Raw genomic sequence first — 110586 nt, forward strand, 5'->3', positions numbered from 1 at the left:
GTTTCCGCGTGGGTCAGCAGCGCTTTGCCCACCCCTTTGCCGCGCTGACCGGCGTCGATAAACAGCATCTCCACCTTGTTGCCGTTCAGGCCGATAAAGCCGCAGGGGTGCCCTGGCCGCTCTTCGGCTACCCAGACGTTAACCGCCGGCAGGTAGTCGTTCAGCACCAGCGGGAACAGCTGTGCGATGTTGTCTTCGGTTAAAAAATGGTGAGTGGTGCGCACCGAACGCAGCCAGATATCTGCCAATTGCGCGTTGTCTTCCGCCGCGCGTGCTCTGATGGTAATCATCGAACTCTCTGCTATCTAAGTTGGAGGAAAAAAACTAGATAGAGGTTTTGTGGGGTTAGTGCCGAATTAACGTGGGTTAACGCCCTGCAAAGCGCCTCTGCAGTGGATCGAATAGGCCCGCCTTTCTGCCAGCGGTATAACAACTGTAATTCAGTAAGTTAATGCTTTCAACCGCCGCAGGGCGCAATGGGGCGCCCGCCGCGTGATACACTGGCCGCTGAATGAGCGAGAGGGCAGCAGGATGGAAGCGGTACGCGCAGCGATAGAAAAACAGGTGCTCAGCCTGACCGGGCTGGCGCTCGGCGGCGTCGATTTTGAGAACCCACCGGGCGATCCGGGCTTGTTCGGCCCGCAGTCGGTTATCTGGCAGGTACACCGCGATTTCACCTCGATGCTGTGCGGCGGCGTCAGCGCCTTGCTGCTGCAGATGCTGCACCCGCTGGCGCTGGCCGGGGTGTGGGATCACTCCAACTTCCGCGAAGATATGATTGGCCGCCTGCGCCGTACCAGCCAGTTCGTGTCGGTCACCACCTTCGGCCCGACCGCCGAGGCGGAGCGGCTGATCGCCAAAGTCAAAGCCATCCATCTGCGGGTGACCGGCGTCGGCAGCGACGGCACGCCTTATGCCGCCAGCGATCCGGCGCTGCTGACCTGGGTACACGTCGCGGAGAGCAGCCGTTTTCTGGCCAGCCACCTGCGCTACCGCAACCCCCATCTTTCCCGCGATTTGCAGGATCAATACTACCGCGAAGCGGCGCGCGTGGCCGCCGCGCTGGGGGCGACCGCAATTCCTCAGTCCTGCGCGGAGGTCGAAGAGTACCTGCAGGCGATGCGGCCGCAGCTGGTCTGCGATGAACGCACGCAAGAGGTGGCGCGCATTCTGCTGAAGGCGCCGGCGCCGAGCGCATTGGCGCGCCCGCTCGGTGGGGTGGTGATGCAGGCGGGCATCGATCTGTTACCCGATTGGGCGCAGCGGCAGTTCGGTTTTCATCCGGGCGCGCTGCGGCGGCGGCTGGTGCGAACGGGCGCCGCAGGCCTCGGCAAGGTGCTGGGGGCGTCGATGCGCAACGGCTCCTATCAGCGCGCGGTGCGGCGCATCACTCAGCCGTCATGAGCCACAGCCGCTATAATTAGTCTTTGTTTATCTTCGTTTACGGCCGCTTTTGAGACTTTTACGGGTGATCCGGCCAGTAATGCGTTTTACACTTGGGGGCAAAGCCACATTCCATTTTTGGCGCGCAGCCGATTCTGCCGCGCCCTGACCCTATTGAGGTGATATGAACGAGTCATACGTACTTGCTGAAGTCAGCAATGAGAACCAGACGCTGGTTGCGGTGGTTCAGCAAGATCACCGGGCAGCCTATTTTTACATTTATCCCGCCGAAGCCTACAGCGATCGCTATCAGGTTCGCGCCTGCTGGCTGCGCAACCTGGCCGCCGCGCCGCTGCAGGAAGATCGCGCCGCGCTGGAACAAGGGCAGCCGCCGATGCTGGCGGCGGAGTATTGCCGCAACCTGGAAGGCGAAGCGCCGCTCAACCCGGAAGGGCTGATGGTGGTGTGGAGCGAAAGCGACGACGGCGCGGCCCTGTGGTATTACGGCCAACTGCTGGCGGTGATCCCCGGCTGGAGCCTGTATATCGACCATTCGGTGTGCTATTCCGCCAGCTGTATCAAGGAGAGCCCGTTGGCTTATCCGCTCGGCTCGGCCTCGACCAACACCCAGTATGCGCAGGCGGAGAGCACCCGCCAGTTCTGGCGCAGCTGGCAGCGTGAAGAGGGCAATCCGTGGCCGAAGATGCAGCGCGATTTTCAGGCGCGCTATGAGCTGCATTTTGGCCCTTCGGTGAAGTACTACGCCATCGATCAGGGCAAGTGGCCACCGATGGCCATCACCCAGCACGAGCGCGACGGCATCTATTACTTCCTCACCATGGGGGTGAGCATCCGGCCGATGCCGTGGGTGGAGATCCTGTTCAACGACGAGGCTTCGCGCTATCGCCGCATGGAGATGGCGATCGCCATCGACAGTCAATACATGACCGAAGACAACGCGGTGCAGATGGCCAGCGCGCTGGCCGGTTTCGCGCACGCGCCGTGGGCGCGGCTGACCTGGATCGGCGAAGGGCATACGCTGGAGTCGGACGTGGCGCCGCTGGGCTACGAGGGTTATATTTTATCGTCGTCCTTCTACCCGCATAGCGCGCACCTGGCTCTGCCGCAGCAGTACGGCGATCCGGTGAACCTGTTCTGGGCCAGCCCGGTGTTTACCGCCGAGCGGCAGCTGGCGCACGCCACGCCGAACGGCGGGCACGATCTGGTGAACCGGCTGCGTGAGCAGGGCGTCGACCATATTTTCCGCCCGCGCCAGCCGGTGTGCTGACGCCACTTATCTTCTCTTCGGGAGCCGCCATGCCCACCACGCTGTTGATTATCGATGTGCAGGAAGGATTGTTTACGCCGCCGCCGGCGGACATCGTGTTCTGAGAACGGAAAAACGGGGGCCGAGGCCCCCGTTCGTTATTTGAGGCCCGCCCGCCGCGCCGCCACCTTGGCCAGCGCGGCCCAGTCCAGATCCGCATCCCCCTGCGCCATCGCGTCGAGGAAGTTGTCTTTCAGCACCCCGGCGAACGGCATCGGCGTATGGCTGTCGGCCCCGGCGGCCAGCGCCAGCCCGACGTCCTTCAGCCCCAGCGCCAGCCGGAATCCGGCGGGGGAATACTTCTCGGCGGCGATCAGCGCGCCATAGCCCTGATAGGCCGGGGCGGCGAAGACGGTGCTACTCAGCATCTGCAGGTAGTCGGCCCCGGACACGCCGTAGTTGCGCACCAGCGCGCTGCCTTCCGCCATCGCTTCAATGGCGCTGGCCAGCGTAAAGTTGGTGGCGATTTTGACGACGTTGGCCTGCGCCGGATCGGCGCCGAAGTGCCAGGTTTTCTGGCCGAGGGCATCGAACAGCGGCTGCGCTTGCTTCAGTAGCTCGCTATCGCCGGCCGCCAGAATATTCAGCTTGCCGGCGGCGGCCACGTCGACCCGCCCCAGCACCGGCGCGGCGAGATAGCCGATGCCGTGTTCTGCATGCAGCGCCGTCAAACGCTTGGCGAGTTCGACTGAGATGGTCGCCATGTTAATATGCAGCGCACCCGGTTTCATCCGTTGCAGCAACCCGCTGTCGACCACCACCTGTTGCGTGGCGGCATCGTCGGCCAGCATGGTGATCAGCACGTCGGCATCGGCCAGCTGTTCCGGCCGTTCGGCCTGCTGCGCGCCGGCGCTCACCAGCGGCTGCGCCGCCTGCGGCGAGCGGTTCCATACCGTTAAGGCGAAGCCCGCCTGCAACAGGTTGGCCGCCATGGCGCTGCCCATCCCACCCAGTCCGGCAAATCCGATCTTCATCATGCGCTCCTTTTTCAGGTTGAAGATTTTACCCTAACGCGTCAGGCCAGGAACGCAAATGCCGGAGTGTAACGCCGTCTTACGCGCCGGCGGCGGGCTATTGACGCGCTGTCGCTGCGGGTATACCTTGATGGCATGAATATATCGATGCACTCCACCCACAATCAGTCATGGTGGCGCCCCTTCTGAGGCGGCACGAGTATTCACATCTCTTTTTAATGCCGCCGGTTTGGCGGCATTATTTTTTGTGGCGTTGATCCGGCGGTCTACAGACCTTCAGGAGCACTGTCATGAGCTACACCATTCTTACCGGCGATCGCGCCACCGGCCCACTGCATTTAGGCCACTTCGTCGGCTCGCTGCGCCAGCGCGTCGAACTGCAGCACCAGCATAACCAAACGGTGATGGTGGCGGATCTGCAGGGCCTGACCGACAACGGCAACAACCCGCAAAAAATCAGCGCCAACGTGCTAAATGTAGTGGCCGACTATCTGGCGGTGGGCATCGATCCGCACAAGACCACGATCTGCCTGCAGTCGGCGCTGCCGGCGTTGGCCGAGCTGACGATGTACTACCTCAATCTGGTCAGCGTGGCGCGGCTGGAACGCAACCCGACGGTGAAAAACGAAATCGCCGAGAAGGATTTCGCCCGCCGCCTGCCGGCCGGTTTTTTGATTTATCCGGTCAGCCAGGCGGCGGACATCACCGCCTTTGGCGCCACCCACGTGCCGGTCGGCGAGGATCAGCTGCCGATGCTGGAGCAAACCAATGAGATCGTGCGGCGTTTCAACCACATCGTCGGCCAACCGATATTAACGGAGTGCCAGCCGTTGTTGAGCAACGTCGGGCGTCTGCCGGGGCTGGATGGGCAGGGCAAGATGTCGAAATCGCGCGGCAACGCTATCCAGCTTGGCGCCGGCGCCGACGAGGTGCACAAGGCGGTGATGAGCATGTTCACCGACCCCGGCCATCTCAACGTCAGCGATCCCGGCCGGGTGGAGGGCAACATGGTGTTCACCTACCTGGACGCCTTCTGCGAAGACGCCGCGCTGGTGGCGGATCTGAAGGCGCACTATCGGCGCGGCGGGTTGGGGGACGTGAAAATCAAACGGCTGCTGGAGGATTGTCTGCAAAGCCTGCTTGAGCCGATCCGCACCCGCCGCGCCGAATTCATCGCCGATAAAGGCGAGCTGACGCGCATCCTGCAGCACGGCACCCGCCGCGCGCATCAGGTCAGCCAACAGACGCTGCAGCAGGTCAAGACGGCGCTGGGGCTGGACTTCTTCACCCTGGCGTGAGGCGAACGCCGGGGCGGCACGCGTCACGCCCCGGCCATAAAACGATCATCCCACTGTCATAAACTTATCCGTTAATAGGTGCCCATAATGATTAGCCACTGAAACCAGAGAAATCATATGGCTCAGGCACTGTTAAAATTGGCACAGCACGACTTTCCAGGGCAGCACGCCGCCGCATCCCGCAAAGTATTATCGGTAAAGGGACTCGGCAAGGCCTACAAAGCGCAGCAGCGCGTGCTGGATGACATCAATTTCGATCTGCACGCCGGCGAATTCGTGGCGGTGATCGGCCGTTCCGGCGCGGGCAAGTCCACGCTGCTGCACACCCTGAACGGCACCATTCCTTCCAGCTGCGGCGAGATGCTGCACTTCGAAGACGATGGCGCGGCGCAGGATATCGCTCAGCTGGCCGGCCGCCAGATGCGCCAGTGGCGCGCGCGCTGCGGCATGATCTTCCAGGACTTCTGCCTGGTGCCGCGGCTGGACGTGATGACCAACGTGCTGCTGGGCCGTCTGAGCCACACTTCCACGCTGAAATCCTTCTTCAAACTGTTCGATGACGCCGACCGCGCTCGCGCCATCGAGCTGTTGCAGTGGCTCAACATGCTGCCGCACGCGCTGCAGCGCGCCGAGAACCTCTCCGGCGGCCAAATGCAGCGCGTCGCCATCTGCCGCGCGCTGATGCAAAACCCGCAAATCCTGCTGGCCGATGAGCCGGTCGCGTCGCTCGATCCGAAAAACACCCGCCGCATCATGGACGCGCTGCAAAAAATCAGCGAAGACGGCATCGCGGTGATGGTGAACCTGCACTCGGTCGAACTGGTGAAAGAGTATTGCTCGCGGGTGATCGGCATCGCCCACGGGAAGATCGTGTTTGACGGGCATCCTTCGCAACTGAACGAACGGATCCTGCACCAGCTGTATGGCGAAGAAGCCAATCAGATCCATTGAAGCACTTTTGACCTTTACCCTTTACACACAAGGCACACCTAATGAAAAAAGTATTGAGTCTGACCACCCTGATGGCCGGCGCGATGATGGTATTTAATGCTGCCGCAGCGGATGCGCCGAAAGAGCTGAACCTGGGCATTCTCGGTGGCCAGAACGCCACCCAGCAGATCGGCGATAACCAGTGCGTGAAGCAGTTCCTGGATAAAGAGCTGAACGTCGATACCAAGCTGCGCAACTCGTCCGACTATTCCGGCGTGATCCAGGGCCTGCTGGGCGGCAAGATTGACCTGGTGCTGAGCATGTCGCCGTCGTCGTTCGCTTCGGTCTACATCAAGGATCCGAAAGCGGTGGACATCGTCGGCATCGCGGTCGACGACGTCGACCAGTCGCGCGGCTACCACTCGGTGGTGGTGGTGAAGGCCGGTAGTCCGTACCAGAAACTGGAAGACCTGAAAGGTAAGGCCATCGGCTTCGCCGATCCGGATTCCACCTCCGGCTTCCTGATCCCGAACCAGGCGTTTAAAAAGCTGTTCGGCGGCACGGTCGACAACAAATACAACAACACCTTCTCCAGCGTCACCTTCTCCGGCGGCCACGAGCAGGACATCCTCGGCGTGCTGAACGGTCAGTTCGAAGGCGCGGTGACCTGGGCGTCGATGATCGGCGACTACAACACCGGCTACACCAGCGGCGCGTTCACCCGCATGATCCGCATGGATCACCCGGACCTGATGAAACAGATCCGCATCATCTGGCAGTCGCCGCTGATCCCGAACGGCCCGATCCTGGTGAGCAACTCGCTGCCGGCCGACTTCAAGGCCAAAGTGGTCACCGCCATCAAGAAGCTGGATAAAGACGATCACCAGTGCTTTATCAAAGCGATGGGCGGCAAACAGCACATCGGTGACACCACCCTGGCGGAATACCAGAACATCATCGATATGAAGCGCGAGCTGACCAAAGGCGACCGTTAATTCCCGGCTGCCTCGGCCGTCCGAATGAAGGGGTTCAGCGTGCTGAACCCCTTGTTCCATAAAGATGGAAGACCTCTTTTGAATACCGATTTCGCACACTATTACCAACGGATCCGCAGCAAGCAAAAGCGCGAAGCGCTGCTGTGGTCGCTCGGGCTGGTGGTGCTGTACCTGGGCGCCGGCAACCTCGCCGAGTTCAACCTGCACACCGTCTGGGTGTCTATTCCGCACTTCTTCGACTACCTGGCCGAAACCATTCCGACGCTGCATTGGCCTCTGCTGTTCGCCGACGGGCGCACCGAGGGCTCGCTGGCCTACTGGGGTTACCGTCTGAATATCCAGCTGCCGCTGATCTGGGAGACCCTGCAGCTGGCGCTGGCGGCGACCATTTTCTCGGTGCTGGTGGCGACCGTGCTGGCGTTTCTGGCGGCCGGCAATACCTATACCCCGGCCTCGGTGCGGCTGGCGATCCGCACGCTGGTGGCGTTTTTGCGCACCATGCCGGAGCTGGCGTGGGCGGTGATGTTCGTGATGGCGTTCGGCATCGGCGCCATTCCCGGCTTCCTGGCGCTGGCGCTGCACACCATCGGCAGCCTGACCAAGCTGTTCTACGAATCGATCGAAACCGCCTCCAACAAACCGGTGCGCGGGCTGGCGGCCTGCGGCGCCACGCCGCTGCAGCGCATGCGTTTCGGCCTGTGGCCGCAGGTGAAGCCGGTGTTTCTCTCCTACAGCTTCATGCGGCTGGAGATCAACTTCCGTCAGTCGACCATTTTGGGGCTGGTGGGCGCGGGCGGCATCGGCCAGGAGCTGATGACCAACATTAAACTCGACCGCTACGATCAGGTCAGCATGACGCTGCTGTTGATCATCGTGGTGGTTTCCGTGCTCGACTACGTGTCGGGCGAGCTGCGCAAGCGCGTGGTGGAGGGGGCAAAATGACAGCGGGCACTCCGGCGTCGGCGGAAACGCTGCGCCAGTTGAAACAACAGCATCCGGCGATCTTCGCGCAGCAGGGGCGCTACCTGCGCACCGTCGGCCTGATCGCGCTGGCGATCGTACTGTATTACGTGTTCTTCTTCCTGGTCTTCGGCATTAGCTGGCCGCAGTTTATCAACGGCTGCCAGCAGCTGGGGCGCTATTTCCTGCGCATGTTCGTCTGGCATGACTTCGTCAACTGGCCGTTCATGTACTACTTCCAGCAGATCGGCATCACCATCGCCATCGTGTTTGCCGGCACCATCACCGCGTCGCTGATCGCGCTGCCGCTGTCGTTCTTTGCCGCGCGCAACGTGATGTCGACGCCGCTGCTGCGGCCGATCTCCGTGCTGGTGCGCCGCTTGCTGGACGTGCTGCGCGGTATCGACATGGCAATCTGGGGGCTGATCTTCGTGCGCGCCGTCGGCATGGGGCCGCTGGCCGGGGTGTTGGCGATCGTGATGCAGGACGTCGGGCTGCTGGGCAAACTTTACGCCGAAGGGCACGAGGCGGTGGACAAATCCCCCAGCCGCGGCCTGACGGCGGTAGGCGCCAACGGGTTGCAGAAGCACCGCTACGGCATCTTCACCCAATCGTTCCCCACCTTCCTGGCGCTCAGCCTGTACCAGATCGAGTCCAACACCCGCTCTGCGGCGGTGCTGGGCTTCGTCGGCGCCGGCGGCATCGGCCTGGTGTACGCGGAAAACATGCGGCTGTGGAACTGGGACGTGGTGATGTTCATCACCCTGATCCTGGTGGTGGTGGTGATGATCATGGATAAGGTCTCGTCGATGCTGCGCAACAAGTACATCATCGGCGAAGACATCCCGCTGTATCAGCAAAAAAGTCAAATCGATTGAGAAACCCCTTGCCGATCCCTATACTGCCGCACATTCAAGGTGTGCGGCCATACCCGTCATACTTGGAGCTGCCTCTTTGTTGGCTGCATTTGCGCGCCCCGGTCACATAGTTAACTATGCTCCGGGGGCTTACAAATTTGCCGCCGCGATGCAACTCCAATTATTTTGGGTATGGGGCATTTTTTTACAATGCGCACGTCCCCGTTAGACAAGTAAAGGCAATGCAATCCCATGATGAACAACGACGTGCTGCGCAGCGTGCGCTATATGCTGAGCATTAACAACGCCAAAATGGTCGAGATTATCAAACTGGACGATTTCGAGGTGGCGGTGTCGGCGATGGACGCTTACGTGATCAAAGAAGGCGAGCCGGGCTACGAGAAGTGCCCGGACGAAGTGATGGCGCACTTTCTCAACGGCCTGGTGTTCTTCAAGCGCGGCAAGGACGACAAGTTCCCGGCGCCGGCGGTTGAGCTGCCGATCACCAATAACCTGGTGCTGAAAAAGCTGCGCGTGGCGTTCGAGCTGAAAGACACCGACATGCACCAGATCTTCACCGCGGTGGACTTCCGCATCTCCAAGCCGGAGCTGAGCGCGCTGTTCCGCAAAGAAGGCACCAAGAACTACCGCCCGTGCGGCGATCAGATGCTGCGCTACTTCCTCAAAGGGCTGGCGCAGCGCGTTCGCGGCGAGTAACGCACAGCGTTCACCGAACATCGGGCGCAATCGCAAGGTTGCGCCTTTTTTATTGCCGCTCTCCCGCCCATCGTTGTTGTACAGGCCCTCAGCCATCCGCCATTGATGGAGGGCGGGCCGCCCCTCCGGTTACTTTTTCATGGTCAATTCAATCACCCAAACCATGAGGAAAGCAGGATGCCAACCATCACGAAAACCCAATCACTTTACACGTTGACCCGGCCGGTCTGGCTGGATGCGGCGGGCATGAGCAAAGGTATCGATCACGATCGCCAGCACCTGGGCATCATTCTCGCCGCCGGGCAAGTGCTGCGAGTACGTCAGACCAACGCGGCGTTTACCGGCAAGTTAACGCTGCGCTTGCTAAATGACGACAGCAAAACGGAGGCGGAATTCAGCGTCGGCGCGAGCTGGGTCGAGGCCCAGGTCAACGCCGTCTCGGTGCCGTTCATTGATACGCCGTATGGGCAGGGCGAGCCGGCGCTGGAGTTCGAGTACCCGGACACGGCGAAAGCGCTGCCGGTTTATCGCCGTGGCGAAAACGAAGCCGCATTCTTTGCCCGTTGGGACGACCGGGACGCCGAGTTTGCCCTGGTCGATGCGGAGTACGCGGTGTTGCTGGTGCCGAAAATCAGTAAACCGGCGCTGAAGGCGCTGGGCGAAGCGAAAAACATCGACGGGCTGATCGCCTACTACGATCGCATTTTCACTTTCTACAATGCGCTGACCGGCGTCTCGTTCGAGGCTGAACACGAATCCGATCGCAATATTCGCAACCGCTACTTTATGAAGGCCGATAAGCACGGCGCCGGCGCCGCGTATTACGGCGGCCGCTGGACGGCGGAAACCAGCAACTCGGTCAGCAGCTTCTGGCTGACGCCGAAAGACAGCAACTGGGGCAGCCTGCATGAGATCGCGCACGGCTATCAGGGGCATTTTATGGGCGACAAATATTTCTCCACCGGTGAGATGTGGAACAATATTTATGCCGCTTGCTATCAGGACGTGATGCTGGGGGAACGCAAATACCAGGAGGGGTGGCTGTATGACTACGGCAACGCGGCCGGCGTCGAGAAGAAAATCATCGATTTGATCGCTCAGGGCACGCCGCTCAACCAGTGGGATCTGCGCTCCAAGCTGTTCTTCGCGATGCTGATGGTCGACAAGGCAGGCAAGAACGCCTTCACGCACTTTAATCAGCAATATCGCAAAAGCTGCAACACGCCGGGCTTCGTGCCGTCCGAACATGCCTTGCTGGATCTGCTGTCGGCAAGCTTCGCCGCGGCCGGCGAGCAGATCGACGTGACGCCGTTCGTCGAGCTGACCGGCGGCATGATCACCCAAGCGCAGCGCGATCGCAATGTGTTCAGCCACGCCAAGGTGGTGTATCCGCTCTATCAACTGGTGGACGCGCAGAGTCTGTCGGCGGTGCAGGCGCAGCTGAAACTGGATTCCTCGCTGCGGCTGGTCGACTCCTGCCAGCTCAAGGCCAGCGGGCTGAAAGGCGACGTCACCCTGAGTCTGGATATCGATGACTTTGCGCAGATCTACGGTGAAGACCTGATCCTGATGGAAGGGGCGCGCTATGCCCACAAAGTTCGTATCGACGCGCCGACCCTGGCCCTGACTGCGCTGCCGATCGGCGTGTATACCTTGCGGTTGCCGACCGGCAAAGATCGCAAATATCGGCCGACGGCGGGATACCTGACGGTGAAACAGGGGAAAAATGCGGTGACGCTTCGTTTTGAGCGCAAAGCCGCTTCGCCGATCGTGTCGCAGGAGATCAATCTGTTGGGCCTGAGCGATGCGCTCTTCGCCACCGTGGTCGTCGATCGCGCCAAAGGCGCGGTGGTGGTTGACGTGACCAGCACCATGCCGCACGCCTACTTCCCCGGTGAAACCTATGCCCGGGTGATGCTGCGCGATCGGCAGGGCGCGGTGCGCTTCAGCAAGGAGATTCAGGGCACTCAGGCTACGTTAAGTCATGACGAGCTGCCGTTTGCCGAGGGCGATGACATCGAGATTTACCATGTGGAGCCGAGCCGGGTGCGTTTGAATCCGCCGGCGGCCGGCATCATCGATAACAAAAACGAAACCAACGTGCTGCGTATCGAAACCAGCGGCCTGAAAAACCCGGCGTTGCCCGGCGATCCCGAGCAGGCGCTGCTGGCGCGCCTGGAACAGGCGGCGCAGCGTTTACGTCGCCTGTTGCCGGCTTACTATGCGTCATCGTCGTCGTTCAAGGATGATATTTATCTGGCGATCGGTGCCTTTGCCGAGCCGCAGCGCGAGTCACTGTTGGCGACCTATCGGGATTGCCTGCCGGCCGACAATACGCCGCCGGGCGCTAACGTCGGCAATGCGTTTACCGTGGCGTGCAAAGGGATTGGCGATCGCCAGTTCCTGACCGGCGCCATCGATCTGGTGAAGAAAACCGTCACTGTCACGCTGGCGGCGGGGATTGCTCACCACTACTTTGCCGACAGCTACGCCTTTCTCAGCGTGACGGATGCGGACGGCAACACCTTGCTCAGTTACGACGTCATCGGCAGCCAGAATCAACCGGCCAAAACCTGGGTGTTGCCGCTGTCGGGTTACGGCGGTGAGGTAATCCATCTGCGGCATGAAGAACCGGACAACCGCCTGGCGATCGTCAACGAAATGCAGCACCTACGGCTGGCGGAGAAGGGCAAGCAACAGACCTATTGCATTACGCCGGTCGGTTTGAAACGCATTAACGACTGATCCCCATCGGCCTCCGGGGCGGCGAGTGTCGTCGCCCCGGTTTTCCCTCTGTGTCATCCCGCCATTGCACTCTTTTTGTTCTCCCGCTGCGCGCCGCTGGTGCAGGCCGCTCGCCGTCGCTGTCATAAGTTTTAATTATAATTTATTGAAATCATGAGATTAAAAATTGGCACGCCGGTTGCTCTGTTGAATCCCATCTTGTGTACCAGATGGAATTCAGCCGATGAGCGACCCTGTTGAAGCGTGCGGTTTTACCCTCAGTGAATGGCAGCACCATTATCAAACCCGTCCGGCGGGCGAGCGCCTCGCCTGCGTCAGCGCGACGATCGAAACGCTGATCGCCGGGCTGAACCCGGACGATAACGCCTGGCTGTATCTCGCCACGCCGGCGCAGCGCGAGCAGCAGTATCGGCAGCTCGCGCAGTTGCTGGCGGCGGTCGACGGCGATCTCAGTCGCCTGCCGCTGTTCGGCGTGCCCTTCGCCATCAAAGACAATATTGACGTCGGCGGCTGGCCAACCAGCGCCGCCTGCCCGGCGTTCACCTATCAGGCTGCGGCGGACGCCACCGTGGTCGCCAACCTGCGCGCCGCCGGAGCGATCGCCCTCGGTAAAACCAACCTCGACCAGTTTGCTACCGGGTTGGTGGGCACCCGCTCACCTTATGGCGCGGTGGTCAACAGCTTCGACAGCCGCTACGTCAGCGGCGGTTCCAGCTCCGGCTCCGCCTCGGTGGTGGCGCGCGGCCTGGTGCCGTTCGCGCTGGGCACCGACACCGCCGGATCGGGGCGCGTGCCCGCCGGGTTCAACAACATCGTCGGGCTGAAGCCGACCAAGGGCCGGTTGTCCAACCGCGGCGTGGTGCCGGCCTGCAGGTTGAACGATACGGTGTCGGTCTTCGCGCTGACGGTGGCCGATGCGGCGCAGGTGGCGGAACTGGCGAGCGGCTTTGACGAAGCAGATCCGTATTCCCGCCTCGATCCGCATACCGCGCCGGCGGATATTCCCGCCGCGCCGCGTTTCGCCATCCCCGCCCAGCTGGAGTTTTTCGGTGACGTTCAGGCCGAGCGGGCGTTTCACCGTGCGCTGGCGCAGCTGCAGGCGGGCGGCGCCACGCTGGAACCCCTCGATTTCGCGCCGTTTCGCACCCTGGCGGAGCAGCTGTATTACGGCCCTTGGGTGGCGGAGCGCACGGTGGCGATTGAGCAGGTGCTGGAAGCGAGTCCGCAGGCTATCGACCCGGTGGTGCGCGGCATCGTCGGCAACGGCCTGGGCTACAGCGCCTGCGACGCCTACAAGGCGGAATACCTGCGCGCCGAGCTGGCGCGGCAAATCGCCCAGCGGCTGGCACCGTTCGACGCACTGGTGGTGCCGACCGCGCCCACTATCCGCACCCTGGCGGAGATGGCGCAGGAGCCGGTGCTGTTCAATTCGCAGTTCGGCACTTACACCAATTTCACCAACCTGGCCGATCTGAGCGCGCTGGCGTTGCCGGGGCCGCTGCGCGAAGACGGTCTGCCGGCGGGCATCACCCTGATTGCGCCCGCCTGGCATGACCGGGCGCTGGCGGCGTTTGGCCTGCGCTGGCAACGGCAAAGCGCCTTACCGCTCGGGGCTACCGGCCGGGCACTGCCGCCGCAGCCCGCGCCGGCGCCGTCTTCGGGACACGTGCGTCTGGCGGTAGTGGGCGCTCACCTCAGCGGTATGCCGCTCAACGTCCAGCTGACGCAGCGCGACGCGGTGCGGGTGGAGCAAACCGTCACCGCCCCCTGTTACCGCCTCTACGCGCTGGCTGATACCGAGCCGCCGAAGCCGGGGCTGGCGCGCGTGGCGCAGGGAGCGGCGATCCGTCTTGAGCTGTGGGACATCCCGCTGGCCCGTTTCGGCGAGTTTGTGGCGGAAATCCCGGCGCCCTTGGGCATCGGCACGCTGCTGTTGGCGGACGGCCGGCGGGTGAAGGGGTTTATCTGCGAAGCCTGGGCGCTGGAAGGCGCCACGGATATCACTGAGTTTGGCGGCTGGCAGCCTTATGTCGCCAGCCTTAAGGGGCACGAACATGTTTAATACCGTACTGATTGCTAACCGCGGCGAAATTGCCTGCCGCGCCATTCGTACCCTGAAACGCCTGGGCGTCACCAGCGTGGCGGTTTATTCCGACGCCGACCGCAATGCGCCGCACGTCACCGAAGCCGATAAGGCGGTGGCGCTCGGCGGCGACAAGGCCGCCGACAGCTACCTGCGCATCGACAAGATCCTTGCGGCCGCCGCCGCCACCGGCGCGCAGGCGATCTACCCCGGCTACGGTTTTTTGTCCGAGAGCGCCGAGTTTGCCGAAGCCTGCGAGGCGGCGGGCATCGCCTTTATCGGCCCGACGGCGGCGCAGATCCGCGAGTTCGGCCTCAAGCACCGGGCGCGCGAGCTGGCGGCGTTGGCCGGGGTGCCGATGACGCCGGGCACCGGCTTGCTGGAGAGCGTTGAGCAGGCGGTTACCGCCGCCGGGCGCATCGGCTACCCGGTGATGCTGAAAAGCACCGCCGGCGGTGGCGGCATCGGCCTGACGCGCTGTGACGACGAGGCGGCGCTGCGCGACGCCTACGACAGCGTCAAACGGCTGGGAGAACAGTTCTTCCGCGACGCCGGCGCCTTTATCGAACGTTTCGTCGATTGGGCGCGCCACGTCGAGGTACAGATTTTCGGCGACGGCCAGGGGCGGGTGGTAGCGCTCGGCGAGCGCGATTGCTCGCTGCAGCGCCGCAACCAAAAGGTGGTGGAAGAAACCCCGGCGCCACACCTGCCGGCGGCGACCCGCCAGGCGCTGCATCGGGCGGCGGTGGCGCTGGGCGAGTCGGTGAATTACCGCAGCGCCGGCACCGTGGAATTCATTTACGATGCCGCGCGCGACGAGTTTTACTTCCTGGAAGTGAACACCCGCTTACAGGTCGAGCATCCGATCACTGAGATGGTCACCGGCCTGGATCTGATCGAAGGCATGCTGCAGGTGGCGGCGGGCGACGCGCTGGATTGGGCGGCGTTGCAACGCGCGCCGCAGGGTGTGGCGATTGAAGTGCGCCTCTACGCCGAAGACCCGCTGAAGAACTTCCAGCCCAGCCCCGGCGTGCTGACCGAGGTGCATTTCCCCGCCGACGTGCGCCTCGACGGTTGGGTGGCGACCGGCAGCGAAGTCTCGGCGTTTTACGACCCGATGATCGCCAAGCTGATCGTGCACGGCGCGGATCGGGAGCAGGCGCTGGAAAAACTGCGCGTGGCGCTGGCGGCGACCCGTTTGCACGGCATCGCCACCAACCTCGACTATCTGCGGCAGGTGATCGCCACGCCGCAATTTCAGCGCGGCGAGGTCTGGACGCGCCTGCTGGACGATGTGGGTTTCCAGCCGCACTGCCTCGAAGTGCTGCAACCCGGCACCTACAGCAGCGTGCAGGATTATCCCGGCCGTCTCGGCTATTGGGACATCGGCGTGCCGCCATCCGGGCCGATGGACGACTTCGCGTTCCGGCTGGCCAACCGCATCGTCGGCAACCACCCGGCGGCCGCCGGGCTCGAGTTTACCCTGCAGGGGCCGACGCTGCGCTTTCACTGCGACGCCACCATCGCGCTGACGGGTGCCAGCTGCCCGGCCGATTTGGACGGCGAAGCGGTCGCTTACTGGCGGCCGATCGCGGTGCGGGCCGGGCAGGTGCTGACGCTGGGGCGCGCCACGCACGGCTGCCGCACCTATCTGGCGGTACGCAACGGCTTTGACGTGCCGGTGTATCTCGGCAGCCGCTCCACCTTTGCGCTCGGGCAGTTTGGCGGCCATGCCGGGCGCACCTTGCGCGTGGCGGACATGCTGGCGCTCGCCCAACCGGCGCTGGCCGCCAGCACCACGCCGGCGCCGATCGCCGCGCCGCAGGCGATGGACGACAGCCTGATCCCGCACTACGGCGACCAGTGGCACATCGGCGTGCTGTACGGGCCGCACGGCGCGCCGGACTTTTTCACCGCCGAATCGATAGAGGCCTTCTTCGCTACCGACTGGCAGGTGCATTACAACTCCAACCGTCTCGGCGTGCGCCTGGCGGGGCCGAAGCCCGAATGGGCGAGAGAGGACGGCGGCGAAGCCGGTTTGCATCCTTCCAACGTGCACGACTGCGAGTACGCCATCGGCGCGATCAATTTCACCGGCGACTTCCCGGTGATCCTGACCCGCGACGGGCCCAGCCTCGGCGGCTTCGTCTGCCCGGTGACCATCGCCAAGGCCGAGCTGTGGAAAGTGGGGCAGGTGAAGCCGGGCGACCGCATCCGGTTCCATCCGATCGGCTTTCGCCAGGCGCAGTCGCTGGAGCAGGCACAGCTTGGCAGCATCGAAGCGCTGGCGGCAGTGAAGGCCATCACCCTGCCGCCGCCGGATCTGGCCCCGGCGGAGACCGTTTCCGCCGCGGTGCTGGCGGCGCTGCCGGCGGCGGAAGGGCGCCCGGCGGTGGTGTATCGCCAGGCGGGGGACGGTTACATCCTGATGGAGTACGGCGACAACGTGCTCGATCTGGCGCTGCGGCTGCGCATCCATCTGCTGATGCAGTCGCTGCGGCAGGAGGCGATACCGGGCGTGGCGGAGCTGGCGCCGGGCGTGCGTTCGCTGCAGATCCGCTACGACAGCCGGCTGATAAGCCAGGCCGACCTGTTGCAGCGCCTGCTGGCGCGCGAACGGGCGCTGGGGGACGTCAGCCGCCTGAAGGTGCCGACGCGCACCGTCTGGCTGCCGATGGCGTTCGAGGATTCGGCCACGCTGGGCGCGGTGGATCGCTATCAGCAGACGGTGCGCGCTTCGGCGCCCTGGCTGCCGAACAATGTCGATTTCATCCAGCGCATCAACGGCCTGAGCCGACGCGAACAGGTACGCGACATTCTGTTCGACGCCAGCTATCTGATCCTCGGGCTGGGGGACGTCTACCTCGGCGCGCCCTGCGCGGTGCCGCTCGATCCGCGCCATCGCCTGCTGAGCTCCAAATATAACCCGGCGCGCACCCACACCGCCGAAGGGACGGTCGGCATCGGCGGCATGTACATGTGCATCTACGGCATGGATTCGCCGGGCGGTTACCAGCTGGTGGGGCGCACGCTGCCGATCTGGAACAAATTCCTCAAAAACCCGCAGTTCACCGCCGGTGAGCCCTGGCTGCTGCGCTTCTTCGATCAGGTGCGCTTCTACCCGGTCAGTGAGCAAGAGTTGGACGAACAGCGCGAAGCGTTCCGTGAAGGGCGCATGCAGGTGCGCATCGAAGAGAGCGAATTCGACTTCGCTGCCTACACCGATTTCCTGGCCGACAACGCGGAGGCGATCGCCGACTTCCAGCATCGCCAGCAGCAGGCGTTCAGCGCCGAAGTGGCGCGCTGGCGCAGCGATGACGACGAGGCCGAGGCGCAGCTGTTGCCGCCGGAGGAAGAAGACGCCATCGACGGCGATCTGGTCAGCGCCGATCTGAACGGCAGCGTGTGGAAGATCCTGGTGGAGCCGGGGCAGGCGGTGGCGGCCGGGCAGCCGCTGATCGTGGTCGAGGCGATGAAGATGGAATTGGCGGTCACCGCGCCGCGCGCCGGGATCGTCAAACGCATCAGCTGCCGGCAGGGGCGGCCGGTCGGGCCGGGCGACGCCCTGCTGTGGCTGGAAAAAGCGGTCTGAACGGAGGGGCGATGATGCAAATCACCAACGGGGAGCACAAGGCGCGGCCTGAGGGGCTGGCGGAGCGCATTTATCTGCAGCTCAAGGCCGACATCTTCGAGTTTCGCCTGCTGCCGGGCGATCGCTTCAGCGAAAGCGACGTGGCGCAGCGTATGGCGGCCAGCCGCACGCCGGTGCGTCAGGCGCTGTTTCGGCTGGAGCGCGAAGGCTATGTCGAGGTGCTGTTTCGCAGCGGCTGGCAGGTGCGGCCGTTCGACTTCGCCTACTTCGAAGAGCTGTACGACCTGCGCATCGTGCTGGAACAAGAGGCGGTGAAACGGCTGTGCGAATGGCCGGCCGGGGAAACGCCGGCCGCGCTGGCGGCGCTGAACCGTTTTTGGACAGAAGCGCCGCGTCTGGCGGACGGCCAGGCGGTGTCGCAGCACGATGAGCAGTTTCATCAGGCGTTGGTGGCCGCGGCGGGCAACGGCGAGATGGCGCGCATTCACCGCGAGCTGACCGAAAAGATCCGCATCATTCGCCGGCTTGATTTCACCCAGCAGGCGCGGGTGGACGCCACCTACCGCGAACACGCCGCCATTTTGCAGGCGATCCTGCAGCGACAAAGCGGGGCGGCGCAAGCGCTGCTCGGCGAGCATATCGCCGTCAGCAAGGCAGAGGTACGAAAAATAACGCTGCACATGTTGCATCAGGCGCGGGCCCAGCAGCCCGCGCGCTCGGCGCAACGATTTTGATTTCACACACATCAGGAGTTTGAACTATGCAACGTCGTCGTTTTATCAAAGCTTTTGCGCTGTCCGCCGCCGCTATCGGCCTGGGCCTGGCCTGGAGCGCGCAGGCCGCCGACACCATCAAGGTCGGCATTCTGAGTTCGCTCTCCGGCACCATGGCGATTTCCGAGACGCCGCTGAAGGATGTGGCGCTGATGACCATCGACGAGATCAACGCCAAAGGCGGGGTGCTCGGCAAAAAGCTGGAGCCGGTGGTGGTGGATCCGGCCTCCAACTGGCCGCTGTTCGCCGAGAAGGCGCGCCAGCTGCTGAGTCAGGATAAGGTGGCGGCGGTGTTCGGCTGCTGGACCTCGGTGTCGCGCAAGTCGGTGCTGCCGGTGTTTGAGGAGCTGAACGGGCTGCTGTTCTACCCGGTGCAATACGAAGGCGAAGAGATGTCGCCGAACGTGTTCTATACCGGTGCGGCACCGAACCAGCAGGCGATCCCGGCGGTGGAATACCTGCTGAGCGAGGACGGCGGCGGCGCCAAGCGCTTCTTCCTGCTGGGCACCGATTACGTCTATCCGCGCACCACCAACAAGATCCTGCGCGCCTTCCTGCACAGCAAAGGCGTGCAGGACAAGGATATCGAAGAGGTCTACACGCCGTTCGGCTACAGCGATTACCAGACCATCGTCGCCAACATCAAGAAGTTTGCCGCCGGCGGCAACACGGCGGTGATCTCCACCATCAACGGCGACTCCAACGTACCGTTCTACAAAGAGTTGGCCAACCAAGGCGTCAAGGCCACCGACGTGCCGGTGATCGCCTTCTCGGTCGGCGAGGAAGAGCTGCGCGGCATCGACACCCAACCGCTGGTGGGCAACCTGGCGGCCTGGAACTACTTCGAATCGCTGGATAACCCGACCAACAAGCAGTTTGTCAGCCAGTGGAAAGCCTACGCCAAGGCGCACAACCTGCCGAATTACGCCACCGCGGTGACCAACGATCCGATGGAGGCGACCTACGTCGGCCTCCACATGTGGGCGCAGGCGGTGGAAAAGGCCGGCACCACCGACGTCGATAAGGTGCGCGCCGCGATGGCCGGGCAAACCTTCGCCGCGCCGTCGGGCTTCACGCTGACCATGGACCAGACCAACCACCATCTGCACAAGCCGGTGATGATTGGCGAGATCGAAGGCAACGGCCAGTTCAACGTGGTGTGGCAGACCGAAGCGCCGGTGCGCGCGCAGCCGTGGAGCCCGTATATCGCCGGCAACGACAAGAAGCCGGATTACCCGGTGAAGGGCGGCAAGTAACGTCACTCAGCGCCGGCGCGGCCCAACGCCCGCCGGCCCAACAGAAGAGGCAGCTGATGCAATCTCCGTTTTTATCTTCTCTGCGCGTCGGGCTGTGGCTGCTGTGCGCCTGGCCCCTGCTGGTGCAGGCCGGGCCGGCCGATGAGTTTGCGGCGGCCAACCGTGCGCAGCAGGCCAAACTGCTGCAGGCCTGGGCGGCCGAGCCGGACGCCGCGCGCCTGCCGCTGCTGCAGGGGCTGCAGCAGGAAACCGTGGCGATCGACGGGGCGAAGCGCGCCTTTATCCGCCAGGGCGATCGCTATCTGCCGCTCGAGGGCGAGGCGGCACCGGTTGGCGAACTGAAGAAGGTGTGGCTGAACAACCGGCTGCGCATTCTGATTGCCAACGCATTGTCGGCGCAGCGGCTGGTCAGCGCGGACGCGGCGGTGCGGCTGCAGGCGGCGAGCGCGCTGCAGCGCGAAGCGAACGGCGAGCAGCTGCCGCTGTTGGCTCGGCAGCTGGCGCGGGAAACAGACCCGCAGGTGCATCAGGCGCTGAGCCTGGCGCTGGCTAACCTGCAGCTGACCGACGGCAATCCGCAGGTGCGTTTCAATGCGGTGCGGCTGTTGGGCGAATCGGGCGAGCCGGAAACCCGCGCCCGACTGCAAGCGTTGACCGACGCCGCCCACGAGCCGGACGCCGCGGTGCGCGCCGAGGCGCAACGCAGCCTGCAGCAGGTGCAGCACCGCCTGATGATCGGCGATCTGCTCGGCCAGGCGTTCAGCGGCCTGTCGCTCGGTTCGATCCTGCTGCTGGCGGCGCTCGGGCTGGCGATCACCTACGGCCTGCTCGGCGTCATCAATATGGCGCACGGCGAAATGCTGATGCTCGGCGCCTATTCCGCCTACCTGGTGCAGGGGCTGTTTCAGCAGTTTGCGCCGCAGTGGCTGGCGCTCTACCCGCTGGCGGCGCTGCCGGTGGCGTTCGCCATCACCGCCGGGATCGGCATGCTGCTTGAGCGCACGGTGATCCGCCACCTGTACGGCCGGCCGCTGGAAACCCTGCTGGCCACCTGGGGCATCAGCCTGGTGCTGATCCAGCTGGTGCGGGTGCTGTTCGGGGCGCAGAACGTCGAGGTCGCCAACCCGGCGTGGCTGTCGGGCGGCGTGCAGCTGTTGCCGAACCTGGTGCTGCCGTGGAACCGCATCGCGGTGATCGCGTTCGTGCTCTTGGTGCTGGCGATGACCTGGCTGCTGCTGAACAAGACCCGGCTCGGCATGAACGTGCGCGCGGTGACGCAAAACCGCGCGATGGCGGCCTGCTGCGGCGTGCCCACCGGGCGGGTGGACATGCTGGCCTTCGGGCTGGGATCCGGCATCGCCGGGCTCGGTGGGGTGGCGCTGTCGCAGTTGGGGAACGTCGGGCCGGAGCTGGGGCAAGGTTACATCATCGATTCGTTCCTGGTGGTGGTGCTCGGCGGCGTCGGTCAGCTGGCGGGGACGGTGGCGGCGGCTTTCGGCCTCGGCATCGTCAACAAGATCCTCGAGCCGCAGATCGGCGCCGTGTTGGGCAAGATCCTGATCCTGGTGCTGATCGTTCTGTTTATTCAAAAGCGCCCGCAGGGGCTGTTCGCCCTCAAGGGCAGGGTGATTGACTGATGAGCCAACCATTGACCGTAACCGGCGTGCAGAAAGCGCCCCGGCTGGCGTTGAGCATCGGCGGGCTGGCGTTGCTGGCACTGCTGGTGATGCCGTTCATGACGCTGTTGCCGGCGGATCATCCGCTGGCGGTGTCCACCTATACCCTGACGCTGGCGGGCAAGATCCTGTGCTACGCGGTGGTGGCGGTGGCGCTCGATCTGGTGTGGGGCTATGCCGGGCTGCTGTCGCTCGGCCACGGGCTGTTCTTCGCGCTCGGCGGCTACGCCATGGGCATGTACCTGATGCGGCAGGCGGCGGGCGACGGGCTGCCGGCGTTTATGGCGTTCCTCTCCTGGAATGAGCTGCCGTGGTTCTGGAGCGGCACCCAGCATTTCGCCTGGGCGCTGTGCCTGATCGTGCTGGTGCCGGGCCTGCTGGCCTTCCTGTTCGGCTACTTCGCCTTTCGCTCGAAAATCAAAGGGGTGTATTTCTCGATCATGACCCAGGCGCTGACCTATGCCGGCATGCTGCTGTTCTTTCGCAACGAAACCGGCTTCGGCGGCAATAACGGCTTTACCGGTTTCACCACGCTGCTCGGCTTTCCCATCACCGCCGCCGGCACGCGGGTAGCGCTGTTCCTGGCGACGGTGCTGCTGCTGGCCGCCAGCCTGGCCATCGGCTTTGCGCTGGCGCGCAGCAAATTCGGCCGGGTGCTGACCGCGGTGCGCGATGCGGAAAACCGGCTGACCTTCTGCGGCTACGATCCGAAGGGTTTCAAGCTGTTCGTCTGGACGCTGTCGGCGGTGCTGTGCGGGCTGGCCGGCGCGCTCTATGTGCCGCAGGTCGGCATCATTAACCCCGGCGAAATGTCGCCGACCAACTCGATCGAGGCCGCCATCTGGGTGGCGCTCGGCGGGCGCGGCACGCTGGTGGGGCCGCTGCTCGGCGCCGGCATCGTCAACGGCGCCAAGAGCTGGTTCACCATGGCCATTCCCGAATACTGGCAGTTCTTCCTCGGCCTGATGTTTATCGTCGTCACGCTGTTTCTGCCCAAAGGGGTGATCGGCCTACTGCGCCGGAGGAAAACCTCATGAAAGCGATGCAAGTGACCGACGAGCTGTTTACCCACCCGTTGCCGGCGGATAAATACCGGCAGCAAACCGATCCGGTGCTGCAGCTCGACAACGTCAACGTCAGCTTCGACGGTTTTCGCGCGCTGACCGATCTGTCGCTGCGCATTGGCGTCGGCGAACTGCGCTGCGTGATCGGCCCCAACGGTGCCGGCAAGACCACGTTGATGGATGTGATCACCGGCAAGACCCGGCCGGACAGCGGCAGGGTGTTTTACGATCAGACCGTCGATCTGACCCGGCTGGCGCCGATGCAGATCGCCCACGCCGGCATCGGCCGCAAGTTTCAAAAACCGACGGTGTTCGAGGCGCTGACGGTGTTCGAAAATCTGGAGATCGCGCAGAAAACCCGCAAATCGGTGTGGGCCTGCCTGCGCGCTCGCCTGAGCAGCGAACAGCGCGACCGCATCGACGAGATGCTGAAGATCCTGCGGCTGGGGCATGAACGCCACCGGCCCGCCGGGCTGTTGTCCCACGGGCAGAAACAGTTTCTCGAGATCGGCATGCTGCTGGTGCAGGAACCGCACCTGCTGCTGCTCGACGAACCTGCGGCCGGCATGACCGACGCCGAAACCGACTACACCGCCGAACTGTTCCGCGAGCTGGCGGGCAAGCATTCGCTGATGGTGGTGGAACACGATATGGGGTTTGTGGAAACCATTGCCGATCGCGTGACGGTGCTGCACCAGGGGCAGGTGCTGGCGGAAGGATCGCTGGCGCAGGTGCAGGCCGATGAACGGGTGATTGAGGTATATCTGGGGCGCTGAGGAGGCGTAACGATGCTGCAGGTAGAGGAATTGAATCAATATTACGGCGGCAGCCACATTCTGCGCGGCCTGTCGTTCGAGGCGCGCATCGGCGAGGTGACCTGCCTGCTGGGGCGCAACGGCGTGGGCAAGACCACGCTGCTGAAATGCCTGATGGGGCTGGTCCCGGCGCGCAGCGGCAGCGTCCGCTGGCAGGGCGAAACCATCACCGGTAAAAAACCGCATCAGCGGGTGCAGGCGGGCATCGCCTATGTGCCGCAGGGGCGGGAGATTTTCCCGCGCCTGACGGTGGAGGAAAATCTGCTGATGGGGCTGGCGCGCTTTTCCGGCGCCGCTGCGCGCACGGCGCCGGATCCGATCTATGACTTGTTTCCGGTGCTGCGGCAAATGAAGGATCGGCGCGGCGGCGATCTCTCCGGCGGGCAGCAGCAGCAGCTGGCGATCGGCCGGGCGCTGGCATGCCGGCCGCAGCTGCTGATCCTCGACGAGCCGACGGAAGGGATCCAGCCTTCGGTGATCAAGGAGATCGGCGCGGTGATCAAGCAGCTGGCGGCGAAGGGCGATATGGCGATCCTGCTGGTGGAACAGTTCTATGACTTTGCCGCCGATCTGGCGGACAGCTATCTGGTGATGTCGCGCGGCAGCATCGTGCAGCGCGGCGCCGGCAGCAATATGGAACAGGACGGTGTACGCGGGCTGGTGGCGATTTGAACGAGGCAAAGGGAGCCGCATGTCTGAAAGTCGTGCAGCTGTTTCTCCTTACGGATGTTATGGACTAATCTAAAAGGCGTTTTTTATTAATCCCTTGCCATGGATAGCTAGCATCATCATGAACGAAATCACTGTGTCACGCCTCGGTTGCATCGTCCTGTCCCTGTTTCCGGCCCTGTGGGGGCTGTTCAGCCTGTTGAACAATACGGCGGATTTCACCGGCACCGCGCGCAATGCGGTGGGCCCGCTGCTCGCCATGCAAGATACCTATCAGACGCCGGGGTTGATGTGGCGCGCGATCAGCGCCGACTGGGCCTGCATGTTGGGGTTGGCTGTCATCACCACGCTGGAAACGCTGGCGGGCCTATTCGCGGCCGCAGGCGTGGTGCTGATGATCGGGCGATTGAGAGGCCCTTACGCCGCTTTCGCCAAGGGCAAAGCCTGGGCCATGCTGGGGGCGATTTGCGCAATTGCGGTGTGGGGCGTCGGCTTTATGGTGCTCGCCGGCGACTGGTTCATGGCCTGGCAGGCCAAGAAGGATCCGCTGGCGGTGCAGCTGGGGGCGCTGATCTACCTGGCGCCCAATGCGTTTGCCTTACTGTTCCTGATGCTGCAGCGGGAGCCGCGCTAAACGACGGCGGAGCGGGGCGCGGTTACAGCGCCTTGCTCATATACCAGATGCCTATCGAGCCCTGGGCGCTGGTGTAGCAGGTCTCGCCACAAATGCTCAATCCCTGGCGCTGATAAAAGCGTTGGGCGCCGGTGTTACGTTGCAGCACTTCCAGCCACAGCGTCTTCTGCCGGCGCTCGATGGCCCGCTGTTGCACCTGTTCGAACAGGCGCTGGCCATAGCCGTTGCCGGCATGGCCCGGCAGGAAATAGATTTTCTGCAGCTCTGCGCCGCGGGTTTGCGTTGGCGCCAGCAGGCTGTCGACGTTGAGCCGCGCATAGCCGACCAGGGCGTCATCCTCATAGGCCAACAGCCAGCACACGTCGGGATCGCGCAGCGTCCGTTCCAGCGCGGAGACGGAAAAATCCTCGGCGAGAAAGGCCTCGAGCTCGTGCGGGTAGCGCCACAGCTCACCGAAGTGCGCGCGATAGGTGCGGATGCCGATATCGCGCACCTGCGTTAAATCTTCCAGCAATGCCTGACGGACGGTGAACATGAATGAACCTCATCGAAGCGGGAACCGATGAGTATAGCGAGTTAATTTTCAAGATGTCGCGGCGTTTCACGACGAAAACCCAGGCCGATGATGCGGCCGAACAGGCGCGGCAGCCAGCGGCTGTTGCCGACGCGGGCGATCAGGCGCGAACCGCCCGCCGCGCGGCGTTCGCCCGGCTTGCGCTGGCTCATTTTGATCTGCAAAAACTGGATGGCCCGGGTGGGGAATTCGCGCCGGCGCTGCACGCTCAGCAGATGCTTCAGCTGCAGCCGATGCTGGCGCAGCGGCGGGATCAGGGCGTTGGCGGCGGCCACCGCGTCCTGAATCGCCAGGTTGACGCCCACGCCGCCGATCGGTGACATGGCGTGCGCGGCGTCGCCGATGCACAGCACCCCCGGTTTGGCCCAGCGATCCAGACGATCGATGCGGATGCTCAGCAGCTTCACCTGATCCCACTCGACGATCTCCTGCAGGCGATCGTCCTGGAATGGCGCCACCTCGGCGAGGTGCAGCAAAAATTTCTCCAGGCCGCTGCGGCGGATCGCGTCGAAGCTGCCTTTATCGATCGAGTAGCCGCACTGCCAGTAGTCGCCGCGGTCGATCATGATGAAGTTCTGCTTCGGCCCGGTATGGCCCATCGACCAGGCCGGATCGCCCGGCTGCTTGCTGAGCTTCATCCACAATACGTCGCGCGGGGCACCGAAGGAGCGGCTGCTGAGCGCCGCCTGCTCGCGCACCACCGAGTTGCGGCCGTCGGTGCCGATCACCAGCTGGCTGCGCACGCGGATCGGGCCTTCCGGCGTGTCGGCCAGCACGCCGCATACCTGGCCGCGGTCGTTGAGTAGCTGATGAACCTGCGTTGAGGTAAGCAGCCTGAAATGGGGGAACGCGGCGGCCTGCTGCGCCAAAAAGTTGAGGAACTCCCACTGCGGCATAAAGGCGATAAATTTGCAGCGCGTCGGCAGGCGGGTGAAATCCGCCAGCTTAATGTCGCGCCCGGCGACTTCGGCGTGCAGGGATTCGGCGCGCTGGTGTGGCAGCGTCAGCAGTTCGTCGAGCAGGCCCAGCTGGTGCATGACTTCCAGCGTCGACGGATGAATGGTGTCACCGCGAAAATCGCGCAGGAAGTCGGCGTGCTTCTCCAGCACCGTCACGTCGATCCCCGCCCGCGCCAGCAGATAGCCGAGCATTAGCCCGGCGGGGCCGCCTCCCACGATGCAGCAGGTGGTGGCGTAAGGTGTGATCGGTGATGACGGCATGGCGCTTGACCCCAGAGAGCGGCCCGCATCCCGCGAACCGCAAATGAATGTTTAGTGTTGATAATGATTATCAATATCATGTTTGGCTGTCAACCCGCGGCGCAGTGTGGTCAAAGGGGGCGGACAGATGGCCGACGCGGAACAGCTGGCCGTTTTGCACGGGGGACTGCGGCGGTTCACGCCATAAATCCAGCCGCACTAATCGCCAGTCGGCGGGATCGAACGCCACGATGGAGGCCAGCGCGCTGGGGGCCGCCTGCTGTTGCCGACGCAGCGCAGGCAGATCGCTGTAGGGGGCGATAATCTGCTCCTGACAGGTCGCCCAGGCGGCCCCGGCCAGATGAGGGCGATCGAAATGCGCCAGCCACGGCAGCCAATGATTGACACGCGGCCAGCCGAACGCCTGGCTGAGCCCCCTGAAACCCTCGTCGGTCAGGAAGTCGCTCATGCCGGCGCTGCTGTTCCACAGGTAGAAGGGAGCGTAGAGGTTCTCGGCGCTGCCTTCGCTGCGCTGCGCGTACAGATAGGCTTTGACGATCAGCTGCGGGCAGGCGTCGAGCCGGTGGCCGAAATTGGCGATGCGGCGGCGGACGATGGCCATGTCGTAATCGGCGGGCAGGGTGAAACGGTATTGCATCGCGAGCATAAGGATTCTCCGCAAAGACATTGACCGGGAGAGCGTGATACGCCATCTTTATCAGTAAAATCGGTATTATTTTGATTGATGGTTCAGAAAATCAGGATGGTCAGCATGGGGCGAATAACGTTCGATCTCGAGGATTTGCGCAGCTTTGTTACCGGCGTCGAACTGGGCAGCTTTGCCAAGGCCGCTGAACGGTTAGGGCGCTCGACTTCAGCGGTCAGCGCCCACCTGAAAAAGCTGGAACAGCAGGTTGGCGCGCCGATCCTGCGCAAGGCCGGACGCGGCATGGTGATGACCGAGGCGGGGGAAACCTTGCTCGGCTACGCGCGCCGTCTGCTGGAGCTCAATGACGAAGCCGCCGCCGCGGTGCGCGGGTTGGATCTGCAGGGCACGGTGCGGCTGGGGCTGCAGGAGGATTTCGGCGAGACGTTTTTGCCGCAGGTATTGGGCAGCTTCGCGCGCGCCAATCCGAAGGTGCGCATCGAGGCGCGCATCGCCCGCAATGCCGAGCTGATCGACTGGGTGCTGAAAGGCCAGCTGGATCTGTCGCTGGCGTGGGATGGCGGTTTGAGCACGCCGTTTCATCAGGCGCTGGGGCAGCGGCAGCTGCACTGGATCGCCTCGCCCGGCTTCGCGCTGGCACCCTGGCGAGAAGGGGATGAGCCGCTTTCGCTGGTGATGTTCGACGCGCCTTGCCTGATGCGCAGCGCGGCGACGCAGGCGCTGGATCGCGCCGGTATTCCCTGGCGCATTGCCTTTACCAGCCGCAGCCTGAACGGCGTTTGGGCGGCGGTGAACGCCGGGTTGGGCGTTACGGTGCGCACGGCGGCGGGTTTGCCGCCCGGTCTGGCGCCGCTGGCGCCCGAACTGCTGCCTGCTCTCGGCCAGCTCGGCGTGGTGCTGCACCGCGCCGAGGATCAGCCTTCCGCCGCCGTGCAGCGGCTGGCGCAGATCGTGGTCGAGCGGATCGGCACTAATCTTTAGCGATAGGCTGCTTGCCGCTCAGCTGGCCCCATTCGCTCCAGGCGCCGTCATACAGCTTGACCTGCGGCGCGCCGAGCGACAGCAGGCCGAACGCCAGCACCGCCGCCGTCACGCCGGAGCCGCAGCTGGTGATGATCGGCCCGTTGATGTCCACGCCCTTGTCGCTGAAGGTTTGGCGCAGCGCTTCCAGCGATTTGAAGCGGCCGTTCTCCAGCAGCTCGCCGTACGGAATGTTGATGCTGCCGGGAATATGACCGCGGTGCAGGCCGGGGCGCGGCTCCGGCGCTTCGGCATAAAAGCGCGGCGCGGCGCGCGCGTCGAGAATTTGCACCGGCGTGCCCAACGCCTGTTCCACTTGCCGCATATTCACCACCGCGTCGGCGTTGAACCGGGCGTTGAACGTCTGCGGCTCAGGCTGCGCCGGGCCGGTCTCCAGCGCCTGGCCCAGCGCTGCCCAGCCGTTCAGCCCTTCGTCCAACACGTAAACATGCCGGGCGCCGAAATTGCGGAAGGTCCACCAGCCGCGCGGCGCGGAGAACTGGTTGCCCTCATCGTAAATCACCAGGGTGTCGCGCTCGCTGATACCCAACTTGCCCACCGCCACGCCAAACTCCGCCGCCGTCGGCAGCATGTGCGGCAGCGCGGTGTTTTTGTCCGCCACCTCGTCGATATCGAAATAGACCGCGCCAGGGATATGGCCGCGTTCGAACTCGGCAAGCATGTCTTTCTTCGGCGTCAGCCCGACCGGCGACATCCGGACGTCGATCACCACCAGATTTTCATCGTTGATATGCTGCGCAAGCCATTGGGGAGTCACCAGAAACGGAGAGTTCATCGTCATTGTTCGCCTGTTGTGAAAACGGATTTTCACTATACACCAGGCCGTGCGGGGATGAAGTATGATGTTCAGTCAAAGAGGATGGGCGGGGAGCGGAGAAAACATGACGGATCAGGCGTTTGGCGGGGCCAAAATCGCGCTGCTGTGCGACGATCGCTTGCTGGTTTACCAACGGGACGACAAACCGGGCATTCCGTGGCCCGGCCTGTGGGATCTGCCCGGCGGCGGGCGGGAAAACGGCGAAACGCCGCTGCAGTGCGTGCAGCGGGAGACGCAGGAAGAATTCGGCGTGGCGATCGCCGAATGCCAGGTGACCTGGCGGCGGCGCTACGACGGCATCCTGCCGGGCTCCCCGCCGACCTGGTTTATGGCCGGCGAGATCGCCCCGGCGCAGATCGCCGCCATTCGCTTCGGCGATGAAGGCCAGCGCTGGCAGATGATGCCGGTGGCGCAGTTTATTCACCATCCGCAGGGCATCGAACATCTGCGCCGCCGGGTGGCGGAGTTTTTGCTTCAGTCCGTCTGAGGTTGCAGCACGCTGCTCGGCATCAGCCGCTGGATGGTGGCGCCGACCCGCTGCACCGCCTGTTCGATCTCCGCCGTCAGCTTAGGCGCATAGTTGATGCGCAGGCAGTTGCGGTATTTGCCGGCGGCGGAAAAGATGCTGCCGACGGCGATCTGCACGCCCTGCGGCTCAAGATGGCGGTTCAGCCGCAGGGTGTCGAACGCCTCGTCCAGTTCGATCCACAGCATAAAGCCGCCGCGCGGCCGGCTGACGCGGGTGCCGGCCGGGAAGTACTTCAGGATAAGGTCGGTCATGCGGTCGCGGTTCTGCTGGTAGCGGGCGCGCATGCGCCGCAGGTGCTGCAGATAGTGCCCGCTGCGGATAAATTCGGCGATCGCCAGCTGCGGCTGGGTGGCGGTGGCGCCGGAGCCGATAAACTTCATGTGCAGCACCCGCTCCAGGTAGCGGCCGGGCGCGATCCAGCCCACCCGCAGCCCCGGCGCCAGCGTTTTGGAAAACGAGCTGCACAGCAGCACGCGGCCGTCTTCGTCGAACGACTTGATGGTGCGCGGCCGCGGGTAGTGATAGGCGATGTCGCCGTAGACGTCGTCCTCGATGATCGCCGCGTCGTGGCGCTGCGCCAGCGTCAGCAACCGCTGTTTGTGGGCGTCGGGCATGATGTAGCCCAGCGGATTGTTGCAGTTGGGCGTCAGCAGGATGGCCTTGACCGGCCACTGTTCCAGCGCCATCTCCAGCGCCGCCAGGCTGACGCCGGTGAGCGGGTCGGTGGGGATTTCCAGCGCCTTGATACCCAGGCCCTTCAGCGTCTGCATGGTGCCGTGGAAGCAGGGCGAGTCGACCGCCACGATGTCGCCGGGTTGGCAAACGGCGCGCAGCCCGGCGGAAATCGCTTCCTGGCAGCCGGTGGTGATCAGCAACTGGTCGGGGCCGATTTGGCAGCCGGAATCCAGCAGCAGGCGGGCAACCTGTTCGCGCAGCGCGGCCACGCCCTGAATGCTGTCGTAATACAGGCTGCGCAGGTCGCCGTGGCGGGCGGCGTTGCGCAGGGCGACGATCAGCGGTTTCATCGTCGGCTCGGCGATATCCGGCATGCCGCGCCCCAGCTGGATCAGGCCCTCGTGCGGCCGGCTGCGCACCAGCTCCAGCACCTGCTCCCATTGCGAAATGTCTACCGGCCGCTGCACCGGCGCCGTCATGGCAGGCAGCTCGGCCTGCGCGCGCTGCGTATGCACGAAGTAGCCCGACTTCGGCCGCGCTTCCACCAGGCGCTGTTCCTCCAGCAGCCGGTAGGCTTGCTGTACCGTACTGATGCTGACGCCGTGCTCCTGGCTCAGCGTGCGCACCGAAGGCAGGCGGTGGCCGGCCGGATACAGCCCTTGCTGAATACGTTGGCTGAGAATGGCGGCCAGGGTGGCGTAGCGTGTCATACAGAGGCCTCTTATCGGGATGAATGATTAAAAAACCGGTACAGATTCTTTCAAAGTAAACCATTCAGCGATTTTATTGGCGCATCTGTATGAAAAAAATAGCGCCAGCGTGAATCTGTATTGTTTTTCTCCCGGCGAGCATGATGACTGCAACGCGAAAACATCAGGGAGAATAACAACATGGCTCTTTTTGCTGGTATGCCGCTGCGGCGCTCGGTAGGTTGGTCACGCTGGCGTCTCTATCTGCTGCGGCACAGAACGAGAAAGGAGCTGTTATTGTTGAACGACAGGCAGCTGGCGGACATCGGCCTGACGCAGGTGGAAGCCCGGCGTGAAGGCTATAAACCGTTCTGGAGAGAATAAGGAAAGCGAATGCTGAAACTATTGGGCAAGGCTTCATCGATCAACGTGCGCAAGGTGCTGTGGACCTGCCAGGAGCTGGGGCTGCCGCTGGTGCGGGAGGACTGGGGCAGCGGCTTTCGCTCCACGCAGGAGCCGGCGTTTCTGGCGCTGAACCCGAACGGCCTGGTGCCGGTGCTGATCGACGGCGAGCGGGCGCTGTGGGAGTCGAACACCATCTGCCGCTATCTGGCGGGGCGGGAAGGGTGCCGCGATCTGCTGCCGCAGGAACCCGGTGCGCGTGCGGCGGTGGAGATGTGGATGGACTGGCAGGCCACCGATCTGAACGGCGCCTGGCGCTATGTGTTCATGTCGCGGGTGCGTGGGCATGCGGATTATCAGGATGCCGCCAGCCTGGCCGCCGCCGAGCGTGAGTGGAACCGGCTGATGGGGTTGCTGGACAAGCATTTGGCGCAGCACGGCCCTTATGCCGCCGGCGACGCCTTCACGTTGGCGGACGTGGTGCTGGGGCTGTCGTTGAATCGCTGGTTGATGACGCCGTTCGAGCGGCCGAATTATGCGGCGCTGGCGGCCTATCAGCAGCGCCTGCTGCAACGCCCCGGCTACGTGCAGCACGGCGCTAACGGTTTACCGTGATATGAAATAAACGGTTCATTTTATCTCACCGGATACGGCAAGCCGTGTCTGGGCTTTCTGCGTTGCATCCTCCCGTCAACGTTTCATGAACGGCATCACGAATATGAATTTTATTTTCCCGTGCGCTTGTTATTGAAATTTACATTCCATATAAACCCGTTATCAGACGGCGCGTTTCATTGAGCGGCGCCTGGTTCTACGCAGGATTTCGATCACGGGAGAAAATGATGAAACAGGTACGCGTTGGGTTAATCGGCACCGGTTATATCGGGCGTTGTCACGCTATTGCCTATGCGCAGGCCCCCACGGTCTTTCCTCTGAAAGGGGAGCTGGTGCTGGAGATGTTGGCGGAAGTGACGCCCGAGCTGGCGGCGCAGCGCGCCACCGAGTTCGGTTTCGCGCGTTCGACCGGCGATTGGCGGCAGCTGGTGGCCGATCCGGCGATCGACGTGGTGGACATCTGCGCGCCCAACTTCTTGCACAAAGAGATGGCGTTGGAGGCGATTCGCCACGGCAAGCACGTGTATTCGGAAAAGCCGCTGGCGCTGGGCGCCGCCGACGCGGCGGAGATGGTGCAGGCCGCCCGCGCCAAGGGCGTGAAAACGCTGGTCGGTTTCAACTACATGAAGAACCCGACCAGCCAGCTGGCGCGCGAGATCATCGCCAATGGCGAAATCGGTGAGGTGGTGCATTTTTACGGCACCCACAATGAGGATTATCTGGCCGACCCGCGCACGCCGATTGACTGGCACTGCCGCCGCGCCAGCGCCGGGCTGGGTGCGCTGGGAGATCTGGCGGCGCATATCGTCAATATGGCCCACTACCTGGTGGGCGATATCGTGGCGGTCTCCGGCGATATGCAGACCGTGATCAAACAGCGCCCGGATCCGCAAGACCCGGCGCGCCTGCTGCCGGTGGAAAACGAAGATCAGGCCAGCGCGCTGCTGCGTTTCGCCGGCGGGGCGATGGGCACTCTCGAAACCTCGCGCATCGCCTGCGGGCGTAAGATGGGGCTGACCTATGTGGTCACCGGCACTAAAGGCACGCTGAGCTATACCCAGGAACGGATGGCGGAGCTGAAGCTGTATCGGCACGATGAGCCGGCGGAGCGGCAGGGGTTCAAAACGCTGTTGGTAGGGCCGAAACACCCGGACTACGCGGCGTTCTGCATCAGCGCCGGGCACGGCATCGGCTTTAACGATCAGAAGACGGTGGAGATCCGCGATCTGGTCAACGGCATCGCCGCGGGCGATCGCATGTGGCCGGACTTTGAAGAAGGCTGGAAGGTGTCGTGCGTGCTGGATGCGATAGCCGCCTCCGCCGAGCAGCGGCGCTGGCTGGAGATCAACCGCGATTGAAAATGAAATGGCGCTCTCTCGTGGACAGCGCCATTAGGTTGCTATGTTACTAACTTAATATCTTATTAAGCTAGTTGCATAATAAGTTGCTGACCTGGCAACTTAGAACGAGAAGCACGAACAGCCGAACGCGCCCCAGAAGGCATTCTCGTCCGACACCGGGATGCTGGAGCGGCGCGCAATGTCATGCTGATGCGCGTGTACGCCACACGGGCCACAGCATTGGTGCGCCTGGCTCAGCACGCCGACTTTGGCCGCCGCCGACGGCGGCGCGGAGCGGTAGTGGCCCGGCACCTGGGTGACCGGCGACCACTCCGGCAGCACCGGCAGCGGCGGCGGCGCCAGCGGCGAGAAGCTGCCGGCGGCGTAGACCACCTTGCCGTCCACCACCGTCATTACCGACTCGATGCCTTTGATCTGCTCTTCCGGCACGCTGAAATAGTCCTGCGACAGCACCGCCACATCCGCCAGCTGGCCGACCTTGATCTGGCCTTTCTTGCCTTGTTCGGTGGAGAACCAGGCGCTGCCTTGCGTCCATAGCATCAGCGCCGTTTCGCGATCCAGCCGGGCGCTGTCGTCGTACATCGCCATGCCGCCGACGGTGCGGCCGGAAACCAGCCAGTACAGCGCCGTCCACGGGTTGTAGCTGGCGACGCGGGTGGCGTCGGTGCCCAGTCCGACCGGCAGCTCAGCCGCCAGCATTTTCGCTACCGGCGGCGTATGTTTGGTGGCTTCGATGCCGTAGCGGTCGGCGAAATATTCGCCCTGGAACGCCATGCGGTGCTGCACCGCAATGCCGCCGCCCAATGCCTTGACCCGCTCGATATTGCGCTCGGTAATGGTTTCGGCGTGGTCGAACAGCCAGTGCAGCCCGTTGAACGGAATGTCGCGGTTCACCTTCTCGAACACGTCCAGCATGCGGCTGATGGATTCGTCATAGGTAGCGTGCAGGCGGAACGGCCAGCGGTGCTCGACCAAATGGCGCACCACCCGCTCCAGCTCGTCTTCGGTACCCGGCGGCAGATCCGGGCGCGGCTGCAGGAAGTCTTCGAAGTCGGCGGCGGAAAACACCAGCATCTCGCCGGCGCCGTTGTGGCGATAGAAGTCGGTGCCCTGACCCGGCTTGAGCATGTCGGTCCACAGCTCGAAGTCTTCCAGCTCCTGCTTCGGCCGCTGGGTGAACAGGTTATAGGCGATGCGGATGGTCAGCTGCTTTTTCTCGTGCAGCTCGGCGATCACCTGATAATCCTCCGGATAGTTCTGGAAGCCGCCGCCGGCGTCGATGGCGCTGGTGAGGCCCAGACGGTTCAGCTCGCGCATAAACTGGCGGGTGGAATTAACCTGCTGTTCCAGCGGCAGCTTCGGCCCTTTCGCCAGCGTGGCGTACAGGATCATGGCGTTGGGCTTGGCGATCAGCATGCCGGTCGGGTTGCCGTTGGCGTCGCGCTGGATCTCGCCACCCGGCGGGTTCGGCGTGTCTTTGGTGTAGCCGACCACCTTCAGCGCCGCGCGGTTGAGCAGCGCGCGATCGTAGAGGTGCAGAATGAACACCGGCGTGTCCGGCGCCGCCTGGTTGATTTCGTCCAGCGTCGGCATGCGGCGCTCGGCGAACTGGAATTCGGTCCAGCCGCCGACCACCCGCACCCACTGCGGATTCGGCGTGCGCAGCGCCTGTTCTTTCAACATGCGCAGGGCGTCGGCCAGCGAAGGCACGCCTTCCCAGCGCAGCTCCAGGTTATAGTTCAGGCCGCCGCGGATCAGGTGCAGGTGCGAGTCGTTCAGGCCCGGAATGGCGGTGTGACCGTGCAGATCGATCACCTGGGTTTCCGGCCCGGCGTGCTGCATGACTTCGCTTTCGCTGCCGACCGCCAGAAACTTGCCGTCGCGGATGGCGACCGCCTGTGCGGTGGGATTTTGGCGATCGACGGTGTGAAACTTGCCGTTGGTGATGATCAATGAAGCGTGGTGGTTCATAACATTCTCCCGGCGAACCGCCTAGCGGCGGGTCAGCCATTGATGAAAAACGCGAGTCACGATAGGCATCCACAGGTACACCACCAGGGCGACCACGGTGGCGTCATTGAGAAAATGGCCGAGCAGCGTGCCGTCCAGCTGCGGCAGCACCACCCCCCAAAACCAGGGCACCAGATTGGTGGAAGGGAAGATCACCAGCAGGGTGATGATGAACTGCTTCCACTGGGGCGGCTGGCGCACGCCGGGGTTGGGCGGGGTAAACCAGAACTCCGCGCCGGGGCGGATCTCGATATGGTCGCTCTCCAGCAGCAGCGGGGTGACTTCTTCGATGTATTGCTTGCGCAGCGGCGAGTGGATCCAGCGGTACAGGTTGTCGAGGTTGTCGAAGCGGACCAACACCGTATAGGCCTGTTCGTCGCCAGCAGGGCGGATGACGTTGACGCCCAAATGGCCGGTGAAGCCCGCGGCGTCGGGCATGATGCGGTTCAGCCAGGCCTCATAGGCCTGCTCGTTCCCCGGCGCCAAACGGTGGGTGATCACCAGCGTGACATGCTGCGGATGGGCCATAAAACCGACTCCTGAAAATACCCCGGCGCAGGGCCGGGGCAAGGGGATTATTTCACCGTGCGAGCCGGTGCGTGGTGCACCATGGTGTAAGCGTAGTCGACGCCCATGCCGTACGCGCCGCTGTGTTCGCGCACCAGCGCCATCACCGCGTCGTAGGTATCTTTGCGCGCCCAGTCGCGCTGGTACTCCAGCAGCACCTGCTGCCAGGTCACCGGCACGGCGCCGGCCTGCACCATGCGGTCGATTGAACGCTCGTGCGCATCGACGGAGGTGCCGCCGGAGGTGTCGGTCACCACATACACTTCATAGCCGGCTTCCAGCGCCATCAGCGCCGGGAAGGTTAGACACACTTCGGTCCACAGCGCGGAGATCACCAGCTTTTTGCGGCCGGTGGCTTCCACGGCTTTAACGAAGGCCGCGTCTTCCCAGGAGTTCATCGAGGTGCGTTCAATCGGGGTGATTTCAGGGTGTACCGCCAGCAGTTCCGGCCAGATATAGCCGCTGAAGCTTTCGGTTTCTACCGAGGTGAAAAGGGTTGGCACGTTGAAAATCTTGCCCGCCTTCGCCAAACCAACAACGTTGTTTTTCAGTTGCTGACGATCAATATTAGCCACGCCGAAGGCCATTTGCGGTTGATGGTCGATAAAAATCAGTGCGGAGTTGTCTTTATCAAGTAGTTGAAACTTGGACATAATTTACCTTCCCAGTGATATTTCGGTTGAACATCTGATGAGTGTAACGCCGATAAAACGCATGGTAGGCAGAGGGCGATTTCAAAGATACCGCAGAATTTTTGCCGACTTGTTGAGTTTTTTTATACACGGGAGAAAGCATGAGATTAAACCTGGAAGCGCTGCTGATTTTGGACGCGCTGGACCGGCACGGATCTTTCGCCGCCGCAGCCGCCGCACTGTTTAAAACCCCTTCGGCACTCAGCTATATGGTGCAAAAGCTGGAGAACGATCTCGACATCACCCTGCTGGACCGCTCCGGCCACCGGGCGAAGTTCACCGATACCGGCAAGCTGATGCTGGAAAAAGGCCGGGTGCTGCTGCGGGCGGCGCAGGATCTGGAGCAGCAGGCGCGCTACGTGGAGAACGGCTGGGAAAGCGAGATCACGCTCGGGATCGACGCCTCCTTCCCGTTCGCCCGCCTGTTGCCACTGATCGACGAGTTCTATCGGCAACATCATCATACCCGGCTGCGCTTCAGCCACGAGGTGCTGGCCGGCTCCTGGGAATCGCTGGTTTATGGCTGCGCCGACATTATTATCGGCGCCATCTGCGAGCCGCCGTCGCGGGTGGGCTATGCGTTCAGCCGGCTGGGGCAGCTGGATTACGTGTTCGCCGTCGCGCCGCAGCATCCGTTGGCGGCGCTGCCGGAACCGTTGCCGAAGGACGAAATCCGTCAGCACCGGGCGGTGGTGGTGCGCGATACCTCGCGGGTCAACGCGCCGCAGAGCCTGAACCTGCTCGAAGAGCAGGATACGCTGACGGTCTTCGGCTTCGACGCCAAGCTGCAGGCGCAGTTGGCCGGGTTGGGCTGCGGCTATCTGCCGCGTTCTCTGGCGGAACCTTACCTTAACAGCGGCGAACTGGTGGCGAAACGCGTTGAATCTGAGCGCTGCAGCGACGTTGCCTATTTCGGCTGGCGGGAAAGCGCCAGCGGTCTGGCGGCCAAGTGGTGGCGCGAGCGGCTGCAGCGTTACGCGGATGACGGCGAGGCTTACCCGGCGGCGCAGTGAGGGCCGCGCGATAAGGATAAATCCCCCCAATAAGGACATAGGGAATGAAAAAGACACTAAGCCTGTTGGCGCTGTTGCTGCTGAGCGGCTGCGGCGCCGGGCGTCAGGCCGGCATCCCGTTGCCGGAGCCGCAGGCCGAGGCGCAGGCCACGGCGCCGCTCAGCTATCCGGTGCGGGTGCATAACGCGGTGAGCCGCGAGCTGCGTTTGCCCGAGCATGCGCGCGGCCAACGTTGCACCATCAGCATTCGGCTGCGGCCGGACGGCAAGCTGGCGAGCAGCAAGATCGTAAGAGGCGACGCGCCCCTGTGCGCAGCGGCGAGCGCGGCAGTGCAGCACGCGCAGTTTCCGCCGATGGCCACCGCCACCGAGTACGCGCTGTTCAACGCCGTGGTGCTCGATTTCGTTCCCTGAAGGGCGGTAACGGACGGGCCGCCTGCGCGGCCGTTTTTTCTCGTTTCGCCGTTTGCGTATTCACGCTTTTCCGCCAATAGTGTTCTCCGGGCATGTATCAAGGTGATTTTTCATTGGCCAGCCAACGGGAGAAAAAGGCATGAAAGGCGAGCATCATTATCAGGTGGCGGTCACCTGGCAGGGGAATTTGGGCGCAGGCACCGAGGATTACCGCGCCTACGGGCGCGATCACCTGATCGGCGCTGCGGGCAAGGCTGACATCGCCGGTTCAGCCGATCCGGCCTTCCGCGGCGACGCGACGCGCTGGAACCCGGAAGATTTGCTGGTGGCTTCGCTCAGCGCCTGTCATAAATTATGGTATCTGCATCTGTGCGCCACCTCGGGCATTTCCGTGCTGGCCTATCAGGACAACGCCGTCGGAGTGATGCGTGAAGACGCGGCGCGCGGCGGTTTTTTCACCTCGGTGACGTTGCGGCCGCAGGTCACCGTGCGCGACGGCGACGATCTGCAGCTGGCGCAACAGCTGCATGAGAAGGCGCATCACCTGTGCTTTATCGCCAACTCGGTGAATTTCCCGGTAGCGTGCGAACCGCAGGCCGAGTACGCAACCCGCTGAATTTTCACTTAGCTTTGCCATTTTCGTTATTTTGAACGTCGCTACGGCTCGCGGATACTGGGAGAACATCTCTCACCGCGAGCCGCAGCATGTCCCATGCCCACTATTTGCACCCCGAACAGCGCGAACGAATCAGGCAGCTTTATCGGCGCCGCTATTGGCGAATGGAATTGCCCACCTGGGGGATCATGGCGGCGGTGTACGGCGGCTGGTTCGGTGTGGTGCTGGGGTGGCAAACGCTGGGCCCGTGGCTTGGCGCGCCGCTGTTGATTCTCCTGACCGCCTGGTACATGTCGTTGCAACACGAGCTGATCCACGGCCATCCGACGCGCTGGCCGCGCGTCAATCAGCTGTTCGGCCTGTTGCCGCTGGCGGTGTGGTATCCCTATGGGCTGTATCGCGATTCGCATCTGCGCCACCACCGCAACGACCACCTGACCGATCCGCACGAAGATCCCGAAAGCTATTACTTCAGCGCCGCGCAGTGGCGGCGCTATCCCCGCCTGTTGCCGCTGCTGGCCGCCGTGCGCAATACGCTGATCGGCCGGGTGCTCCTCGGCCCGGCGCTGGATATCGCCGCGACCCTGGCCGGGGCGGTGAAAGCGCTTGCCTCTGGGGAGTGGCGCACCTGGGGGATGTGGGGAGTGCACCTGTCGCTGTTGGCGATGTTGCTGAACTGGCTGCAGGCGCAGGGTATCGGCGCGGCGTTTTACCTGCTGGCCATCAGCTACCCGGCGCTGGCGCTGACCAAGGTAAGATCGTTTTTTGAGCATCGCGCCGTGGACGCACCGCAGGCACGTTCTATTATTAATGAGGCGGGCTGGCCGTGGCGGCTGCTGTTTCTCAATCTGAACTACCATTTAGTGCATCACGATTTGCCCGGCCTGCCTTGGTATGGTTTGCGTGACGTCTATCTGGCGGAGCGTGAGGCGTATCAGCGGCGCAGCCAGGGATTTGTCGCGCAAGGCTACGGCGAGTGGCTGCGCGATTACGCCCTGACGCCGATCGACGTTGGCGTGCATCCGTTGCGCGCCGATGAACCGCAGGGAGAAGGCGATGCCCTGCCGACGAAAAAATTTATTGCGCGCTGGAAGCGCGTTTCTCAGGATTTTCCAACCTAACCGGCCCATGAGCCGGAAAACGTATAACCAGAGGAAAAGTATGGCAATCACCTTATCACGCGGACGTTCCTTTGCCGTCGCGCTGGCCCTGCTGGCCACCGGCGGTCTGGCGCAGGCGGCCGACTCGGTGCGCGTCGGCTCCAAGATCGATACCGAAGGTTCGCTGCTCGGCAACCTCATCGTGCAGGTGCTGGAAGCCAACGGCATCAAGACCACCAACAAGCTGCAGCTCGGCACCACCAAGGTGCTGCGCGGCGCCATTACGTCCGGCGAGATCGACATCTATCCGGAATACACCGGCAACGGCGCGTTTTTCTTTTCCGATGAGAAAGATCCGGCATGGAAGAACGCCCAGGCCGGCTTCGAGAAGGTGAAGCAGCTCGACTACGACAAAAACAAAATCGTCTGGCTGGATGCGGCGCCGGCCAACAACACCTGGACCATCGCCATTCGTCAGGACGTGGCGGAGGCCAACCATCTGAAGACGCTGTCGGATCTCGGCAAGTGGATCAACGGCGGCGGCAAGTTCAAGCTGGCGGCCTCGGCGGAATTCATCGAGCGGCCGGATGCGCTGCCGGCGTTCCAGAACGCCTACGGTTTCAAACTGAATCAGGATCAGCTGCTGTCCCTGGCCGGCGGTGACACGGCGGTGACCATCAAGGCGGCGGCGGAGCAGACCTCCGGCGTCAACGCGGCGATGGCCTACGGCACCGATGGCCCGGTGGCGGCGCTGGGGCTGCAAACCCTGGCGGACCCGAAAGGCGTACAGCCGATCTACGCACCGGCGCCGATCGTGCGCGAAGCGGCGCTGAAGGCGCACGCCAATCTGCCAGAGCTGCTCAAGCCGGTGTTCGCCTCGCTGGACGGGCCGACGCTGCAAAAACTCAACGCGCAGATCGCTGTGGAAGGCCAGGACGCCAAACAGGTGGCGGCCGCTTACCTGAAAGAGAAAGGGTTTGTTAAGGGATAATGCCGAGGTGCCCCCTCTGCCGTCGGGAGAGGGGGTAAACCGAGGGAGCCGGAGCGTTTCTTTGACTATCGCCGTAAAACATCGCGTCTTGTTGACGCTGTTCATGCTGTTGCTGCTGGCCGCTTTCGGCCTGCCGTTCCTCAGTTATGCCCCCAATCGCCTGTTGTCGGGCAAAAGCCTCTCCTTGTTCTCCCTGCTGCACGGCCCGGCGCTGTGGCTGCTGTTGCCGCTGGCGGCATTGGCGATCCTCAGCCTGTTGCCGCCGACGCGGGGGCGGGCGCTGCTGGCGGCGCTGGCCGCCTGCGGGGTGCTGACGCTGGCCTTATGGATTAGCGGGCAGGCCGCCGAACGCCTGGCGCAGGAGGGATCGCGCCTGGCGCGCACCTCCTGGGGCAGCGGATGCTGGCTGACGATGGCGCTGAGCCTGCTGATCGCCGCCGACGCCATGGCGCGCATCACCGCGTCGCACCTGTGGCGCATGCTGGGCAACGCGCTGGTGCTGGTGCCGCCGGTGCTGCTGCTGTTCGGGCATCAGCTCGATCAGCTGTCGCTGCTGAAGGAGTACCACAATCGCCAGGAGGTGTTTGACGCCGCGCTGCTGCAGCACCTGACCATTCTGCTGGCGACGATGGCACCGGCGCTGGCGATCGGCGTGCCGCTTGGGGTGCTGTGTTTTCGCTCCGAACGCTGGCAGCGGCCGATTTTCTCCGCGCTGAACATTATCCAGACCGTGCCGTCCATCGCGCTGTTCGGCCTGCTGATCGCGCCATTGGCGGGGCTGGCGACGGCGGTGCCTTGGCTTGCGGAACACGGCGTCAGCGGCATCGGCATGGCGCCGGCGATCGTGGCGCTGGTGCTGTACGCGCTGTTGCCGCTGGTGCGCAGCGTGGTGGCGGGGCTGCAAAGCGTGCCGGCCGGGGTGATCGAATCCGCCACCGGCATGGGGCTGACGCGCGGGCAGATCTTCCTGCGCGTGCAGCTGCCGTTGGCGCTGCCGCTGTTCCTGACCGGCGTGCGCATCCTGGCGGTGCAAACCGTCGGCATGGCGGTGGTGGCGGCGCTGATCGGCGCCGGCGGCTTTGGCGCCATCGTGTTCCAGGGGCTGCTCAGCAGCGCGCTGGATCTGGTTTTGCTGGGGGTGATCCCGGTGGTCATGATGGCGGTCATCGTCGATTCGCTGTTTAAATTTTGGGTTTCAATCCTGGACGTATCGCGCCGATGATTCACTTTGAGCAAGTCAGCAAAATTTTTCAGGGCAAGCCGGCGGTCGACGATCTCACGCTGCACATCGCCGAGGGCGAATTCACCGTGTTGATCGGCACCTCGGGTTCCGGCAAGTCCACGACGTTAAAAATGATCAATCGCCTGATCGAACACGATCGGGGCAAGATTCTCTTTGCCGGCGAAGAGATCCAGTCGTTCAAACCGCAGGATCTGCGGCGGCGCATGGGCTATGCGATCCAGTCGATCGGCCTGTTCCCGCACTGGACGGTGGAGGAGAACATCGCCACCGTGCCGCAGCTGCTGAAATGGCCGCGCGCGCGCATTCGCGATCGGGTGACCGAACTGCTGGAGCTGTTGCATCTGGAGCCGGATCTGTTTCGCCGCCGCTACCCGCATCAGCTGTCCGGCGGGCAGCAGCAGCGGGTGGGGGTGGCGCGCGCGCTGGCCGCCGATCCCGAGGTGTTGCTGATGGACGAACCGTTCGGCGCGCTGGATCCGGTCACCCGTGCGGCGCTGCAGGCGGAGATCGCGCGCATCCATCAGCTCTCCGGCCGCACCATCGTGCTGGTGACGCACGACATCGATGAAGCGCTGGGCTTGGCGGATCGCCTGGTGCTGCTCGATCAGGGGCGGGTGGTGCAACAGGGCACGCCGCTGGCGCTGCTGACCGCGCCGGCCAACGACTTCGTGCGGGATTTCTTCGGGCGCAGCGATCGCGGCATCAAGCTGCTGTCGCTGGGAACGGTGGCGGAGCGGGTGCGGCCCGGCGCCGCCGAGGGCGAACCGATCGCCGCCGCCATGAGCCTGCGCGAGGCGCTGTCGGTGTTTGTGGCGCGCGGCAGCGACTGCCTGCCGGTGGTGGATGAACGGGGCGAAGCGTTGGGGGTGTTGCACTTCAACGATCTGATCGCCGGGCAGGCGCTGTCATGAGCGGGCGCATCTGGCGCCTGCTGCGCGATCCGCTGCCCTGGACGCTGGCGCTGCTGTTGGCGCTGGTGTTCGGCATGGATCATCTGCGCGGCCTGTTCGCCGCCTGGTTCCCCGATCTGGAGCGGCCCATTTATCAGCAGGACAGCTTTATCGCGCTGGTGGGGGCGCACCTGTCGCTGGTGGCGATCTCCAGCCTGATCGCGGTGGCTCTCGGCGTGGCGGCCGGCGTGGCCGTGACCCGGCGCAGCGGCCGGGAGTTTCGTTCGCTGGTGGAAACGGTGGTGGCGGTGGGGCAGACCTTCCCGCCGGTGGCGGTGCTGGCGGTAGCGGTGCCGGTGATGGGCTTCAGCGAACAGCCGGCGATCATTGCGCTGGTATTGTACGGCCTGCTGCCGATCCTGCAGGGCACGCTGGCGGGCATCGAATCGGTGCCGCCCGCCACGCGCGAGATTGCCCGCGGCGTGGGGATGAGCGCCTGGCAAATTCTGTGGCGGGTCGAATTGCCGCTGGCGGCGCCGGTGATCGTCGCCGGGATCCGCACGTCGGTGATCATTAACATCGGCACGGCGGCCATCGCTTCCACCGTCGGCACCAAAACCCTCGGCTCGCCGATCATTATCGGTCTGAGCGGGTTTAACACCGCCTATGTGATCCAGGGCGCGGCGGTGGTGGCGTTGTTGGCTATTATCACCGATATGCTGTTCGAACGTTGGGTGCGTTATCTCACCGCCTGGCGTCAGCAGACGCTGGCGACCACTCCGGCGGGGTAAGGGGGAAATGATGCAGGTGTCTCTACCGATGTACGGCGTTGGCCGGGAGCAGGCCGAATCCTTCTGGCAGGTATTGCGCGACAAGCTGCTGCGGCTGGGGCTGCCGGCAGCGCCGGAGCGGCTCAGCTGGCCGGACGATCTGGCGCAGCACTGGCGGCGCGACGATCTGCTGCTCAGCCAAACCTGCGGTTATCCGTTGGTCAGCACCCTGTCGCAGGTGCAGCTGATCGGCACTTACCATTACCGGGTTGAAGGGTGCGACGGGCCGAATTACCGCAGTTGGTTGGTGGTGCGCGCGGGTGACCCCGGCGAACGGCTGGCGGACTTTCGCGGCCGGACGGTGGCCTATAACAGCACCGATTCCCAGTCCGGCTACAACGGCCTGCGCGCGCTGATCGCACCGCTGGCGCAGGACGGGAAATTCTTTGGTGCGGCGATTGCCTCCGGCGCACATTACCAGTCGCTGAAGCTGATCCGCAGCGGGCAGGCGGATATCGCCGCCATCGATTCGATCAGCATGGAACTGCTGCGTCGCGCGCAGCCGCAGGCGCTGGAGGGGCTGAAAATCATCGGCCGCACGGCGGCGGTGCCCGGCCTGCCGCTGATCACCGCGGCGGGTACGCCGCCGGAACAGGTGGAAATCCTGCGCGCCGGCGCCCGGGCGATGCTGGATGAGGCGGTCAGCGACCGCCTGCTGATCGGCGATTTCAGCCTGGTGCCGCGTTCGGCCTACCAGATTATCACCGTGCTGGAACAGCAGGCCGCCGCGCAGGGCGTGACGGCGCTCTAGCCGCCGTTACAACAGGCCGCCGCCGTCGATGTCGATCACGCTGCCGGTCACGAAGCCGTTCTCCATCGCCAGCAGGTAACCTGCCGCGACGTCGGCCGCCTGGCCGACTCTGCCGACCGGCAGGCTGTCGCCAACCCGTTCGAACAGCGCCTGACGCTGCGCGGCGCCCATGCCGTCGTAGGCTTCGGTGGCGGTGATGCCGGGGCTGACCACGTTCACCCGCCGCGGCGCCAGCTCCTTCGCCAGCTGTTTGCCGGCCGCTTCCAGCGCGGCGTTGATGGCGGTTTTGACCAGCTGACCGCCGAGGTATTTACGCGACAGCTGGCCTGAAGTCAGGGTGATGGAGCCCTGCGGTGCCAGCGTCGGCAGCGCCGCCTGCACCGCGCGCAAACTGCCCCAGAATTTGACGTTAAAGTCGGCCTGCGCCTGTTGGATGGCCGTTTCAGCCAGCGGCTTGGCCTCCACCAGCGGCCCGGCGGTGATCACCAAATGGTCGAAGGCACCGACGGCGGTAAACAGCGCGCGCAGCGACGCTTCATCGGTCAGGTCGGCCTGCATCAGGCGCAGCGCGTCGTTCTGCTCCCCGGCGTGGGGCAGGCGGCGCGAAGCCAGCACCACTTCAGCGCCGCGCGCCGCCGCCGCGTAGGCCACCGCGGCGCCAATGCCGCTGGTACCGCCCAGGATCACCAGTTTTTGTCGTTTCAGGGGGGAGTCGGGAATCGTCATGCTAAGGCCTCTTTCAGGGTAAGTTTCAACGGGATCTATCTTTCCTGATTGAAAATGACCTAACAATCGGCCTTGCTGACAAACACTTATTAATATCTTTTAAATATCACGCAGCGCTAAAGCGGGCATTTAACTTCTGATCCACGATAATTTCGAAATCGGTAAACAGCGCTCGGGGCTTTACCGAGCGCCCCTGTTTTTCCAGTGCCACCAGGCCGTGCCCGCTCAGCGTTTTCAGCGTGGTTGACAGGTTGCTGACCTGCCGGCCGGACAGTTCGGCCAGTTGGCTGATGGTCTCGGGGCGGGCGGTGTCGATAAGACGCAGCAGGGCGATATTCTCGTTGCTGAGCACCTGGGCCAGCGCAATCATCGACGTGAACCAGACTTTGGGTTCACGTTCCTGCGGCTGGTATTCCCCTTTCGCGATCGCCGGTATGCGCTTGCGAATCAGTTCTTCAGGCATCACACCAATCAGTGCTTTCATCATCAACCTCGGTTTTCTCTCTTGCGTATGACTTCGTCTATCCGGGTAAAAAAATCTTCCACCCACTGACAGGCGGAATGAAACTCCTAGGGTGAGCCTTTGTCCGTCGGGGTGTCATGTTGGCGATCGTAAACGACGCGGCCTGAAAATTTACCTTTGCGAGGGGTTTTAATGGCATGCGCGTTATCTATGCTAAAAAACCGGGTATTGTGGTTATCATGCAAGGTCAAATTGTAACGGATGCCGTGAGGGATAAAGGCCGTTTGGGTCACCGTCCAAGCCTCGATTTTCCACCAATAGCCATCCTCACGATTGACCCGCGTGCCGTGCAGGCTAAGGATGTAGTCCGGTCCATTGTGTTCATCCATTGTTCAAAGCTTCATTTATTATGATCTAGTCATAACTATTGAGCGTTTTATCGTCAACCCGTTACGCCGTGAAACCGGCTCTCCTAGAAGGGAAACGCATGACCTCATTTGTCGATCTCGAGGTGTTTGTCCGCACGGTGGACGGCGGCAGTTTTTCCGCCGCGGCGCGCGCGCTGGATATGACGCCGGCGGCGGCCAGCATCGCGGTGAAAAGGCTGGAACAGCAGCTGGGCGCGCGGCTGCTGGTACGTTCCACCCGCAGCCTGCGATTGACGGAGGAGGGTGCCCGCTATCTCGACAGCGCGCGCCTGGCGCTGGGCGCGTTGGCTGAAGGGGAGCAGGCGATCCGCGAAAAGCACCAGGGGCTGTCTGGGGTGCTGCAGATTTCCGCGCCGTCGGATTTCGGCCGTAATCTGCTCTTGGGCTGGCTGGACGAGTTCCGGCAACAGCATCCGCATATTCAGCTGCAGCTCCTGATCAACGATCGGCAGGCCGATCTGTTCCGCGAACCGGTAGACGTGGCGTTGCGTTTCGGGCCGCTGGCCGACTCTTCGCTGGTGGCGCTGCCTATCTTGCCGCAGCACCGGCGGTTGATCTGCGCCAGCCCGGATTACCTGCGGCGGCATGGCTCGCCGCAAACGCCGGCCGATCTGGCCCTGCACAGCATTCTGGTGTATCAGCCCAGCGGCAAACGGCAGGTGGAATGGCGGCTATGGCGCGGTGAGGAGCTGGTCGAAGTGCCGCTGAACGGCAGCTATTTTACCGATGACGGCGAGATCGCGCGGCGCTGGGCGCTGGCCGGCCACGGGGTGGTGCGCAAGTCGGCGATCGACGTGGTGGCGGATATTCGCGCCGGGCGGCTGGTGCAACTGCTGCCGGAATGGCGCAGCGACGCGGTGCCGATCAATCTGGTCTGCCCGCATCGCTCGCAGGTGTCGGAACGCGTCAGGCAGCTGCAGCGCTTTTTACAGCAGCGCTGCCAGCGTTGGATGGACGATCACTTGGCCTGAAGGGTTTCGGTTTGCGCCGGCGTGGCGGCGGCATCCCCGGCAGGCGCGCTTTCTTCGTGCGGGGTAGTAGAACGGGTGTAGATGTTCAGCCCGGCGAGAAATACGCCGCCCAAAGAACCGAAGGCGCACAGGGCGATGACGATGACGAACGCTTTTTTCAGCATAGGAATAATTTCGCAGGTTGCTTGGAACAGCGGGAATTATAGCCCCTTCACCGGGTGAAACAAGAATCGTTTTTAACGGCGGCCCACAGACCGCCTTTTGCGATCGCTACCGTTCGCTGTCGATGGCCTGCACGCGGGCCGGGCGGGCGAACAGATATTTCCCCAGCGTCACCAGCACCACCGCCGCCACGATGATCGCCAGCGCCAGCCACTCGCGCGGCGCCAGCGATTCGCCGGCAAAGCCGATGCCGAGCAGCACCGCCACCACCGGGTTGACGTAGGCGTAGCTGGTGGCGACCGCCGGGCGCACGTTCTTCAACAAAAACATATAGGCGCTGATCGCCAGCATCGAACCGAAGACGATCAGGTACCCCAGCGCCAGAAAGCCGCTGGTGCTCGGCAACTGAGTCAGGTGTTCGCCGCTCAGCCGGCTGGCGACCAATAACACCACGCCGGCGACCAGCATCTCCGCCGCGCCGGCCATCGGCCCGACCGGCAGCGAGATGCGCGATCCCAATACCGAGCCGAAGGCCCAGCTGGCCGACGCCAGCAAAATGAGCAGCGCGCCGGTCGGGTTGCCCACCAGGTTGTTGCCGGTGTTGAGCAGCACGATGCCCACCAGCCCGAGCGCGATGCCCGCCCATTCCAGTTTGGTGTTGCGCATGCCCCACAGCAGGCTGAAGCAGAGGGTGAACAGCGGCACCGTCGCCACCATCACTGCGGCGATGCCGGACGGCACGTGTTGGTGCTCCGCCACCGTCACCAGGCCGTTGCCCACCGCCAGCAGCAGAATGCCGATGACGCCGGCGGCCAGCCACTGCTTCGGCGTCGGCAGTGCGTGGCCGCGCCAGGCCAGGAAGCTGAACAGCACGATGCCGGCGGTCAGAAAGCGAATGCCGGCCATCATCAGCGGCGGCCACTGCGCGACGCCGAGGCGAATGACGAAATAGGTGGAACCCCAAACGATATATAACGTGAACAACGCCCCGATCAACGGCAGGACGCTACGGCTTGGTTGGCTAAGCATAGGATTGTATTTTGCAGGGATGATTATTATTAGAACGCTCAGTAAACCCGATCGGGCAACCGATAAGCAATGGCCTGCGGCATTATTTTTCCCGGCCGCTGCCCGCCGTTCAGCTGTCCCGTTGTTTCCACTGCAGCCAGCTGACGGCGGGCAGATAAATCGACCAGCCGACCGCCAGCAGCAGCAGCATGAACTCCGGTGGCACGTCGGGCAGCAAGGCGTCCAGCTTCCAAGACACGGCGTAGGCGAAGGGGCCGACGGCGGCGCCCAGCACCGCCAACGGCCAGGGGGCCGCTCTGACCACGTCCAGCAGCCAATACCACCAGCAGCCGAAGCCGATCCAAAGCGCGATGGCCCAGAGCGGCAGGCCGTGTTGCCCGCTGTAGTGCAGCACGCCGCTGTAGCTCCAAAGCCCATCCATGCCGATGCCACCCAAGGCAGCGAGGGCCGCGCCTTTGCGGCGGGCGGCGGGGGTAAAAATCAGCGCCAGCGCCGCGCCGGCCAGCAGTATGCCGTTGAGCCGATCGCGAGTCAGCAGCGCCAGCAGCCAGCAGACGCCCAGTCCCAGCGTCGCCAGCCAGAATCCGGCATGCGGCTTCTTCATCGTTCAACTCCCGTGGGGTTACTCTGCCGCTAGCGCGCCAGGCGCCAGCGGATTTCTCAGGGCGGGCGCGAGGCCCGCTGTTTGCCTGAATGTTCGTTAATTCAACCTTAGAAGGGAAGGTGCGGGGTGCACAAGCAGAATAATCTGTACCGGTTGAAAACGTGGGCAAAAACCGGTGTTACAGGAGCGAAATGCGGTAGGCGCAGCGCCGCGAGCCGGCCAGAATGTGTTCGGCACGCTCTACCTGCGCCTGCAGCACTTCGGTGAAGATACTCAACTCCGCCCGGCAGAAGCCCTGGCAGACGGTGGCGGCGGCGCAGATCGGGCAGTGATTTTCCACCAGCAGATAGGTACCGTCCTCTTCCTGACGCCATTCGGCCATATAGCCTTCGCGGCAGCGGATCTCGGTCAGGCGCGCCACGCGCTCCTGCAGATCGGCGGCGCCGATCATCGCCTGCTTGTAGTTGATGCGGTTTTCCTGCTCGCGGGTCTCGATCAGCACGTCGAGCGCCTGTTCGCCCAGCTTGTCGCGCACGGTGCGCAGCAGCTGCACCGTCAGATCCGCATGGGTGTCGGGAAAGCGCGCGTTGCCGGCGGAGGTCAAATGCCACAGCTGCACCGGGCGGCCCACGCCGCGCGTTTCCGCCACCGCTTCGACCAGCCCCTCTTTCGCCAGCTTGACGAACTGCTGGCGGGCCGCCTCACCGGTGGTGCCGAGCACCTTTCCTGCGTCAGAAGCTTGCTGCGGGCCGCGGGTTTTCAATAGCGTCAGCAAGCGGTCACTGACCGATTGTGCGGTGCTGTCGCTATTTTCCAAGTTTATTCTTGACATATTTCTCCGCCTCGCCCTAACTTATTCCAAGATAACTCTTGTTAAATTTAACGCAATCTCATGACCAACTCAATGCCATTCCTCTGAAAACAGGACGACAACCGTGATAACCCATGACGATAGCCGCTGGAGCGACCTTTTCTCCGGCAAAAATGCGGCCAGTGCGATCGCGCTTTCGCTCGGCGTAGCGCTGCATGCCATCAATATTTTGGTCGCCACCACCATTCTGCCCTCGGTGGTGCAGGATATCGGCGGGCTGGATCTCTACGCCTGGAACACCACGCTGTTCGTGGTGGCGTCGATCCTCGGTTCCGCGCTGTCGGCCCGGCTGCTCGGCGGCTACGGCGCGCGCAGCGCCTATCTGGTGGCTTCGCTGTTCTTCATCGCCGGGGCGGCGCTGTGCGCGCTGGCGCCGAGCATGCCGGTGATGCTGGCTGGCCGCACGGTGCAGGGCTTCGGCGGCGGGCTGATCTTTGCGCTCTCCTACGCGATGATCAACCTGGTATTCGAGCAGCGATTGTGGCCGCGCGCCATGGCGCTCATCTCGGCGATGTGGGGCATCGCCACCCTGGTGGGGCCTGCGGTGGGCGGCATTTTCGCTGAACTGCACGCCTGGCGTTGGGCCTTCGGCATTCTGCTGCCGATCATGGCGCTGTATGCCGCGTTTACCTTCCTGATCCTGCCCAAGGGCAAAGCGCAGCAGGCGGCCGCGCCGTTGCCGGCCGCCCAGCTTCTGCTGTTGACCGTGGCGGTGCTGGTGGTGTCCGCCGGCAGCCTGGCGCACAGCGCCTGGATCAACCTGGCGGGCATCGCACTCTCGCTGCTGCTGATGGCCTGGCTGCTGAAGCGTGAAGCGCACTCGAGAGCCCGCCTGTTACCGCGCGGCGCACTGCGGCGCGGTTCATCGTTGGCGGCGCTCTACATCACGACCGCGTTGCTGGTGATCGGCATGACCAGCGAGATCTTCGTGCCTTATTTCCTGCAGCTGCTGCACGGCCAGTCGCCGCTGATCTCCGGCTATATCGCCGCCGCCATGGCCGCCGGCTGGACGCTGTCCGAGATCCTCAGCTCCGGCTGGCGCGGGGCGGGTATTCGCCGGGCGATCGTCAGTGGGCCGCTGTTTGTGCTGGTGGGGCTGCTGGCGCTGGCGATCCTGATGCCGGTGCCGTCCGGCGGCCACTGGCAGGCGCTGGCGCCGATCGTCATTGCGCTGTTGCTGGTGGGGTTCGGCATCGGCTTCGGCTGGCCGCACCTGCTGACGCGCATTTTGCAGGTGGCGCCTGAGGCGGACAAAGACATCGCCGGCGCTTCCATTACCACGGTGCAGCTGTTCGCCACCGCGTTCGGGGCAGCGCTGGCCGGGATGACGGCCAATCTGGCGGGGCTGAACGATCCGGGCGGGGCGGTGGGCGCGGCGTCGGCGGCGCGTTGGCTGTTCCTGGCGTTCGCGCTGGCGCCGCTGCTGGCGGTATTCAGCGCCTGGCGCTGCGCGGCGATCGCGCCGCCGGGCGCCGAGACGGGCAATTTTGTACAAACCCCGCCCTCGCGCGAGTGCTAGAATGGCGCTCATTCAGCGGAGGTAGGCAAGATGAAGGTGGAAGGCGCAGCGCGCCAAGCATCCCGGGAACAGGCCCATTTCATGCACGTCGACGATCTCGGCGGGCTGGAAGTGCTGCAGGCCACCTACCGCCGCCAAACCTTCTCGCGCCACAGCCATGAAGGCTTCTGCGTGGGCGTCATCGACGACGGCGCCCAGCGCTTCTACCGCACCGGCGGCGAACACGTGGCGCCGCTGGGCAGCATCATTCTGGTGAATGCCGACGACATCCACACCGGCAGCTCCGCCACCGAAGAGGGCTGGTCGTATCAGGCGATGTACCCGACGCCGGAGCTGCTGGCGTTTTTGTCGCGCGATCTGAAAACCGGCGCCGGCGCGACGCCTTATTTCCCCAACCCGGTGGTGCACGACGTCGGCCTGGCCGGCCAGCTGCGGATGGCGTTCAGCCTGCTGCGCAGCGATGAGAACCGGCTGATGAAAGAGACCATGGTGTTCTCGGCGCTGACCTGGCTGATGCTGCGGCACGGCAAAAGCCGCATCGATCCCACGCCGCAGAGTCGGGCGCAAAGCCAGGTGGCGCGGGTTAAAGCCTTTCTCGACGATTTCCCCGAGGCGGACATTTCGCTGCTGGAGCTGGCGGAGCGAGTGGCGCTCAGCCCTTATTACCTGCTGCGGCAGTTTCAGCAGGCCACCGGTCTGCCGCCGCACGCCTATCAAATTCAGGCGCGGCTGCGTAAAGCGCGCGGCATGCTGAAGGCCGGCAGCAGCGTGCTGGACAGCGCGCTGAGCTGCGGTTTTCACGATCAAAGCCATTTCCATCGCCATTTTCGCAAGTCGGTGGGCATCACGCCGGGCGACTACGTCAAATCGCTGAAATAGTCGGGCAATCGGGTGCAATACCCGTGTGCGCCTGCGCCGTAAGCTGGCTTCTTCAACCGAAGGAGAAGCCCATGACTGATTCAATCCCCCTCATCACGCCGCCGTCTGCCCGCCTGCGCCCCGCGCTGCAGGGGGGAGTGGCGATCTTGCCGCTGTGCCTGGCGGTGGTGCCGTGGGGCATACTGGCGGGCTCGATGGCCCTGCAAAACGGCCTGACGCCGGCGCAGGGGTTGGGCATGTCGGCCATCGTGTTCGCCGGGGCGGCGCAGCTGGTGGCGATGGGCATGATCAAGGGCGGCGCCGGGCTGCTGGCGATCCTGCTGTCGATCTTTTTCGTCACCGCCCAGCATTTTCTCTATGCGCTGCGGCTGCGGGAGCGCATTGCGCCGCTGCCGTTACGCTGGCGGCTGACCCTGGGATTCTTGCTTACCGATGAACTGTTCGCGCTGATCGGCGAACAGGCGCCGGCGCGTTTCGACCGCTGGTATGCGCTGGGCGCCGGGCTGACCTTTTACCTGTGCTGGTTTCTCTCCACGCTGCTCGGCATCGTAGCCGCCGGCAGCGCCGGGGATCTGGACGGTTATGGGCTGGATTTTTCCATCGCCGCCACCTTTATCGCCATCGTGGTGCCGCTGGTGCGCAGCCTGCCGGTGTTGGCCTGTGTGCTGACCGCGCTGCTGCTTTCCATCGTGCTGCACCATTTCCAGACGCCGGGCGCACTGGTGATCGCCACCGTGGCGGCGATGCTGGCCGGGCTGCTGTGCAGCGGGGGGCGCCGATGATCTGGCTGACGATAGTCTTGATGGGGCTGGTGGTATTCTTCAACCGCTACTGCTTTTTGGCGCCGGGATTGCCGCTGCGGTTATCGCCGCGCGTCAAAACCCTGCTGAGCTTTTCCGTGCCGGCGGTGCTGACGGCAATTTGCGGGCCGATTGTCGCCTTCAGCGGCGACCAGCTGCGCGCCGCGCCGGATAACCCTTACCTGTGGGGGGCGGTGTTTGCGGTGATATTGGCGTTCTTTCTGCGCAACATGCTGGCGGTGGTGTTGCTGAGCCTGCTGATATTTATCGCGCTGCGCGGCATTTTTTAAAATTCGCTTGCTATATCTCTAATTTGAGATTATTTCTCTTATATGGGATTTTGTGGCGGAGTGTGAGCGATGGATAACGGTTTGGAGACGGCCGACCAGAGGTTGGCGCAGCGGTTGGCGGATTTGCGCCAGCGGCAGGGGTGGTCGCTGGAGGCGCTGGCGCAGCGCACCGGCCTTAGCCGGGCGACGCTCTCGCGGGTAGAGCGCGCCGAAACCAGCCCGACGGCGTCGCTGCTGAACCGGCTGTGCGCCGCCTACGGGTTGACCATGTCGCGCCTGCTGAGCGAAATCGAAGACGAACCGCCGGAGCTGCTGCGGCCGCCGCAACAGCCGGTATGGGTCGATCGCGCCAGCGGTTTTCACCGTCGCTCCGTTTCCCCGCCTGCCGCGCTGTATAAGGCCGAATTTATCGAAGCCCGGCTCGATGCCGGCGCGCAGATCGATTACGACCTGCCGTCGATTCCGGCGCTGGAGCATCACCTCTGGCTGCTGTCCGGGCAGCTGGAGCTGACGCTGGAAGGGCGCGTTTTCCGGCTGTCGCCCGGCGATTGTCTGCGCTACCGCCTGTTCGGCGCTTCCCGTTTCCATGTCCCCGGCGATGAGCCGGCCCATTACACGCTCGTTATCTGCAGGCCATAGCCATGATTGAATTGCAACAGTGGGACGCCGACGCGGCGCAAAACGCCATGGCCGACCTGGCCGAGATGCTGCACGCCAGCGTGGCGCACGGCGCCAGCATCGGTTTTGTCATGCCTTTTACGCTGGAACAGGCGCGGGCATTTTGGCAGGGGCTGCTGCCGGCCCTGGCGCGGGGAGAGCGCGCGATGCTGGTGGCGCTCGCGAACGGTCGGCCGGTCGGCACCGTGCAGCTGCTGTTGGCGATGCCGGACAACGGCCGCCACCGGGCGGAAGTGGTCAAGCTGATGGTGCACCCGCAGGCGCGGCGGCAGGGCATTGCGCGGCTGTTGATGCAGGAAGTGCAGGCGCTGGCGGCGCGTTATCGCCGCAGCCTGTTGGTGCTGGATACCCTGAGCGGCAGCGCGGCGCAGGGGTTGTACCGCCAATTGGGGTTCGAAGCGGCAGGTGACATCCCGCAATACGCCCGCGCCAGCGACGGCGGAGCGTTGGAAGCCACCTGCTATATGTACAAACTGCTGTGAGGCTTAGCGCCCGCGCCAGGCTTTGATCGCCTGTTGGCGCACCTGCAGCTTCTGCTGCGGCGTCAGCTTGTTGTAGTCGCGGGCCAGTCCGCTTTCCCAATCGCCGTACATCGGGTTGGGCAGCACGATGAATTCGGTGCCGAACTTGCCCTGGTTCTCGCTGACGAACGCCCGGCGCTGCGCATTGTCCTGGTGGTAAGTCGCGGCGCCGAAGTCGTTCAGGTTGTCGCCCGCGTACACCACGATGTCATAGCCGGCCCGTTTGATGGCGTCGAAGCGCGCCTGCTTATTGGAGGTGTCGGTGCTGAGCAGCACGGTCTTTTCCGACATGCCGATGAAACCGAGCTTCTGCATGTTGGCCACCGTGGCGGCGTATTCGCTCTGCTTGCGGTTCGACACATAGAACATCGTCCCCTGATGGGTGTTAACGTAACGGGCAAACGACACCGCGCCCGGCACCGCGCCGGCCTGTTCGGCCTGCGTCCATTGGGCCCAGGTGGCGCCGTCGTACGGCTGGCCCTGCTGCGCCTGCCAGCCGGAGTAGGCGCTGTTGTCCAGCATGGTTTCATCCAGATCGACCACCACCGCCTTTTTACGGCCCGGCGCGGCCTTGGCCTGATCGAAGGCGCGTTGCGCGCTGTTGAACGCCTGATGCGCCAACGCCCGGTATTCGCCGGACTGTTGGAACCAATTCACCGCCAGCACCGACTGATCCGCCAGCCGTTGCTGGGCCTGGGCCTCGGTGTGCGGCGGCTGCGCGCAACCGGCCAACATCAGCAGCGCGGCGCCAACCGCCGCGCCGAGGGTGAATTTCCTTGCCTGTTTTCCTGCCATCGTTATCTCTCGGTTTTATTCTTGTGGGCTGTCCAGCAGCATATCCATCTCGAACTGGCGCAGGGGATCCTGCCGCCAGCCAAGATGCGTAAAGAAGGGGGCCGCCACCTCGGGCACAAAGACGTTGGCGGTCAGCGGCAAAGGGGCGAACCGCGTTTGCAGGGCGGCCAGCAAGGCGCGCGCATGCCCCTGGCCGCGGTGCTGCGGCGGCACGTAGATCAGGCGCAGCCAGCAGTGCTCGGCGCCGGGCATCACCACGGCGTAGGCTTGACGATTGAGCGTATAGGCCTGCGGTTTGCCCGGCAGCTTGAACAGCGATTCGGGGGCGATCAGCCAGGGCAGGTCGGTGGCGCCTTCCGCCGTCAGGCGATGGCTGACGGTCAGCGGATCGACCGCCTGCAGCCCCGCCGTCGTGCCTGGCGGCGCTTCCGCCGGCGCCTGATGGCCGGTCAGGGTGCGCACGATGCGCAGCCCGGCGCGATGATACAGCGCCAGCGCGGCTTCGTTGCCTTCGATTACTTCCAGCGACAGCCGTCGGTCGCCGCGCTGGCGGGCATCCGCCACCAGCCGCTGCATCAGCGCCTTGCCCAGCCCCTGGCCGCGCATCTCCGGGCGCACGGAAAAGGCCGCAACCCGGCTGTGCCGGCCGCGGCGGGCGATCAGCGCCACCGCCACCGGTTCATGGCGGTGGGTGACGATCAGGCTGTCGTTCAGGCTGAGATCCTCAGCGCCGAAGCGGGCGGCGAAGGTCGGCCCGTCGAGCACGAAGCGCACGATGTAGTTTTCAAAACAGTGGCTGAGGATTTTCGCCAGTTCGTCGCTGCTGTAGCGTAGGGCGTTGTGGTAGTCGAAGCGTCCGTCGTTATGCATGGCTGATTCCGCTCGGGGGGAAAGCTATACATGTAGACCCGTTTGTTTTGCAAGGCAAGCGGGGACATTCGTTGGTGGGAAAATAAAAACAAAAAAGCCGGACGCAGCCGCCCGGCGAAATAAAACTCTGGGTATCAAGTGACGCTAAAGTTTGCAGTGGTGGTTATTCATTCATCACATCAGAACTGGTAGGTCAGGGCGACGGCAATCACATTGTCGTCTTTCAGACCCAGCTTGTTATTGCTGTCGAGCTGGTTGATTTTATAATCGACATAGGTCGACATGTTCTTGTTGAAATAGTAGTACGCGCCGACATCGATATATTTCACCAGGTCGGCATCGCCGATGCCTTCAATATCTTTGCCTTTCTGCTGAACGTAGCCCAGCGATGGGCGCAGACCGAAATCGAACTGATATTGCGCAACCAGTTCCAGGCCTTCCGCTTTATTGGCGAAGCCGCTGACGGAGGTGGAACGGTTATTGATGGTGGCGGTGCCGGAAATAGGCGCGATGTTGCGGCTTTCCGAGTAGGTGGCAGCCAGGTAGACATCGTTGTTGTCGTATTTCATACCGGCGGCCCAGATATCGGCCTTGTCGCCTTTGCCGAAGGTGCCCGCTTTCTGGCTGGCGGTACGGTTGGAAGAGGCATAGGCGGCGCCCACGCTCAGGCCGTCGATAATTTCATAGCTGGAGGAAAGGCCCCAACCGTCGCCGTTCGCCTTGCTGGCGGAGCGGCCGTCGTTTTCGTTCTTGCCCTGGTACTGCACGGCGAATTTCAGGCCGTCAACCAGACCGAAGAAGTTGTTATTACGGTAGGTGGCAACGCCGTTGGTGCGGCCGTTCATGAAGTTGTCGGTCTTGACGTAAGCATCGTCGCCGAATTCAGGCAGCATATCCGTCCAGGCGCCGACGTCGTAAATAATGCCGTAGTTGCGACCGTAATCGAAAGAGCCGAAGTCTTTATATTTCAGACCGGCGAAGCCCAGACGTGTTTTAGTGTCTTTGGTGCCATCGGATTCAGAATGGTTGGCGGCGATCTGATATTCCCACTGGCCGTAACCGGTCAGCATGTCATTAATCTGGGTCGCGCCTTTAAAGCCGATACGGACGTAGGTTTTATCGCCATCGTTGCCGGCATCATCGGAGAAATAATGCAGGGCTTTCACACGGCCGTAAAAATCGAGTTTGTTGCCGTCTTTATTGTAGATTTCTGCTGCCTGTGCCGCTTGCGCAAGTAAAAGTGCCGGAATAATAACGGCCAGAAGATTACGTTTCATGGGTTACCCTGCTTTATTCGATTGAAAGACGCTTATCATCAGTTGCATTGCTGTTTTACTGTGCCGCCCGATTGTTTGCGGCGGAGAATTTTTACCGTAGTAATGTGATCTATTTATGACAAAAAATTCATTTTCATGTCGAACGATTAAAAAAGTCGCGCAAAGGGTGAATTTTTTCTTCAGCCGACGGTCGGCGGCTGGTCTACAGTTACCGATACCTTGTTCCGCTGCGGGAGGAATCATGCACGATACTTATACATTGTTCGGTACGCAGGGCTGCGGCTCGACGATCGTGGCCGCCGCGTTGGCGTTGACGGCTTTCCCCTGGGGCTATGAGGAAGTGGACTACACGCAGGACGGCCCGGAGCGCGATCGCCTGCTGGCGCTGAACCCGCTGGGTCAGGTGCCCACCTTGGTATTGCCCAATGACGAAGTGATGACGGAGAGCGCGGCGATCATCCTGCTGCTGCACGATCGCGCACCGCACGCCGAACTGGCGCCACCCGGCGGTTCGCCGCTGTTGCCGCGTTTTCTGCGCTGGCTGCTGTTCATCAACGCGGAGATTTACCCCACCTTCACCTATGCCGACCATCCGCAGCGCTGGCAGCCGCAGGCGGCGGGGGCGGAACAGCTGAAAAACGCGGTAATGGCTTATCGTGAGCGTTTATTGCAGCAGCTGAACGCCGCCGCCGGCGCAGCGGGCCCGTGGTTTCTCGGCAAGAGCTTCAGCGCGTTGGATCTGTACGTGGCGGTAATGTGCCACTGGCGGCCGGGCCGCGCGTGGTTCCGGCAACACTGTCCGCGGCTGTACGCCATCGCTGAACGGGTGGAACAGCGGCCGGAGCTGAATGCGCTGCTGAGCGCTCAGTTCGACGGCGTTGCCCCGCTGGAATCCTGAATCCTCCCCGCCGCCCGGCGGGGAACCCTCCCGTTTTTCTGAACCGAGACTGCCGAAAATCCCGATTTTCACTCGCTGCGGCGGCGGGTAGCGTAAGGCTATCCGCAACTGACAGGAGAGTGTGATGCCATCAGAATCCCAGGCCGGGCAACAGGCGTTCGGCGATATTGCCCCCAAGCTGGCGCAGCTCAGCGACCGAGTGTTGTTTGACGATATTTGGCAGCGGCCGGCGCTGAACCCGCGCGAGCGCAGCCTGATCACCGTCGCCGCGCTGGTGGCGCTCAACCGCGTGGAACAGCTGCCGTTTCACCTGCAGCTGGCGCAGCGCAACGGCGTGACGCGTCAGCAGCTGGCCGAGCTCATCACCCATCTGGCGTTCTACGCCGGCTGGCCCGCGGCGGCGTCGGCCGTGGCGCGCCTGCGCGATCTGGAACAGGAGGCCAATCATGCCGTTTAGCCGTATCGCCCTGCATCAGGGCAAGTCCGCCGACTATCTGCAAACCCTGTCCGACAGCCTGCATCAAGCGCTGGTGGAGGCCTTTGAGGTGCCGCCGACGGATAAATTTCAGGTGATCGATCAATACCGCCCCGGTGAGCTTATCTACGATCGCGACTATCTCGGCGGGCCGCGCAGCGCGGATTTCGTGCTGTTTTACATCACCGCCGGGCGGCCGCGCGACACCGATACCAAGCGGCGCTTCTACGGGCGGCTGGCGGCGCTGCTGGCGGAGAACCTGCGGCTGCGCCCCGAGGATGTGATGGTGGTGATCACCACCACCCAGTTGGACGAGTGGTCATTCAGCGCCGGGCGTGCCTCGATGATCGATCCGCAGACGTAACTCGGGCTGACGCCGCCGGCGGTCTGTGGGACAATAGCGCCATCATTTCGTTTAGATAAGAGTTGAATGGCGCTCTCCTCCGCAGTTAAAGATCAGATTGGCCAGTGGTACAAAGCCCTGCAGCAGCAAATACCGGATTTTATTTCCCGCGCGCCCCAGCGCCAGATGATCGCCGAGGTGGCGAAGACCCTGGCCGGTGACTACCCGCGCCATCTGGCGATCGAGGCGCCGACCGGCGTCGGCAAAACGCTGTCTTACCTGATCCCGGGCATCGCCGTCGGGCGGGCGGAGAGCAAACCGCTGGTGGTCAGCACCGCCAACGTGGCGCTGCAGGATCAGATCTACAGCAAGGATTTGCCGCTGCTGAAGAAGATTATCCCCGATCTGAAATTTACCGGCGCCTTTGGCCGCGGGCGCTACGTGTGCCCGCGCAACCTGGCGGCGATGAGCACCGACGTCAGCCAACAGGGCGACCTGACGCTGTTCCTCGACGACGAGCTGGCGCCGTCCAGCGGCGAAGAGCAGGCGCTGTGCCAGAAGTTGACCAAGGCGCTGGCCCGTTTTGAGTGGGATGGGCTGCGCGATCACTATCAGCAGAGCATCGACGATCCGCTGTGGGCCAAGCTGAGCACCGACAAGGCCAACTGCCTGGGGCGCAACTGCCACTATATTCGCGAATGTCCGTTCTACATCGCCCGCAAAGAGATCGAGAGCGCCGACGTGGTGGTGGCCAACCACGCCCTGGTGATGGCGGCGCTGGAGACGGAATCGGTGCTGCCGAACCCGAAAGAGCTGCTGCTGGTGCTGGACGAAGGCCACCATTTGCCGGAGGTGGCGCGCGATGCGCTGGAGATCGACGGGGAAATCACCGCACTGTCGACCAACCTGCAGCTGGACATGATCGTGCGCCAGGTCGAGCAGTGCATGACCCAATACCGGCCGAAGAATCCGCCGGGGCTGGCCAACAGCGAGCGGCTGAAGAACCATTGCGAGGAGCTGCGCGAGCTGGTGCAGATCTTCGAGCATCAGGTCAGTGCCTATCTGCCCGGCGACAGCGTGGCGGCCGAGCACCGTTTCGAGATGGGCGAGCTGCCGGCGGAGATGGTGGAGAGCTGCGCGCGGCTGTTCAAACTGACCGATGCGCTGCGCGGGCTGGCGGAGTTCGTGCTTAACGATCTCACCGAGCAGACCGGCAAGCATGACATCGTGCGCCTGCACCGGTCGATCATTCAGATGAGCCGCACGCTGGGTTATCTGGAGGCGATGAGCAAGCTGTGGCGACTGGCGGCGCTCGACAAATCCTCCAACGCGCCGATCTCCAAATGGGTCACGCGCGAGCTGCGCGATAACGTCACCCATCTTTACCTGCACTGCGTCGGCATCCGCGTCAGCGACCAGCTGGAGAAGCTGCTGTGGCGCAAGGTGCCGCACGTGGTGGTCACCTCGGCCACGCTGCGTTCGCTGAACAGCTTCGCGCGTTTGCAGGAAATGAGCGGGCTGAGCGAGAAGGCCGGCGATCGCTTCGAAACGCTCTCTTCGCCGTTTAATCACGTCGAACAGGGCAAGATTGTCATTCCGCAAATGCGCTATGAACCGGCGATCGCCAACGAGGCGGAGCACCTTGAGGAGATGGCGCGATGTTTCCGCGCCGAGCAGGCGAGCGGTAAACACAAAGGCATGCTGATCCTGTTCAGCAGCCACCGGGCGATGCAGACCTTCCTCAGCTACGTGACCGATCTGCGGCTGATGCTGCTGGTGCAGGGCGACCAGCCGCGCTACCGGCTGGTGGAAGAACACCGCAAGCGGGTGGAGAAGGGCGTCGCCAGCGTGCTGGTGGGGCTGCAATCGTTCGCCGAAGGGTTGGATCTGAAAGGCGAGCTGCTGACCCAGGTACACATTCACAAAATTGCGTTCCCGCCGATCGACAGCCCGGTGATCATTACCGAAGGCGAGTGGTTGAAATCGCTGAAGCGCTATCCGTTCGAAGTGCAGAGCCTGCCGAGCGCCTCGTTCAACCTGATCCAGCAGGTCGGCCGTCTGATCCGCAGCAACCAATGCTACGGCGAGATCGTGATCTACGATCGCCGGCTGCTGACCAAAAACTACGGTTCGCGGCTGTTGGCGTCGCTGCCGGTGTTTCCGATCGAACAGCGTGCGGTGCCGGAGGCCGACAAGGCGCATCTGGCGGCGCTGAAATCCGCCGCCGACGCGGCCAAAAAAGAGAAGAAGCGCGGCAACCCGTTTTCCCGCAAGCGGCGGCGTTAATCAGAGCAGCGGCGGCAGGCGGCGTTTGACCGGCGTGGTTTTCACGATCGAGGTGTTGCTCTGCGCATGCTCGGCCAGCCGATCGAGGGTGTGGTCGAGCTGCTCCATCGAGTGCGCCACCAGCCGCACGATAAAGCAGTCTTCGCCGGTCACCTTATCGCACTCGACCACTTCCGGGATCGCCTGAATCAGCTGCTCGACCTTCTTCAGCATGCCCGGCAGCGGCTTGATGCGCACCAGTGACTCGAAGGCGTAGCCCACCGCCTGCAGATTGACGTTCAGGGTATAGCCCTGGATCACGCCGCTTTCCTCCAGCCGCCGCAGCCTTTCCGACGTGCTCGGCGATGACAGCCCCACCTGCGCGCTCAGCGTCTTCAACGACGCACGCGCGTCCTGCGCCAAAAGAGTCAGGATCTGGCGATCGATATCATCCATAACGCCTCCGTTAGGTATTTTCTTTATTCTAGCTACGAGAAAAAGGCAGTTAAGCATATCTGCCTTTTTTATGCTATGGAAAGCCGCCCCGCGAAGCCGCAAGCTATGCCTCTGGGCAAGTTTGGAGGAACGCAGAATGAATGCAGAGATAAAACGCGGCTCGCTGGAGATGACGGCGGCGATGCTGATTTCCGGCTCCATCGGCTGGTTTGTGCTGATGTCCGGCCAGCCGGTGGTCAATGTGGTGTTTTGGCGCTGCGCGGTGGGGGCGCTGGTGCTGCTGGCGGTGTGCGGCGCGCTGGGGCAGCTGCGGCGCGATGCGCTGACGCGCGTCACGTTGCTGCTGGCGATCGCCGGCGGCGTCGCGCTGGTGATCAACTGGCTGCTGCTGTTTGCCGCCTATTCCTATGCCTCTATCTCCATCGCCACGGCGGTGTACAACACCCAGCCGTTTATGCTGGTGGGGCTGGGGGCGCTGTTTCTGGGGGAACGGCTGACCGCCCGCAAGCTGTTGTGGCTGGGGTTGGCGTTCGGCGGCATGATGCTGGTGGTGCTGGCGCAGCCGCGGCAGGCGGGGGAACAGAGTCATTATTTGGCGGGCATCGCGCTGGCGCTCGGGGCGGCGTTTTTCTACGCCCTGATGGCGCTGGCGGCCAAGCGGCTGAAGGGCACGCCGCCGCATCTTATTGCGCTGATCCAGGTGGCGGTGGGGGCGGTGATGCTGTTGCCGCTGGTGGATTTCCACGTTTCGGCCAGCGTTGGGCAGTGGGGAATGCTGGCGACGCTCGGCGTGCTGCACACCGGCCTGATGTATGTGTTGATGTACGGCGCCCTGCAGAAGCTGCCGACCCACCTGATCGGCTCGCTGTCGTTCATCTACCCGGTCGCCGCCATGCTGGTGGATCGCCTGGCGTTTGGCCACCGCCTGTCGGCGTGGCAGCTGCTGGGCGCGGCGATCATTCTGCTGGCGGCGGCGGGCATGAACCTGCTGGGCGAGCGGCGAGCGCGGCTGCTGCCGGCCTCGGACGGCCGGCGCGCCGGCTGATGCTCAGGCCGGGTGTTTCAACCGGCGCCATAAGGTGGTGCGGCTGATCCCGAGCAACCGGGCGGCGGCGGCGTGGTCGCCCCCACATCGCGCCAGCGCTTCGTGGGCGGAGACGGGCGCTGGCGGCGTCCCGGGCGGCGTGCCCGCCGCCAGCTCCGGCAGCAGCCACCGCAGCGTCTCGCCGCTCGGTGCGGCGCCGGTGCTCAGCATCAGTGCCACCCGCTCCATCATGTTGCGCAGTTCGCGCAGGTTGCCGGGCCAGGCGTAATGATTCAGCGCGGCGTAACAGCCGGCCAGGGCGGCGCGCAGCGGCTCCGTCAGCGGCACGTCGAGCGCCGCCAGTGACCGTTTCAGAAAGTGTTCCGCCAGCATCGCGATATCGTCGCCGCGCGCCCGCAGCGGCGGCAGCTGCAGCCGCAGGGCGCTCAGGCGGTAGAACAGATCGGCGCGAAAGTCGCCCCGTTGAATCGCCTGCTCCAGGTGGTTGTGGGTGGCGCTGATGACGCGAAAGTCGACCGCCACCGGCTGCTGCCCGCCGACCCGGGTAACGGCCTTCTCTTCCAGCGCGCGCAGCAGCCGGGTTTGCAGGTGCAGCGGCATTTCGCCGATCTCATCCAGAAACAGGGTGCCACCGTTGGCGGTTTCCAGCAGCCCGCGTCGGCCGCCGCGCCGTGAGCCGGTAAAGGCGCCTTCCTCATAGCCGAACAGCTCCGCCTCCAGCAACGATTCGGCGATGGCGCCGCAGTTGATGGCGACGAACGGCGGCGTCGCGCCTCTGGCCGGTGCGCCGCGCCGGGAAAAGTATTCCCGGTGGAGCGCCTGCGCCGCCAGCTCCTTGCCGGTGCCGGTTTCTCCTTCAATTAATACCGCCGCCGGCGAGCGGGCGTACAGCATGATGGTGCGCCGCGTTTGCTCCATCTGCGGGGACTCGCCCTGCAAATCGCCCAGCCCATAGCGCGGCTGCAGGGTATTGCGCGCGGCGTAATCGCCGCCGCGTTTGCCGCCGCCCAGCATCAGGCGCGTCACGTCCAGCGCATCGCTGAAGGCGGCGCGCAGGGTGGCGGCGGAATAGAGAAAAATGGCGGTGAGCCCGGCCTCTTCCGCCAGATCGCTGATGAGGCCGGCGCCGACCACGGCCTGAATGCCGGTGGCTTTCAGCTCGGCGATCTGGCCGCGCGCATCCTCTTCGGTGACGTAGCTGCGCTGCTCCAGCGGCAGATCGAAGGTTTGCTGGAACTCCATCAGCGCGGGCAGAGGGGTTTTATAGGTGATGACGCCGATCCGATCGGCGGTTCTGCGCGCCTTGCTCAGCGCCTGCAGCAGATCGAAACCGCCGGGCTTGACCAGGATGACCGGCACCGACAGGCGGCTTTTCAGGTAGGCGCCGTTGGAGCCGGCGGCGATGATGGCGTCGCAAGGCTCGGTCGCCAGGCGGGCGCGGATGTGCTGCACCGCCTCCTCAAAGCCGAGGCGGATCGGGATGATGGTTGCCAGATGGTCGAATTCGAGGCTGATGTCCCGGAACAGATCGAACAGGCGGGTGATGGAGACGGTCCAGATCACCGGTTTGTCCGGCGTGCGGGGCGGCGTGACGTGATCGCTCATGGTGGGTTACCGAATGGAAGAGGCTGCATTATACCCGTCATACTTGAAGCTGCCTCTTTGTTGGCTGCGCCTGTGCGCCCCAGTCACATAGTTGTCTATGTTCCTGGGGACTTACAGGCTTGCCGCCTTGATGCAACTTCAACTATTTAGGGTATAGGTGTAGCCCGGTTTCAGTTATGTTTCAAATTTACTGCGTGAAACAGCGATTGAAACGTTAACTGAAACGTTTTTTACCCCTTTGCCAGGAAAATGGCGCTGAATAGGTTGTAACTCACTTATTTTTATCGCGTTTAATTTTTTCCCTCACCGAAGTACAACCTGGCCCGCCCCTTGCTCTGTCTGTTTCATCTGGCTAATCGGAGAAAACGTCATGACGCTGCGCTCACCCGGGCTCGCCTTTCGTCAGGCCCTGAGTAAAGAAAAACCCCTGCAAATCGCCGGCGCGATCAACGCCAACCATGCGCTGTTGGCCCAGCGGGCCGGATTCCAGGCCATCTACCTTTCCGGCGGCGGCGTGGCGGCCGGTTCGCTGGGGCTGCCGGATCTGGGCATTTCGACCCTGGACGATGTGCTGACCGACATTCGCCGCATCACCGACGTTTGCCCGCTGCCGCTGCTGGTGGATGTGGACAGCGGTTTCGGCGCTTCGGCGTTCAACGTCGCCCGCACGGTGCGATCGGTGAGCAAGGCCGGGGCGGCGGCGCTGCATATCGAAGATCAGGTCGGCGCCAAGCGCTGCGGCCATCGCCCCAATAAGGCCATCGTCTCCACCGAAGAGATGGTGGATCGCATCAAGGCGGCGGTGGATGCGCGCAGCGATCCGGACTTCGTGATCATGGCGCGCACCGACGCGCTGGCGGTGGAGGGGCTGGAGGCGGCCATCGAGCGCGCTCAGGCTTACGTGGCGGCCGGGGCCGACATGCTGTTCCCGGAAGCGATTACCGAGCTGGGCATGTACCGCCGCTTCGCCGAAGCGACGCAGGTGCCGATCCTCGCCAACATCACCGAATTCGGCGCGACGCCGCTGTTTACCACCGACGAGCTGCGCAGCGCCCAGGTGGATATGGCGCTGTATCCGCTGTCGGCCTTCCGGGCGATGAACCGCGCGGCGGAGCGGGTATACCGTGCCCTGCGCGAAGAGGGCACGCAGAAAAGCGTCATCGACACCATGCAGACCCGCAACGAGCTGTACGAAAGCATCAACTACTATTTGTTCGAAGAAAAACTCGACGCTCTGTTCGCTCGCCAGCGCGACGAATAAGCGCCATTCACGCAGAAGCCAAATGAGGACAGTATGAGCCAAGCGATCCCCGCGCAAAGCCCGACTGGCGATAAGCCGAAAAAATCCGTGGCGTTATCCGGCGTGCCCGCCGGGAATACCGCGCTGTGCTCCGTAGGGCGCAGCGGCAACGATCTGCACTACCGCGGTTACGACATTCTCGATCTCGCGCGCCACTGCGAGTTTGAAGAGGTTGCCCACCTGCTGATCCACGGCAAATTGCCCAACCGCGACGAGCTGCAGGCCTACAAACACCGTCTCAAAGCGCTGCGCGGCCTGCCCGCCAGCGTGCGCACGGTGCTTGAGGCGTTGCCTGCGGCGTCTCACCCGATGGACGTAATGCGCACCGGCGTCTCGGCCCTTGGCTGCACGCTGCCGGAAAAAGAGCAGCATGGCGCGGCCGGCGCGCGCGACATCGCCGACCGGCTGCTGGCCTCGCTGGGATCGATGCTGCTGTATTGGTATCACTACAGCCACAACGGCGAGCGCATTCAGCCGGAGACCGACGACGATTCCATCGGCGGCCACTTCCTGCACCTGCTGCACGGCGAAGCGCCTTCCGCCAGCTGGGAACAGGCGATGCACGCTTCCTTGATCCTGTACGCCGAGCATGAGTTCAACGCCTCGACCTTCGCCGGCCGAGTGATCGCCGGCACCGGCTCCGACGTCTATTCGGCGATCGTCGGCGCCATTGGCGCGCTGCGCGGGCCGAAGCACGGCGGCGCCAACGAGGTGTCGCTGGAGATCCAGCAACGCTATGAAACGCCGGAAGAAGCGGAAGCCGACATTCGCCGCCGCATCGACAACAAAGAGGTGGTGATTGGCTTCGGGCACCCAGTGTACACCGTCTCCGATCCGCGCCATCAGGTGATCAAAGAGATCGCGCTGCGCCTGTCGCAGGAAGCGGGGGCGATGAAGCTGTATGACATCGCCGATCGGCTGGAAAGCGTGATGCGCGACACCAAAAAGATGTTCCCCAACCTCGACTGGTTCTCGGCGGTGTCTTATCACCAGCTGGGGGTGCCCACCGAAATGTTCACGCCGCTGTTTGTCATGGCGCGGGTGAGCGGCTGGTCGGCGCACATCATCGAGCAACGGCAGGACAACAAAATCATTCGCCCGTCCGCCAACTATACCGGGCCGGAAGCGCGGGCGTTCGTACCGCTGGATCAGCGCTGAGCGCCGATCGTTATCGTGTCGTTTTCACTATGGAGCCTTTGGGAATCATGATGCTTGAGTCTGCCAATACCCGCCGTCCGCCGTTCGATCGCGAAATGGTCGATATCGTCGATTATGTGATGAAAGAGGCCGTCGATACCCCGGCGGCGTACCGCACCGCCCACTATTGCCTGCTCGATACCCTCGGCTGCGGGCTGGAGGCGCTGAGCTATCCGGCCTGCAAGAAACTGATGGGGCCGGTGGTGCCGGGTGCCGAGGTGCTGAACGGCAGCCGGGTGCCGGGCACCCGCTTCCAGCTGGATCCGGTGCAGGCGGCGTTCAATATCGGCGCCATGATCCGCTGGCTCGACTTCAACGACACCTGGCTGGCGGCGGAGTGGGGCCACCCGTCGGACAACCTGGGCGGGATCCTGGCGGTGGCCGACTGGCTCTCGCGCCAGGCGGTGGCGGTGGGCAAGGCGCCGCTGACCATGCGGCAGGTGTTGATCGCCATGATCAAGGCGCATGAGATCCAGGGCTGTCTGGCGCTGGAAAACGCCTTCAACCGGGTGGGGTTGGATCACGTGCTGCTGGTGAAGGTGGCGTCCACCGCGGTGGTGGCGCAGCTGCTCGGCCTGAGCCGGGCGGAGATCCTGAACGCGGTGTCGCTGGCGTGGGTGGACGGGCAGTCGCTGCGTACCTATCGCCACGCGCCGAACGCCGGCACCCGCAAATCCTGGGCGGCGGGGGATGCGACCGCCCGCGCGGTGCGGCTGGCGCTGATGGCCGCCACCGGCGAGATGGGCTACCCCTCGGCGCTGACGGCGCCGACCTGGGGGTTCTACGACGTCTCTTTCAACGGCAAGCCTTTCCGCTTCCAGCGGCCGTACGGCGCGTACGTGATGGAGAACGTGCTGTTTAAAATTTCGTTCCCGGCGGAGTTCCATGCCCAGACCGCCGTGGAGGCGGCCATGACGTTGCACCGCCAGATGCAGGCCGCCGGTAAAACCGCCGCCGACATCGCCAGGGTGAGCATCCGCACGCACGAGGCCTGCCTGCGTATTATCGACAAGCAGGGGCCATTGGATAACCCGGCGGATCGCGATCACTGCATTCAGTATATGGTGGCGATCCCGCTGCTGTTCGGCCGGCTGACGGCGGCGGATTATGAGGATCGGGTGGCCGAGGATCCGCGCATCGACGCGTTGCGCGGCAAGATCCGCTGCCATGAAGATCCCGCCTTCACCCGCGATTATCACGATCCGGAAAAACGCTCGATCGCCAATGCGCTGACGGTGGAGTTCGCCGACGGCAGCCGCCTGGATGAGGTGGCGGTGGAGTACCCTATCGGACATGCCCGGCGGCGCGAAGAGGGCATCCCTCTGCTGATCGAGAAGTTCAAAACCAACCTGGCGCGCCAGTTCCCGGCCCTGCAGCAGCAGCGCATTCTCGAGGTGTCGCTGGACCGGCAGCGGCTGGCGCAGATGCCGGTCAACGAGTATCTCGATCTGTGGGTGATCTGACGCGAGCGACGCTGACAAGCCACGTCGGCGTCGCTATGATGGACGCTCCATTCCCGTCCATCTTCTTATCAGGTGATTCATGATTGACGCCGCAACGCTGTTGTTGTTTTCCGGTGCCTGCGTGGCGCTGGCGCTGACCCCAGGCCCGGATATGCTGTTGATCGCTTCGCGCAGCGTCAGCCAGGGGCGGCGCGCCGGTTTCGCTTCGCTGGCGGGCATTCAGCTCGGCACGTATTGCCACGCGTTGGCGGCGGCGCTGGGGTTGTCGCAACTGTTCGTCGCCGTGCCGCTGGCCTACGACGCGGTAAGAATGCTGGGCGCCGCCTATCTGCTCTATCTGGCGTGGAAAACGCTGCGATCCGGCAGCAGTTTGCAGGCTTCCTCCGGGTTGCAAGCGGTGCCGACGGCGCGCATTTTCCGCCAGGGGCTGTTCACCAACATGCTCAACCCGAAAATGGCGCTGTTCGTGCTGGCGCTGTTCCCGCAGTTTATCGATCCGCGTTCAGGCTCGGTGGTGGTGCAGATGCTGGCGCTGGCGACGGTGCTGAATCTGGTGGGGTTGCTGATTAACGGCGGGGTGATCCTGGCGGTCAGCGGCATGAAAAGCCGCTTCGCCGGCCGCCGCTTCAGCGCCCGCTGGCCGAACTACCTGCTGAGCGGGGTGTTCGCCGGGCTGGCCTGCAAGCTCATTTTCGACAGCCGTCGCTAACCCTCGCGCAGCAGCGCTTCAAACGCCGCGCTGGCCGGATCGTCCGGCAGCGCGCTGTACATCACCAGCCGCAGGTGATTCTCTTCGTCGACGATGAAAGAGGCGTGGTCAAAGGTGACCGGGCCGATTTCCGGGAGGGTGAAGCTGCGCCGCCCCTGGCAGCGTCCGTGGATATCGTGCTGCCGCCAGAGCCGGCGGAACGGCGGCGATACCCGCTCCAGTGCCTGTACCCGTTGGCGCATTACCTCATCCTCCGGCGCGCGGGCGTAGTCGCGGCGGAAGCTGGCCAGGATTTGCGGCGCCTGCGCCTCCCACTCCAACAGGCGTTCATTGAGCTGCGGATCGGCAAACAGCATCCACAACATGTTGCGCTCTTGCGCCGGGCGTTCACCGATGGCGAACAGCCGCTGCGCCGCCGGGTTCCAGGCGATGATATCCCAACTCAGGTTCATGACGTAGGCCGGCCGCAGCGGCAGGTCGTCCAGCAGCCGCCGTACCAGCGGCGAGACCTGGCACCACTGATGGCCGACCGGTACCGGCGGGCGCTGATGCGCCAATAAAAACAGGTGGTAGCGGCCGGCGGCGTCGAGCTGTAGCACTCGCGCCAGGTTTTCCAAAAATGCCACCGACGCATTGATTTCCCTGCCTTGTTCCAGCCAGGTGTACCAGGTGAGGCCGACGCCGGCCAGCGCCGCGACCTCCTCGCGCCGCAATCCCGGCGTGCGGCGGCGGCTACCGCTCGGCAAACCGACCGCTTCCGGCGACAGCTGTTCTCGCTTTTGACGTAGAAAATCCGCCAGTTCGTGGCGGGTGCGCTCGAGGGTACGTGGGGGCATGGCGGCCGTCCTGTTGCTGTTAGTAATAGTATAACTGGCTATATAGTAACAGTTTAAACCCTGTTCCATACTGCGGCCATCATAATCGCTGGAGGTGGTATGGAACATTCATTATCTCGTGAACGGCGGGCATTGCCCGGCCTGCCGGTACTGCTGTTGGGCGGCTTCGTCACGGTGTTCGATCTGTTTGTGGTCAACGTGGCGGCGCCGGTGATCCAGCGGCAGTTCGCCGCCGATTTCGCCGGTGTCGGTTTGATCGTCGCCGGCTATGAACTGGCGTTCGGGGTGCTGCTGATCGCCGGTGGGCGCCTGGGGGATCGCTTCGGGCGCCGGCGTCTGTTCAGCCTCGGCATGTTGGGATTTACGCTGAGCTCTCTGCTGTGCGGGCTGGCGGGATCGCTCAACCTGCTGATCGCGGCGCGTATCCTGCAGGGGGCGGCGGCGGCGCTGCTGTTCCCGCAGATCTATGCCTTGATGCGGGTGTTGTACGTGCCGCAACAGCGGCGGCGCGCCTTCGCCTGGCTGGGCATGACGCTGGGATTGGCGGCGATCTTCGGCCAGATCCTCGGCGGATTTATCATCGAGGCCAACCTGTTCGGCAGCGGTTGGCGCATGATCTTTCTGATCAATTTGCCGATCGGCGCGCTGGCGTTGTGGGCGGCGCGGCGCATTCCCGAATCGCGGGTGGCGCAGGCGCAGCGGCTGGACGGCGTTGGCCTGTGGCTGGCGGCGACCGGCCTGTCGCTGTTGCTGCTGCCGCTGCTGGAGGGGCCGGCGCGCGGCTGGCCGTGGTGGATAGCGCCGATGCTGGCGTTGGCGATGGTGACGCTGTGGGGCTTCCTGCGTTGGGAGCGCCGTCTGGCGCGGCGCGGCGGTGATGCGGTACTCGATCCGGCGCTGTTACGCCAGGCAGGCTTCGCGCCGGGTATGGCGGTGGTGCTGGCGATTTATGCCACCGCTTCCTCGTTTTTCTTGTGCTTCGCGCTGCTGCTGCAGGCGGGGGCGGGGCTGACGCCTTTTCAGGCGGGCAGCCTGTTCGCCCCGGCCAGCGCGGCCTTTATGCTGGCGTCGATGCTGGCGCCTCGGTTGGCGCTGCGTTGGGGCAACGGCGTACTGAGCGTGGGCGTAGCGATTTACGCCGCCGGGTTGGCGCTGTTGATGGCCCAGGCGCTGTGGGGCGCGGCGCTGGCGCATCCGCTGCGGCTGCTGCCGGGGTTGGTGGTGCTGGGATTCGGCCAGGCGCTGAGCATGACGCCGCTGCTGAATTTGGTGCTCGGTTTGGCGCAGGAGCGGCAGGCGGGCATGGCGGCGGGCCTGGTTGCCACCGTGCAGCAGGTGGGAGGCGCGCTCGGCATCGTGGTCAGCGGCGTCGGCTTCGTGCCGCTGCTGGCGAACGGCGGCGCGGCGGAACGCTATGCGCAGGCCTTTGCCGGCGCTATGGTATTTAATCTGTTGGCGATGGGCATTGCCCTGATCTTGTTAAACCGGATCACTCGAAATAGTCAGAAAGCGGATCTTAAGTAGGCCGCCGGCGGGTGCTTTACTGTCGTCATGATGAGAGAGCGTAAGGAGCCACACTGATGTTTCAACCCGCCGCATTTCGCGAAGACGATTTGGATGCCCAACTGGCGCTGGTGCGCGCCCACCCGCTGGGGCTATTGGTCAGCCACGGCGAGCAGGGATTGACGGCCGATCCGCTGCCGTTTCTGGCCGATGTCGAACAGGGGCAGATCCGGTTGCGGGCGCACCTGTCGCGCGCCAACGGGCACTGGCGGCGGCTGCAGTACGCGGCGGAATGCCTGGTGATTTTTCAGGGCGCGGAAGGTTATGTGTCGCCCGGCTGGTACCCGAGCAAGCGCCAGACCGGCAAAGTGGTGCCGACCTGGAATTACAGCGTGGTGCAGCTGTATGGCGTGCCGACGGTGATGGACGACCCGGCCTGGCTGCGCCGCCAGCTGATCGACCTGACGGCGCAACAGGAAGGGCGCCGCCCGGCGCCCTGGCGGCTCGACGACGCGCCGGCCAACTACATCGCCGCGCAGCTTAAAGGCATCGTCGGTATCGAGATCGCCGTCACCCGGCGCGAAGGCAAATGGAAGATGAGCCAAAACCGCAGCGCCGACGATGCCGATGGGGTGATCGCCGGGCTGAGCGATGGCGATGAAACGCAGCGGCGGCTGGCGGCGGAGGTTGAGCGGCGGCGCGGATAGGGTATGCTAACCGAAGAGTGAGCAAGGGGAACCTTCGGATGGATTACACCAAAATTATCAAAGAAATAGGCCGCGGCAAAAATCATGCGCGCGACCTGGACCGGCAGACCGCTTTTGAGCTGTATCAGGCGATGCTGGCCGGGGCGGTCCCCGAGCTGGAGCTGGGCGGCATTCTGATCGCGCTGCGCATCAAGGGGGAGGCCGAAGAGGAGATGCTGGGCTTCTACCAGGCGATGCAGCAGCAGGTGTTGCCGCTGCAGGCGCCGCAGGGGCGGCCGCTGCCGGTGGTGCTGCCGAGCTACAACGGCGCGCGCAAGCAGGCCAACCTGACGCCGCTGCTGGCGCTGCTGCTCGCGAAAGTGGGCCTGCCGGTGGTGGTGCACGGCGTGCTGGACGACAGTACCCGCGTGACCAGCGCCGAGATTTTTCGCGCCCTGGGGCTGCCGTGGTCGGAACAGGCCGCTCACGCCCAGCAGCGTCTCGATAACGGCGAAGCGGTATTCATGCCGGTTTCCGCGCTGTCGGCGCCGCTGGCGCGTCAGCTCGGGCTGCGTTGGCGCATGGGGGTGCGCAACAGCGCCCATACGCTGGCCAAGCTGGCGACGCCGTTCGGCGAACAGGATGCGCTGCGCCTCGCCAGCGTCTCGCACCCGGAGTATGTCGGCCGGGTGGCGTCGTTTTTCCGCCAGATCGGCGCTCGCGGGCTGTTGATGCACGGCACGGAAGGCGAAGCCTACGCCAACCCGCTGCGCTGCCCGCAGATTCACTATATTGCCGGCGGCGAACAGCGCGTGTTGCTGGAGCGCACCTTGCAGGATGAAACGCCGACGTTGCCGGCGGCGAAAAACGCGGAAACCACCGCGCGCTGGACCGAGCGCTGCCTGGCGGGCGAGGTGGCGATCCCGCAGGCCATCCAGCGGCAGATCGCCTGTTGCCTGGTGGCCGCCGGCGAGAGCGAGACGCTGGAACAGGGGCTGCAGCGCCTACATCAGGCCTGAGTGCGACTATACTGGGATATTTCCTCATCGGCTGAGAAGGACGGTTATGCAACAGGCTCTCGATTACTTCAATCAATTGAACCAGGATTACCTCGACGTACACCGCGCCAAAGAAGATCTGTTCTGGCAAAACTACATGGGCACCGGCGGTGAAGACGTGTCGGCGCGCTTTTCCGCCGCGGAAAGCGCCTATAAGCGCTTTATCGCCGAACCGCGCCGGCTGGCGGAGATCCGCCATCTGCTGGCCGGATTGGAAACGCTGCCGCAGGAGGCGCAGCGCGATGCGCTGATCCACGGCCTGCAAGGCTGGCTGCGTTTCTTCGACTGTAACACCATTGAAGATCCGCAGGCGCAGGCGCTGTTGGATCAGATCATCCACGCCGAATCCGATCTCTACTCGCGCCGCAAGGGCTACCAGGTCACGCACCTGAACGCCGAGGGCCAGCGGGTGGCTGCCTCGCTCGGCGAGCTGTTGACCAACCAGGCGACCAACCCGAACGAAGACTATCGCCGCAGCTCGCAGCAGGCGCTGCGCGATCTGGAGCAATGGCTGCTGCATAACGGCCTGCCGGCGCTGATTGGCTTACGCAACCGCTTTGCGCGCCAGATGGGCTATCGCAACTATTTCGACTACAAGGTGAACAAAACCGAGCGCATGACGCCGGAGCAGCTGTTCGCCATTCTGGATCGTTTCGAGCGGGAAACCCGCGAGGCCAACGCGCGCAGCCTGCAGCAGCTGGCGGCCGACAAGGGCAGCCAGGCGCTGGAGCCGTGGAACGTGCGCTTCGCCAGCGCCGGCGACGTCACCCGCCAACTGGATCCTTACTTCCCGTTCTCGCGTTCGCTGGAACGCTGGGTCGACAGCTTCAAACGCCTGCACATCGGCTTTGGCGGCGCCGAGATGAACCTCGATCTGCTGGTGCGCAAAGGCAAGTATGAGAACGGCTTTATGCACGGCCCGGTGCCGCCGTTTGTGCGCCAGGGGGAATGGGTGCCGGCGCGCATCAACTTCACCAGCCTGGCGCAGCCGGGGCAGGTGGGCAGCGGCGCTTACGGGCTCAACACCCTGTTCCACGAAGGCGGCCACGCGGCGCATTTCGCCAACATTCGCCAGAATGCGCCGTGCTTCTCGCAGGAGTTCCCGCCGACTTCAATGGCCTATGCCGAAACCCAGTCGATGTTCTGCGACAGCCTGCTGGACGACGCCGACTGGTTGAAACGCTATGCGAAAAACGCCGCCGGCGAAGCGGTGCCCGATGCGCTGATCGAAGCCGGCATCGCGGCGCGCCAGCCGATGCGCGCGTTCAACGAACGCCATATCCTGCTGGTGCCGTACTTCGAGTGGGCGCTGTATCAGTGGGATGACGAGCAGCGCACGCCGGAAGCCATCACCGCGCTGGCGCGCGAGGTCGAGCAAAAGATCCTCGGCATCAGCGGCAGCCCGCGCCCGACGCTGGCGATCCCGCATCTGCTGTCGCTGGAGTCCGCCTGCTCTTACCAGGGCTATCTGCTGGCGATGATGGCGGTGGAACAAACCCGCCAGTTCTTCCTGCAGCGCGACGGTTACCTGACGGACAACCCGGCTATTGGCCCGGATCTGGCGCAACACTACTGGTTGCCGGGCAACAGCGTCAGCCATGACGACACGCTGCGCAGCCTGACCGGCGAAGGGTTCAACCCGGACTCTCTGGCGCAGGCCTGTAACCAGACGGTGGCGCAGGCGTGGCGCGAGGCGCAGCAGACGATGGCCGCCGCCGCCGCGCGCCCGCAGCCGCCGGCGGATTTCGATTTGAAGGCGCACATTCGGGTGGTGGACGGCGAGACGGTATTGGCGGATAACGCCGACGGTGACGAACGGATGTGCCGCGACTTCGCCGCGGCGATAGAGGCGCGTTTGGTTTAAGGCTGACGATAAAATCCACGCGGCAGCGTGGATTTTATTTAATGGTTAAAACCGGGCGTTATTTTATTCGAAATAGACGTCGGGATTATCGGCCAGGGAAACGAAGCTCTTGGTGTTTCTGTCCAGCGTACGAATTTCGCCGCTTTCGATGTCGTACACCCAGCCGTGCAGGCGTAGCCCGCTGTTGCGCAGACCCACCGCAACAGAAGGGTGGGTTTTGATATTATTTAGCTGAGCTATGACGTTCTCTTCCACCATAGCGTTAACTTTGTCTGTTTCGCTATTCCAGGTTTTCTTCTCGACCACCGCTTTGGCCGCATCCGCGTAGTGCAGCCAGTGGGCAACGGCAGGCATAGGGTCGAGGCATTGGCAGGACGCGATAGCCTTCATGGCGCCACAGTTCGAGTGGCCACAAATCACAATATCAGTCACGCCCAGCGCCACCACCGCGTATTCGATAGTCGCAGAAACCCCACCCGGCTCCGGGCCAAAGGAAGGGACGATGTTACCGGCGTTGCGGATAACGAACAGTTGCCCAGGCTCTTGCTGCGTCACCAACTCGGGCACCAGGCGGCTGTCAGAACAGGAGATAAACAGCGCTTTAGGATTTTGGCTGGAGGCCAGGCTGCGAAAGAGTTCCTTACGCTGCGGGAAAATCTCTTTCTGGAAACTGAGGAAACCTTCAATGATATGTTGCATACAACGCTCTCTGCATCTGTAGTCTGCGTAACATGATAATCATCCTCTCCCGTTAGTCCAGCAATGGGGTGGTAAAAAAATGTGTGCTCATCCCTCCTGCAAACCCCATTAAATACGGGGTTTCTACCCGTTTTCGGCAGCATTGTCCGGTTCGTTTACGCGTGGGTTGCTGACAAAGCGGATGGTAAGAAACCAGTTACCTTACTTATTCAAATAATAAATATATTTTATTTAGTCCATCATAAATAAAAATTTTTTCCGCAATAACAAGGGGAGACCATCAATTTTTCCGGGAGAATTATCCCAAACTATCAGGGCATTCCCGTACAAGGTGGCTATTTATGCTAGGGTGTTTTTTCACTTGTCAATGGAGCTGACGATATGATTACGGCTAAAGGAATGGCGCGAAAGCTCACCGTGGGTGAGATAGGAGTTGCCCAGATCATTTTTAAGAATGCTATCGATTACTCGAGGGTGAGTGTGCATAACGCGGGTTATTTCCCTTTTGGTTTGCAAAATGACAATACGGCCGTTACACCGAACGGCGAAATTTATTTCACTCCAAAGAATTTTCGTGAAGATTATTCAAGAGAGAGCGCGGGTTTTCAACATTGGTTTATCCATGAAATGGCGCATGTTTGGCAGTATCAAATGAAGATGAATGTGTTGCTCAGAGGCACCATGAGCTGGGCGGCAACTTATGAATACTCTCTTCCCAACTATAACACTCTCGCTGATTACGGAATGGAGCAGCAGGCCTCCATCCTTGCCGACTACTTTTTACTTATTCGTTTTAGTCGAGAAGAGTGGCGTCGTAACAAACGGATGGCTGGCTTGGAAGGGCCAGATCTTAAAACTCGCTATGAAACCGTGTTACGGTTGTTCATCCAAGAGCCGCGTAACCCTAAGGCAATGAAATGAAAAAACTGACTTTTTTAGTGGCGCTGGTATTACTGAGCGGCTGTGTGCAGGAGCGTCCCTGGTTCTATCCGGCAAATGTCAGCGTTAAAAACAATCGCGTATGCATTAGCGTGCCGGACGATATTGCCGGAAAACGCGAGCTGGTGGGCATCGGAATTTATCAACCAGGGGCCGGCGGGAAGGCGGAATGGTCCACTTCTGTTGCGCCAGGTCAGCAACCGATAGCGGTCATGCCAGGCGAATGCCTGGCGGTGGCTTTCGACGGGTTCCAGATTGGGCATAGCTATTCGGTTGAGATTGCGACGGTCGGCAATGCGTCAAATGAGGCGCCGCGCAAATATTGGACTGAATTTACATTGGTTGCTGACAAAGCAGACGGTAAGAAACTCGCTGTCGTACCCATTCAGCGCTAATGCACTTGAACATAAAAAAGCCCGCCGGGGTGATAGCCGGCGGGCTTTTTGACGTCTGGGGCGGTGATTATTTGTAGATAACCGCGGTGGCGTGCATCAGGTTGTTACCGCTGGTGGAGGTGATGGTGAAGGCCTTGGCGCCTGCCGCATCGGCTTTGGCGGCCAGTTGAGACTTCAGGCTGCTCAGGTCGGTTGCGCCGCTGGCGACGATCACGCCGGCTTTTTCGAATTGGGCGGCATCCTGGGCGCTGACGTGCTCAGCGGCGAAAGTGGTGAAAGAAACGGTGGCCAGGGCGATAGCAGCAGCAAAAGTTTTGATGGTTTTCATGTTCGTCATTCCTGTCAAAGTGAATTAGGGAGAAAGGGGGTTGCCTTTCGATGGGAAGATTATTGCGCAGTGACAGGCGGGATGAAATCGGAGAGTGTTGATAGTTTTGTTCAGATTTTTTGATTATTTATTCCCCGTTCATCTTCTGCCTAAACGGGGAGAGACGATCAGCGCGTCGGGCGCGCCAGATCGAAACGGTGCTGTTCGGAAATGCCATAGTAGGCGGTCGGGCCGCCGGCGCGCAGGATCGGTTCGGCGGCGGCGGTCTGGTAGACGCCGTGTTCGTCCAGCAGCGCCGGATCGAGGTGCACCGCCACCACTTCGCCCAATATCAGCCAGGTTTCCACCTGTTCCCCGGCAGCGGTTTGCAGCTGAATGCACTGGGTCAACCGGCATTCGAAGTTCACCGGGCTTTCGGCCACGCGCTCGGCTTTGACCCGGCGCCCGGGCAGCGGCGTAACGCCGGCGAAGGCGAATTCGTCCTCACCGCGCGGCAGGGTGATGGAACTGTTGTTCATCGCTTCCGCCAGCGGGCGCGTCGCCAGGTTCCAAACGAACTCACCGGTTTCCACGATATTCGCCACGCTGTCTTTCCAGCCGGTGCTGGCGAAACCGATGATGGGCGGGCGATAGTTGAAGCAGTTGAAAAAGCTGTAGGGCGCCAGATTGCGCAAGCCGGCGGCGCTGCGGGAAGAGATCCAGCCGATGGGGCGCGGGCCGACGATGGCGTTCAGCGGATCGTGCGGCAGGCCGTGGCCGGCGGCGGGTTCATAATAATAACGAGATTCACGGCTCATGGGGGACCCTGTGGCAATCGATGAAGCTTTCATTGTGCCGGGTTTCCCGCCGCTGCGCCATTGCGGGCGGGATGTGTTATCTTACGCATCGGAAATACCTTCAAGAGAGCCCGTCACGGTGGAAAAAAAGAAAACCTTCCCGCAGCAGAAAAGCGGCCTGCATCCGCGCAACCGTCATCGTTCGCGCTACGACTTCCCGGCGCTGATCGCCAGCTGCCCGGCGCTGGCACCGTTCGTGAAGCCGAACGCCTGGGGCGATGTCTCGGTGGACTTCGCCGATCCGGCGGCGGTGAAAATGCTCAACCGTGCGTTGCTGCAACACTTTTACGGCATTGAGCACTGGGATATTCCGGCGGACTACCTGTGCCCGCCGATCCCCGGCCGCGCCGACTATCTGCACCACCTGGCGGATCTGCTGGCGACCAGCAACGGCGGCGAGATCCCGCGCGGCAAGGGCGTGGCGATCCTCGACGTCGGCGTCGGCGCCAACTGCATCTACCCGATCGTCGGCCTGCGCGAATACGGCTGGCGTTTCACCGGGTCTGAAATCGATCCGGTGTCGCTCAACTCGGCCAAGATGATCGTCGAGATGAACCCGACGCTGCGTAACAGCGTGCGTCTGCGGCTGCAAAAACAGCCTGAGCTGATTTTTAGCGGCATCATCGGCGCGGCCGAGAAATTCGACGCCACCCTATGCAACCCGCCGTTTCATGCGTCCGAGCAGGAAGCGCGCGCCAGCACCCGCCGCAAGCTGCATAAATTGGGCAAAGGGGAAGTGGCCGCCAAGCCGGTGCAAAACTTCGGCGGCAAGAACAACGAGCTGTGGTGCGAAGGCGGCGAAGAGGCCTTCGTGCGCAAGATGGTGGAAGAGAGCGTCGGCAAGGCCAACAACTGCCAGTGGTTTACCTCACTCATCTCGAAAAACACCACGCTGCCGGCCATTTACCATGCGCTGAACGTGGCGGGCGCGGCCGAGGTACGCACCATCGAGATGGCGCAGGGGCAAAAGATCAGCCGCTTCGTCGCCTGGACCTTCCACGACGCCGAGCAACAGGCCGCCTGGGCAGCCGAACGCTGGCGCTAACCCTTCCGGCGCCGGTTATCCTGACGGCGCCGACAAAAATCCGCATTTTACCTTTCAATTTTCATCACTTACGTTATTCTCAATACGGGTTTAATAATAAAAATCTTAGGCTATTGGTTTATTTAAATTCTAATAATTACTTTACTGAATAAATAAATTTAATCCGGTTAATAGCAATAACCAGAAGGAACGACGCTGCCCGTTCCTTCCGCGATGGCACGTCTGCGTGTGGGCGCGGCATGTGGCCAGGCAAAAATAAGAAAAGCGCCATCATCTGCCACAAGGACTACACCTTATGCTGTTACGATTCAGTCAGTTAACTACCCACAAAGGCGCCGAACTGAGCGCGATAGAACACGCCGTTCCGATGATCGTATTCTCACCCGACGGCACGGTATTGCGCGCCAACGATCTTTTTCTCAGCACGCTGGGATTTCAACGCGATGACGTGATTGGCCGACATCACCGTATTTTCTGCGATCCGAACTATGTCGCCAGCCCGTTATATCGCAAGCATTGGGAGACGCTGAATAAGGGCCAACCCATCACGGACACCATAAAACGCATCGCGAAAAACGGCGAGACGGTATGGCTGCAGGGCACCTATGCACCGGTGCTGAATAAACAGGGTAAGGTGGTGGAAATCGTCAAGATCGCCAGCGAAGTGACCGAGCGAGTGACCCAGGCGCAGGAACACCGCAGCCTGCTGGCGGCGCTGAATCGCTCGATGGCGATGATCGCTTTCACGCCGCAGGGCACCATTGTCAGCGCCAACGACAATATGCTGGCGCTGATGGGCTATCGGCTGGAAGAGGCGTGCGGGCAGTCGCATGCGGTGCTGTGCCCGCCGGAGTTCGCCGCTTCCGACGATTATCGGCGGCATTGGCAGCGCCTGGCGCGCGGCGAGTTCATTACCGGGCGTTTTGAGCGCCTCAACCGGCGCGGCGAACGGGTATGGCTGGAGGCCAGCTACAACCCGATCCTCGACAACGAAGGCCAGGTGGTGAAGGTGGTAAAGATTGCTCAGGACATCACCCGGCTGATGCAACAGCAGCAGCATGAAGAAGAGATGGTACGCAACGCGCATCATCTGTCGCTCGATACCGATCGGCAGGCGGCGCAGGGCGCGATCATCGTGCAGCAGGCGGTGAAAGGCATGCAGCAGGTCGAAGCGGCGGCGCGCGAAACCTCGGACGTGGTCACCGAGCTGGGCAAGTGTTCTCAGCAGATTGGCACCATCGTCGAAGCCATTCGTAAAATCGCCTCCCAAACCAACCTGCTGGCGATTAACGCCTCCATCGAAGCCGCCCACGCCGGTGAGCACGGGCGCGGTTTTGCCGTGGTCGCCAACGAAGTGCGCACGCTGGCGGAACAGTCGCGCAAGGCGGCGACCGAGATCGAACGCATGACCAAATCTATCCAGCAAGGCGTGGCGGCGGCGATTGCCGGCATGGCAACCTGCGTGGAGCAGGCCGGCGGCGGCGTGGCGCTGACCCACGATGCCGGGGAAGTGATCAACCAGGTCAACATCGGCATGCACGACGTCGTGAAACTGATGCAGGCGTTTACGTCGGTGAAGCAGGGCGACGCGCTGCACTGAGTTTTCATCGCGCCGCCCGCCGAAAACGGGGCGGCGTTTTTTATCTTCCCACCGATTCGCACGCCGTTGAGCCGCGGTTCAATTTTACCGGCCTATGCTATCCTTAAATGTGAACGAACGTTCGTTCATTAATTCATGTTCATTCGATGGCGCCAGGCGCCCCCCTTCACCGTTTCGGGAGTTGCCGATGGGAAACCGAGAAAAGATTGTCGAGGCCGCGCTGCACAGCTTTACCCAGAAGGGATTTCACCAGACCAGCATGCGGGATATCGCGCAGGCGGCGGGCGTCAGCGTCGGCAACCTCTATAACCACTTTACCGGCAAGGAGGCGTTGATCGGCGAGATTGCGCTGCTGGAAAACGGCGTATTCACCGAGTTTGCCGCCGGATTGCGGGCCGACAGAAAGCGGCCGAAGCAGGCGCTGTCGGCATTTTTTACCGCCTATCACGCTTTTGTCGCCGAGCCGGCCAATGTGCAGCTGTCGGCTGAGATCGTGGCGGAGGTGGCACGCACCCCGGCGTTGGCCGAGCCGTTCGGCGCTAACCAGCGGCAGCTGATTGAGGCGCTGGCGACGGTTATCGCCGAGGCTCAGCAAACCGGTGAGATTGCACCGGCGATAGCGCCGTTACCGCTCGCGCAGCTGGTGCTGGACGTGATCGAAAGTCAGGCCTGGCGGCAGGCGATCTTTGCGTCGTCTGCGCCGGAGGAGACCACGCCGGTGCGGCTGTTGGAACAGCTGCTCTACCGGCATCCCTAGTCGAGGTGGATATGCTGCACATTGAGCCGTACCGCGATGCTGACCGCCTGCAAACGGCGGCGCTGATCTACGCCGCGTTCTGCGACAAGTTCCAGCGCGCGCGCCGTCTGAGCCCCCGCCTTCAGTGGCGTCTGTTCTATCGGCTGTGGAGTTGGAAGCAAGGCGGCAGCCGGGAGCGCAGCTTCGTGGTGAAGCAGGATGAACAGGTGGTGGCGGCCTTTGCCCTCAATGCGGCCGCTGGCGAGAACAACGCCGGGCGGCGTCCGCATGCCTTGCCGATTTGGCGGCTGTGCCGCCGCTATGGTTGGCTGAACGTTTGGCGCATGTATCTGCAAATGGCGGTGTTGCGGCACACCCCGGCGGCCGATGAACTGTATCTCTCTTACCTGGCGGTGGCCGAGAATCAGCGCGGCAAAGGGGTGGGCAAGCGGCTGCTGCAATGGATGAACGACTACGCTGCCGGGCAAGGCGCGGGCCGGCGCCTGAGCCTGCACGTCAGCCGGCGCAACGTGGATGCGCTGCGCCTGTATCGGCACTGCGGTTTTCAGGTGCGGCGAGAAGAGCATTACGCTTCGTTGGGATGGCTGTTCGGTCAGGCCGACTGGGTGTTGATGGAGAGACGCTGTGGGGAGGCGACGTGCGCAAAATAGGACTGTGCAGCGTGGTGCTGTTTCTGCTGGCGCTCGGGTGGGTCATTTTCGTCAACGACTTTCGCTTCGTCACCGAACCGGTCACGGTGACCGCCGGCGGCAACCGGCTGACCGGCACGCTGGTGTTGCCGCAGCATGCGCCGGTCAAGCCCGGCGTCGTGGTGTTCGTGCACGGCGATGGGCCGGCTAACGCCAGCCGCGACGAAGGCTATTTCGGCATTTGGGAGGCGATGGCGCAGCAGGGCTACGCGGTTTTATCCTTCGATAAGCCGGGCGTTGGCGGCTCGGGCGGCAACTGGCTGCATCAGACCATGGCGGATCGTGCGCGGGAAACCGCCGATATCATCGACTGGGCCCGGCGAGACGGGCGCTTCGATGCGCGCTGCGTGGGGCTATGGGGCACCAGCCAGGCGGGGTGGGTGATGCCGGAGGTGGCGCGTTTACGCCCCGACATCGCCTTCACGCTGGCGCTGGCGCCGGCGATCAACTGGCTGCGGCAGGGGCGCTATAACACCCGGGCGGCGATGGCGGCCGCGGGGGATGATGAAGTACAAATCCAGGCGCGCGAGGCGCATTGGCGCCACATTCAGACGCTGCTCGAACAGCCGGACGGCTACGCGCAGTACCGCCGCGAGTATGGTGCCGCCGCCGCATTGAACGCCGACCGCTGGCGCTTTATCCGCGCCAACATGGCCAGCGATGCGACGGCGGGATTGCGGCATTTCAACACGCCGGTGCACCTGATCCTGGGCGGGCGCGACGTCAACGTGGACGCGGACGAAACCGAGCGCGTGTATCGGCAAACGATCCCGGCCTCGCTGCTGACGGTGACGCGCATCGACGAAGCCGACCACGTGATGATCAAACCGCTGTTCGCCCGCCATCCGTGGCTGATCAACGTGGTGGGCCTGTTTGCGCCGCGCTCGGTGCAATACGACGCCTACCGACAGGACGTGGCGGCCTTCTTGGCCGCTCAGCCCTGCGGGCGCGGGCGCTAACTGCCGGGAGCCGCGGGCGGTGCCTGTTCTTCGTGCGGCTGCGGCGCGCGGGAGATTTGCATCGCCTGCTGAGGCATGCCGATGCCGGCCCGATCGAAATGGATTTTCACCAGCCGATCGAGGGCGTATTGCACCACCCACTGTTTCAGCGCCTGCGTGCGCACCGTCACGCGGGTGGTGAACGAGCGGTCGCCCAGCGCCACCACGCCGTTGAAAACCGGCTCGCCAATCAGGAAATGCTTCACCTGTTCATCTTGCTTCAGCGCCGCGACGGCCTGATGCAGCACCTCATTGACCCGATCAATATCCTCGTCGCGGCTGACGGTGTAGTTGGCGCGATACACCCCGAACTCACGCGCATAGTTGGCCAGCGTAGTGATCGAGGAGTACGGTACGATGTGGTAGACGCCGTAGTCGTCGCGCAGGCCGATCGAGCGAATGGTCATGCGCTCCACGGTGCCGGTGATGCCGCTGACGGTGACGTATTCGCCGGTGTTCATGCCGTTTTCGAACTGGATGAATACGCCGGTAATCACGTCTTTCACCAGCGTCTGGGCGCCGAAGCTGATAGCCAGCCCCAGCGCGCCGGCGCCCGCCAGCAGCGGCGCGATGTTCAGCCCGACCTGCGACAGCACGATCATCACGGTAATGGTGCTGATAACGATAGCCAGCACGTTGCGAAACAGCGTCAGCAGCGTGCGTTCGCGCGCGCTCGGCCGCACGCCGTTGCTGAGCTCCAACGCCAGGCGGTGCTCGATGATGCTGGCCATCAGCGTCCAGCTGAAGACGGCGATCAGCAGGATCAGCAGGATATGCACCAGCCCGCCGAGCGTCCGCTGGCCATTTTCGCTGCCTGCCCACTGGTACAGATTAATCAGGTGCCAGGCGTCAAGCAGGAACAGCGTCACCGCCAGCACCACCATCACCCGCAGTATCTTCAACCCGTTGGGGATGTAGGAGTTAATGCGCCGCTCAAGCATCGGATAGCGCAGATTGACGTCGGTCGGCAGCGAAATGCGGCGGAAAATCCAGCGGGTCAGCATGCCGGACAGCAGAGCGCCGACGCCGACCACCAGCAGGCTTTTCACCGTGGCGCTCATCATAAAGCGCAGGCTGTTGCCGATGTCGAACTGGGACAGCACGAACAACACCAGAAAATAGGCGATCGCCAGCAGGTGCCAGATATGCCCCAGGCCGCGCAGGATCACGCTGAAAAACGCCATCGACCGTTCGGCCAGCAGGTTGATCTGTTGCTGTATCGGCTTGCGGTTGTGCAGGATCAGCCAGATGGCATACAGCGTCAGCGCCAGCATCACCACCAGGTTGACGGCGGCGGCGGCCGGGTAGCTGATTTGCACCGCCACCACCGGCACCACCACCATCAGGCCGTAGCCGATCAGCCCGCTGAGCCAGGCGAGGCGCGTGTTCCAGTAGCGCGCGCTCGGGTCGCTGAAGGGGAAGGGGCGCAGGTAGTCGAAGTTGGGGGCGAAAATCAGCCGCAGCACCGCCTTGAAGAACTCAATCACCGCGAAGGCGCTGAGAAACAGGGTCTGCAGCCGCAGAATGGTGGCGCTGTCGGCGTGGACGTGGCGGGCGAACAGGTTGCCCGCCGCCAGCGCCAGCAGCAGCACCAGCAGATCGACGGCGAAAGCGCCGAGAATGGCGGCGGGGCGTTTATACCACGGGCCGCGCTGCAGCCGGGCGTTGTGCCCCCAACTGCCCATGCGCTTGTACAGCGGCGCGATCAGCCGCCGGATCAGGTGGAACAGCGCAAAGGTGACCGCCACCGTCAGCAGAAAGTAGCCCAGCGCGCGGAAAAAGCCGGCGGGATTGAAAACGCGCTTCGGGCCGGAATCGATCAGCTTTTGCAGCGCGCCGAGCTTCTGGTTAAAGGTGCCGATGCCTTCCTGCGCCAGCGAGTTCAGGTTGTCGCTCAGCGTCGCCGGCGTTGATTCCACCGGCGTTGCCGGGGCGGCGGCGGGGGCGTCGCCGGCGGCCTGTTTCAGGTGGTTGATGAGTTCCGCGCGCGCTTTGTCGTCCTGCAGCAGATCGGCCAGCGCGGCGTAGGCGGCTTTCTGCTGCTCGCTCTTGTCGGCGGGCGCGGGCGGCGCGTTTTGCGCCAGGGCCGGTGGTGCGAAGACGTTCAGGGTCAGCAACAGCAGCAGGAAAAGCAGGTGTTCTCGCAGATGAGAACCTCGTCGGGAGTCTGCGTTTGGCGGCATTGTTCCTCTCTTTGGCGTTCTGTGATCGGCGGATGTAAAAGCAATACGATGAAAAACAATCAATATAGTAGGAAAGATGGCGCGCTGGGGCGTGGGAGAGCGTGCGGAATGAAAGCGGCGGGCGCGTGGCGCGCCCGCCGTTAAACCGCCGGGATCAGGACACGTGCTGCAGGAACTCCTGCAGACGCGGGCTTGGCGGATGGTTGATCAGATCGTGCGGGTTGCCGTCTTCGGCAATCCGGCCCTTATCGATAAAGATCAGGCGCGACGCCACTTTTTCGGCAAAGCCGACTTCGTGGGTGACGATGACCATCGTCATGCCTTCTTCGGCCAGATCCTGCATGACCTTCAGCACTTCATGGCGCAGCTCCGGATCGAGCGCGGAGGTCGGCTCGTCGAACAGCATCATTTTCGGCTTCACCGCCAGCGCGCGCGCAATCGCCACGCGCTGCTGCTGGCCGCCCGACAGTTCGGACGGGTAGTGGTGGGCACGCTCCGCCAGACCGACCTTGGCCAGCAGCTCGCGCGCCAGCTTTTCCGCATCGGACTTCTTCGCGCCGCGCACGCGGATCGGGCCAAAGGCGACGTTTTCCAGCGCCGTCAGGTGCGGGAACAGGTAGAACTGCTGGAACACCATGCCGGCTTCCTGGCGGATCAACCGATCGTCCACTTTCGGATCGTTGGCTTTCAGGCCGTCGACGATCAGATCGCCGCTGGTGACTTCCTCCAGCTTGTTGATGCAGCGCAGCAGGGTGGATTTGCCCGAGCCCGACGGCCCGATGATCACCACCACTTCGCCTTTGTCGATCTTCAAATCGATGTTGTGCAGCACCTGGGTTTGGCCAAAATGCTTAGAGACGTTTTTAAATTCAATCACAGGATTTTCATCCTTCTTTCCAGACGACGCAGCACGAAGCTCAGCACCAGGGTAATAATCAGATAGATAACCGCCACGGCGCTCCAGATTTCCAGCGCGCGGAAGTTACCGGCAATAATTTCCTGACCCTGACGGGTCAGCTCCGCCACGCCGATCACGATGAACAGCGAGGTGTCTTTGATGCTGATGATCCACTGGTTGCCCAGCGGCGGCAGCATGCGGCGCAGCGCCAGCGGCATAATGACGTAGCGGATGGTTTCGCGGCGCGACAGGCCGAGCGCCAGGCCGGCCTCGCGGAAACCGTTATGAATCGACAGCACCGCGCCGCGGGTGATTTCCGCGATGTAGGCGCCGGAGTTGATCATGATGGTCACCACCGCCGCGGTGAACGGATCGATGCGCAAGTCGCTAAATGCCATCGGCAGGGCGAAGTAGATGAACATCACCTGTACCACGATCGGCGTGCCGCGAATTACTTCGATAAACACCAACGCGATGTGGTTGGCGATCCAACCGCCGTAGGTGCGGGCAAAGCCGGCGACGAGGCCGATGATCAGGCCGCCAATCAGACCGAGGACCGAAATCCACAGGGTCATTTTGGCGCCCTCTAACAAGATAGGAATGGCGGGCCAGATGGCGCTCCAGTCGAACTGCATGATATTTCTCCCGGTGATCCCAAACGTGGGTATCAGATACAACGAAGCGCAGGGGGTTAAGCGACCCCCTGTGCTTAAGTTAACAGCTTGCCAAATTCACAGCTTACTTAGGTTCGGTGCCGAACCACTTCTTGTAGATCTCGTTATAGGTGCCGTTCGCGCGCAGGGTTTTCAGCGCGCCGTTCACCTTCTCGCGCAGCTCGTCGCTGCCTTTAGGGAAGGCGATGCCATACTGCTGTGCTTCCAGCGAATCGCCTACGGTTTTGAACTTGCCGGCGCCGGCCGTCTTAATGAAGTATAGGATGTTTGGCGTGTCGTGCAGCACCGCATCGGCGCGCTTGGTGCCCAGTTCCATGTAGGCGTTGTCGATGTTAGGGAACTGGCGCAGATCCTTGGTTTTGATGTGCTGCTTGGCGTAATCCACCGAGCCGGTGCCGCTCTTCACCGCCACCACTTTGCCGTTCAGATCGTCGATGCTTTTCACGCTGTTGTTGTCGGCGTTGACCATCACCAGCAGGCCGCTCTTGTAGTAGCCGTCGGAGAAGTCGATGGCTTTTTTGCGCTCATCGGTGATGGTGATGCCGGCCAGCGCCAGATCGACGTTTTTGGTCTGCAGCGCCGGAATGATGCCGCCGAAGTCCATCGGTTTCAGGGTGTAGTCCAGCTTCAGCTCTTTGGCGACGGCGGCCCACAGGTCGATGTCGAAGCCGACGTATTTGTCGCCTTGTTTGAACTCAAAAGGAACGAAAGCGGTGTCGGTGGCGACCACCAGTTTGTCTGCTGCGTGGGAACTTACGGCAAAGGCCAGAGAGAGTGCGGCCAGGGAGACTTTAAAAATCGACTTCATGAGAGGAATTCCTGTACAGGTTGCGGATTACCCATTTTTTATATTGCAGTTGGTGCCATGAAAAAATCGTGCCATGTTTTCAACTACTATAAAAACAAAGAGTTAGTGCGTGATGTTGTGCCGGAAAGGCGAATTGTTATGGTTGTGCACCAAGGTGAGGCACCAAAATGGTGCGTAAGAATTATCTTGGTGCACGGGGCTATCATTAACCAAATTTTGGCTGTGAAACAACCGTTCTTTAACGTTTTTGCTTCAATATTGATAACTAACTCTAACTTTCATGATGCACTGACGGTGCAAGCGGGGCCGCGAGGGCGCAAAAGGGGGAGCAGATAATGCTAGCACAACTGGCTGTCTTTGCTGCCGCGCCGGTTGTACAGGCTGGCGGCCGCGTGTTTTTTGTCTTGTTCGGTCTGGCAGGCGAGGCAAAAACGCACGCCCGTTAACGCCTTGCGGCGCGCCTCGGGGATCGCCTCTCCGCATTCCTGGCAATAGCGTTCGCTCTCGCCGTGCCCGAGCGCTTCACGCGCGCGCTGCACCGCATCGTCGACGGTGGAATCAATCTGATCTTGTACGGCGCCGTCCGCCGCCCAGCCGCTGGCCATCATTACCTCCTGACAAGGGAATCTTACCGTTAATATGGGCCGTTTTTTGTACAATGCAACGGTCGCGCAAAAGAAAACAGGCCGGGCAAAGCCCAGCCTGTTCTGCCCGGAACGACGGGCGCTCTGCAACGCTTTCGCGTTATTCGATATTGGATTCGATGAACCACAGGAACTTGTCCAGATCGCGCGAGGCGGCGGTGAACATGTCGGCGGTGTCTTCGTCTTCCACTTCGGTAATCGCCTTGCGGATGTCATTCGCTACCGCGCCGTAGCGATCGGCCAGCGCTTTCAGGTGCTCCTGCACGCTGTGGATATTGGTCGGATAGCTTTTCAGCGGCGTGCGATCGTTGACCACCTGTACGGTGCCCAGTGCGACGCCGCCCAACTGCACCACGCGCTCGGCGAAGGTGTCCTGATGCTCGATGATGGCGGTGCGGAAGCCGTCCAGCATTTCATGGACCGCGATGAAGTTCGCGCCGCGCATGTTCCAGTGCGCTTGTTTGGTGATCAGCGAAAGATCGATAAATTGCACGACCTGATGGTTCAGCGCCTTGATGGCGGCCAGTTTGACTTTTTCGTCCAGATCGTTACGGGTATACAGCAGATCAGAAGATTTCGTTTTCACCAGTTTAGCGGTACTCATATCAGATATCCTCTTGATTAGTCGTTGTCCTATTTCGTTACGGGATTAATTATAGCAGGGGTATTTATTTTTGCCGTACGAAAATGGCTATTGCACAAATAGGATTAGCCTAATGGCAATATTTTAATGTGGCTTTTGTTTTTGATTAATGAAATTGATTTTATTGGTTTTTTTTTATTTTTTGTTGCAGGTCTATTATTTACCGTAGTGACGGTTTATCCCTGTTATTTTATTTTCATTGAGCATGCCGGCCCCAGAAGAATATCCACTTTGTTATCACGGTGTTAATTTCAAACCTATTCAGATTGATAGCCGTAATTGATGCAGTTACAGTAGGGAGATTATCTCCTCTCTATGAGTGGCGAGTGATGAAAATTAACGTCGTCGGCACCAGCGGCAGCGGTAAAAGCACCTTGGCGCGTCAATTGGCAGAACGGCTTGATGTGCCCTATATCGAGATGGACAGGCTCTATTGGCGGCCCGAGTGGCAGGGAACGCCCGATGATGCATTCCTGGCGCGGCTTGAGCAGGCGCTGGCCGAAGCGGGCGAAGGCTGGGTGCTGGACGGCAACTACAGCCGCACGCAGCCGATCAAGTGGCGCGAGGTCGACTATATCCTGTGGCTGGACTACGGTTTCGGGCGCACGCTGTGGCAAGCCGTACGCCGCGCGTGCCGACGCGCGGCCAGCAAACGAGAGCTGTGGCCGGGCACCGGCAACCGGGAAAGTTTTCGCCGTTCTTTCTTCAGCCGCGAGTCGATCGTACTGTGGACGGTCCGCACCTACGCCAAAAATCGGCGAAAATACCTGGCGGAAATGGCCGGCGCCGGGCGCTGCTTCATACGCTTGCGTTCTCCCCGCCAGGCCGCCGATTTTTTACGGGCGTTGCCGCAGGGTCACAGCAGCAGGCGGTGATGGATCCTCACCACCGCTTTCTTGATGTGCTGCGGCCGCTGCCACAGGCAGCCGGTTTTGTGCGGCTCCATTTGGAAAAAGATCGCGAACATGCCGTGCGTCATGTGCAGCGTTTGCGGGTGGCGTTTGATGTCCAGCAGCAGAAGGTCGCTATTTTCTGCGTGGGGCTGCTCGCGATGCCCGTCGCCCGCCAGACCGTATTCGATGCGCTCTTCACCGCTGATCAGCAGATGGAGCGCGATGTACTCCTGATGCATCTCGGCGCGCTTCTGCGCCGCAGGCGTAGTGGTCAGCGTCATGACATCCATAAAGATGTTGTCGCCGTCGATCGGGTGATGGCCCGGGGCCAGTTCGGGCAGGTCGCATCGACGCAACTCGGTCAAGGTTGAAACCAGCGCCGGCGCGAGTCCGCGGCCGAAGCGTGGGTTGAACAGGCTGTTGTGAATCACTGTTATTCTCCATGTGAGCGAAAGTCCAAAGTGCCTGCGGTACAGGCTAAGGGGAAGTATGCCGACTTGTCACGAGGAAAACAGTTAACCCGCCTGCATTCCGGCGTTGCGGTCGGCAGGCGGGTTAGCGATCAGGAAAGGCTTTCGAGGCGCGGTTTAGGGCGGATGGTCAGGGCGGAGCCCATAGACGCGGCGATGATGGCCGCCAGCGCCAGCCATTGCACGCCGCTCAGGTGTTCGCCGAGGAACAGCATGCCGGACAGCGCCGCCATTGCCGGTTCCAGGCTCATTAAGGTGCCGAAGGTGCGCGCCGGGATTTTGGGCAGCGCGATGATCTCCAGCGAATAAGGCAGCGCGGTGGAGAGGATCGCCACCGCCAGCGCCACCGGCAGAATATCGAGGTTGAACAGCACGCTGCCGGTTTGCCAGGCGCCGATCGGGCAGAACACCAGCGCGGCGATCAGCGAACCGAGCGCCACCGTGCCGGGGCCGTGATCGCCGCCGGCCTTCTGGCCGAAGATGATATAGACCGCCCAGCAGGCGCCGGCGCCGAGCGCGCAGGCGGCACCGAACGGATCGATCCCCCCCACGCCGTGGCCGAGCGGCAGCAGGAACCACAGCCCGGCAATCGCCAATGCCACCCAGAGGAAGTCGATGGGCCGCCGCGAGGAGAACATGGCCACTGCCAGCGGGCCGGTAAACTCCAGCGCCACGGCGATGCCGAGCGGCACGGTGCGCAGCGACAGGTAGAACAGGTAGTTCATCGCGCCGAGCGACAGGCCGTAAATCAGCAGTGGCAAGCGGCTGCCGGCGGCGAGGCGCATGCGCCACGGGCGGAAGATGATGAACAAAATCAGGGTGCCGATGAAAAGGCGCAGCGTGGTGATGCCTTCCGCACCCACGATCGGGAACAGGCTTTTGGCCAACGAGGCACCGCTCTGGATAGACACCATGGCGATGATTAACAGACAGATAGGCAGCAGCGCGGAGGGCGCTCTGCCGGAAGTAGGTAACGACATCCTTAACGGGCCTTTTATGCGCCGTTCCTCAGCCTTGAGAAAACGGTCGAAACGGGGATGCGAGCAGTGTAAATGAAATGCGAAAATCTGTCTGAGAAAAGCGCGCATCGCGGTGAAATCCGCCGAACCTCGGATGAGATGTGGCGGATTTGGTCAAAAAGTGCGCTTTTTATTAAGAATTATCTGGATATTAAATAGGTGATTTTTGTCACAGAAAGCCGTAGAATACGGCCGAAAATAGAGCGAAAAGAAGAAGATACACTGTTCTTGAAATCTTCTGTTACACGATATAAAGCATTAGACACTCATTTCAAGGCAGAGTTTCACGCTAATTTTTGTTATATTTTCAAAGCATGAACAAATGGATGTACTTAATAATAAAACGCGTTTGAGGTGGTTATGAAAAAAATTGCATGTCTTTCCGCAGTAGCAGCTTGCGTATTAGCAGTTAGCGCAGGTACCGCATTCGCTGGTCAGAGCACCGTATCCGCTGGCTATGCGCAGGGTGATTTCCAAGGCGTTGCTAACAAAGCCGACGGTTTCAACCTGAAATACCGTTACGAGTTCGACAACAACCCACTGGGCGTAATCGGTTCCTTTACCCACCTGGAAAAGGACGGTTCTCAGGGCGGTTTCTACAACAAAGCTCAGTACAACTCTATCTCTGCCGGTCCAGCATACCGCATCAATGACTGGGCGAGCATCTACGGTCTGGTTGGTCTGGGTTACGGTAAATTCACTACCAACGCTCAGAACGGTACTTCTCGTCACGACACCGCTGACTACGGCTTCACCTACGGTGCCGGTCTGCAGTTCAACCCAATCGAGAACGTTGCCCTGGATGTCGGTTACGAGCAGAACCGCATTCGTAGCGTTGACGTTGGCACCTGGAACGTTGGCGTAGGCTACCGCTTCTAAGTGTGTTCATGCCTGAGGGCATGAACCTGCGGCAGATTTTGCCGCACCGATAAAAAATCCGCCTCCGGGCGGATTTTTTTTATCTGTTATCGGCCGCCGCGCCCCGTCGGCTGCGTTGAAAAGCGTGCGCTGCGGGCATCGCGCTCATAGCCTTGTGGTTCGGTCAATAGCCCGTACAGCTCGGGGCGGCGTCCGTAAATCCAGCGGCGGCCGGTGCTGAGCGGGATCAGCGTCAGATCGAGTTCGGCGCTGACCATCCGGTCTTCCGCCGCCCAGGTCTCTGCCACGATGCGGCCGTAAGGATCGAGGATCATCGCGTTGCCGGTGCGTATCTCATCGTCATCGCGGCCCACGCCGTTGCTGAACAGCAAGAACAGCCCGTTGTCGTGAGCGCGCGACGGTAGCCAGCGCATCAGCCAGCCGCGGCCGTGTTCGCCGCGAAAGGCGGCTTCTATTGCCTGCGGATCTTCCGCACGCCGTTGCCACAGCGCCTGCGGGATCGGCTTCATGCCGTGCGGGCTGCGCGAATGGGTGCCGCCGGTCTGGTGCGGGGCGATCAACACCTCCGCGCCCAGCAGCGCCGTGGCGCGCACATTCTCCACCAGATTGTTGTCCCAGCAGATCAAGATGCCCACGCGCACGCCCCAGGGGGTATCGAACACCGTGTAGCGGTCGCCGCTGGCGATAGCCGGGTGTTCGAAGGCGTGCAGTTTACGGTGCACATGCAGCTCGCCGTCCGGCAGACAAACGGCATAGGCGTTGTAGCAACGGCCGTCGTCGCCCAGCTCGATCAGCCCGACGCCGATCGCCATGTTGTAACGCTCCGCCAGCGGGCGAATGCGCGCCAGAGAAGGGCTGCTCGCGATCGGCTCCGCCAGCGCGCGCACCTCGGCGTCGGACAGATGGCGCACGTGCCAATAGCCGGTGATGCACATTTCCGGGAAGGCCAGCAGCTGTATCTGTTGCTCGGCCGCCTCCGTGATAAAGCGTTCCATGGTCGACAGGTTGTAATTCTTATCGTTGGCGCGGTGCTGGAATTGCACCGTGGCGGCGCGCAGTGAAGGGGTCATGGTGTCTCTCCGGTTGGGGTCTGCGTTGATTACAGCAGGTGGATTGATTACTGTATAATCAATTAAATTCCCTATTCGATAACCTGATGGAATGGATATAAAACAACTGCGCGCCCTGGTGGCGCTGGCCGAACAGGGCAACTATCGGCAGGCGGCGAGCCTGCTGTGCATCAGCCAACCGGCGCTGAGCAAGCAGATTCAAGCGCTGGAAACCCAGCTCGGCGTTCGGCTGTTCGAGCGTGGCCGACAGGGGGCGCTGCTCACCGCCGGTGGGCAGCGGCTCTACCCGGAGGCGCAGGCGCTGGTGGAACAGTACCAGCAGTTTCAGCGGCGCGCCCGGCGGGTAGCGCTCGGGCAAGCGGGGCGGCTGGCGCTGGGATTTGGCCTCTCCAGTTTTCATCTGGCGCCGCAGCTGGTGGCCGCCTTTCGCCGGCGTTTTCCCGAGGTGGCCGTTGGGCTGGAGGACATGCCGTCGGAGCGGCAGTATCAGCTGTTGCTGCAGGGCGAGTTGCAGGTGGGGTTCGTGCGCTTACCGGTCACGACGCCGCTGTGCGGCGCGGCATTGCTGAGCGACCGGCTGGTGCTGGCCGCGCCGGGCGCGCTGGCGCTGCGGGCCGACGACCTGATGGCGCGTTTCAATCAGCTGCCGCTGTTGCAGCTGACGCCGAAACGCGGGCGCGGGCTGAGCGATCAGTCGCTGCGGTTTATCGCCGCTCACCGGTTGACGCCGAACGTGGTGCAGCAGGCCGGCGATATCCAGACGCTGCTGGCGCTGGTCGCCGCCGGCGTTGGCGTCGCGTTGCTGCCGCACAGCATCACGCACATCGCGCCGGCCGGCATCGACATTCTGCCGCTGAGCGGCGAAGAGACGGAGTGGCAGGTCGGTATCGCCTGGGATCCGCAGCGCGCGGACGCGCTGCGGGACAACTTCATTCAGACGGCGTTGGCGGTGCAACGCGCTTAGGCATTCAAAGCGGGCAGTGCATCACGACGATCGGGCTCTGGTGATACTCGCTGCGGTGGCTTTCGCAGAAACCGACCTTTTTCGCCAGCGCCAGCGAAGCCTGGTTTTCCGGCGAGATGATGCAGACGGTTTTCTCGCCCGGCAGGTGCGTTTTACCCCAGGCCAGCGCTGCCCGCAGTGCCTCGGTGGCGTAGCCTTTGCCGTGCGCCGAGCTCACCAGCGCCCAGCCCATTTCCGGCGCATCGAGCGCCGGGGTAATGTCGCGCAGGAAGTTGGAAAAGCCGATGCTGCCGAGGTACTCGCCGCTCAGTTTGTCACGCACCGCCCAATACCCGTATCCCAACAACGCCCAGTGGCCGACGTAGCGCATCAGGCGCCCCCAGGAGTCCTCCCGGTCGCGCGGCGTGCCGCCGATGTAGCGCACCACCTGCGGATCGGCCCACAATGCGGCCAGCGATTCGAAGTCGTCCAGCGTGTGAGCGTCCAGCCGCAGACGTTCGGTGATAAGCGTTGGCGCGGTGTTGATTACGGTCATGTTGCTGCTCCTGCACAGGGTGAAAGGCGATGAAAAACAACGGCGTTCAGTATGCCAGAGAAATCACACCGCCAGCCACAACAGCCAGGTGAACAGAAAGCCGCTCAGGCCGAGCAAGGTGGTCAGCACCGTCCAGGTCTTTAGGCCATCGGCCACTGACAGCCCCAGATAGCGCGTGACGATCCAAAAACCGGAGTCGTTGACGTGGGAAAGCCCCAGTCCGCCGAAACAGGTCGCCAGCGTCACCAGCACCAGCTGTAGCTGATTTAAGCCGCTGACCGCTTCCGACAACAGGCCGCCGGTGGTCAGGATAGCCACGGTGGCGGACCCCTGCGAAGCGCGAAGTGCCAGCGAAATGATAAAGGCGGCGGGCACCAGCGGCAGGCCGATGGCCGTCAGTACTTCAGCCAGCGCTTTGCCGACGCCGGATTCCACCAGCACCTTGCCGAACACGCCGCCCGCTCCGGTCACCAGGATCACCACTGCGGCGGTCGGCAGCGCGGCGCCCATCACGTCGCTGGCGTGCTGCAGGCTCCAGCCGCGGCGCAGCGCCAGGAAATAGAAGGCCAGCAGCAGGGCGATCATCAGCGCCACCGCCGGTGAGCCCAGCAGCGACAGCGTATCGCGCAGCGCCGAGCCGGCCGGCAACAGCGTAGCGGAGACGGTGCCGAGCATGATGATGGCGATTGGGATGACGATTAGCGCCGCCACCAGGCCGGCGCCGGGCGGGTTGATGCGATCGCTGAGCGGCGCTTGCCCTTCCGGACGCGGCTCCGGCGCCGCCAGCTGCAGTTGTTCCAGCACCTCTATCGATAACGGATAGTTTTTGCGGTTGAGGTAGTTGGCGGCGAAATAGCCGATCGCGCCGACCGGAATACAGATTGCGAGGCCGATGATGGTCAGCCAACCGATGTCGGCGTTGAGCAAACCGGCGGCGGCGACCGGGCCGGGGTGCGGCGGCAGCGCGACGTGTACCGTCAACATCACGCCGGCCATCGGCAGGCCGAACTTCAGCGGCGACACTTTGGCGACCTTGGCAAAGCCATAGATAATCGGCGCCAGAATGATAAAACCGACGTCGAAGAACACAGGAACGCCGAGAATGAATGCGGCGAGGGTCAGTGCGGCGACGGTATGTTTCGGCCCCAGCCCCTGGCTGAAGCGTTGTGCCAGCGACTCGGCGCCGCCCGAGTGTTCGATCATGCGGCCAAGCATCGCGCCCAGACCGATGATAATGGTCACCGAACCAAGTACGCCGCCCATCCCGGCGGTCATCACTTTCATCACTTCGCCGGTTGGAATACCGCTGGCCAACGCCACCAGCAGACTGACCACCAACAGCGCGACGAAGGGCTGTACCTTCGCCTTGATGACCATCAGTAACAGCAGCACCACGCCGAGTACGGCAATCAGCAACAGCAGAGAGGTAGACATGAAAAAAGCCTTTCGTTGGGTAAGCGTTGGGCACCGCGATCGCCGCGTGGCGATACGGGTGCGTTTCATTGTTATAAAATCGATTTCCTGGTGTTGGCGGCAGCGTTAGCGGTAAGGCTTCAGCCACCCGAGCCCGGCGGCGGTGTCGCCGCGCGGCCGGTATTCGCAACCTATCCAACCCGGATAGCCGAGCGCATCCAGCCTGTCGAACAGCCATGGATAATTCAGTTCGCCCTCGTCCGGCTCATGGCGATCCGGCACTGAGGCTATCTGGATATGCGCGTAGCGTCCGGCCAGCGTCTCCAGCAGCCTGCTGATATTGCCGTCCACTAACTGCGCGTGGAAAAAGTCGAACTGAATGAACACGTTCGGTCTCTCGATCGCCGCCACTGCTTCCGCCACTTGGTGTTGACTGGCAAACAGGTAGTTGGGTTTGACCGGCGGGCTGAGCGCTTCGATCAGCACCTTGACGCCGTGCGGGGCGAAGGCGTCGGCGGCATAGCGCGCATTGGCGATAAAGGTGTCGAGATAATGCCGCCGATCCGCGCCTGCGGGCACCACGCCGGCCATCAGGTGCACGCTGGGGCAGGAAAGGGCGATGGCGTAGGCCAGCGCGCGGTCGATATCGGCGCGCGCGTCCTGCTCTCGGCCCGGCAGTGCCGCCAGTCCCCATTCGCCGGCGGCGGCATCGCCGGGCGCGGTGTTGAACAGCACCTGTTGCAGGCCGTGTTCGCGCAGCTTTTCGGCCAACAGCTCGGCGGGATAGTCGTAAGGGAACAGGAATTCCACCGCGCTGAAGCCCTGTGCGGCAGCGGCGGCGAAGCGCTCGAGGAACGGCACTTCGTTAAACATCATCGATAAATTGGCGGCAAATTTAGGCATGGTTCAGCTCCGTAATTCGGCAATTTCATCATCGGTTAAATAGCGGATCGGACGATCGCCGAGGGTGAAGATCAGCCGCGCCGCATCTTCCATCTCTTCGGTATTGTCCGCCGCCGCTCGCAGGTCTTTACCCGTTACCACCGGCCCGTGGTTGGCCAGCAAAAAGGCGCGGTGGGTCGGCGCCAGGCGGGCCAGATCCTGCGCCAGCCTTTCGTCGCCGGGCCGGTAGTAAGGCACCACCGGCACCTTGCCGACGCGCATCACCACATAGGGGGTGAACGGTTTGATAGCGTTGTCGACGTCCAGCCCCTGCAGGCAAGAGAGCGCCGTGAGGTAGGTGCAATGCAAGTGCACCACCGCTTTGCATTCCGGATTGTTCAGATACAGTGCTCGGTGAAAGCTGATCTCTTTCGACGGCTTGTCGCCGGAGAGCCAGTCGCCGCTCAGGCTCACTTTAGACAGGCGATCGGCCTGCAGCTCGCCGAGACAGGAGCCGGTCGGCGTCGCCAACAGCGCGCCGTCCGGCAGCAACAGCGAGAGGTTGCCGGCAGAGCCGGTGGCGTAACCGCGTTGGAAAAACGAAGCGCCCAGGCGCACCATCTCTTCACGCGCCTGCTGCTCGATGGTCATGGTCATACTGGAAACTCCGTTTGCGCGCGCGTGAAGAAGGCTTCATCGCCAAAATTGCCTGACTTCAATGCCAGTGAAATGGTCCGGTCGTTGGCGCGCACCCAGGGAACGCCGGGGGAAATGCTGGGGCCGATATGGAAGCCGCGAATGCCCAGCGCCTGCGTGACCACGCCGGCGGTTTCGCCGCCGGCGACAATAAAGCGGCTGAATCCCAACTGGTACAGCTGCACCACCAGCTCGGCGAACAAGGCCTCCACCGCCTCGCTGGCGGCGCTACCGTACTGCCGTTGCGTTTGCTGCAGCGCTTCCGGCGCTGCGGTGGCGTAGATCAGCGGGGCAAGCGCCTCCCCGGCGTGGCGCTGCGCCCAATGCGCCAACTCGGCGGCGTAGGCGGTGCGCGCCTGTGGCTCGAGGCAGCGGCTGATATCGATGGCCTGCGCCGAAGCGCGTTCGCGATAGTGCGCCACCTGCCGGTTAGTCATGACGGAGCAGGAGCCAGACAGCACCGCCGCCTTTTCCCCCTACGGCGCGCCGGCCGCTTCTGCCGCGCGATCGCCGTTCTGCGCCCATTGCCGCGCCAGACCGATCGCCAGGCCCGAACCGCCGGTCACCAGCTTCATCGTTTTCAACGCTTCACCCTGGGTAAGCAGATGCCGTTCGTTGAGCGTATCCAGCACCGCGTAGCGCACGCCGTCCTGCGCCAATTGCCGCAGCTTCTCGCTGACTGCCTCGGCGCCGCGATCCATTTCCGCCGCCGTCACCAGCCCACAGCGTCCGGCGGCCTGGGACTCCATCAGGCGCAGCAGGTTGCTGTCGGTCATCGGCGTGACCGGGTGATGACGCATGCCGGATTCAGACAGCAGCTGCTCCCCGACGAACAGGTGGCCCTGATAGACCGTGCGGCCGTTTACCGGCAACGCCGGTGAGACAACCGTGAAATTCTCTCCCAGTGCGGCGAGCAGGGCGTCGGTCACCGGGCCGATATTGCCCCGTGCGGTGCTGTCGAAGGTGGAGCAGTACTTGAAGTAGAACTGGCGGCAGCCCTGTTTTTGCAACCAGACCAGCGCCTGCAACGACTGTTCGACCGCCTGCTCTGCCGGGCAGGAACGCGATTTCAGGCTAATGACCGCCGCCTGTGCGTTTATCTGCGTTTCGTCTTGCGGCACGCCGTTCAGCTGCACCGTCGGCAGGCCGTTTTGCACCAGAAAACTGGCGATGTCGGTCGCGCCGGTAAAATCATCCGCGATTACGCCAAGCAGCATCAGAGCGCCTCCTTTTTCTGCGGCAGATCGATGCCGGCAAAGATTTTGATCACTGCACTGTCGTCTTCTTTACCGTAACCGGCGTTGCTGGCGGCGGTAAACATGGTGAAAGCGGTGGAGGCCAGCGGCAGCGGGAAGTGCAACGCCTTGGCGGTATCCGCCACCAGCCCCAGATCCTTGACGAAGATATCCACGGCTGACTTGGGCGCATAGTCGCCGTCGACCACGTGACGCATGCGGTTTTCGAACATCCAGGAGTTGCCGGCGGCGTGGGTGACCACGTCATACATCACGTCCAGCGGGATGCCCGCGCGGGCGGCCAGCGCCATCGCTTCCGCGCCGGCGGCGATGTGCACGCCAGCCAACAGCTGGTGGATGATTTTTACCGTCGCGCCCAGGCCGATCGTCTCGCCGATGCGGTACACCTTGCCGGCGATGGCGTCCAGCACGGGTTGCAGGCGCTCGAAGGTGGCGTCGGTGCCGGCGGCCATCACCGTCATCTGGCCTTCCTCCGCCTTGGCCGCTCCGCCGGAAACCGGCGCATCCAGCATCGGTAGCCCGTAGTCCAGCAGCCGTTGCTGGATCTGCTTGGCGTCATCGGCGGAAATGGTCGAAGAGACCATCACCGCGGTGCCTGGCCTGAGCTTTGGCGCCAGGCCTTGTTCACCGAACAGGATCTGCTTCACTTGGGCGGCGTTCACCACCAGCAACAGCACGGCGTCCAGCTCGGTCGCGAAGTCGCGCGCGCTGGGCGCCGTTTGTTTCGCGCCGGCTTGTTGCAGCACCGCCAGTGCCTGCGGATTCAGGTCCGCCCCGTAGGTGGTCAATCCGGCGCGGAGGCACGAGCGCGCCGCGCCCATGCCCATCGCGCCCAGCCCAATGATGCAGACGGCATATTTCCCTGGGTGTGTCATACTGCACTCCTGTTAATTTTAGTGATAATTTGTTTTGTTGTGTTAAATATAAGCGCTTGTTGGCCGTTTATCCGCGAACTTTATCACAATAATTAACAATGGGTGAGACGGGTTTTTTGTGCGTTTTATGGCCTTACTCAGTGTTAATATTATGTTTTTTAAATAAGTTCATGCTTATCTGGCGTCATTGCACGCGCCGTCACGCCGTGAAAAATTAGGGCTATCGGCGAACGAAAATTGACGTAAAATCACAATTATTATCACCGCAGCAACGAGAGGGAACCGTGATACCTGTAGAACGCCATCAACAAATTCTTGCGCTGGTATCCGAACGCGGCGTCGTTAGCATTGCCGAGCTGACCGAACGGCTGGGGGTGTCGCACATGACGATCCGCCGCGATTTGCAAAAGCTGGAGGAACAGGGCGCGGTGCAGTCGGTCTCGGGCGGCGTGCAGGCGCCTGAGCGGGTGGCGAGCGAACCTTCGCACCAGGCCAAAGAAGGGATGTTCAGCCGGCAGAAAATCGCCATCGGCCGGCTGGCGGCGCGGCAAATTCCCGCCAATAGCTGTATTTATCTGGATGCCGGTACCACCACGCTGGCGCTGGCGAAACAGGTCGGTGAACGTGACGATTTGACGGTGGTGACCAACGACTTTGTCATCGCCGGCTTTCTGATTGAAAACAGCCAGTGCAGAATCATCCACACCGGTGGTACCGTGTGCCGGGAGAATCGCTCCTGCGTCGGCGAAGCGGCGGCGCAGGCGCTGCGTGGTCTGTTTATCGATCTGGCGTTTATCTCCGCCTCTTCGTGGAGCATGCGCGGTCTGTCGACGCCGAACCAAGACAAGGTGATGGTAAAGAAGGCCATCGTCGAGGCCAGCCGCCGCTGCATTCTGCTCAGCGACACCTCGAAATACGGCAAGATCGCGACCTATCTGGCGCTGCCGATCGCCGCCTTTGACGCCGTCATTACCGACGAGGGGTTGCCCGCCGCTGCGCGGGAGGCCATCGAGCAGGCGGGGCTTGCGTTGTTGACGGCAGGGGAAGAAGAGTAAGAAAGAACCGGAATTAGGATGAAAGTTCGGTATCGATGCCACTGGCGGGCAGTTCACTTGCTTCAGCACCGCCGCGTTCGTGCCATTGGCGGCGTCTTTGTTCAGCCCATTCTTCGTGGAAGGCTTGCATTTCTCTTTGGTGCCGTTCCTTTATGCTCATAGGAGTTGGGTGGGATTCTGCCGTTAACAGGCGGTATTTCGATGACATGTAATCCTTCCTCAACAAGCTCTTGGTTGTACAAATAATGTACGCAATGCGCATGTTTTTTCAAGAGCGAGTCATAAATTCTGGCTAACGCTGGCCTGAGCGGTACGCTGAAAACCAATCTCGCTTGGTATTGCGCCACAAAAGTGACGATCGCCAGGCCGATACCATTAATGATTAGCTGTTCTCGTTCATATCGGGTGTACGCCATCCTGGTATAGGTATCAAATAAGGATTTGGTTACTTCGGCGCGGGTTTCCAACGCCCTTACATCGTACAGTTCCATGACGTAAGCATTGTCCAATATTTCCGAGGCAGGATAAGCCCCAATAAGCCATTGACGCATCCTTGCTGAACTACAGTCGGCTGGATGTGGCGCTGGAGCTGCGGCGGGTGGCGGATTACTTCGAGGGGCTGGCGGAAGAACGCGGCATCGCGCTGAGCTGCGCAGGTGAGGGAACGCTGAAGGCGGACGCGATGCTGTTCCAGCGCGCGTTGAGCAACCTGGTGGCTAACGCAGTGCGTTATGCCGACGAAAACAGCCGGATCGTCCTGCGGGCTGAACGGCGCGCCGATGCCTGGTGGGTACAGGTTATCAATCAGGGGCCGCCGATCGCGCCGGCACAGCTGGAAAAGCTGTTCGATCGCTTCTATCGCGCCGATCCCGCGCGCAGCGCCGGCAATCATGCCAGTGGGCTGGGGCTGTCTATCGTGCGCGCCATCATGACGCTGCACGACGGTGAGGTTCGCGCGCAGTGTTCCGATGGCCGAGGTTCTGCTTGCTTGACCTTTAGCCTGATATTCCCCTCATCAGTTCAATGAGCTACCGCGAATGTTTTCGCCTGTTGCGGAAAACGCGACAGGCGTCATTCGTAAGTTTTTCCTTTCATTATTGTTTCCCATCGCCTTGGCTGAACCTAAAATTTAACATTTGCGACGCGGCAAACGCGTTAATTCGTCGGGCTAATACGGATGGACTGCGGTCTGTGATTATGCTCAACATTCACGTGTTATTATTTTTTTATTAAAATTTAGTTCTGCGGTCTTCTTTTGAGATGATTTTCCTTAAAATTGATAATTTGCGACACAAAAAACTAACTTTGTGGTTTTTGTCGCGTCAATATATCAATGAATGAGGTGATTGGTTAACCTTTGGTTATGGTTTGCAAGAAAAATCCTATATAAACGGTGGTGAGGTGACAAAGCGTATTTCGTGGCGTTAATTGAGTGGTTTTTCTTGCCTGTGCTTGGGTATTTTCGCGAATTACCTGATTAAATATTTATTTAATATTTCATTAACATTTGACGCCAAACTATAAATGATCGCTATAGTGAAAACATGTGAATAAAATGAAATATAGATTTAATGACCATATTCTCTTTGACGCAGACACCAGAACCCTTAGCCCAACAGATTTTTCTGACGATCCCATATCCATATCCAGTCCTTCCAAACGGTTGTTGCTGCTGTTGATTGCCCACCATGGCGAGGCCGTAGGGCGTGAACTGATATTCAAGAAGGTCTGGGACGATTACGGCATGGTGTCCAGCAATAATAATCTCAATCAGTGCGTCAGCAAATTGCGTCGGGTGATTAAAAACCTTGGCGTCGAGGATGAGGTCATTGTTACGGTTCCTAAAGTGGGTTTTATGTTGCGTGATGAGATTACCATCGAGTCTTATGAGGACGCGGAAGATATTCACGACGCGGAGCCTGCCGCGGCTGTGCCGGGATCTGCGCCCGCAGCGGCGGCCAATCCGGCGTCCGACACCGTCATCGGCGGGGCCTCTTCTCATCTTGGTTATTCCCGCCGTGGGTGGCTGATGTTCAGCGCGATGGTTCTGGGGGGGATCCTCATGGCTATTGCTGTCACGGCCTATTTCAGCGGCTCGGGAGCCCGGCAGGAGAGCTACCTGGGAAAGTCAGGCAACTGTAAGGTTTTCATGTCGTTGCCTGATGCCTCGGCGACGGTCAACGCCAGCCTGAATCGGGATATTCTGGCTTACGCCGCGCACCAAACGGGAGAATGCAGCGGCGATGAGTTTTTGCTGGTGGTGCGCAGCAATCAGGTCAGGGCTTACATTTCCGGTATTTCCCGCTTATTCCTGCTGCGCTGCAAGATCTTGCGTGAACATAAAATGGAGATCTGTTCAGGCTTGGAAAGCGACAATGCTGAATTTATTAATTGACCATTGATAGCCGCTGCCCAACGCGATTGAAGGACGGTGGATATGACAAAAATATTACAGTGTTGAAATAAAACGTTCGACTTTCATTTGGCGGGTTGCCGTGTGGCGCTTACGAGAGGTATTTCCCTTTCTCTACCGCTTTCTACCTCATTATGGTGATTATGTATGGTTAAAGCCGATTTCGGTGATGCGCTGCTATTTTTTGAACCCAGCTATTTAGTGAGAAGAGGAATGGAAGCATTTCTCGTTACCCAATCAAGTGACAGCTATTTTATCGACACCCTGAGGGCGCTGGAGGGGGTATTGAAAGAGGGAAAGCCTCGCGCGCTTATTATGGAGTTATATCATCAGAGAGAATATTTGTATGATGTATTACGGTTCGTTCTGACGGCAAAAAATGTCTGGCCGGAAATACCCTTGGTGATTTTCACCGCGGTAGAACACCCTGGTATATTAGCGTTGTTGGCGGCAGATGCGCGCATAGCTATAGTGGCAAAGGGGGAGCCATTGCACTGCCTGAGTGACGCCATTGCGGCTGCGGGCAAGTTCTCCGGCTATCGTTCCCCGCATATTCGCGCCCGGCTGGTGCATTCGGCAGCCGCATTATCTGACAGTGAATGGCGAGTTTTGGCCATGATGGTTGCCGGTGCATCTCCAGGCAGCATCGCCAACGTGACCCGGAGAAGTTACAAAACCATAAGCTCCCATAAACTGAATATTATGCGAAAACTGGGCCTCAATCAGGCCGGTTTTATGCGGCTTATTCTTTCCCTGAGAACCCGATACCCTTCCTGACACAGGGCGAGAAGCCCCCTTTTTCTCTACAGCGGCCGATCTGGATTGGCTGCTGCTCCTGCGTAAATCCAATCAATCTTTTCCCTCACCGAACAACGCCGGCGCTGAAATTTCACACGGCCATGGGAAGGACGAACAGAGCGTATTTGTGGTTAAACAATAACCGCCCCGCAGGGGTTAAACCACAATGTGATTGTGCTTTCATCAAAGGTTTAACCCGTTTTTTAATGTGATTGACGGGGGTTAAAACATTAATGGCAGTATTTAAATCTAAATATTTGAACTTTAACAGTTAATGATTCTTTTTTGATCGGCCGGGGATATTCTTGTGGCGTCAAGCAGACTGGCTAAACGCAGTGATGCAAACGGCTGGCTGAGAATGGACGAAAGAAAGAAAACATATTCAACATTGAAGGGAGTTATACCATGAAGAAAATGACACTGGCTCTGGCGATCGTTTCCGCCTTTGCAGCGGTCAGCACTGCTCAAGCCGCCGACGTTACCGCTCAGGCGCTGGCAACCTGGTCTGCGACCGCCAAGAAAGACACCACCAGCAAACTGGTTGTGACGCCGATTGGCAGCCTGGCCTTCAACTATGCAGAAGGCATTAAGGGTTTCAACAGCCAGAAAGGCCTGTTTGACGTCACCGTGGAAGGCGATACCACGGCCACCGCTTTCAAACTGACCTCAAAACTGGTCTCCAATACGCTGACTCAGCTGGATACTTCCGGTTCTACGCTGGAAGTCGGGGTGAACTATAACGGTGCGGTGGTCGGGAAAACGGCTGAAACCACCATGATCGACACCACCGCCGGCATTTTGGGCGGCAATCTGAGCGCCCTGTCCAACGCCTACAACCAGGCCGGCCGCACCAGCGCGCAGGATCAGTTCACTTTCAGCATCATCGGCGCGACGTCAAACGGCACCACCGCCGTCACGGATTTCAGCACGCTGCCGGAAGGTATCTGGAGCGGCGACGTCAGCGTCGAGTTCAACGCGACCTGGACTTCCTAATCCCCCGAACGATCTGCATCTGGCAGGGGGGAGACCTCCTGCTATTTATCGCTCATCAACGCCAGTGGAATACCGCAATGACACGCTTTTCTCTCGCCGTCACCCTGATGTTAATGCTGCTGCGGCCGGCTTTGGCGCTCGATGTGGGTGAGATCAGCGCCTTCATGCCTGGCGACAGCGCGCGCCTGAGCAAGGAAATCAAAAACACCACCGACAGCGGCCGGCTGGTGACCATCAAGATCGAACGCATTTCCAGTCCCCTGGCCTCCGGTACGGTGATCCCGATGAGCAGTCGGGATGAAATGCTGCTGTCGCCCGCCAGCCTGATCTTGCCGGCCAACGCCAGCGATGTGATCCGCTTTTACTACAAGGGGCCGAATGATGCCCAGGAGCGTTACTACCGCATCGTTTGGTTCGATCAGGCGCTGAGCGAGGCGGGGCAAAATTCGGCTCGGCGTAATGCCGTGGCCACCACGTCGGCGCGCATCGGCACCATTTTGGTGGTGGCGCCTCGGCAGGATCGCTTCGCCTATCAGTTCGCCAACGGACGGATCAAAAACACCGGCAACGCCACGTTCAAAGTGGTGGCCTACGGCAATTGCAGGAACAAGCAAGACGGCAGCGACTGCAAGGAAAACTATTTCGTGATGCCGGGGAAGGATCGCGCCTTCAGCAAGGTTGACGTCAACGATAAAAAAGGACGCGTCGCGCTGTGGCACGGCGAACAGTTTATCCCGGTGAAGTAATGCGCGCGTTATCCACGATGGATGCAAAACAATCACGCAAGGAGTGGCATGTGAACGCTGTGCTGTTGAGAACGCTTTTGGCTGCCGGTGCGCTGGCGCTCCCGATGCTGTTGCCTGGCCGTATGGCGATGGCGGCCGGTTTGACGCAGATTAACGGCGTGCTGATCCCGCACACTTTCAGCCTGGCGTTGCGCGAGGGGATGAGTATTCCGCTGTTGTTGCATTATGAAAAGAGCGATGGCGTCAAAGACGACAGCCGCATCGGCCATGCCTTTCTCTACCTGGATCAGGACCGGCTAAAGATTCGTCGGGTGACGCTGGAGGATAACGACGACGGCGCCCGGCTGACGGCGGCGATTGCCGGCCAGCTGCAGGCTTTGCAGGATGCGCCATTCGATCGGCAGCAGCATATCCGGATCGCGGACGACGCCTGGCTGGCGCTGGATGTCCGGCAGCTCAACCTGCAGCTGGTGGTGAAAGAATCCGCGTTGGGGACGGTGCTGCGCGCCCGCTCCAGCGACATCGGCGCGTCCAGCGTGGATGCCGTAAGCAGCACGCTGGATTATAACCTCGGGGTCTACGATAACCGGGCCCGCGCCAGCGAAGGCAACACCTCCAGTTATTTATCGCTCAACAGCGTCACGGCGTTGCGTGAACACCACGTGGAGTTGAACGGTTCCATCTACGGTATCGGCAGCGGCGATGAAAACGCCACGCTGTACAAAGCGATGTACGAGCGTGATTTCGCCGGCCGCCGTTTCGCTGCCGGCATGCTGGACAGCTGGAATCTGCAGTCGCTGGGGCCGGTCACGACCATCAACTCGAGCAAGATTTATGGTCTGTCCTACGGTAACCGCGCCAACTCGACGGTATTCGATAATTCCCAATCGCTGACGCCGATCGTGGTTTTTTTCCCCTCGGCCGGCGAGGTGCATCTGTCGCGCGACGGGCGGCTGCTCAGCGTACAAAACTTCACGATGGGCAATCATGAAGTGGACACCGGCAGTTTGCCCTACGGTATCTATGACGTAGAGGTGGAGGTCGTGGTCAACGGCAAAGTGGTCGATAAACGCATGCAGCGAGTGAATAAATTGTTCAGCCCCAATCGAGGTGCGAATGCGCCGCTGGCCTGGCAATTCTGGGGCGGGATGCTGCGCATGGACGACTGGCGCGGCGAACGGGAACGCCACCGCCCGGCAAAGGACTCTTATTTGCTTGGCGCTTCGGCTATCGGCAATCTGCAAACGCTTAATTGGGCGCTGTCGGGGTATTCGTTTGACGGCAACGCCGTCGGCGAGAGTCGCGTCAGCCTGCCGGTGACCGAGTCGATTCAGATCAACCTGCAAAATATGGCGGCATCCGATCGCTCCTGGAGTTTGGTCAACAGCGTCAGCGCCGCGTTGCCCGGCGGCTTCAGCAGCGTATGGATCAATCAGGAGAAAACGCAGATTGGCGATCGTCTGTTGCAAAATGACGCCTATAACCGCGCCGTTGGCGGCAGCCTTAATCTGGGGGCGCTGTGGTCTCCGTTGGGCACCCTGAGCGCCAGCTACAACGACGATAAGAAGAACGACAGTCACTATTACAACGCCGACTATTACCAGAACATCTTTACCGGCCGCTTCGGCACGCTGGGCGTACGGGCGGGCGTGCAGCGCTACAACAACGGCAGCAGCAACGCCAATACCGGCAAGTACATCGCGCTCGATTTTTCACTGCCGATGGGGAACTGGCTCAGCGCCGGCGTTTCCAATCAAAACGGTTACACCACCGCCAACCTGGCGGCGCGCAAGGACATCAAGGACGGGCCGATCCGCACCCTGGGGGCCAACCTGTCGCGGGCGATTTCCGGTGATACCCGCGGCGACAACCGCTTCAACGGTGGTGGCTATGCGCGCTTCGACACCAAGTATTCGGCCGGCACGCTCAACGTCAGCAGCTCCGCCGACGGCTACGTTAACAGCAGCCTGACCGCGAGCGGCAGCATGGGTTGGCAAGGGCGTGATATTGCCATCAGTGGCCGCAACGAAGGCAACGCCGGGATTATCTTCAATACCGGCATTGAAAACGACGGCCTGCTGACCGCGCGGGTTGACGGCCGGATGGTGAAGCTGAGCGGCAATAAGAATTACCTGCCGTTGTCGCCGTACGGTCAGTACGACGTTGAGCTGATGAACAACAAAAACTCGGCGGAGAGCTTCGACATCGTCACCAGGCGCAAGAGCAAGCTCACCCTGTATCCGGGCAACGTGGCGGTGATCTCGCCGGAGATAAAACAGATGGTGACGGTGTTTGGCCGCATCAAAGCGGAGGACGGCACGCTGCTGGCCAACGCCTATATCAAGAACCATATCGGCCGCACCCGCACCGATGAGAAAGGCGAATTTATCATGGATGTCGACAAGAAATTCCCGGTTATCGATTTTACCCACGGCGGCAATCAGACATGCGAGGTGGATTTGGATCTCAGCAAGGCGCAAGGCGCCGTGTGGGTCGGCGACGTGATCTGCACCGGGCTGAAAACCTATGCAGGCAATATGTCATCCGGGGAGTTTGACCATGAGAGCTAACGTTGCGCTGTTGTTGTTCTTGTTGGCGCTGGTCGCCCCCGCGCTGCAGGCGGCGGTCAGCCAGACCAACTGGCCGGATGCGGCGGTAATGAAATTTGTCTTCGTGGAGAACAACGCCGACGACAACTTTTTCGTCACGCCGGCCGGCGGGCTGGATCCGCGCATGACCGGCGCCAATAAGTGGACCGGGCTGAAATACGGCGGTTCCGGCACTGTCTATCAGCAGAGCCTGGGGTACGTGGATAATGGTTACAACACGGGGCTGAATGCCAACTGGCGCTATGACATGTGGCTGGAAAATGCGCCGATAAAGAATCCGTTCCTCGGCCTGCGCTGCATCAACTGGTATGCCGGTTGCAATATGGATACCAGCTTGATTCTGCCGCAGACCACCGACGAAAAGGGATTTTACGGCACCGTGGTCACGCCCGGCGGCGCAAAATGGATGCACGGCATGATGTCGCCGAGCTTCTATCAGTATCTGAAGCAGATGGCAGCGGGTGAAGCTTTCAGCATGCAGATCAACGGCTGCCAAACGTCGGTGGCTTACGACGCCGCGGCCGGCGGCCGCTGTCGGGATCAGGCCAGCGGCAGCTGGTACAAGCGCACCGTCACGCACAGCAAGGCGGCCCACCTGCGCTTTATCAATACCAACGCCGTATCGGAGGTGTTCGTCAACAGCGATGGGGTGCCGATCATCGGCGAGGGCAATGCCGATTGCAAGAACCAGACCATCGGCGCCCGCTCAGGCATCATGTGCAAGATGGTCAGCTACGATTTGCAGACCGACGGCAGCGTGAGCAATACCTCGATTCATATTTTCCCGGCGATTAACCATGCGGCGCTGTCCTCAGCGGTGAACGCCGCCGATCTGCAGTTCAGTCTGAACGGCAACACCTGGAAAAACACGTCGGGCACCGGCAGCTACTATACGTTTAACGAGCTGAAGAGCAGCAACGCCGTCTATGTGTTCTTCTCCAGTAACTTCTTCAAACAGATGGTCGCGCTGGGGATTTCCGACAGCGGCACCCGCGATCTGATCAATTTCCGTTTTCAGAACACCACTTCGCCGGAGTCGGGATGGTATGAGTTTTCCACTTCAAACCAGCTGATTATCAAGCCGCGCGATTTCAGCATCAGCATTATTTCCGATGATTACGACAACAGCCCACACCGTGAAGGTTATGTCGGTCCGGCGGAGCCGGCGCTGGAGTTCGGCTACTTCGTGACCACCAGCGGCAAAACCGCCGCCGATCAGGTGAGGGTGATGGCGACCGGGCCGACTCAGGCGATCAACGGGGTGAACTATTGCCTCTTTTCTTCTGCGGATAACAGTACCCAGGTGCCGTTCCCCGCCACCCTCGGCATCACCACCAGCACCAACGGTCAGCAGAGCTTCGCCGCCGGCTGCGATGGCCAGTGGCACGACATGACCAATGCGCTCTGGAGCAGCACGCCGTGGAATGATATCTCCGGTGAAGTGGGGGTGCTGAACAAGACCCGCGTGACCTTTAGCATTCCGATGAACAATCCGATCTCGCTGAGAACCGTCGACGGCAACGGTTGGTATGGTGACGTCAGCGCCGCCGGTGAAATTCATGTCGAAGCCACCTGGCGTAACATCAATTGAGGGCAGGGCGTGAAACTTGTGCTGATAGGGTTGCTGGGTTTGTCCTTCCCCTTTACCGCCGCCGCGATCAATGTCGGTACCCTGACGTTTGCCATGGATCAGGATCGCTCATTCACCGCCAAGCGGGTGTTGAATAACAACCGCGGCGCGCGCCTGTATCAGGTGAGCATTCGCGCCATCGATCGGCCGGGAGAGCGCGAGGTGCGCAGCCGGCCGGCGGACGGCGAGCTGCTGTTTGCGCCGCGCCAGCTGACGCTGCAGGCCGGGCAGGCGG

The 110586-nt window shown here is 62.1% G+C and carries 111 protein-coding genes and 2 pseudogenes (2 of these 113 cut by a window edge); 71 read left to right on the plus strand and 42 right to left on the minus strand.

What is annotated here, in order from left to right; all coding sequences use genetic code 11:
- Positions 1 to 290: the 5' portion of an acetyltransferase gene (locus C3F38_RS09325; RefSeq protein WP_047728304.1), read on the minus strand. 154 nt of this gene lie to the left of the window's left edge; the window shows 290 of its 444 coding nt (coding positions 1-290); its start codon is at positions 288 to 290; its stop codon lies beyond the left edge, outside the window.
- A 241-nt stretch (positions 291 to 531) separates the two neighbouring features.
- On the opposite strand from C3F38_RS09325, the gene C3F38_RS09330 reads away from it, so the two are divergent.
- Positions 532 to 1404 (plus strand): oxygenase MpaB family protein, encoded by an 873-nt coding sequence (locus C3F38_RS09330; RefSeq protein ID WP_055316036.1) that lies wholly within the window; start codon positions 532 to 534, stop codon positions 1402 to 1404.
- Positions 1405 to 1567: 163 nt separating this feature from the next.
- Positions 1568 to 2671: a suppressor of fused domain protein gene (locus C3F38_RS09335; RefSeq protein ID WP_055315534.1), complete on the plus strand. Its 1104-nt coding sequence runs from the start codon at positions 1568 to 1570 to the stop codon at positions 2669 to 2671.
- A gap of 137 nt (positions 2672 to 2808) precedes the next feature.
- On the opposite strand, the gene C3F38_RS09340 is transcribed toward C3F38_RS09335, so the two are convergent.
- Positions 2809 to 3684: an NAD(P)-dependent oxidoreductase gene (locus C3F38_RS09340; protein ID WP_038880075.1), complete on the minus strand. Its 876-nt coding sequence runs from the start codon at positions 3682 to 3684 to the stop codon at positions 2809 to 2811.
- 290 nt (positions 3685 to 3974) lie between these two features.
- Here C3F38_RS09340 and trpS point away from each other — a divergent pair, with 290 nt between their 5' ends.
- The 16 genes from trpS (at position 3975) to C3F38_RS09420 (ending at position 24748) form a co-directional block, all read left to right on the plus strand.
- On the plus strand, positions 3975 to 4982 hold the full coding sequence (gene trpS, locus C3F38_RS09345) for a tryptophan--tRNA ligase (protein ID WP_047728299.1): 1008 nt from the start codon (positions 3975 to 3977) through the stop codon (positions 4980 to 4982).
- 117 nt (positions 4983 to 5099) lie between these two features.
- Positions 5100 to 5933, plus strand: a complete 834-nt coding sequence (gene phnC, locus C3F38_RS09350) for a phosphonate ABC transporter ATP-binding protein (protein ID WP_038880081.1) — start codon at positions 5100 to 5102, stop codon at positions 5931 to 5933.
- Between the two features lie 41 nt (positions 5934 to 5974).
- Entirely contained in the window at positions 5975 to 6907 is a 933-nt protein-coding gene (phnD, locus tag C3F38_RS09355; protein ID WP_019454696.1) for a phosphonate ABC transporter substrate-binding protein, read from the plus strand.
- 78 nt (positions 6908 to 6985) lie between these two features.
- Positions 6986 to 7849, plus strand: a complete 864-nt coding sequence (gene phnE / locus C3F38_RS09360) for a phosphonate ABC transporter, permease protein PhnE (protein WP_047728296.1) — start codon at positions 6986 to 6988, stop codon at positions 7847 to 7849.
- Positions 7846 to 8745, plus strand: coding sequence for a phosphonate ABC transporter, permease protein PhnE (gene phnE / locus C3F38_RS09365; RefSeq protein ID WP_038880087.1), 900 nt, complete (start codon positions 7846 to 7848; stop codon positions 8743 to 8745). The genes phnE (C3F38_RS09360) and phnE (C3F38_RS09365) overlap by 4 nt, the downstream gene beginning before the upstream one ends.
- A gap of 231 nt (positions 8746 to 8976) precedes the next feature.
- Positions 8977 to 9441: a DUF1456 family protein gene (locus C3F38_RS09370; protein ID WP_004939471.1), complete on the plus strand. Its 465-nt coding sequence runs from the start codon at positions 8977 to 8979 to the stop codon at positions 9439 to 9441.
- Between the two features lie 177 nt (positions 9442 to 9618).
- Entirely contained in the window at positions 9619 to 12186 is a 2568-nt protein-coding gene (locus C3F38_RS09375; RefSeq protein WP_055316037.1) for a putative mucin/carbohydrate-binding domain-containing protein, read from the plus strand.
- A gap of 223 nt (positions 12187 to 12409) precedes the next feature.
- Entirely contained in the window at positions 12410 to 14248 is a 1839-nt protein-coding gene (gene atzF / locus C3F38_RS09380) for an allophanate hydrolase (RefSeq protein ID WP_038880093.1), read from the plus strand.
- A complete protein-coding gene (gene uca, locus C3F38_RS09385; RefSeq protein WP_055316038.1) occupies positions 14241 to 17861 on the plus strand; it encodes an urea carboxylase in 3621 nt (1206 codons plus the stop codon). The genes atzF and uca overlap by 8 nt, the downstream gene beginning before the upstream one ends.
- Before the next feature lie 14 nt (positions 17862 to 17875).
- Entirely contained in the window at positions 17876 to 18595 is a 720-nt protein-coding gene (locus tag C3F38_RS09390; protein ID WP_038880441.1) for a GntR family transcriptional regulator, read from the plus strand.
- 26 nt (positions 18596 to 18621) lie between these two features.
- Positions 18622 to 19890 (plus strand): urea ABC transporter substrate-binding protein, encoded by a 1269-nt coding sequence (gene urtA, locus C3F38_RS09395; protein ID WP_038880098.1) that lies wholly within the window; start codon positions 18622 to 18624, stop codon positions 19888 to 19890.
- 56 nt (positions 19891 to 19946) lie between these two features.
- Positions 19947 to 21527, plus strand: coding sequence for an urea ABC transporter permease subunit UrtB (urtB, locus tag C3F38_RS09400; RefSeq protein ID WP_038880099.1), 1581 nt, complete (start codon positions 19947 to 19949; stop codon positions 21525 to 21527).
- Positions 21527 to 22603 carry an urea ABC transporter permease subunit UrtC gene (gene urtC, locus C3F38_RS09405; protein ID WP_016928582.1) on the plus strand — a complete coding sequence of 359 codons (1077 nt, stop codon included), beginning with the start codon at positions 21527 to 21529 and terminating at the stop codon, positions 22601 to 22603. The genes urtB and urtC overlap by 1 nt, the downstream gene beginning before the upstream one ends.
- Complete coding sequence (urtD, locus tag C3F38_RS09410) at positions 22600 to 23406, plus strand: urea ABC transporter ATP-binding protein UrtD (protein WP_033637599.1); 807 nt, start codon at positions 22600 to 22602, stop codon at positions 23404 to 23406. Before urtC ends, urtD begins: the two co-directional genes overlap by 4 nt.
- Positions 23407 to 23418: 12 nt before the next feature.
- Complete coding sequence (gene urtE / locus C3F38_RS09415; protein WP_038880102.1) at positions 23419 to 24117, plus strand: urea ABC transporter ATP-binding subunit UrtE; 699 nt, start codon at positions 23419 to 23421, stop codon at positions 24115 to 24117.
- Positions 24118 to 24235: 118 nt separating this feature from the next.
- Entirely contained in the window at positions 24236 to 24748 is a 513-nt protein-coding gene (locus C3F38_RS09420; protein ID WP_038880105.1) for a DUF2165 family protein, read from the plus strand.
- A gap of 22 nt (positions 24749 to 24770) precedes the next feature.
- Here the strand turns inward: C3F38_RS09420 and C3F38_RS09425 are convergent, their stop codons facing one another.
- From C3F38_RS09425 to C3F38_RS09435, 3 genes are all read right to left on the minus strand, one after another.
- Positions 24771 to 25283, minus strand: coding sequence for a GNAT family N-acetyltransferase (locus C3F38_RS09425; protein WP_038880108.1), 513 nt, complete (start codon positions 25281 to 25283; stop codon positions 24771 to 24773).
- Positions 25284 to 25324: 41 nt separating this feature from the next.
- A complete protein-coding gene (locus C3F38_RS09430) occupies positions 25325 to 26542 on the minus strand; it encodes an FAD-dependent oxidoreductase (RefSeq protein WP_047728286.1) in 1218 nt (405 codons plus the stop codon).
- Between the two features lie 76 nt (positions 26543 to 26618).
- Positions 26619 to 27188 (minus strand): DUF4865 family protein, encoded by a 570-nt coding sequence (locus C3F38_RS09435; protein WP_055316039.1) that lies wholly within the window; start codon positions 27186 to 27188, stop codon positions 26619 to 26621.
- Positions 27189 to 27293: 105 nt separating this feature from the next.
- Here C3F38_RS09435 and C3F38_RS09440 point away from each other — a divergent pair, with 105 nt between their 5' ends.
- Positions 27294 to 28169 (plus strand): LysR substrate-binding domain-containing protein, encoded by an 876-nt coding sequence (locus tag C3F38_RS09440; RefSeq protein WP_038880116.1) that lies wholly within the window; start codon positions 27294 to 27296, stop codon positions 28167 to 28169.
- Here the strand turns inward: C3F38_RS09440 and sseA are convergent.
- On the minus strand, positions 28159 to 29004 hold the full coding sequence (gene sseA, locus C3F38_RS09445) for a 3-mercaptopyruvate sulfurtransferase (protein WP_038880118.1): 846 nt from the start codon (positions 29002 to 29004) through the stop codon (positions 28159 to 28161). The two genes, C3F38_RS09440 and sseA, sit on opposite strands and share 11 nt — an antisense overlap.
- 106 nt (positions 29005 to 29110) lie before the next feature.
- On the opposite strand from sseA, the gene C3F38_RS09450 reads away from it, so the two are divergent.
- Positions 29111 to 29533: an NUDIX hydrolase gene (locus tag C3F38_RS09450; RefSeq protein WP_055312496.1), complete on the plus strand. Its 423-nt coding sequence runs from the start codon at positions 29111 to 29113 to the stop codon at positions 29531 to 29533.
- On the opposite strand, the gene C3F38_RS09455 is transcribed toward C3F38_RS09450, so the two are convergent.
- Positions 29521 to 30960 (minus strand): PLP-dependent aminotransferase family protein, encoded by a 1440-nt coding sequence (locus tag C3F38_RS09455; protein WP_055316040.1) that lies wholly within the window; start codon positions 30958 to 30960, stop codon positions 29521 to 29523. The genes C3F38_RS09450 and C3F38_RS09455 overlap by 13 nt on opposite strands.
- A 180-nt stretch (positions 30961 to 31140) precedes the next feature.
- Between C3F38_RS09455 and C3F38_RS09460 the strand changes: the two genes are divergently transcribed.
- From C3F38_RS09460 to C3F38_RS09470, 3 genes are all read left to right on the plus strand, one after another.
- Entirely contained in the window at positions 31141 to 31323 is a 183-nt protein-coding gene (locus C3F38_RS09460) for a DUF1127 domain-containing protein (protein ID WP_038880126.1), read from the plus strand.
- A gap of 9 nt (positions 31324 to 31332) precedes the next feature.
- Positions 31333 to 31956, plus strand: coding sequence for a glutathione S-transferase family protein (locus C3F38_RS09465; RefSeq protein WP_055316041.1), 624 nt, complete (start codon positions 31333 to 31335; stop codon positions 31954 to 31956).
- 227 nt (positions 31957 to 32183) lie between these two features.
- The gene (locus C3F38_RS09470) at positions 32184 to 33314 is read left to right on the plus strand and encodes a Gfo/Idh/MocA family protein (RefSeq protein WP_047728281.1); all 1131 of its coding nucleotides are present in this window, start codon (positions 32184 to 32186) and stop codon (positions 33312 to 33314) included.
- A 102-nt stretch (positions 33315 to 33416) separates the two neighbouring features.
- Here the strand turns inward: C3F38_RS09470 and C3F38_RS09475 are convergent, their stop codons facing one another.
- From C3F38_RS09475 to C3F38_RS09485, 3 genes are read right to left on the minus strand one after another with little or no spacing between them, the layout of a single operon-like run.
- Positions 33417 to 35288 carry an amidohydrolase gene (locus C3F38_RS09475; protein WP_033637616.1) on the minus strand — a complete coding sequence of 624 codons (1872 nt, stop codon included), beginning with the start codon at positions 35286 to 35288 and terminating at the stop codon, positions 33417 to 33419.
- 21 nt (positions 35289 to 35309) lie between these two features.
- The gene (locus C3F38_RS09480; protein WP_055312498.1) at positions 35310 to 35855 is read right to left on the minus strand and encodes an antibiotic biosynthesis monooxygenase; all 546 of its coding nucleotides are present in this window, start codon (positions 35853 to 35855) and stop codon (positions 35310 to 35312) included.
- Positions 35856 to 35902: 47 nt separating this feature from the next.
- The gene (locus tag C3F38_RS09485) at positions 35903 to 36547 is read right to left on the minus strand and encodes a hydrolase (RefSeq protein ID WP_004939390.1); all 645 of its coding nucleotides are present in this window, start codon (positions 36545 to 36547) and stop codon (positions 35903 to 35905) included.
- A gap of 140 nt (positions 36548 to 36687) precedes the next feature.
- Here C3F38_RS09485 and C3F38_RS09490 point away from each other — a divergent pair, with 140 nt between their 5' ends.
- From C3F38_RS09490 to C3F38_RS09530, 9 genes are all read left to right on the plus strand, one after another.
- Complete coding sequence (locus tag C3F38_RS09490; RefSeq protein WP_033646934.1) at positions 36688 to 37599, plus strand: LysR substrate-binding domain-containing protein; 912 nt, start codon at positions 36688 to 36690, stop codon at positions 37597 to 37599.
- Between the two features lie 44 nt (positions 37600 to 37643).
- The gene (locus C3F38_RS09495) at positions 37644 to 38012 is read left to right on the plus strand and encodes a cell envelope integrity TolA C-terminal domain-containing protein (protein WP_038880138.1); all 369 of its coding nucleotides are present in this window, start codon (positions 37644 to 37646) and stop codon (positions 38010 to 38012) included.
- Between the two features lie 139 nt (positions 38013 to 38151).
- Positions 38152 to 38628, plus strand: a complete 477-nt coding sequence (locus tag C3F38_RS09500; protein WP_055312500.1) for an OsmC family protein — start codon at positions 38152 to 38154, stop codon at positions 38626 to 38628.
- Between the two features lie 89 nt (positions 38629 to 38717).
- The gene (locus tag C3F38_RS09505) at positions 38718 to 39749 is read left to right on the plus strand and encodes a fatty acid desaturase (RefSeq protein WP_055316042.1); all 1032 of its coding nucleotides are present in this window, start codon (positions 38718 to 38720) and stop codon (positions 39747 to 39749) included.
- 40 nt (positions 39750 to 39789) lie between these two features.
- Positions 39790 to 40719 carry an ABC transporter substrate-binding protein gene (locus tag C3F38_RS09510; RefSeq protein ID WP_047728273.1) on the plus strand — a complete coding sequence of 310 codons (930 nt, stop codon included), beginning with the start codon at positions 39790 to 39792 and terminating at the stop codon, positions 40717 to 40719.
- 67 nt (positions 40720 to 40786) lie between these two features.
- The gene (locus tag C3F38_RS09515) at positions 40787 to 41941 is read left to right on the plus strand and encodes an ABC transporter permease (protein ID WP_275078742.1); all 1155 of its coding nucleotides are present in this window, start codon (positions 40787 to 40789) and stop codon (positions 41939 to 41941) included.
- A complete protein-coding gene (locus tag C3F38_RS09520) occupies positions 41938 to 42873 on the plus strand; it encodes an ABC transporter ATP-binding protein (RefSeq protein WP_033637623.1) in 936 nt (311 codons plus the stop codon). The genes C3F38_RS09515 and C3F38_RS09520 overlap by 4 nt, the downstream gene beginning before the upstream one ends.
- Complete coding sequence (locus tag C3F38_RS09525) at positions 42870 to 43643, plus strand: ABC transporter permease (RefSeq protein ID WP_033637624.1); 774 nt, start codon at positions 42870 to 42872, stop codon at positions 43641 to 43643. The genes C3F38_RS09520 and C3F38_RS09525 overlap by 4 nt, the downstream gene beginning before the upstream one ends.
- Positions 43644 to 43671: 28 nt before the next feature.
- Positions 43672 to 44433, plus strand: coding sequence for a phosphate/phosphite/phosphonate ABC transporter substrate-binding protein (locus C3F38_RS09530; RefSeq protein ID WP_077791553.1), 762 nt, complete (start codon positions 43672 to 43674; stop codon positions 44431 to 44433).
- A gap of 6 nt (positions 44434 to 44439) precedes the next feature.
- Here C3F38_RS09530 and C3F38_RS09535 read toward each other — a convergent pair whose 3' ends face one another.
- The 3 genes from C3F38_RS09535 to C3F38_RS09545 all read right to left on the minus strand — a co-directional run bounded on the left by C3F38_RS09535 (position 44440) and on the right by C3F38_RS09545 (position 46011).
- Positions 44440 to 45159, minus strand: a complete 720-nt coding sequence (locus C3F38_RS09535; protein ID WP_055316043.1) for an SDR family oxidoreductase — start codon at positions 45157 to 45159, stop codon at positions 44440 to 44442.
- Between the two features lie 106 nt (positions 45160 to 45265).
- Positions 45266 to 45646: a MarR family transcriptional regulator gene (locus C3F38_RS09540; protein WP_080213366.1), complete on the minus strand. Its 381-nt coding sequence runs from the start codon at positions 45644 to 45646 to the stop codon at positions 45266 to 45268.
- Positions 45647 to 45729: 83 nt separating this feature from the next.
- On the minus strand, positions 45730 to 46011 hold the full coding sequence (locus C3F38_RS09545) for a hypothetical protein (RefSeq protein ID WP_229701977.1): 282 nt from the start codon (positions 46009 to 46011) through the stop codon (positions 45730 to 45732).
- Positions 46012 to 46109: 98 nt separating this feature from the next.
- On the opposite strand from C3F38_RS09545, the gene C3F38_RS09550 reads away from it, so the two are divergent.
- Positions 46110 to 47021, plus strand: a complete 912-nt coding sequence (locus C3F38_RS09550) for a LysR family transcriptional regulator (protein WP_047728263.1) — start codon at positions 46110 to 46112, stop codon at positions 47019 to 47021.
- Here C3F38_RS09550 and C3F38_RS26385 read toward each other — a convergent pair.
- From C3F38_RS26385 to C3F38_RS09565, 4 genes are all read right to left on the minus strand, one after another.
- On the minus strand, positions 47009 to 47185 hold the full coding sequence (locus C3F38_RS26385; protein ID WP_016928550.1) for a hypothetical protein: 177 nt from the start codon (positions 47183 to 47185) through the stop codon (positions 47009 to 47011). The two genes, C3F38_RS09550 and C3F38_RS26385, sit on opposite strands and share 13 nt — an antisense overlap.
- Before the next feature lie 106 nt (positions 47186 to 47291).
- The gene (yedA, locus tag C3F38_RS09555) at positions 47292 to 48212 is read right to left on the minus strand and encodes a drug/metabolite exporter YedA (protein ID WP_047728261.1); all 921 of its coding nucleotides are present in this window, start codon (positions 48210 to 48212) and stop codon (positions 47292 to 47294) included.
- A 109-nt stretch (positions 48213 to 48321) separates the two neighbouring features.
- Positions 48322 to 48816 (minus strand): DUF2878 domain-containing protein, encoded by a 495-nt coding sequence (locus tag C3F38_RS09560; protein WP_055312506.1) that lies wholly within the window; start codon positions 48814 to 48816, stop codon positions 48322 to 48324.
- A gap of 178 nt (positions 48817 to 48994) precedes the next feature.
- The gene (locus C3F38_RS09565; protein WP_047728257.1) at positions 48995 to 49648 is read right to left on the minus strand and encodes a metalloregulator ArsR/SmtB family transcription factor; all 654 of its coding nucleotides are present in this window, start codon (positions 49646 to 49648) and stop codon (positions 48995 to 48997) included.
- A 103-nt stretch (positions 49649 to 49751) separates the two neighbouring features.
- Here C3F38_RS09565 and C3F38_RS09570 point away from each other — a divergent pair, with 103 nt between their 5' ends.
- From C3F38_RS09570 to C3F38_RS09595, 6 genes are all read left to right on the plus strand, one after another.
- The gene (locus C3F38_RS09570; RefSeq protein WP_047728255.1) at positions 49752 to 51206 is read left to right on the plus strand and encodes an MFS transporter; all 1455 of its coding nucleotides are present in this window, start codon (positions 49752 to 49754) and stop codon (positions 51204 to 51206) included.
- A 30-nt stretch (positions 51207 to 51236) separates the two neighbouring features.
- The gene (locus C3F38_RS09575) at positions 51237 to 52085 is read left to right on the plus strand and encodes an AraC family transcriptional regulator (protein WP_055316044.1); all 849 of its coding nucleotides are present in this window, start codon (positions 51237 to 51239) and stop codon (positions 52083 to 52085) included.
- Positions 52086 to 52156: 71 nt separating this feature from the next.
- A complete protein-coding gene (locus C3F38_RS09580) occupies positions 52157 to 52867 on the plus strand; it encodes an AzlC family ABC transporter permease (RefSeq protein WP_038880578.1) in 711 nt (236 codons plus the stop codon).
- Entirely contained in the window at positions 52864 to 53175 is a 312-nt protein-coding gene (locus C3F38_RS09585) for an AzlD domain-containing protein (RefSeq protein ID WP_038880577.1), read from the plus strand. The genes C3F38_RS09580 and C3F38_RS09585 overlap by 4 nt, the downstream gene beginning before the upstream one ends.
- A 69-nt stretch (positions 53176 to 53244) precedes the next feature.
- Complete coding sequence (locus C3F38_RS09590; protein ID WP_047728249.1) at positions 53245 to 53814, plus strand: helix-turn-helix domain-containing protein; 570 nt, start codon at positions 53245 to 53247, stop codon at positions 53812 to 53814.
- Between the two features lie 2 nt (positions 53815 to 53816).
- Positions 53817 to 54335: a GNAT family N-acetyltransferase gene (locus C3F38_RS09595; protein WP_055316045.1), complete on the plus strand. Its 519-nt coding sequence runs from the start codon at positions 53817 to 53819 to the stop codon at positions 54333 to 54335.
- Positions 54336 to 54338: 3 nt separating this feature from the next.
- Here C3F38_RS09595 and C3F38_RS09600 read toward each other — a convergent pair whose 3' ends face one another.
- The 3 genes from C3F38_RS09600 to ompC form a co-directional block, all read right to left on the minus strand.
- The gene (locus tag C3F38_RS09600) at positions 54339 to 55169 is read right to left on the minus strand and encodes a 5'-nucleotidase, lipoprotein e(P4) family (RefSeq protein ID WP_055316046.1); all 831 of its coding nucleotides are present in this window, start codon (positions 55167 to 55169) and stop codon (positions 54339 to 54341) included.
- Positions 55170 to 55184: 15 nt separating this feature from the next.
- On the minus strand, positions 55185 to 56039 hold the full coding sequence (locus C3F38_RS09605) for a GNAT family N-acetyltransferase (RefSeq protein ID WP_055313096.1): 855 nt from the start codon (positions 56037 to 56039) through the stop codon (positions 55185 to 55187).
- Between the two features lie 179 nt (positions 56040 to 56218).
- A complete protein-coding gene (ompC, locus tag C3F38_RS09610; RefSeq protein WP_038880563.1) occupies positions 56219 to 57316 on the minus strand; it encodes a porin OmpC in 1098 nt (365 codons plus the stop codon).
- 241 nt (positions 57317 to 57557) lie between these two features.
- Here ompC and C3F38_RS09615 point away from each other — a divergent pair, with 241 nt between their 5' ends.
- The 4 genes from C3F38_RS09615 (at position 57558) to dinG (ending at position 61318) form a co-directional block, all read left to right on the plus strand.
- A complete protein-coding gene (locus tag C3F38_RS09615) occupies positions 57558 to 58214 on the plus strand; it encodes a glutathione S-transferase family protein (RefSeq protein WP_038880560.1) in 657 nt (218 codons plus the stop codon).
- A 124-nt stretch (positions 58215 to 58338) separates the two neighbouring features.
- Positions 58339 to 58671, plus strand: coding sequence for a carboxymuconolactone decarboxylase family protein (locus C3F38_RS09620; RefSeq protein ID WP_038880557.1), 333 nt, complete (start codon positions 58339 to 58341; stop codon positions 58669 to 58671).
- Positions 58661 to 59053: a tautomerase family protein gene (locus C3F38_RS09625; RefSeq protein ID WP_047728244.1), complete on the plus strand. Its 393-nt coding sequence runs from the start codon at positions 58661 to 58663 to the stop codon at positions 59051 to 59053. Before C3F38_RS09620 ends, C3F38_RS09625 begins: the two co-directional genes overlap by 11 nt.
- A gap of 66 nt (positions 59054 to 59119) precedes the next feature.
- On the plus strand, positions 59120 to 61318 hold the full coding sequence (dinG, locus tag C3F38_RS09630) for an ATP-dependent DNA helicase DinG (protein ID WP_055313095.1): 2199 nt from the start codon (positions 59120 to 59122) through the stop codon (positions 61316 to 61318).
- Here dinG and C3F38_RS09635 read toward each other — a convergent pair whose 3' ends face one another.
- Positions 61319 to 61753 (minus strand): Lrp/AsnC family transcriptional regulator, encoded by a 435-nt coding sequence (locus C3F38_RS09635; protein ID WP_038880548.1) that lies wholly within the window; start codon positions 61751 to 61753, stop codon positions 61319 to 61321.
- A gap of 136 nt (positions 61754 to 61889) precedes the next feature.
- Here C3F38_RS09635 and C3F38_RS09640 point away from each other — a divergent pair, with 136 nt between their 5' ends.
- Positions 61890 to 62798, plus strand: coding sequence for a DMT family transporter (locus C3F38_RS09640; RefSeq protein WP_055316047.1), 909 nt, complete (start codon positions 61890 to 61892; stop codon positions 62796 to 62798).
- A gap of 3 nt (positions 62799 to 62801) precedes the next feature.
- On the opposite strand, the gene prpR is transcribed toward C3F38_RS09640, so the two are convergent.
- A complete protein-coding gene (prpR, locus tag C3F38_RS09645; RefSeq protein WP_048233067.1) occupies positions 62802 to 64403 on the minus strand; it encodes a propionate catabolism operon regulatory protein PrpR in 1602 nt (533 codons plus the stop codon).
- A gap of 370 nt (positions 64404 to 64773) precedes the next feature.
- Here prpR and prpB point away from each other — a divergent pair, with 370 nt between their 5' ends.
- The 4 genes from prpB to C3F38_RS09670 all read left to right on the plus strand — a co-directional run bounded on the left by prpB (position 64774) and on the right by C3F38_RS09670 (position 69072).
- The gene (gene prpB / locus C3F38_RS09655) at positions 64774 to 65664 is read left to right on the plus strand and encodes a methylisocitrate lyase (protein WP_049200934.1); all 891 of its coding nucleotides are present in this window, start codon (positions 64774 to 64776) and stop codon (positions 65662 to 65664) included.
- Positions 65665 to 65697: 33 nt separating this feature from the next.
- Complete coding sequence (prpC, locus tag C3F38_RS09660; protein WP_038880540.1) at positions 65698 to 66861, plus strand: 2-methylcitrate synthase; 1164 nt, start codon at positions 65698 to 65700, stop codon at positions 66859 to 66861.
- A 50-nt stretch (positions 66862 to 66911) separates the two neighbouring features.
- Positions 66912 to 68363 (plus strand): bifunctional 2-methylcitrate dehydratase/aconitate hydratase, encoded by a 1452-nt coding sequence (locus tag C3F38_RS09665; protein WP_038880620.1) that lies wholly within the window; start codon positions 66912 to 66914, stop codon positions 68361 to 68363.
- Positions 68364 to 68442: 79 nt separating this feature from the next.
- Positions 68443 to 69072, plus strand: coding sequence for a LysE family translocator (locus C3F38_RS09670; protein WP_038880537.1), 630 nt, complete (start codon positions 68443 to 68445; stop codon positions 69070 to 69072).
- Here C3F38_RS09670 and C3F38_RS09675 read toward each other — a convergent pair.
- On the minus strand, positions 69069 to 69908 hold the full coding sequence (locus C3F38_RS09675) for a helix-turn-helix transcriptional regulator (RefSeq protein WP_055316062.1): 840 nt from the start codon (positions 69906 to 69908) through the stop codon (positions 69069 to 69071). The two genes, C3F38_RS09670 and C3F38_RS09675, sit on opposite strands and share 4 nt — an antisense overlap.
- 99 nt (positions 69909 to 70007) lie before the next feature.
- On the opposite strand from C3F38_RS09675, the gene C3F38_RS09680 reads away from it, so the two are divergent.
- Genes C3F38_RS09680 through C3F38_RS09695 form a run of 4 tightly spaced genes read left to right on the plus strand, consistent with a single transcriptional unit; the run spans position 70008 to position 75019 of the window.
- On the plus strand, positions 70008 to 71432 hold the full coding sequence (locus C3F38_RS09680) for an MFS transporter (protein ID WP_038880530.1): 1425 nt from the start codon (positions 70008 to 70010) through the stop codon (positions 71430 to 71432).
- A 56-nt stretch (positions 71433 to 71488) separates the two neighbouring features.
- A complete protein-coding gene (locus C3F38_RS09685; RefSeq protein ID WP_047728233.1) occupies positions 71489 to 72118 on the plus strand; it encodes an FMN-binding negative transcriptional regulator in 630 nt (209 codons plus the stop codon).
- A 38-nt stretch (positions 72119 to 72156) separates the two neighbouring features.
- Entirely contained in the window at positions 72157 to 73116 is a 960-nt protein-coding gene (gene ybiB, locus C3F38_RS09690; protein WP_047728231.1) for a DNA-binding protein YbiB, read from the plus strand.
- A gap of 46 nt (positions 73117 to 73162) precedes the next feature.
- A complete protein-coding gene (locus C3F38_RS09695; RefSeq protein WP_055316048.1) occupies positions 73163 to 75019 on the plus strand; it encodes a M3 family metallopeptidase in 1857 nt (618 codons plus the stop codon).
- Between the two features lie 63 nt (positions 75020 to 75082).
- Here C3F38_RS09695 and C3F38_RS09700 read toward each other — a convergent pair whose 3' ends face one another.
- On the minus strand, positions 75083 to 75718 hold the full coding sequence (locus C3F38_RS09700) for a carbonic anhydrase (protein ID WP_004939270.1): 636 nt from the start codon (positions 75716 to 75718) through the stop codon (positions 75083 to 75085).
- 381 nt (positions 75719 to 76099) lie between these two features.
- On the opposite strand from C3F38_RS09700, the gene C3F38_RS09705 reads away from it, so the two are divergent.
- Both C3F38_RS09705 and C3F38_RS09710 read left to right on the plus strand, forming a co-directional pair.
- Positions 76100 to 76639 (plus strand): hypothetical protein, encoded by a 540-nt coding sequence (locus C3F38_RS09705; protein WP_047728227.1) that lies wholly within the window; start codon positions 76100 to 76102, stop codon positions 76637 to 76639.
- Positions 76636 to 77052, plus strand: coding sequence for a putative T6SS immunity periplasmic lipoprotein (locus C3F38_RS09710; protein ID WP_047728225.1), 417 nt, complete (start codon positions 76636 to 76638; stop codon positions 77050 to 77052). The genes C3F38_RS09705 and C3F38_RS09710 overlap by 4 nt, the downstream gene beginning before the upstream one ends.
- A gap of 67 nt (positions 77053 to 77119) precedes the next feature.
- Here C3F38_RS09710 and C3F38_RS09715 read toward each other — a convergent pair whose 3' ends face one another.
- Together C3F38_RS09715 and C3F38_RS09720 are read right to left on the minus strand one after the other, a co-directional pair.
- Positions 77120 to 77380 (minus strand): YdgH/BhsA/McbA-like domain containing protein, encoded by a 261-nt coding sequence (locus C3F38_RS09715; protein WP_015377148.1) that lies wholly within the window; start codon positions 77378 to 77380, stop codon positions 77120 to 77122.
- Positions 77381 to 77547: 167 nt separating this feature from the next.
- Positions 77548 to 78177, minus strand: a complete 630-nt coding sequence (locus C3F38_RS09720; RefSeq protein WP_038880516.1) for a flavin reductase family protein — start codon at positions 78175 to 78177, stop codon at positions 77548 to 77550.
- A 118-nt stretch (positions 78178 to 78295) separates the two neighbouring features.
- Here C3F38_RS09720 and rlmF point away from each other — a divergent pair, with 118 nt between their 5' ends.
- The 5 genes from rlmF (at position 78296) to C3F38_RS09745 (ending at position 83266) form a co-directional block, all read left to right on the plus strand.
- Complete coding sequence (rlmF, locus tag C3F38_RS09725) at positions 78296 to 79261, plus strand: 23S rRNA (adenine(1618)-N(6))-methyltransferase RlmF (protein ID WP_170310505.1); 966 nt, start codon at positions 78296 to 78298, stop codon at positions 79259 to 79261.
- Positions 79262 to 79556: 295 nt separating this feature from the next.
- A complete protein-coding gene (locus C3F38_RS09730; protein ID WP_038880514.1) occupies positions 79557 to 80861 on the plus strand; it encodes a PAS domain-containing methyl-accepting chemotaxis protein in 1305 nt (434 codons plus the stop codon).
- A 187-nt stretch (positions 80862 to 81048) separates the two neighbouring features.
- On the plus strand, positions 81049 to 81618 hold the full coding sequence (locus C3F38_RS09735; RefSeq protein ID WP_038880511.1) for a TetR/AcrR family transcriptional regulator: 570 nt from the start codon (positions 81049 to 81051) through the stop codon (positions 81616 to 81618).
- A gap of 11 nt (positions 81619 to 81629) precedes the next feature.
- The gene (locus C3F38_RS09740) at positions 81630 to 82268 is read left to right on the plus strand and encodes a GNAT family N-acetyltransferase (RefSeq protein ID WP_047728220.1); all 639 of its coding nucleotides are present in this window, start codon (positions 81630 to 81632) and stop codon (positions 82266 to 82268) included.
- The gene (locus C3F38_RS09745) at positions 82256 to 83266 is read left to right on the plus strand and encodes a S9 family peptidase (protein ID WP_055316049.1); all 1011 of its coding nucleotides are present in this window, start codon (positions 82256 to 82258) and stop codon (positions 83264 to 83266) included. Before C3F38_RS09740 ends, C3F38_RS09745 begins: the two co-directional genes overlap by 13 nt.
- Here the strand turns inward: C3F38_RS09745 and ybiO are convergent.
- The 6 genes from ybiO to dps form a co-directional block, all read right to left on the minus strand.
- On the minus strand, positions 83263 to 85488 hold the full coding sequence (ybiO, locus tag C3F38_RS09750; protein ID WP_055316050.1) for a mechanosensitive channel protein: 2226 nt from the start codon (positions 85486 to 85488) through the stop codon (positions 83263 to 83265). The genes C3F38_RS09745 and ybiO overlap by 4 nt on opposite strands.
- Positions 85489 to 85642: 154 nt before the next feature.
- On the minus strand, positions 85643 to 86365 hold the full coding sequence (gene glnQ / locus C3F38_RS09755; RefSeq protein WP_004939230.1) for a glutamine ABC transporter ATP-binding protein GlnQ: 723 nt from the start codon (positions 86363 to 86365) through the stop codon (positions 85643 to 85645).
- Positions 86362 to 87021 carry a glutamine ABC transporter permease GlnP gene (glnP, locus tag C3F38_RS09760; RefSeq protein ID WP_019454487.1) on the minus strand — a complete coding sequence of 220 codons (660 nt, stop codon included), beginning with the start codon at positions 87019 to 87021 and terminating at the stop codon, positions 86362 to 86364. Before glnP ends, glnQ begins: the two co-directional genes overlap by 4 nt.
- 103 nt (positions 87022 to 87124) lie before the next feature.
- The gene (glnH, locus tag C3F38_RS09765; protein WP_038880498.1) at positions 87125 to 87868 is read right to left on the minus strand and encodes a glutamine ABC transporter substrate-binding protein GlnH; all 744 of its coding nucleotides are present in this window, start codon (positions 87866 to 87868) and stop codon (positions 87125 to 87127) included.
- 338 nt (positions 87869 to 88206) lie between these two features.
- Positions 88207 to 88473: a DksA/TraR family C4-type zinc finger protein gene (locus C3F38_RS09775; RefSeq protein ID WP_055316051.1), complete on the minus strand. Its 267-nt coding sequence runs from the start codon at positions 88471 to 88473 to the stop codon at positions 88207 to 88209.
- A gap of 139 nt (positions 88474 to 88612) precedes the next feature.
- On the minus strand, positions 88613 to 89116 hold the full coding sequence (gene dps / locus C3F38_RS09780; protein WP_004939215.1) for a DNA starvation/stationary phase protection protein Dps: 504 nt from the start codon (positions 89114 to 89116) through the stop codon (positions 88613 to 88615).
- A 368-nt stretch (positions 89117 to 89484) separates the two neighbouring features.
- Here dps and C3F38_RS09785 point away from each other — a divergent pair, with 368 nt between their 5' ends.
- Entirely contained in the window at positions 89485 to 90030 is a 546-nt protein-coding gene (locus C3F38_RS09785) for a shikimate kinase (protein ID WP_038880492.1), read from the plus strand.
- On the opposite strand, the gene nanQ is transcribed toward C3F38_RS09785, so the two are convergent.
- Both nanQ and rhtA read right to left on the minus strand, forming a co-directional pair.
- A complete protein-coding gene (nanQ, locus tag C3F38_RS09790) occupies positions 90012 to 90479 on the minus strand; it encodes an N-acetylneuraminate anomerase (RefSeq protein ID WP_047728217.1) in 468 nt (155 codons plus the stop codon). The two genes, C3F38_RS09785 and nanQ, sit on opposite strands and share 19 nt — an antisense overlap.
- Positions 90480 to 90610: 131 nt before the next feature.
- Entirely contained in the window at positions 90611 to 91498 is an 888-nt protein-coding gene (gene rhtA / locus C3F38_RS09795; protein WP_038880488.1) for a threonine/homoserine exporter RhtA, read from the minus strand.
- A 399-nt stretch (positions 91499 to 91897) separates the two neighbouring features.
- On the opposite strand from rhtA, the gene ompX reads away from it, so the two are divergent.
- On the plus strand, positions 91898 to 92416 hold the full coding sequence (gene ompX / locus C3F38_RS09800; protein WP_038880485.1) for an outer membrane protein OmpX: 519 nt from the start codon (positions 91898 to 91900) through the stop codon (positions 92414 to 92416).
- An 86-nt stretch (positions 92417 to 92502) separates the two neighbouring features.
- On the opposite strand, the gene C3F38_RS09805 is transcribed toward ompX, so the two are convergent.
- Positions 92503 to 93486 (minus strand): nitrilase family protein, encoded by a 984-nt coding sequence (locus C3F38_RS09805; protein ID WP_055316052.1) that lies wholly within the window; start codon positions 93484 to 93486, stop codon positions 92503 to 92505.
- 91 nt (positions 93487 to 93577) lie between these two features.
- Between C3F38_RS09805 and C3F38_RS09810 the strand changes: the two genes are divergently transcribed.
- Complete coding sequence (locus C3F38_RS09810) at positions 93578 to 94450, plus strand: LysR family transcriptional regulator (RefSeq protein ID WP_055316053.1); 873 nt, start codon at positions 93578 to 93580, stop codon at positions 94448 to 94450.
- Positions 94451 to 94454: 4 nt separating this feature from the next.
- Here C3F38_RS09810 and C3F38_RS09815 read toward each other — a convergent pair whose 3' ends face one another.
- From C3F38_RS09815 to ltnD, 6 genes and pseudogenes are all read right to left on the minus strand, one after another.
- On the minus strand, positions 94455 to 94985 hold the full coding sequence (locus C3F38_RS09815; RefSeq protein WP_055316054.1) for a GNAT family N-acetyltransferase: 531 nt from the start codon (positions 94983 to 94985) through the stop codon (positions 94455 to 94457).
- Between the two features lie 63 nt (positions 94986 to 95048).
- Complete coding sequence (locus C3F38_RS09820; protein WP_038880843.1) at positions 95049 to 96419, minus strand: GntP family transporter; 1371 nt, start codon at positions 96417 to 96419, stop codon at positions 95049 to 95051.
- 105 nt (positions 96420 to 96524) lie between these two features.
- Positions 96525 to 97301, minus strand: a complete 777-nt coding sequence (gene otnI / locus C3F38_RS09825; RefSeq protein WP_047728208.1) for a 2-oxo-tetronate isomerase — start codon at positions 97299 to 97301, stop codon at positions 96525 to 96527.
- Positions 97302 to 97304: 3 nt separating this feature from the next.
- Positions 97305 to 97937, minus strand: a complete 633-nt coding sequence (locus C3F38_RS09830; protein WP_369916659.1) for a class II aldolase/adducin family protein — start codon at positions 97935 to 97937, stop codon at positions 97305 to 97307.
- Positions 97934 to 99193, minus strand: a pseudogene (gene otnK / locus C3F38_RS09835) (3-oxo-tetronate kinase). Before otnK ends, C3F38_RS09830 begins: the two are co-directional and overlap by 4 nt.
- On the minus strand, positions 99193 to 100107 hold the full coding sequence (gene ltnD, locus C3F38_RS09840) for an L-threonate dehydrogenase (RefSeq protein WP_038880852.1): 915 nt from the start codon (positions 100105 to 100107) through the stop codon (positions 99193 to 99195). Before ltnD ends, otnK begins: the two are co-directional and overlap by 1 nt.
- Positions 100108 to 100391: 284 nt before the next feature.
- Between ltnD and ygbI the strand changes: the two genes are divergently transcribed.
- On the plus strand, positions 100392 to 101162 hold the full coding sequence (gene ygbI / locus C3F38_RS09845; protein WP_055316056.1) for a DNA-binding transcriptional repressor YgbI: 771 nt from the start codon (positions 100392 to 100394) through the stop codon (positions 101160 to 101162).
- 101 nt (positions 101163 to 101263) lie between these two features.
- Here the strand turns inward: ygbI and C3F38_RS09850 are convergent, their stop codons facing one another.
- Positions 101264 to 101653: a hypothetical protein gene (locus tag C3F38_RS09850; RefSeq protein WP_225984345.1), complete on the minus strand. Its 390-nt coding sequence runs from the start codon at positions 101651 to 101653 to the stop codon at positions 101264 to 101266.
- 59 nt (positions 101654 to 101712) lie between these two features.
- On the opposite strand from C3F38_RS09850, the pseudogene C3F38_RS09855 reads away from it, so the two are divergent.
- From C3F38_RS09855 to C3F38_RS09890, 8 genes and pseudogenes are all read left to right on the plus strand, one after another.
- A pseudogene (locus tag C3F38_RS09855) lies at positions 101713 to 102189 on the plus strand (ATP-binding protein); the annotation flags it as partial.
- Between the two features lie 528 nt (positions 102190 to 102717).
- Complete coding sequence (locus C3F38_RS09860; RefSeq protein ID WP_038880862.1) at positions 102718 to 103557, plus strand: winged helix-turn-helix domain-containing protein; 840 nt, start codon at positions 102718 to 102720, stop codon at positions 103555 to 103557.
- A 165-nt stretch (positions 103558 to 103722) separates the two neighbouring features.
- Positions 103723 to 104352 carry a LuxR C-terminal-related transcriptional regulator gene (locus tag C3F38_RS09865; protein WP_038880865.1) on the plus strand — a complete coding sequence of 210 codons (630 nt, stop codon included), beginning with the start codon at positions 103723 to 103725 and terminating at the stop codon, positions 104350 to 104352.
- Between the two features lie 426 nt (positions 104353 to 104778).
- A complete protein-coding gene (locus C3F38_RS09870; RefSeq protein WP_004939148.1) occupies positions 104779 to 105366 on the plus strand; it encodes a common pilus major fimbrillin subunit EcpA in 588 nt (195 codons plus the stop codon).
- A 77-nt stretch (positions 105367 to 105443) separates the two neighbouring features.
- The gene (locus C3F38_RS09875) at positions 105444 to 106112 is read left to right on the plus strand and encodes a hypothetical protein (RefSeq protein WP_038880871.1); all 669 of its coding nucleotides are present in this window, start codon (positions 105444 to 105446) and stop codon (positions 106110 to 106112) included.
- 17 nt (positions 106113 to 106129) lie between these two features.
- The gene (locus C3F38_RS09880) at positions 106130 to 108682 is read left to right on the plus strand and encodes a CS1-pili formation C-terminal domain-containing protein (protein ID WP_055316065.1); all 2553 of its coding nucleotides are present in this window, start codon (positions 106130 to 106132) and stop codon (positions 108680 to 108682) included.
- Positions 108672 to 110312, plus strand: coding sequence for a hypothetical protein (locus C3F38_RS09885; RefSeq protein ID WP_047728198.1), 1641 nt, complete (start codon positions 108672 to 108674; stop codon positions 110310 to 110312). Before C3F38_RS09880 ends, C3F38_RS09885 begins: the two co-directional genes overlap by 11 nt.
- An 18-nt stretch (positions 110313 to 110330) precedes the next feature.
- Positions 110331 to 110586, plus strand: the 5' portion of a protein-coding gene (locus tag C3F38_RS09890; protein WP_094300710.1) for a fimbria/pilus periplasmic chaperone. 404 nt of this gene lie beyond the right edge of the window; the window shows 256 of its 660 coding nt (coding positions 1-256); its start codon is at positions 110331 to 110333; the stop codon falls past the right edge of the window.

Origin of the sequence: Serratia sp. SSNIH1 (genome assembly GCF_002935055.1) — a bacterium.
Lineage (GTDB): Bacteria > Pseudomonadota > Gammaproteobacteria > Enterobacterales > Enterobacteriaceae > Serratia > Serratia nevei.

Excerpts from the sequence above, each read along its gene's own strand:
- C3F38_RS26385 (WP_016928550.1), bottom strand. The coding sequence starts at position 47,185 with ATGCTGAAAAAAGCGTTCGTCATCGTCATCGCCCTGTGCGCCTTCGGT.
- C3F38_RS09530 (WP_077791553.1), top strand. The coding sequence starts at position 43,672 with ATGTACGGCGTTGGCCGGGAGCAGGCCGAATCCTTCTGGCAGGTATTG.
- C3F38_RS09600 (WP_055316046.1), bottom strand. The coding sequence starts at position 55,169 with ATGGCAGGAAAACAGGCAAGGAAATTCACCCTCGGCGCGGCGGTTGGC.
- C3F38_RS09330 (WP_055316036.1), top strand. The coding sequence starts at position 532 with ATGGAAGCGGTACGCGCAGCGATAGAAAAACAGGTGCTCAGCCTGACC.
- C3F38_RS09585 (WP_038880577.1), top strand. The coding sequence starts at position 52,864 with ATGATCTGGCTGACGATAGTCTTGATGGGGCTGGTGGTATTCTTCAAC.
- atzF (WP_038880093.1), top strand. The coding sequence starts at position 12,410 with ATGAGCGACCCTGTTGAAGCGTGCGGTTTTACCCTCAGTGAATGGCAG.
- C3F38_RS09865 (WP_038880865.1), top strand. The coding sequence starts at position 103,723 with ATGGTTAAAGCCGATTTCGGTGATGCGCTGCTATTTTTTGAACCCAGC.
- C3F38_RS09590 (WP_047728249.1), top strand. The coding sequence starts at position 53,245 with ATGGATAACGGTTTGGAGACGGCCGACCAGAGGTTGGCGCAGCGGTTG.
- C3F38_RS09615 (WP_038880560.1), top strand. The coding sequence starts at position 57,558 with ATGCACGATACTTATACATTGTTCGGTACGCAGGGCTGCGGCTCGACG.
- C3F38_RS09595 (WP_055316045.1), top strand. The coding sequence starts at position 53,817 with ATGATTGAATTGCAACAGTGGGACGCCGACGCGGCGCAAAACGCCATG.
- rhtA (WP_038880488.1), bottom strand. The coding sequence starts at position 91,498 with ATGTCGTTACCTACTTCCGGCAGAGCGCCCTCCGCGCTGCTGCCTATC.
- C3F38_RS09820 (WP_038880843.1), bottom strand. The coding sequence starts at position 96,419 with ATGTCTACCTCTCTGCTGTTGCTGATTGCCGTACTCGGCGTGGTGCTG.
- C3F38_RS09710 (WP_047728225.1), top strand. The coding sequence starts at position 76,636 with ATGAAAAAACTGACTTTTTTAGTGGCGCTGGTATTACTGAGCGGCTGT.
- C3F38_RS09575 (WP_055316044.1), top strand. The coding sequence starts at position 51,237 with ATGAAGGTGGAAGGCGCAGCGCGCCAAGCATCCCGGGAACAGGCCCAT.
- phnE (WP_038880087.1), top strand. The coding sequence starts at position 7,846 with ATGACAGCGGGCACTCCGGCGTCGGCGGAAACGCTGCGCCAGTTGAAA.
- uca (WP_055316038.1), top strand. The coding sequence starts at position 14,241 with ATGTTTAATACCGTACTGATTGCTAACCGCGGCGAAATTGCCTGCCGC.
- prpC (WP_038880540.1), top strand. The coding sequence starts at position 65,698 with ATGAGCCAAGCGATCCCCGCGCAAAGCCCGACTGGCGATAAGCCGAAA.
- ompC (WP_038880563.1), bottom strand. The coding sequence starts at position 57,316 with ATGAAACGTAATCTTCTGGCCGTTATTATTCCGGCACTTTTACTTGCG.
- C3F38_RS09540 (WP_080213366.1), bottom strand. The coding sequence starts at position 45,646 with ATGATGAAAGCACTGATTGGTGTGATGCCTGAAGAACTGATTCGCAAG.
- C3F38_RS09500 (WP_055312500.1), top strand. The coding sequence starts at position 38,152 with ATGAAAGGCGAGCATCATTATCAGGTGGCGGTCACCTGGCAGGGGAAT.
- C3F38_RS09535 (WP_055316043.1), bottom strand. The coding sequence starts at position 45,159 with ATGACGATTCCCGACTCCCCCCTGAAACGACAAAAACTGGTGATCCTG.
- C3F38_RS09620 (WP_038880557.1), top strand. The coding sequence starts at position 58,339 with ATGCCATCAGAATCCCAGGCCGGGCAACAGGCGTTCGGCGATATTGCC.
- C3F38_RS09675 (WP_055316062.1), bottom strand. The coding sequence starts at position 69,908 with ATGCCCCCACGTACCCTCGAGCGCACCCGCCACGAACTGGCGGATTTT.
- prpB (WP_049200934.1), top strand. The coding sequence starts at position 64,774 with ATGACGCTGCGCTCACCCGGGCTCGCCTTTCGTCAGGCCCTGAGTAAA.
- C3F38_RS09470 (WP_047728281.1), top strand. The coding sequence starts at position 32,184 with ATGAAACAGGTACGCGTTGGGTTAATCGGCACCGGTTATATCGGGCGT.
- C3F38_RS09430 (WP_047728286.1), bottom strand. The coding sequence starts at position 26,542 with ATGCCGTCATCACCGATCACACCTTACGCCACCACCTGCTGCATCGTG.
- dps (WP_004939215.1), bottom strand. The coding sequence starts at position 89,116 with ATGAGTACCGCTAAACTGGTGAAAACGAAATCTTCTGATCTGCTGTAT.
- C3F38_RS09680 (WP_038880530.1), top strand. The coding sequence starts at position 70,008 with ATGGAACATTCATTATCTCGTGAACGGCGGGCATTGCCCGGCCTGCCG.
- C3F38_RS09810 (WP_055316053.1), top strand. The coding sequence starts at position 93,578 with ATGGATATAAAACAACTGCGCGCCCTGGTGGCGCTGGCCGAACAGGGC.
- C3F38_RS09665 (WP_038880620.1), top strand. The coding sequence starts at position 66,912 with ATGCTTGAGTCTGCCAATACCCGCCGTCCGCCGTTCGATCGCGAAATG.
- C3F38_RS09545 (WP_229701977.1), bottom strand. The coding sequence starts at position 46,011 with ATGGATGAACACAATGGACCGGACTACATCCTTAGCCTGCACGGCACG.
- urtA (WP_038880098.1), top strand. The coding sequence starts at position 18,622 with ATGCAACGTCGTCGTTTTATCAAAGCTTTTGCGCTGTCCGCCGCCGCT.
- C3F38_RS09785 (WP_038880492.1), top strand. The coding sequence starts at position 89,485 with ATGAAAATTAACGTCGTCGGCACCAGCGGCAGCGGTAAAAGCACCTTG.
- C3F38_RS09815 (WP_055316054.1), bottom strand. The coding sequence starts at position 94,985 with ATGACCGTAATCAACACCGCGCCAACGCTTATCACCGAACGTCTGCGG.
- trpS (WP_047728299.1), top strand. The coding sequence starts at position 3,975 with ATGAGCTACACCATTCTTACCGGCGATCGCGCCACCGGCCCACTGCAT.
- C3F38_RS09425 (WP_038880108.1), bottom strand. The coding sequence starts at position 25,283 with ATGTTCACCGTCCGTCAGGCATTGCTGGAAGATTTAACGCAGGTGCGC.
- sseA (WP_038880118.1), bottom strand. The coding sequence starts at position 29,004 with ATGAACTCTCCGTTTCTGGTGACTCCCCAATGGCTTGCGCAGCATATC.
- C3F38_RS09435 (WP_055316039.1), bottom strand. The coding sequence starts at position 27,188 with ATGCTCGCGATGCAATACCGTTTCACCCTGCCCGCCGATTACGACATG.
- otnI (WP_047728208.1), bottom strand. The coding sequence starts at position 97,301 with ATGCCTAAATTTGCCGCCAATTTATCGATGATGTTTAACGAAGTGCCG.
- C3F38_RS09830 (WP_369916659.1), bottom strand. The coding sequence starts at position 97,937 with ATGACCATGACCATCGAGCAGCAGGCGCGTGAAGAGATGGTGCGCCTG.
- ybiB (WP_047728231.1), top strand. The coding sequence starts at position 72,157 with ATGGATTACACCAAAATTATCAAAGAAATAGGCCGCGGCAAAAATCAT.
- yedA (WP_047728261.1), bottom strand. The coding sequence starts at position 48,212 with ATGCTTAGCCAACCAAGCCGTAGCGTCCTGCCGTTGATCGGGGCGTTG.
- C3F38_RS09375 (WP_055316037.1), top strand. The coding sequence starts at position 9,619 with ATGCCAACCATCACGAAAACCCAATCACTTTACACGTTGACCCGGCCG.
- C3F38_RS09715 (WP_015377148.1), bottom strand. The coding sequence starts at position 77,380 with ATGAAAACCATCAAAACTTTTGCTGCTGCTATCGCCCTGGCCACCGTT.
- ybiO (WP_055316050.1), bottom strand. The coding sequence starts at position 85,488 with ATGCCGCCAAACGCAGACTCCCGACGAGGTTCTCATCTGCGAGAACAC.
- C3F38_RS09875 (WP_038880871.1), top strand. The coding sequence starts at position 105,444 with ATGACACGCTTTTCTCTCGCCGTCACCCTGATGTTAATGCTGCTGCGG.
- C3F38_RS09505 (WP_055316042.1), top strand. The coding sequence starts at position 38,718 with ATGTCCCATGCCCACTATTTGCACCCCGAACAGCGCGAACGAATCAGG.
- C3F38_RS09670 (WP_038880537.1), top strand. The coding sequence starts at position 68,443 with ATGATTGACGCCGCAACGCTGTTGTTGTTTTCCGGTGCCTGCGTGGCG.
- C3F38_RS09850 (WP_225984345.1), bottom strand. The coding sequence starts at position 101,653 with ATGGAACTGTACGATGTAAGGGCGTTGGAAACCCGCGCCGAAGTAACC.
- C3F38_RS09490 (WP_033646934.1), top strand. The coding sequence starts at position 36,688 with ATGAGATTAAACCTGGAAGCGCTGCTGATTTTGGACGCGCTGGACCGG.
- C3F38_RS09510 (WP_047728273.1), top strand. The coding sequence starts at position 39,790 with ATGGCAATCACCTTATCACGCGGACGTTCCTTTGCCGTCGCGCTGGCC.
- C3F38_RS09775 (WP_055316051.1), bottom strand. The coding sequence starts at position 88,473 with ATGGCCAGCGGCTGGGCGGCGGACGGCGCCGTACAAGATCAGATTGAT.
- C3F38_RS09480 (WP_055312498.1), bottom strand. The coding sequence starts at position 35,855 with ATGGCCCATCCGCAGCATGTCACGCTGGTGATCACCCACCGTTTGGCG.
- C3F38_RS09625 (WP_047728244.1), top strand. The coding sequence starts at position 58,661 with ATGCCGTTTAGCCGTATCGCCCTGCATCAGGGCAAGTCCGCCGACTAT.
- C3F38_RS09565 (WP_047728257.1), bottom strand. The coding sequence starts at position 49,648 with ATGTCAAGAATAAACTTGGAAAATAGCGACAGCACCGCACAATCGGTC.
- C3F38_RS09640 (WP_055316047.1), top strand. The coding sequence starts at position 61,890 with ATGAATGCAGAGATAAAACGCGGCTCGCTGGAGATGACGGCGGCGATG.
- C3F38_RS09370 (WP_004939471.1), top strand. The coding sequence starts at position 8,977 with ATGATGAACAACGACGTGCTGCGCAGCGTGCGCTATATGCTGAGCATT.
- ompX (WP_038880485.1), top strand. The coding sequence starts at position 91,898 with ATGAAAAAAATTGCATGTCTTTCCGCAGTAGCAGCTTGCGTATTAGCA.
- C3F38_RS09735 (WP_038880511.1), top strand. The coding sequence starts at position 81,049 with ATGGGAAACCGAGAAAAGATTGTCGAGGCCGCGCTGCACAGCTTTACC.
- C3F38_RS09580 (WP_038880578.1), top strand. The coding sequence starts at position 52,157 with ATGACTGATTCAATCCCCCTCATCACGCCGCCGTCTGCCCGCCTGCGC.
- C3F38_RS09455 (WP_055316040.1), bottom strand. The coding sequence starts at position 30,960 with ATGACACGCTACGCCACCCTGGCCGCCATTCTCAGCCAACGTATTCAG.
- C3F38_RS09340 (WP_038880075.1), bottom strand. The coding sequence starts at position 3,684 with ATGAAGATCGGATTTGCCGGACTGGGTGGGATGGGCAGCGCCATGGCG.
- dinG (WP_055313095.1), top strand. The coding sequence starts at position 59,120 with ATGGCGCTCTCCTCCGCAGTTAAAGATCAGATTGGCCAGTGGTACAAA.
- C3F38_RS09695 (WP_055316048.1), top strand. The coding sequence starts at position 73,163 with ATGCAACAGGCTCTCGATTACTTCAATCAATTGAACCAGGATTACCTC.
- C3F38_RS09885 (WP_047728198.1), top strand. The coding sequence starts at position 108,672 with ATGAGAGCTAACGTTGCGCTGTTGTTGTTCTTGTTGGCGCTGGTCGCC.
- C3F38_RS09740 (WP_047728220.1), top strand. The coding sequence starts at position 81,630 with ATGCTGCACATTGAGCCGTACCGCGATGCTGACCGCCTGCAAACGGCG.
- C3F38_RS09520 (WP_033637623.1), top strand. The coding sequence starts at position 41,938 with ATGATTCACTTTGAGCAAGTCAGCAAAATTTTTCAGGGCAAGCCGGCG.
- ltnD (WP_038880852.1), bottom strand. The coding sequence starts at position 100,107 with ATGACACACCCAGGGAAATATGCCGTCTGCATCATTGGGCTGGGCGCG.
- urtB (WP_038880099.1), top strand. The coding sequence starts at position 19,947 with ATGCAATCTCCGTTTTTATCTTCTCTGCGCGTCGGGCTGTGGCTGCTG.
- C3F38_RS09860 (WP_038880862.1), top strand. The coding sequence starts at position 102,718 with ATGAAATATAGATTTAATGACCATATTCTCTTTGACGCAGACACCAGA.
- urtE (WP_038880102.1), top strand. The coding sequence starts at position 23,419 with ATGCTGCAGGTAGAGGAATTGAATCAATATTACGGCGGCAGCCACATT.
- urtC (WP_016928582.1), top strand. The coding sequence starts at position 21,527 with ATGAGCCAACCATTGACCGTAACCGGCGTGCAGAAAGCGCCCCGGCTG.
- C3F38_RS09460 (WP_038880126.1), top strand. The coding sequence starts at position 31,141 with ATGGCTCTTTTTGCTGGTATGCCGCTGCGGCGCTCGGTAGGTTGGTCA.
- C3F38_RS09525 (WP_033637624.1), top strand. The coding sequence starts at position 42,870 with ATGAGCGGGCGCATCTGGCGCCTGCTGCGCGATCCGCTGCCCTGGACG.
- urtD (WP_033637599.1), top strand. The coding sequence starts at position 22,600 with ATGAAAGCGATGCAAGTGACCGACGAGCTGTTTACCCACCCGTTGCCG.
- C3F38_RS09685 (WP_047728233.1), top strand. The coding sequence starts at position 71,489 with ATGTTTCAACCCGCCGCATTTCGCGAAGACGATTTGGATGCCCAACTG.
- C3F38_RS09420 (WP_038880105.1), top strand. The coding sequence starts at position 24,236 with ATGAACGAAATCACTGTGTCACGCCTCGGTTGCATCGTCCTGTCCCTG.
- C3F38_RS09700 (WP_004939270.1), bottom strand. The coding sequence starts at position 75,718 with ATGCAACATATCATTGAAGGTTTCCTCAGTTTCCAGAAAGAGATTTTC.
- C3F38_RS09450 (WP_055312496.1), top strand. The coding sequence starts at position 29,111 with ATGACGGATCAGGCGTTTGGCGGGGCCAAAATCGCGCTGCTGTGCGAC.
- C3F38_RS09495 (WP_038880138.1), top strand. The coding sequence starts at position 37,644 with ATGAAAAAGACACTAAGCCTGTTGGCGCTGTTGCTGCTGAGCGGCTGC.
- C3F38_RS09335 (WP_055315534.1), top strand. The coding sequence starts at position 1,568 with ATGAACGAGTCATACGTACTTGCTGAAGTCAGCAATGAGAACCAGACG.
- C3F38_RS09705 (WP_047728227.1), top strand. The coding sequence starts at position 76,100 with ATGATTACGGCTAAAGGAATGGCGCGAAAGCTCACCGTGGGTGAGATA.
- C3F38_RS09730 (WP_038880514.1), top strand. The coding sequence starts at position 79,557 with ATGCTGTTACGATTCAGTCAGTTAACTACCCACAAAGGCGCCGAACTG.
- phnD (WP_019454696.1), top strand. The coding sequence starts at position 5,975 with ATGAAAAAAGTATTGAGTCTGACCACCCTGATGGCCGGCGCGATGATG.
- C3F38_RS09390 (WP_038880441.1), top strand. The coding sequence starts at position 17,876 with ATGCAAATCACCAACGGGGAGCACAAGGCGCGGCCTGAGGGGCTGGCG.
- prpR (WP_048233067.1), bottom strand. The coding sequence starts at position 64,403 with ATGAGCGATCACGTCACGCCGCCCCGCACGCCGGACAAACCGGTGATC.
- C3F38_RS09550 (WP_047728263.1), top strand. The coding sequence starts at position 46,110 with ATGACCTCATTTGTCGATCTCGAGGTGTTTGTCCGCACGGTGGACGGC.
- C3F38_RS09475 (WP_033637616.1), bottom strand. The coding sequence starts at position 35,288 with ATGAACCACCACGCTTCATTGATCATCACCAACGGCAAGTTTCACACC.
- C3F38_RS09805 (WP_055316052.1), bottom strand. The coding sequence starts at position 93,486 with ATGACCCCTTCACTGCGCGCCGCCACGGTGCAATTCCAGCACCGCGCC.
- glnP (WP_019454487.1), bottom strand. The coding sequence starts at position 87,021 with ATGCAGTTCGACTGGAGCGCCATCTGGCCCGCCATTCCTATCTTGTTA.
- C3F38_RS09440 (WP_038880116.1), top strand. The coding sequence starts at position 27,294 with ATGGGGCGAATAACGTTCGATCTCGAGGATTTGCGCAGCTTTGTTACC.
- C3F38_RS09870 (WP_004939148.1), top strand. The coding sequence starts at position 104,779 with ATGAAGAAAATGACACTGGCTCTGGCGATCGTTTCCGCCTTTGCAGCG.
- C3F38_RS09485 (WP_004939390.1), bottom strand. The coding sequence starts at position 36,547 with ATGTCCAAGTTTCAACTACTTGATAAAGACAACTCCGCACTGATTTTT.
- C3F38_RS09635 (WP_038880548.1), bottom strand. The coding sequence starts at position 61,753 with ATGGATGATATCGATCGCCAGATCCTGACTCTTTTGGCGCAGGACGCG.
- C3F38_RS09880 (WP_055316065.1), top strand. The coding sequence starts at position 106,130 with ATGGATGCAAAACAATCACGCAAGGAGTGGCATGTGAACGCTGTGCTG.
- C3F38_RS09720 (WP_038880516.1), bottom strand. The coding sequence starts at position 78,177 with ATGAGCCGTGAATCTCGTTATTATTATGAACCCGCCGCCGGCCACGGC.
- phnC (WP_038880081.1), top strand. The coding sequence starts at position 5,100 with ATGGCTCAGGCACTGTTAAAATTGGCACAGCACGACTTTCCAGGGCAG.
- glnH (WP_038880498.1), bottom strand. The coding sequence starts at position 87,868 with ATGAAGTCGATTTTTAAAGTCTCCCTGGCCGCACTCTCTCTGGCCTTT.
- C3F38_RS09465 (WP_055316041.1), top strand. The coding sequence starts at position 31,333 with ATGCTGAAACTATTGGGCAAGGCTTCATCGATCAACGTGCGCAAGGTG.
- C3F38_RS09560 (WP_055312506.1), bottom strand. The coding sequence starts at position 48,816 with ATGAAGAAGCCGCATGCCGGATTCTGGCTGGCGACGCTGGGACTGGGC.
- C3F38_RS09605 (WP_055313096.1), bottom strand. The coding sequence starts at position 56,039 with ATGCATAACGACGGACGCTTCGACTACCACAACGCCCTACGCTACAGC.